Raw genomic sequence first — 115343 nt, 5'->3', positions numbered from 1 at the left:
CGCGTGTTGGATGACCCGGCCGATGTCGTTGAGGTCCGCCTCGGTGTTCAGCGCGTCGACGATGCGCTCGAGTCCCTCGCGGTAGTACGGGGACCCGAAATCGTCGAGACCGGTTGCCGCACGTGCGCCGTTTTCCAACTCGTCGGCGTCGAACGGCATCAGGCGAACCTTTCGCGCACGGCCTCGCGGCGTGCCGCGACGATGCGGGCGCGCTGCTCGGCGGTCACCGTCGCGGTGTCCGGCGGCAACTGGGCGCGAATATCGTCGAACGGCACGACTCGCGTCGTGGGCGTCGGCGCCGTTCTGGTTCGCACACAGCGCAGGATGATCGGCCCGTTGCTGTGCCCCGCGGTGTCAAGCCAATTCGCGACGCCCGGGTCCTGCGAGCACAACACCACGCGCACCAGGCCGTCGGAGTCCACCGCCGCCTGAAAGGCATTCAGGCTGGACTGATGGCGTCCATAGTGGATCGTCTCCCACCACGGATTGCCGACGGAAAAGCTCCAGTAAATCCCTTCGGGCGGTTCGACTTCCACGACCAGGGCTTCGTCCGGGCCCAGCTCCCAGCGCCCGATCACCGGCCGGTTCTCGGCCGCCGCGCCGATATCCGTGCGGTCGATCGGCGGTAGGAACCCGTTTGCCGGCGCCGCGGCACCGAATTGCAGGAAGAACGCGAGGTTCTCCTGGACGAAATCGCCGAGGGCCACCAGCTGACGCGAAATCGCCACCGCCGGATCGATCGAGCGGTCGTCGGTACCGGCCGCGGGACCGAGTCGCTCGATGCGCAGCGACGACGCCACTTCGGTGCTCCAGTCGTAGAAGAAGTGCCGCACCGTCAACGTCGGGTGATCGCCTTCGAGCCGCATCCAATTGCCGGCCGGTTGCTCGGCGGCCGACAGCACCACCTCGAAATTCCCGTCGGCATCCACCTCGAGTTCGTCGACAAGTGCGTTGGCCGTGGCGGTGATGCCGTTCATCGTCTGCAGGCCGACATACCGTGCGGTGCCGCGATTGCCGAACAGCCGGTAGCTTTCCCCGCCGCGCAGCACGGCGCTGGTGTAAATGCAGTCCGGACACTCCATTCCCCAGGTCACCAGGTCGTCGGTGCTGGTGGCTTGCACACACAGGACCGGGTCGGTGTCGAATCGCAAGACCTCGTGGATGCCCGCGGCGAGCAGCACCAGCAGGTGACGCATCCCCGCGGCGAGATCGACTCGATTTCGGCCGGCCGGTTCCGATTGCACGACCCGCGCCGCGTTGCCAAGCCGTTCCTGCAAGTACGACCATGCCTGGGCCAGGTCCGGCTCGTCGGCGCCGGAACCGGTAAGCGCCGCCTCGGTGATCGAGAACGGCAGCCACGCCATCGGCTTGTTCGGATCGCTCACGCGTGTCCCCGCTCCGCTCGTAGCTGCAGATGCTTAAACGAAAACAATGTTTTCACTTAATACGATTGTAGCTGAGTGCTGAGAATGTCAACGGTCACAGGTAGGTTGAGACCGTGACGCCCACCTTTGCCGACCTCGCCAAGGCGCAATACATCCTGCTGACCACCTACACCAAGGACGGCCGCGCCAAGCCGACTCCGGTCTGGACCGCTCTGGACGAGGAGCGCGGCGACCGCCTGCTGGTGATCACGCAGGGAAACTCGTGGAAGGTCAAGCGGATTCGCAATACGCCGCGGGTGACGATGGCCACCTGCACGATGCGCGGTCGCCCGACGAGCGAGGCGGTCGAGGGCACCGCGGCCGTGCTCGACAAGTCGCACACCGGCGCCGTCTACGACGCGATCGGCAAGCGTTACGGCATCGTCGGCACGGTCTTCAACTTCTTCAGCAAGCTGCGCGGCGGCATGGAAAACAACATCGGCCTCGAACTCCGAGTGGCCCAGGGCTAGTTTCGCCCGGATGGCACTGATGAGCACCGTGCTGATCCCGATCCCGGACCGGGACTTCGACCCGACCGAGGTCGCGGTCAGCTGGCGAGTCTTGACCGACAACGGTCACCGGGTGATCTTCGCGACCGAAAGCGGTACGGCCGGTGTGGCCGACGACGTCATGGTGACCGGCCGGGGCCTCGATATCTGGTCCGCGCTACCGGTATTGAGTTCCTTCCCGCTCGTCGGGCTGGTGCTGCGCGCCAACACCAAGGGTCGCGACGCCTACGCCGCGATGGTGCGCTCGCCGGAGTACCGGCATCCCACCCGCTGGAAAGCCGCCACGCTGGACGGCGTCGACGCGTTGCTGCTGCCCGGCGGGCATCGCGCCCGCGGGATGCGCAGCTACATCGACAGCGACCTGCTGCAGCGCCTGGTGGTCGAGGCCTTTGCCCGCGACCTGATCGTGGCCGCGATCTGTCACGGTGTGCTGCTGGCCGCGCGCAGCGTCGATCCCGGCACGGGGCGTTCGGTGCTCTACGGACGCAAGACCACCGCGCTCACCTGGGCGATGGAGCGGCTGGCCTGGCGGCTGACCCGGATCACCCGATTCTGGGATCCCGACTACTACCGGACCTACCCCGAGCAACCCGGCCAGCCTGCCGGCCACATGTCCGTGCAATCGGAAGTCACTCGCGCGCTTGAAGATCCGGCGGATTTCCGCGACGTCGAACGTGGCACGCCGCACTGGCGGCTGAAGTCCTCCGGAATGGCGCGGGACACGGAGACCGACTCGCGGCCCGCATTCGTCGTCGACGACGGCAACTACATCTCGGCGCGCTGGCCCGGCGATACCCACACCTTCGCCGGCGTCGTATCGGACAAGCTACGCCGTTAGGTGCGCCCCGAAGAACGCGAAGACCCGGCTCCAGGCGTCTTCGGTCGCGGCGTCGTCGTAGCCGAAACCCGCAATTCGCAGCAATGGTTGGCCGGGAAGGGTGTTCGCGAAGCTGTGCCCGACACCGGGGTAGACCTTGACGTCATTGGCGATCTGCTTGGCCGCGAGCACCTCCCGCAACTTCTCGGGTGCGCCCTTGCCCAGCGGGTCGCGCGCGCCGAAGCTCGCCACGATCGGGCACGCCCCCTCCAGCGCATCGTTGAGGTGACGCGGCAGGGGAGCGCCGTAGAACGGCGCGGAAGCGCCAAAACCCTTGGGCGACATGATGAGTGCGAATTGGCCGCCCATGCAGAAGCCGGCGATTCCCACCTGCCCGGTACAGTCCGGCCGGCCCTGCAGGTGATCGCGGGCGGCAAGAATGTCGTCGAGAGCGCGGCCACGCTGTGTCATCAGCTCACGCATCACCCGGGTGATGCACCGGATGCGCCCGCCGCGCGCGTACATGTTCGGCGTCAGCGCCAGATAGCCGGCCCGGGCGATGCGGTCGTTGATCGACTGCTTGTCCCGGCCGTAGCCCAAGGCGTCGTGAATCACCACCACACCCGGCCAGGGGCCATTCCCGGGCGGCGTGCTCAGCAGCGCATCGATCGGTCCGTCCGGGGTATCGATCTCAATCGTGGTCATATCGTCATCTAACTGCAGCCGCGACACCGATCACCAGGGGAACTCGAGTGCGACCCGCAGACGTTGGCATCACATGGTGAGCCGGTTGTTACTCCTCTACGCCGTCGTCGAGCTGGCGGCGATCTTCGCGCTGGTCTGGACCGTCGGCTGGGGCTGGACCCTGCTGGGTCTGCTGGTCACGTTCGTTCTCGGCTGGGGGCTGCTGGCTCCGATCGCGGGATCGCAGCTGATTCGCGACCTCGGCCAGATGCGCTCGGGTCGCAAGGAACCGCGCACCACCCTGGGCGACGGCGCGCTGGTGACCATGGCGACGGCGCTGGTCCTCGTCCCGGGGTTCGTCACGACGGTCCTGGGCATGCTGCTGCTGCTTCCGCCGGTGCGCTCGGTCGCCGGGCCCGGCTTGACCCGGATCGCGCTGCGCAGTGTCGGGCGCAGCGCACCGCTGGTCAGCTACACGTCCACCTTCACCGAGAGCTTCACCAGGAGTGACTACATCGACGGCGAGGTCATCGACGTCCACGACGTCGAGCCGGCGGCGTTGCCGAAGAACCGGCCCGTTACCGGCGAGGCCGAGCACTGGGGTGGCCCCCGATTCGCGGCCGGCCCGAACTGACGGCCCCGGGCGCCGCTGCCCGTAGTTTTGGGGTGTGACCCCGATTCCGACCACGCTGCTGCTGAATGGGCGGGTGCACAGCCCCACACATCCCGACGCGACGGCGATGGCGGTGCGCGGCGAGGTGATTGCGTGGCTGGGCAGCGATGACGTCGGTCGCCGGCAATTTCCCGACGCCGACGTGGTGGATCTCGAGGGCGGCTTCGTCGCGCCGGGATTTGTGGACAGCCACATTCATCTGACGGCGACCGGGCTCACGCTCAGCGGCCTGGACCTGCGGGGGGCGACCTCGCTCGGGCAGTGCCTGCGGATGGTTGCCGACTATGCCGCCGCCCACCCCGGCGAGGCGATCTGGGGACATGGCTGGGACGAGTCGTCGTGGCCCGAGAACAGCCCGCCGTCCACCGCCGATCTCGACGCGGTGCTCGGTGACCGGCCGGCCTACCTGGCGCGCGTCGACGTCCACTCGGCGCTGGCTTCGACGGGCCTGCGCCGGCTGGTCCCGGAGCTCGCGGCGGCCCGCGGGTTCGCTGCCGACCGGCCGCTGGCCGGCGACGCCCACCACCTGGTCCGGGCCGTCGCCCGCAGCTTGCTGACCGCTACGCAGCTGGAGCAGGCCAGGACCGCCGCGCTGGGAGCCGCGGCCGCCGCCGGCATCGTCGCCGTACACGAATGCGCGGGACCCGAGATCGGTGGCCTCGACGACTGGCTGCAGCTGCGCGCCCTCGACCACGGCGTCGAAGTGATCGGCTATTGGGGTGAAGCGGTCAGCACCGCCGCGCAGGCCCACGCGCTGATGGAGCAGACCGGTGCCCGCGGGCTGGCCGGTGACCTGTTCGTCGACGGGGCCCTGGGGTCGCACACCGCCTGGCTGCACGAGCCCTACGCCGACGCCGCGGACCGCGTCGGCACCTGCTACCTCGATGCCGACGTCATCGAAGCCCATCTACGGGCATGCACCGAGGCGCAGGTGACGGCCGGTTTCCACGTCATCGGCGATGCCGCGGTCTCGGCCGCGGTCGACGCGTTGGAACGAGTCGTCGCCGACCTCGGGGCCGTCGCCGTCGCCCGGTGCGGGCACCGGCTGGAGCACCTCGAGATGGTGACCGCCGACCAAGCCGCCAAGCTGGGCGCCTGGGGTGTCATCGCCAGCGTGCAGCCCAATTTCGATGCGCTTTGGGGTGGTCGCGACGGCATGTACGCCGACCGTCTCGGTGCCGAACGAGCCGGCCGGCTCAATCCGCTTGCGCTGTTAGCATCGCAAGGCGTGCCCCTAGCGCTAGGTTCTGATGCCCCGGTGACGGGGCTCGACCCGTGGGCAAGCGTGCGCGCGGCGGTCCAGCACCGCACCGCGGGCAGTGGCGTGTCGGCCCGGGCCGCGTTCGCGGGCGCCACCCGCGGCGGCTGGCGCGCCTGCGGTGTCCGGGACGACAACATGGGGACCTTGGTGCCTGGAGCTCCGGCGTCGTACGCGGTGTGGGACACCGGCGACCTCGACGTCCACGCCCCGGACGACAGCGTCCAGCGATGGTCCACCGATCCGCGGTCGCGGGTTCCCGCGTTGCCCCGGTTGGACCCGACCGACGACTTGCCGCGGTGCCGGCGAACCGTGCACCGGGGTGCTGTCATCCATGGCTGACGAGCGCCGCGACGACGCCGCCGACCTGGACGACGCCGACCTCGACGACGACCTCGACGACGACGCCGAGCCGCAACCCAGCCGTCCGGGCCTGGCCGCACGGCTGGCCGCCGCACCGGGCCGCGGGATCGCACGGTTGGGCAAGGGGGCGGCGGCGCGACTGCCCGGCATGGGCGCCGCGCTGCGGCCCCGGCTGCCGCGGCTCGCGGCCACCCTGGGGGGCGGCGCGCTGCTTTGCGCCAGCTTCCCGTCGGTGAACTGGTGGTGGGCCGCGGTCGTCGCCGCCGCGCTGCTGGCCTGGGTGCTCAAACATCCCGCCACCACACTGGCGGGCGGACTCGGCTACGGATTCCTGTTCGGGCTCGCGTTTTATGCGCCGCTGCTGCCGTGGATCAGCCTGCTGGTGGGCGCCGTCCCGTGGCTGGCGTTGGCAACGATGTGCGCGCTGTTCCCCGGCATCTTCGGCTTGTTCGCAATCGTGGTGCGGCGACTGCCCGGCTGGCCGCTCTGGTTCGCAGTGCTGTGGGCAGCCCAGGAGTGGCTGAAGTCGATCGTGCCGTTCGGCGGCTTTCCCTGGGGCGCGGTGGCCTACGGGCAGGCCGATGGGCCGCTGCTGCCGTTGGTCCAGCTCGGCGGGGTGTCGCTGCTCTCCTTCGGGGTCGTGCTGCTCGGCTTCTGCATCACCGCGATCGCGCTGGAAATCGTCAACTGGTGGCGAACCGGCGGCCGAACCCGCAGTGACGCCGGCGAGGAAGACGCGGAGGGCGCGCCGCCGCCCGCGGTGGTGCTACCCGGTGTCTGCTTCTGCCTGGTGTTGTTCGCCGCGGTCATGGTGTGGCCGCAGGTGCGCCATTCCGGCGCCGGATCGGGCGGCGAACCGACGGTCACCGTCGCGGCCGTGCAGGGAAACGTGCCGCGGCTCGGCCTCGGCTTCAACGAGCAACGGCGAGCGGTGCTGGACAACCATGTCGACGAAACCCTGCGACTGGCCGAGGACGTCCGGGCGGGGGCCGCCCCGCAACCGCAGTTCGTTATCTGGCCCGAGGACTCCTCGGACATCGATCCCTTCGTCAACGCCGATGCCGCCCAACGGATCGCGGAGGCAGCCCATGCGATCAACGCCCCGATCCTGATCGGTTCGGTGCTCGCGGTGCCGGGTACCGAACAAGGACCCGTGCAGTACACCAACACCGCCATCGTCTGGAATCCGGTCACCGGACCGGCCGACCGCCACGACAAGGAGATCGTCCAGCCGTTCGGGGAGTACCTGCCGATGCGGTGGCTGTTCGAGCACCTGTCGGGCTATGCCGGTCTGGCCGGCAATTTCGTACCCGGCAAAAGCACCGATGTGGTGCAGATCGCCGGCGTGCCCGTCGGCGTGGCCACCTGCTGGGAGGTGATCTTCGACCGGGTGCCGCGCAAGGCCGTGCTCAACGGCGCCCAGCTGCTGGCGGTGCCCGCCAACAACGCGACCTTCAACAAGCGCATGAGTGAGCAACAGCTGGCGTTCGCCAAGGTTCGGGCCGTCGAGCACGACCGGTACGTCGTGGTCGCCGGCACCACCGGGATCAGTGCGGTGATCGCCCCCGACGGCGCCGAGCTGGTCCGCACCGATTTCTTCCGGCCCGCCTACCTGGACATCCAGGCGCGCCTCAAGACCAGGCTGACGCCGGCAACCCGATGGGCACCGATTGTGCAATGGGTCTTGGTTGCGGCGGCCGGAGCGGTCATTCTGGCCGGAATACGGCACAATGGGGGCTTCCCGCGTTCGATTCGGCGGCGGCCCAGGCCTTCGGCCGAATCGGCGGACGGCGGAGCGGCCCCGGACGAACCCCGGCCCGACGAGGAAGCCCCGACGACCGCGCACGACGCTCCGCCGGACACAGCCGGCGACTACACTCCGCTCCACCAAAAGGGCGGCCCACAACCGCGTTATCTCGGGCGACACAGAGGAGATAAATGACCACCGGCGAGCAGGCGACCCGGGCCCCGGGCAATCGTCCCAGCCAGCGTGTCCTGGTTATCATCCCGACCTTCAACGAGCGGGAGAACCTGCCGCTGATCCACCGGCGGCTGACGGACGCCTGCCCCGACGTGCACGTGCTGATCGTCGACGACGGCAGCCCCGACGGCACCGGCGAACTCGCCGACGAACTGGCCTCGGCCGACGGCGGTCGCACCCACGTCATGCACCGCACGGCCAAGGACGGCCTGGGCGCCGCCTACCTCGCCGGTTTCGGCTGGGGCTTGAGCCGGGATTACGCGGTCCTCGTCGAGATGGACGCCGACGGCAGTCACGCGCCCGAGCAGCTGCGCCGGCTGCTGGACGCGGTCGACTCCGGCGCCGACCTGGCCATCGGTTCGCGCTATGTCGAGGGCGGCGCGGTACGAAACTGGCCGAAGCGGCGCTGGGCGCTGTCCTGGACCGCCAACACCTACGCGCGGCTGGCGCTCGACATCGACATCCATGACATCACCGCCGGCTACCGCGCCTATCGCCGCGAGGTGCTCGAAGCGATCGATCTCGACGGCGTGGACTCCAAGGGCTACTGCTTCCAGATCGACCTGACCCGGCGCAGCCTCGACAACGGGTTCATCGTGGTCGAGGTGCCGATCACCTTCACCGAGCGCGAACTCGGCGTCTCCAAGATGAGCGGGTCCAACATTCGCGAGGCGCTGGTGAAGGTCGCGAAATGGGGCATCGAGAGCCGCCGGAGGGGCGCCCGGGCAGCTCGGGCTGCCAACCGCGCCTAATCGGAGGGGCGGTCAGCCGCGCCGCTTGGACCGGATCAGCTCGAGGCGCTCCTTGAGCAGCTCTTCGAGTTCTTCGACGGTACGGCGCTCCAACAGCATGTCCCAGTGCGTGCGCGGCGGCTTGACCTTCTTCGGCTCGGGCAGGTCACCCTCGATCAAGGTGCCTTCCATACCGTTGCGGCACAGCCAGGTGCCGGGGATGTCGGCGTCGTCGGCGAACGGAACCTCGAATTCCTCGCCGTTCTCGGTGCGGTACTTCGCGAGCTGACGCGGAGCGAGGTCATGGTTGCGGTCGGTCTCATAGCTCACGGCTCCGAGGCGGCTGCCCCTCAGTACACGATCAGCCATGGCTGTTACTCCTTTTAATTGCTCTGAGCTCTAAGCTCCGGTGACGCGATTGTATTCGCATAGCAAACGTTAGGACGTTCTGCGTAGTTCCCGAGCCGACACGCGGCGTTCGCGACTCGACCGTCAATGATACCGGGATCGCGGCGCGGGGCCGACTAAAGTCGGCAGGCGTGAGCCGCCGTTCCCACCCACAACCATGCCGCTGGTGCGGTCGCGATGTGACCGCAGTCGGAATGGGTCGGCGCCGCCAATACTGTCGGCAGTCGTGCCGGCAACGGGCCTACGAGCAGCGGGCGTCGATCAACCGGGGCGAGGTAACGGCCCTGCCGGCCGATGCGGTGGTGCTGACGGCCGACGACGCGTCCGACCTTTCGGACCGCGTCTACCAGGTCCGATGCGCGGCGGAGGATGTGGCCACGGCGCTGGACGAAGGCGCCGAGGCCGCCGAACTGCGCCAACTCTGCGAGGTCCTGCTGCGCGCGGCCCGGGCCGCCGATGGCTGGCGCAGGGCCGTCGTCTGAACACGCTGACCAGGACCGCTGGTTAGGCGGGTACAGTCGCGCCAGCATAGGACGTTTTGAAATCTTGTCGGAGTTGGACATACTCACCAGCAACATCTTGGGTCGGAGCCGCACGACGACGTCTGCTCGTGCAGCAACTGCCGTGACTCGGCATCCGGTGGTTGAAGAAGACCAGTGTTAGGCAAGGGGTACTGAGGTGGATCAACTCCAGCATGCGACCGAGGCGCTGCGCAAAGCGCTGGTCCAGGTTGAACGCCTGAAGCGCACCAACCGTGCGCTGCTGGAGCGCTCGAGCGAGCCGATCGCGATCGTCGGTATGTCGTGTCGTTTCCCCGGCGGGGTCGATACCCCCGAGGGCCTGTGGCAGATGGTGGCCGACGGCCGCGACGTGATCTCGGAGTTTCCGACCGACCGCGGCTGGGATCTGGCTGGGCTGTATGACCCGGATCCGGACGCGCGCCACAAGACCTACGCCCGCACCGGCGGCTTCGTCGACGACGTCGCGGACTTCGACCCCGCGTTCTTCGGCATCGCGCCCACCGAGGCGCTCGCGATGGACCCCCAGCATCGGATGCTGCTGGAGCTGTCGTGGGAGGCATTGGAGCGGGCCGGGATCGACCCCAGCGGGTTGCGCGGCAGCGCCACCGGCGTGTTCGCCGGCCTCATTGTCCAGGGCTACGGCATGCTCGCCGAGGAGATCGAGGGCTACCGGCTGACGGGCATGACCTCCAGCGTCGCCTCCGGACGGGTGTCGTACGTGCTGGGGCTGGAGGGCCCGGCGGTGTCGGTGGACACCGCGTGTTCGTCGTCGTTGGTGGCGTTGCACATGGCGGTCCACTCGCTGCGGTCGGGCGAGTGCGACCTGGCCCTGGCCGGTGGCGCCACCGTCAACGCCACGCCCACCGTTTTCATCGAGTTCAGCCGGCACCGGGGCCTCGCGCCCGATGGCCGGTGCAAGGCCTACGCCGGGGCGGCCGACGGGGTCGGCTGGTCCGAGGGCGGCGCCATGTTGGTCGTGGAGCGGCTGTCCGACGCGCGACGGCTGGGTCATCCGGTGCTGGCGCTGGTGCGGGGCTCGGCGGTCAATCAGGATGGTGCCTCCAACGGGTTGACTGCGCCCAATGGTCCGTCGCAGCAGCGGGTGGTGCGCGCGGCGTTGGCCAATGCCGGCTTGTCGGCCGCTGACGTCGATGTCGTCGAAGGCCACGGCACCGGCACCACTTTGGGCGATCCCATTGAGGCGCAAGCGTTGTTGGCGACGTACGGCCAGGATCGCGGCGAGCCGCTGTGGTTGGGGTCGATCAAGTCGAACATGGGCCACACCCAGGCCGCTGCCGGGGTGGCCGGGGTGATCAAGATGGTGCAGGCGATGCACCACGAAACGATGCCGGCGACGTTGCACGTGGATCAGCCCAGCCCGCACGTGGATTGGTCGGCGGGCGCGGTGTCGTTGCTGAGTGAGGCGCGGCCCTGGCCGGCGACGGATCACGCGCGCCGCGCGGGTATTTCGTCGTTCGGGATCAGCGGTACCAACGCGCACGTGATCGTCGAATCACCCCCGTCGCAAGAACCGCGCGAGCCCGCCCCGACACCCGCCGTGGTGCCGTGGGTGCTGTCGGCAAAGTCATTGCCGGCGTTGACTTCTCAGGCCACCCGCCTGGCCGCACACGTAGCCGCCGACGACGAGCTCGACATTGCCGACGTGGCGTGGTCGCTGGCGGGCCGGGCGACCTTCGAGCACCGGGCCGTCGTCATCGGTGGTGACCGCGACCGGCTGCTGGCCGGGCTCGGCGAGCTGGCGGCCGACGATCCGGGCGGCTCGGTCATTCGGGGCACCGCGCAGCCCGCGGGCAAGCACGTCTTCGTATTCCCCGGCCAAGGGTCCCAATGGGTCGGCATGGGCATCGAATTGCTGGATACCGCACCGGTATTCGCCCGGCACATCGAGGCATGCGCGGAAGCGTTCGCCGAATTCGTCGACTGGTCGCTGATCGACGTCCTGCGTGGTGCGCCCGGCGCTCCGGGCATGGAGCGCGTCGACGTGGTGCAGCCGGTGCTCTTCGCGGTAATGGTGTCACTGGCCGAACTGTGGAAATCGGTCGGCGTCAACCCCGACGCCGTGATCGGTCACTCGCAAGGCGAAATCGCCGCGGCGTATGTCGCGGGTGCGCTGTCGTTGCGGGATGCCGCGCGCGTGGTGACGTTACGCAGCAAGCTGCTTCGCTCGCTGGACCACCCCGGCGGCATGGTCTCCATCGCCTGCGGCACCGAGCGGGCACGGGAATTGCTGGCGCCCTACGGCGCTCGGATCAGCATCGCCGCCGTCAATGGCCCGGCCGCGGTCGTGGTGTCGGGTGAGGTCGCCGCGCTGGAGGAACTCATCGGGTTCTGCGCCGACCTGGATCTGCGTACCCGGCGCATCGATGTGGACTACGCATCGCATTCGGTTGAGGTCGAGGCGATTCGCGACGAGCTGACCGCGGCGCTGGCGGGCATCGAGCCGCGCACCTCGCGGGTCGCCTTCTTTTCCACGGTATCCGGAAGCCGTTTTGGACACAGCAGGTTTGGACGCCGCCTACTGGTACCGCAACATCCGGCAGACCGTGCAATTTCGACCAGGCGGTGCGCACTGCGTGCGAGCACGGATATCGGACGTTCATCGAATCCAGCCCGCATCCCGCGTTGATCGCCGGCATCGAAGACACCTGCAACGACTCGGGCGCCGCCGGTGACACCGAGCCGATCGTCATTCCCACCCTGGGCCGTGACGACGGCGGGCTCGAGCGGTTCCTGACGTCGGCCGCGGCCGCATTCACGGCGGGCGTGAACGTGAACTGGCGCGGGGTGTTGGACGGAGCCGGCTTCGTCGAGCTGCCCACGTATGCCTTTGACCGACGCAGGTTTTGGCTGTCCGGCGAAGGCATCGGCGTCGACGTTGCGGGGCTGGGGCTGGGAACCAGCGAGCATGCGTTGCTCAGCGCGGTCGTCGAGCTGCCGGCTTCGGGCGGGGTGGTGCTGACGGGCCGCTTGTCGCCCGGCTTGCAGGGATGGCTGGCCGATCACGCCGTGTCCGGCAAGGTGGTGTTCCCGGGCGCGGGGTTCGTGGAGCTGGCCATCCGCGCCGGAGACGAAGTCGGATACTCGACGGTCGACGAGCTGACGCTGCAAGCGCCGCTGCTGCTGCCCGTCGGCGATGCCGGATTCGGTTCGGTGGCAGTGCAAGTCGTGGTCGGAGCCGTCGAAGAGTCGGGGCAGCGCAGTGTCGAGATCTTCTCGCGCCTCGACGCCGACTCCGCATGGGTGTGCCACGCCGAGGGGGCGTTGAGTTCCGCGCCGGTCGAGCCGGGCGCCGACCTGTCGACGTGGCCGCCGCCGGGTGCGGTCGCGGTGAACGCGGCCGACGGCTACGAGAAGCTGGCGGCCCGCGGGTACGGCTACGGCCCGGCGTTCCAGGGATTGACCGCCGCCTGGGTCCGCGGCGAGGAGGTGTTCGCCGAGGTGCGGCTGCCGGACGCGGCCGGGGGCGTCAGCGGGTTCGGGGTGCACCCGGCATTGCTCGACGCGGCAATGCATGCCATGGTGATCGCCCATCAGTCCGACGACCAGGCCGGCGATGTGGTGTTGCCCTTCGCATGGCAGCGCATTTCATTGCATGCCGCGGGCGCGTCGGCGGTCCGCGCGCGGATCGCGCCGTCGGGCACGTCGTCGGACTCGAGGGGAGTCTCGATCGAGCTTGCCGACGGGCTGGGGCTGCCGGTGCTGTCGGTGGGAATCATGGTGGCCCGCCCGGTCAACGAGCAGCAACTGCGCGCGGCGATCTCTAGCTCGGGCCCGGACCGGCTGTTCGAGGTGGTGTGGTCGCCGGCTCCGGCGGTCACCGCCGCTGAGGCTTCGTCTTACGAGCTGTTTGAATCCGTTGCCACACAAGATGATCAGGTCGAGGCCACCTACCGGCGCACGCACCAGGCGCTGGCCGCCGTGCAGTCGTGGTTGACCGAGCACGACTCGGGAGTTCTGGTCGTGAACACTCGCGGCGCCATGGGGTTGCCGGGGGAGGACGTCACCGATCTGGCGGGCGCCGCGGTGTGGGGGCTGGTGCGCTCGGCGCAAACCGAGCACCCGGGCCGGATCGTACTGGTGGATTCCGACGCCCGCCTTGACGTTGCGACGACGGCCGCCGTCGTGGCGGCCGGTGAACCTCAGGTACTGCTGCGAGGCGGGACGACCTACATCGCGCGGGTCAACGGCAGCCGCGCGGTCGACGGGATCTTGGTGCCGCCCGCCGAGGGCCCCTGGCGGCTGGGCATCAGCAATGCGGGCACCTTCGAAAACCTGTGCCTGGAGCCGGTTCCCAACGCCGGAGCCCCGCTGGAGCCGGGCCAGGTTCGCGTGGCCCTGCGCGCCATCGCCACCAATTTCCGCGACGTGATGATCACCCTGGGCATGTTCACCCACGACGCCCTGCTCGGCGGCGAGGGCGCCGGCGTGGTGGTCGAGGTCGGGCCGGGTGTCACCGAATTCGCGGTCGGCGATTCGGTTTACGGATTCTTTCCCGACGGCAGCGGCACACTGGTCCCCGGCGACATCCGTCTGCTGCTGCCGAAGCCTGCCGAGTGGTCGTACGCCGAAGCCGCCGCCATCTCGGCGGTTTTCACCACCGCATACATGGCGTTCATCCATCTGGCCGACGTCAAGCCCGGCCAGCGGGTGTTGGTGCACGCTGCCGCGGGCGGGGTGGGCATGGCCGCCGTGCAGCTGGGCCGGCACCTGGGTCTGGAGATATTCGCAACGGCCAGCCGCGGCAAGTGGAACACGTTGCGGGCCATGGGCTTTGACGACGACCACATCGGCGACTCGCGCACGTGCGAATTCGAGGAGAAGTTCCGGGCCGTCACCGGCGGGCGGGGCATGGACGTGGTGCTGGACTCGCTGGCCGGTGAATTCGTCGATGCGTCGCTGCGTCTGGTCGCCCCGGGCGGTGTGTTCTTGGAGATGGGCAAGACCGACATCCGCGACCCCGGTGTGGTGGCACGGGAGTACCCGGGTGTCCGCTACCGAGCCTTCGACCTGTTCGAGCCGGGCCGTCCCCGGATGCACCAGTGGATGCTGGAGCTCGCCGAGCTGTTCGACTCCGGTGTGCTGCGCCCGTTGCCGGTGACGACTTTCGATGTGCGACGGGCCCGTTCCGCGTTGCGTTACCTGAGTCAGGCCCGCCACATCGGCAAAGTGGTCCTCACGCTGCCCGAGGCGTGGGCGGCCGGGACCGTGTTGATCACCGGCGGCACCGGCATGGCGGGTTCGACGCTGGCCCGCCACCTGGTGGCGCACCACGGCGTGCAGAACCTGGTCCTGTTGAGTCGGCGCGGGTCGGACACGCCCGGATCGGCCGAGCTGGTAGCCGAATTGGAGGCGGCCGGAGCACGGGTGAAGGTGGCGGCCTGCGATGCGGCCGACCGGGCCGCCCTGGCCGCGGTGATCGCCGATATCCCGCAGCTCTCCGGGGTCATTCACGCCGCCGGTGTGCTCGACGACGCCGTGGTCACCTCACTGACACCCGAGCGGGTGGATGCGGTGTTGCGGGCCAAGGTGGACGCGGCCTGGAACCTGCACGAGCTCACCCGCGACTTGGATGTGTCTGCGTTCGTGATGTTTTCGTCGATGGCCGGCCTGGTGGGTTCGTCGGGTCAAGCCAACTACGCGGCGGGCAACACGTTCCTCGACGGGTTGGCCGCGCATCGGCGGGCACACGGATTGCCGGCGATCTCGCTGGGGTGGGGGCTGTGGGACCAAGCCAGTGCCATGACCGGCGGACTCGACGCCGCCGACCTCGCCCGGTTGAGCCGCGACGGAATCCTGGCGTTGTCGTGCGACGAAGCGATGGAATTGTTCGACACCGCTTTGATCGTCGACGAGCCGTTCGTCGCGCCCGCCCGCATCGACCTGGCAGCGCTGCGCGCGCACACCGCCGCGGTGCCGCCGATGTTCACCGACCTGCTCAACGCGCCGGCCCGGCGTCGGGTGGACGACTCGCTGGCCGCCGCGAAGTCGAAATCCGCTCTGGCGCATCGTCTGCACGGACTTTCCGAACCCGAGCAGCACGCCGTGCTGCTGGATCTGGTCCGTTCGCACATCGCGACCGTGTTGGGTAACACCACCGTCGAGGCGATCGACCCGGACAAGGCGTTCCAGGATCTGGGCTTCGACTCGCTGACCGCGGTCGAAATGCGCAACCGGCTGAAAACCGCGACCGGACTTGCGCTTTCGCCCACCCTGATTTTCGACTACCCGACGCCCAACGGGCTGGCCGGCTACATCCGTAAGGAGCTCGGCGGGGTCCCGCAAGAAATCGCGCCCACCGGAGTCGCGCAGGTCACCGGTGACGACCCGATCGTGATCATAGGCATGTCGTGCCGCTACCCGGGCGGGGTGAGCACTCCCGAGGATCTGTGGCAGATGCTGATCGAGGGCCGCGACGTGGTCACCGAATTCCCGAGCGACCGCGGCTGGGATCTGTCCGGCGTGTACAACCCGGACCCCGATGTTCCGGGCACCTGCTACACCCGCACCGGCGGCTTTGTGGACGGGGTCGGGGACTTCGATGCCGCCTTCTTCGGCATCACGCCCAGCGAGGCCCTCGCGATGGATCCGCAGCAGCGGATGTTCCTCGAACTCTCCTGGGAAGCCTTGGAGCGAGCCGGGATTGAGCCCGGCGCGTTGCGCGGCAGTGCGACCGGCATGTTCGCCGGCGTGTACACGCAGGGGTACGGCATCGGCGCGGCACCGACCGCGGAGGGCTTCCGGTTGACCGGTCAGTCGTCGAGCGTGGCGTCCGGCCGGGTGTCGTATGTGTTGGGGCTGGAGGGCCCGGCGGTGTCGGTCGACACGGCGTGTTCGTCGTCGCTGGTGGCGTTGCACATGGCGGCGCAATCGCTGCGGTCGGGCGAGTGCGACCTGGCCCTGGCCGGCGGCGTCACGGTCAACGCCACACCCGACATCTTCGTGGAGTTCAGCCGGATGCGCGGCTTGTCGGTGGACGGCCGGTGCAAGGCGTACGCGGGCGCGGCCGACGGCACCGGATTCTCGGAGGGCGGCGGCATGCTCGTCGTCGAGCGATTGTCGGATGCCCGCCGGCTGGGCCACCCGGTGCTGGCGGTGGTTCGCGGCTCGGCGATCAATCAGGACGGTGCCTCCAACGGCTTGACGGCCCCCAACGGTCCGTCCCAGCAACGCGTGGTGCGGGCCGCATTGGCCAGCGCCGGTTTGTCCACGGCCGATGTCGACGTGGTGGAAGGCCACGGCACCGGAACCACTTTGGGCGACCCCATCGAGGCCCAGGCATTGCTGGCGACCTACGGGCAACACCGCACCGAGCCGCTGCTGCTGGGCTCGATCAAGTCGAACATGGGTCACACCCAGGCCGCCGCCGGCGTGGCCGGGGTGATCAAGATGGTGCTCGCGATGCGCCACGGGCTGCTGCCGGCGACCTTGCACGTGGATCAGCCCAGCCCGCATGTGGATTGGTCGGCGGGCGCGGTGTCGCTGCTGACCGAGGCGCGGCCGTGGCCCGACGCGGGACGCGTGCACCGGGCGGGCGTGTCGTCGTTCGGCATCAGCGGCACCAACGCCCACGTCATCATCGAGGCTGCCCCCGGCGGCGTCGACGACGTCGTCGAGCACCCGAACGTGCCGGTGTTGCCGTGGGTGGTATCGGCAAAGTCCCTGTCGGCGTTGAGGTCCCACGCATCCCGGTTGGCCGCGCATCTGGGCGCTCACGGTGAACTCGACGTCGCCGACGTGGCGTGGTCCCTGGCGGGACGGTCGCACTTCGAACACCGGGCCGTCGTCGCCGGCGCAGATCGCGACCGGTTGCTGGCCGGCCTCGACGAATTGGCCGGCGCCGAGATCGGATCGGTTACCCGGGGGACCGCCCAGGGCGGCAAGACCGTCTTCGTCTTCCCCGGCCAGGGCTCGCAACTGCTTGGCATGGGGATGGGCTTGCACGCCGGATACCCGCTATTCGCCGAGGCGTTCGACGGCGTGGTGGCAGAACTCGACCGGCACCTGTTGCGCCCGCTGCGCGACGTGATGTGGGGACACGACGAAGAGCTGTTAAACACCACCGAATTCGCCCAACCGGCGTTGTTCGCGGTGGAAGTGGCGTTGTTCCGGCTGCTCGAATCCTGGGGCGTGCGACCCGATTTCGTGATGGGTCACTCGATCGGCGAGCTGGCCGCCGCGCACGTCGCCGGTGTCTTGCCGCTCGAGAACGCCGCCGTGCTGGTGGCCGCCCGGGGCCGCTTCATGCAGGCGCTGCCGGCGGGCGGGGCGATGATCGCCGTGCAGGCCACCGAGGAGGAGGTAAGCCCGCTGCTGGTCCCCTCCGAACAAGCCGGGGTCGGCGTCGCGGCGGTGAATGCGCCGGGCTCGGTGGTGATTTCGGGCAATGAAGACCAGGTGATCGCGATCGCCGAGCGGCTTCGCGCCGACGGCCGCCGCGTGCACCGACTCGCCGTCTCGCACGCGTTCCACTCCCCGTTGATGGAGCCGATGATCGACGAATTCGGCACGGTCGCGGCCGGACTCGCCGTCGGCAAGCCAACCATCCCGATCGTGTCGAACGTGACCGGCGAGCTGGCCGCAGCCGACTTCGCCACGGCGGCCTATTGGAAGCGGCACGTGCGCGAGGCGGTGCGGTTCGCCGACAGCGTGCGCTTCGTCCATGCGGCCGGCGCAACCCGATTCCTCGAAGTCGGGCCCGGCAGCGGCCTGATCGCATCGATCGAAGAATCGCTGCCCGATGCGCCGATCATCACGGTGTCCGCGCTGCGCAAGGACCGACCGGAGCCGGAAACCCTGATCGCTGCCGTCGCGCAGGGGTATGTAACCGGGATGGACGTGGATTGGCGCGCGGCGATCGGCCGGGCCAATTTCGTCGAGCTACCCACCTATACCTTTGAGCGACGGCGGTTTTGGCTCGCGGGCGACGGCGCCCCGGCCGACGCGGCCGGCCTGGGCCTGGCGGCCGGCGAACACCCGCTGCTTGGTGCGGTGGTCGAGCTGCCGGCCTCGGGTGGGGTGGTGCTGACGGGCCGGTTATCGCCGAGCGTGCAGACCTGGTTGAACGACCACGCCGTCGGCGGGGTCGTGCTGTTCCCCGGCGCCGGATTCGTCGAGCTGGCGATCCGGGCCGGCGACGAAGTGGGCTGCGGCGTCGTCGACGAACTGAATCTTGCGGCGCCCCTGGTGTTGCCGCCCGGCGGGTCGGTCGCGGTCCAGGTGGTGGTCGGCGGCCCGACCGAGGAGGGCACCCGCGGGGTGTCGGTGTTTTCCCGCGCCGAGGCCGGTTCCGGTTGGTCGTTGCACGCCGAGGGCGTGCTGCGTGCGGGCACGGCCGAACCAAGCGCGGACCTGTCGGCGTGGCCGCCGGTCGGTGCGGTTCCGGTCGACATCGGCGACGGATACGAGCGGCTGGCCGAACGCGGATACGGATACGGGCCCGCGTTCCGCGGGTTGACCTCGATGTGGCGCCGCGGCGACGAAGTGTTCGCCGAAGTCACCCTGCCCGCGGATGCCGGCGTGTCGGTGGCCGGGTTCGGGGTGCACCCGGTGCTGCTCGACGCCGCGTTGCACGCGGTGATCCTGGCCTCCGACGGCGACGAGCTTGCCGAAGGTTCGATGTTGGTACCGTTCTCCTGGCAGCAGGTATCCCTGCACGCCTCCGGTGCGGCGGCGGTGCGGGCGCGCATCGTGCCGGTGGGCGATTCGGCTGTGTCCATCGAACTTGCGGACGGCCTTGGGCTGCCGGTGCTTTCGGTGGCGTCGATGGTGGCTCGCCCGGTGACCGATCAGCAATTGCTGGCCGCGGTGTCCAACTCGGGCCCGGACCGGCTCTTCGAAGTCGACTGGATCGTGCAGCCGTCATCCTCGGTGCAACCGGTGTCGGTATCCGCCTGGGGCGCACCGGAATCCGAGGCCGCCGAGGGACAGCGCTCGGCCGTGTTGTTCGAGTCGGCACCGGTCGCCGACGACGTCCTGGCTGGGGTGTACGCGGCCACTCGCGCGGTGCTGCCGGTGCTGCAGTCGTGGTTGGCCCGCGAGGGGACCGCGACGCTGGTGGTGGCCACCCGGGGCGCGATGCCGTTGCCGGGGGAGGACATCACCGATCTGGCGGGCGCCGCGGTGTGGGGCTTGGTGCGTTCGGCGCAGACCGAACATCCCGGTCGGATCGTGCTGGTCGATACCGACGCACCACTCGACGACGAAGCGGTGGCCGCGGTCCTGGCCGCCGGCGAGCCGCAGGTGTTGCTGCGCGGCGCAAAGGTTTACCTCGCCCGCGTCCACGGCAGTCGGGCCGTCGGCAGTCTGTTGGTGCCGCCCGGTGATGGCCCGTGGCGGCTGGGCATGAGCAGTCGCGGCACCTTCGAAAACCTACGACTGGAGCGGATCCCCGACGCCGGCGCGCCCCTGGGGCCCGGCCAGGTGCGGGTCGCGCTGTCGGCCATCGCGGCCAACTTCCGCGACGTGATGATCGCGCTCAACCTCTACCCCGACCCGGCCGCGGTGATGGGCATCGAGGCATCCGGTGTGGTCGTCGAAAACCTATTCGCCCGATGGCCGTTTCGCGATCGGCGACCGAGTGATGGGCCTGTTCCCCGACGGAACCGGCACGACCGCCGTCACCGACCAGCGACTGCTGGCGAAGGTGCCCGCGGGTTGGTCGCACACCGCGGCCGCGACCAGCACGGTGGTTTTCGCCACCGCCTACTACGCGCTGACGGATCTGGCCGGGGTGCGGCCCGGTCAGCGAGTGCTGGTGCACGCGGCCGCCGGCGGTGTCGGAATGGCGGCCGTCCAGCTGGCCCGGCACCTGGGCCTGGAGGTCTTCGCGACGGCCAGCCGAGGCAAGTGGGACACGTTGCGGGCCATGGGCTTTGACGACGACCATATCGGCGACTCGCGCAGCCTGGAATTCGAGGACAAGTTCCGCGCCGTCACCGCCAGGACCGGGATGGCCGGGATGGATATCGTGCTCGATTCGCTGTCCGGCGACTTCGTCGACTCGTCCCTGCGACTTGTGGCCCCCGGCGGCATCTTCCTGGAGATGGGCAAGACCGACATCCGCGAGCCCGACGAGGTGGCCGCCGACCACCCGGGTGTGCGATACCGCGCCTTTGATCTGTTCGAGGCGGGGCCCGAGCGCATTCAGCAGATGCTCGACGAGCTGACCGCGCTGTTCGGCGAGGACGTGCTACGGCCGCTGCCGGTGACCAGGTTCGACGTGCGACGCGCTCCGGCCGCATTGCGGTACTTGAGCCAGGCCCGCCATGTCGGCAAGGTCGTGATGACGATGCCCGGTGGCTGGTCCGCCGGGACCGTGCTGATCACCGGTGGAACCGGGATGGCCGGCTCGGCATTGGCCCGCCACGTGGTGTCGCGACACGGTGCGCGCAACGTGGTGTTGGTGAGCCGGCGTGGCCTGGATGCTCCCGGCGCCGCCGAGCTGATGACCGAGCTCAGCGCGACCGGGGCGCAGGTGCAGGTGGTGGCCTGCGACGTGGCCGACCGGGAGGCGCTGGCCAAGGTGATCGCCGATATTCCGGTGCAGCGACCGCTGTCGGGAGTGATTCACGCGGCCGGGATGCTCGACGACGCCGTCATTTCCTCGCTGACGCCGGAGCGGGTGGACGCGGTGTTGCGGGCGAAGGTCGATGGGGCCTGGAACCTGCACGAGTTGACCCGCGACCTGGATGTCGCTGCCTTCGTTCTGTTTTCGTCGATGGCTGGGTTGGCCGGAGCATCGGGTCAGGCCAACTACGCGGCGGCCAACTCCTTCCTGGACGGGTTGGCCGTGCACCGGCGTGCCGGTGGCTTGCCGGCGATGTCACTCGGCTGGGGTTTGTGGGATCAGGCCAGTGCCATGACCGGGGCGCTGGGCGCGGCGGATCGGGCCCGGTTCGGCCGGGACGGCATCGTCGCGATGCCGTCGGATCAGGCACTGGAATTGATGGACACCGCGCTGATCGTCGACGAGCCGTTCCTGCTGCCGGCTCACATCGACCTGGCGGCGCTACGGGTGAAGTTCGACGGCGGAACGTTGCCGCCGATGTTCGTCGATCTGATCAACGCGCCGACCCGGCGCCAGGTCGACGATTCGCTGGCCGCGGCGAAGTCTAAATCGGCTCTGCTGCAACGTCTCGAGGGCCTGCCGGAAGACGAGCAGTTCGCCGTGCTACTGGACTTGGTGCGCTCGAACATCGCCACGGTGCTGGGCAACTCCAGCCCCGAATCCATCGATCCGGACCGGGCGTTCCAGGAACTCGGCTTCGACTCGCTGACCGCCGTCGAGATGCGCAACCGGTTGAAGTCCGCTACCGGTCTGGCACTTTCACCCACGCTGATCTTCGATTACCCCAACTGTGCCGCGCTGGCCGGCTACATGCACGCCGAGCTGGTCGGAACGGGGGAGCAAAGCGCTCCGGCCGCCGCGCCCGGGGAAGCCGACATTCAGCGCGTGGTGGGCTCGATTCCGGTGAAGCGATTGCGCCAGGCCGGCGTGCTGGAGTTGTTGCTCGCTCTGGCAACCGAAGACGACACCACGCAGGCGTCGGCAACGGGCGTGAGCACCGAGAAGGACATCGCCGACATGGACCTCGAGGATCTGCTCAATGCCGCGTTGAGCGATGACGACGAATAACCAATGAAGGTCGGCAGTCAGTGAGAGTCGCGGTCACCGGGGCCGGCGGTGTGCTCGGCCGCGGTCTCACCGCCCGATTGCTCAGTCAGGGCCACCAGGTCGTGGGAATCGCCCGGCACCGGCCGCAAAGCTGGTCGAGTGCCGCGGATTTCATCGAGGCCGACATCCGGGACGCGGGCGCGGTCAAACGCGGCATAACCGGATCGGACGTCGTCGCACATCTGGCGTGGGCACGATGCCCCGGACCCGACCAACGTATCGGCCACGAGGTCAACGTCGGCGGCACCCGCAACGTCCTGGAAGCGATGGCCGAAACCGGTTGCAGGCGCATCGTTTTCGCTTCGTCCGCGCACGTCTACGGCCGCGCCGACACGCCGAAAACCGAACAGGAGCCGATGGTTCCGGTGCTGGCCGACGGTGTCCACCAGGCCCACGTCGAGGATCTGCTCGGCGCGTCGGATGCCGAATGGGTCGCGATACGCTCGGCGCTGATCGTCGGCCGCAACGTCGACAACTGGGTGCGCGCGCTGCTGGCGTCGCCGGCGTTCCCCGACCGGTCCAGCGATCGGCGTATGCAAGTCGTCCACCTCGACGACGCGCTTCGACTGTTCACCCGCGCCGTCGTGGACACCGGCATCACCGACGGCCCAATCAATCTCGCCGCCGACGGTGAGCAGACGTTCCGCCGGATCGCTGCCGCGCTCGGGCGCCCGATCGTCTCGCTGCGCGGCCCGTTGCGGGCTTGGGGACGAGACGGCGAGGGGGACTGGGTGCGAAGTGCGCCGCTGATGGATACCGCACGGCTGCGCCAGGAGTGGGGATTCCGGCCGGCATGGAACTGCGACGAATGTATCGAGGACTTCGCCCTGGCGGTACGCGGTCGCATCGCGCTGGGTACTAGGGTGGTCTCGCTGCCGTGGCGGCTGGCCAATGTCGCGGACCTGCCCGCCGTCGATGCGGCAGCCGATGACGGGGAGACGCCGAGACTAGCCGGCCCACAAGGAGATAACGGCGAGTTCGACACCCCGATCGACCCGCGTTTTCCGACCTTCTTGGCCACCAACCTGTCCGAGGCGCTGCCGGGCCCGTTTTCGCCGGCGTCGGCATCGGCGACCGTCCGCGGGTTGCGTGCCGGGGGCGCGGTCATTGCCGAGCGGCTGCGGCCGGGCGGCATGGTCCAGCGCGAAATCGCCATGCGCACCGTCGCGGTGTTCGGCCACCGGTTGTATGGGGCGATCACGTCGGCGCACTTCATGGCCGAAACCGTGCCGTTCGCCAAGCCGTCGATGATCGTCAGCAACAGCGGGTTCTTCGGCCCCAGCATGGCCTCGCTACCGGTATTCGGTGAGCAACGGCCATCCGAAATCGGTTGGGCCCGAAAACAATTGCGCAACGCTCGTAATATCGGGGTGTTCGGTGTCAACCTGGTGGGCCTGAGCTCCGGTGCCTCCCGCGATACCGAGGACTTCATCGCCGACGTCGATCGCCTGGAGCGGCTGGCCGACGATGTGACCCAACTCGACGATCGCCGGCTGCTCAGCCTGATCGTGCTGGCCCGCGACCTCGTCGTGCACGGGTGGGTGCTGGCCTCGGCGTCATTCATGCTGTGCGCCGCGTTCAACGTGTTGCTGCGCGGCTTGTGTGGTCGAGACACTTCCCCGGCCGCGGGGCCGGAATTGGTCAGTGCGCGATCGGTCGAGGCCATGCAGCGGTTGGTGGTTGCGGCGCAACGCGATCCGAACGTGGTCCGGCTGTTGAGCGAACCGGGGGAGCGGCTGGACAAGCTGGCCGTCGACGCCCCGGAATTTCACGCCGCGCTGCTGGCCGAGCTGGCGTTGATCGGCCACCGGGGGCCCGCAGAGCTCGAGATGTTGTCCAGCAGCTACGCCGACGACCCGGAGCTGTTGGTCCGGATGGTGGCCAGGGCGATGAGCGCACCTGCCGCGCCGCAGCCACCGCAGCCGCGGATTCCGTTGCGGGCCAAGCCGGTAGCGTTGCTGGCCGCCCGGCAATTGCGCGACCGGGAAGCTCGTCGCGACAAGGTGGTGCGGGCCAATTGGGTGCTGCGCGGTCTGCTGCGCGAGTACGGGCGCAGGCTGGTCGGCGCCGGTCTCTGCGACTCCGCCGACGATGTGTTCTACCTACTGATCGACGAACTCGACGCCCCGCCCGTCGACATCAAGGGGCTGGTGGCACGGCGCCGGGCCGAGCAGCGCCGGCTGGCCACCGTCACTGTCCCGACCGTCTTCAGCGGAAGCTGGGAGCCGGCGACCACGTCGGCGCCGGTGCTTTCCAGTGGAGACACCCTGCGCGGCGTCGGCGTGTGCGGGGGCCGGGTGCGCGGCCGGGTGCGCATCGTGCGGCCCGAGACGATCGACGACCTGCAGCCCGGCGAGATCCTTGTCGCCGAGGTCACCGACGTCGGGTACACCGCGGCGTTCTGCTACGCCGCGGCCGTGGTGACCGAACTCGGCGGCCCGATGTCACACGCCGCCGTGGTGGCCCGCGAATTCGGGTTTCCCTGTGTCGTGGATGTTCACGGGGCGACCAGATCATTGCCGGCGGGCGCCCTGATCGAGGTGGACGGCAGCACCGGAGAAATTCAGGTGCTCTGACCAGCCGAACGCCGGCGGTTGCGCAGACCTCTACTCAGAAAGCTCATGTATTCGCTGGTGGTCGCCGCAAGCGGCTTCACGTCGACTGAGCTGACCAATGTATCCATCAGACCAAAAGGCATCGCGGTGATGTTCGGACCACGGCCATACTCCAGATGCCATGAGCCTGAGTCGATCTCCAGCCCCCTGGCCTCACCCTTTTTCATGTAAGTGAGATCCCCGGGCGTATAAACGGTTGCGCCGATCTGGTCGGATTCCAGATTGTAGGTCGTGTATCGGCCCGCGAGAATGACCTTGTAAAGCTCCATGTAGTTGTATCTTCCGGAAAACCCCTGTGTCCCGGCGGGACAACCGAAGATCAACAGATACTCCGAGAAGCTGATGTGCAGGAATGTCAGCTTGCCCAAGATGCCGCCGGCCCTGCTTCCCAACCAGCGTCGCTGTCGGTTTTCGATGATCTCGGGGTAGGCGTGTGAAAGCCGCTCGATAAGCGCCGAGAACCGTTCGCCGCTGTCGAGTGGAAGGTCGAGTACCTGCCGGCATTCCCGAGCCAGCACATCGGGATCGATTTTGTATGTCATCTACTTGGCACTCATCACGCCGCGGGGCAGCGTCAGCGGCAAGTCGTTGTAGGTGGCGATGCCCGGCGCCGCTGCGACTACGGCTGCAATCGCGTTGACCGCGGGCATGGCCGTGATAATCATGCCCAGCACCATGAAATCCGCCAACGTTTCGAACGCGAAGTCCGGCGGTGGGAGCAGCTGGATCGACGTCTTGACCGTGGGTTGTCCCTGGACCTCGAGTTCATAGCCCATGGTGTCCAGCTTCCAGTCGGGCTCCAACGTCTGACCCTTGCGCCACCGGACGCGGATCTCGACGACGTCGCGCTCGCCGACAAACCCTCTCCAGCGTGCGTCGATGCCCGCAACACAGCCCTTTTCAATTCTCCACGGACCGGGAAGATCGAGATCCTCTGTGGTTTGCGCGTATTCGGCTTCGCATCGAACCTCATCAAGCTCGACACCCAACGCATCGGCCATCATCAGCAATGCCTCGCGGAACACGCCTGTGCCTTCCGCGGTCATCGCCTGCAGGTCCGGATTGTCGATGGGTTGACCGAAGCCCGCCGGCATTTCGGTTGCTGGCGAGTCGTACAAGGTGCTATCTCCGGACTCGGTGATGGTGATCTTGTCGATCCGATCGCAGATCGTGGACGACATGATGGCCATCATCTCGGCGAATCCAGGGTTTATGCCACTGCCGAAAATGGTTGTGCCACCGCGTTCGCATGCCTCGATGATGCGGTCGCGACCGTCGCCGAAGGTGTGGCCGGTGATGAAGGCGGCGGTGGTCACCACGTTGATCCCGGCCGACAGGATGTGGACGAGATGGTCGACGTCCGGCCACATTGGGTTGTATATGACGCAGTCAGGTTGCAATTCGATCAGGGCGTCGATGTCGTCGGTCGCTGCGACGCCCAGCGGATCGATGCCGGCCAACTCGCCGACGTCGCGGCCGACCTTGTCTGGTGACCAGGCGTAGCACCCCACTAGTTCGAGGGTGGGATTGGAGGCGACTGCCCGCACCGACCGCTTGCCGACGCTTCCGGTGGTCCACTGAACAATTCGGAGGGGGAATTGCTCGTCAGGCTTCGAGGTCACGGTTGTGGCTCCTTGTCGAGAATGCGCACCGGTAGTCGGGGCAGCGTGCTGGTCGGGGAGGGCCAGATGATCTCGGGCCGGTACCCCGGGGCGAGCTCGAAATGAGGTACACGCTTCAGCCATTCGGTCACGACGACGTTCATTTCCATTCGCGCCAGATGGGACCCCACGCAGCGGTGCGGGCCGCCGCCGAAGCCCCAGTGCTTGTGCACCTTGCCGTCCATCACGAGGTCATCACCGGATATCGCATCGCTACCGTCTCGGTTGATTGCGCCCAAGCACAGCCGCACCCGCGAGCCAGCTGGCAACGTCACACCGGCCACGGTGACATCCTCGGTCGTCACCCGGGGGACGACCGGAGCCGACGACTCCAGTCGAACGATCTCCTCGACGAAAACGCGGATTTGGCTTGGGTTTTCGCAGAGATTGCGGCGGATGTCGGGACGGCGGGCCAGCTCGAGCATTGCCGCCCCGATTGCTGAGGTAACTGTGTCCAGTCCAGCCAGCACGAAGAAGAAGGCCATGCCCAGGGCCTCGTCGTCAGTGAGCGAATCCTCGCCCAATAGCACTTGTGAAAGGACATCGTCGCCTGGATTCTGCCGATGCTCGGCGACCGCCTCGGTCAGGTAGCTGAACAATTCCAAAGCCGGTGTCAGATCAGGCTCCTGGCCTGCGGCATTCGGCATGCTCAGCTCGATGATGGCATCCTTCCACCGGATGAGCCGCTCCCGATCTTCTAGCGGGAGGCCGAACAGCGTCAAGAAGACCTGGGACGGATAGGGAGTGGCGAGTTCGGCCATCACCTCACACTCGTCGCGGCGCCCGATCGCGTCGATGATGTCGATCGCCTGCGCCTGAATCGAGGGCAGTATCACCGACAGCGCCTGCGGACCGAAGAACGGATGCAGGATCCGTCGGATCCGGGTGTGCTCTGGGGGATCCAGCGCCGCCGGCACCAGCGGTAACGGGCTACCGACCACCTCGAACGCTTTCTTGGAGGAAAAGACGCTCGGATTGCGCAGTGCGGCAAGCACATCAGCTCGACGAGTTAGGGCGTACCAACCGTCACTCAACACCACCGGGCCAGCATCGCGCAATGCCGCCCAGCCGACGCCCCGGTCGAACGACATCGGCAGATCGGCCGAGTCGAACTCTGGAATGCTTCGAGAGTCGGCCATTCCTTGTTCCTTTCGGTTGGCGGAAAGCGGAAAATGATCGTCTATTCCGCGGCGGCGGACGTATCGAACTCGAGTTGGAGTCGCGTGGGTCCGCTCATGCCGAGAAGTGGTCGCCACGGTGGGTTTTCGGTGCACCGCGGGTGCGGCAAACGGTGGGCGAGAATCTTCAGTGCTTCGGAGAGTTCCCGTCTGGCGAGGTTTGCACCGAGGCAATAGTGAGCGCCTCCACCGAAGGTGAGGATCGGCGGTGGGTCGTTGCGAGTGATATCGAACCGCGTGGGATCGTCGTAGATGGACGGATCCCTATTGGCGGCATAGGTATTCACGATAATGAACGTGCCGGCCGGGAAGGTGTACTCGCCGATCGTGACGTCATCTATGGCGCTCCGGAGGGTGCTACACATCGACGGAGAGTGCCGCATGGTTTCCTCGACGGCTTTCATCCCGAGCTCGGGGTTGTCGCGAAGCAGCGCCCACTGTTCGGGATGCTCACTCAGAACTTGCATCGACGCCGCCAATTGCGTACGGGTGGTATCGGTTCCGGCTACCAGGATGCTGAACGCCAGCATCCGGACTTCAGAGGCATTAAGGCGGTCGCCGCGGTCTTCGGCTCGGATGAGCTCGGAGAGGAGGTCGTCGGTAAGAGACTTGCGCCGCTCGGCGATCATTCCATCGATGTATTCGTCAAAAGCGTCCCAGGCCTTCAGGACCTTGGGCTCTTCCTCGGCAAGATTGCAGTCGAAGCTGACGATCTTGAATATGTCCTCTGCCCATGTCGAGAACAACTGCCAGTCTTCCCGCGGCGCACCCAGCAGGGCGCAGATGACGGGAATGGGATAGGGCCGCGCGATCTCCTCGACGAACTCGCAATTCCCTGCCGCGACAACGGCATCGGTGAGTTCGTTGATGACGGCGTGGATCGTGCTGTCCATGCGTGCGGTTGCCCGCGGGGTGAAGGCCTTTGACACCAAGCTGCGCAACCGGCGGTGTTCGGTACCTTCCATGCAGAGGATGCTGGCGACGACGCGGTCCCACAATTCACCTGACGTCACCCCGTGCGCCGTGAGGTGAATGCCCGGAGGGATCCCGAACCGTGGGTCGCCCAGCACGGTTCGCGCGAGCTCATACGAGAGCGTCTCTGGGCCCACTGGACCCAGCGCGATCGGTGCGACTTGCTGAGCAGCCCGAAACTGCGGATAGATCTGCTGCGGTGTGTCCGTGACGGCGTAGTCCAATACCGGCAGATCGGCATCAAAGATGCTTGGCTTTGCCGTACCGACGGTCATGATCTCTCCTGGCTGTAACGAATACCGCTGGCGGGCAACGGTTCACTGGGCTGGTAGGGCTTGAAAACGGCGCCGAGCTGCACCGCGCCGGTCGGGCCGGGCGGCACCTCGCCCGGGTCGGGGAACATCGTCGCCGTACTCTTGTCGACGATCACTGCGAGGTTGTCGCGCACGTTCTCGACGGTGAGGTCGGTGTCGGTGTATCCCGCGGTCTGGCCGAACACGCGTAGCCCGACGTTGCCGGCGGCGGCTTCGAGGTTGGCGCCGGAAAGCTCACAACATTGGTGCGCAAGGTAGGCGACAGCCGGCGAGATCAGCGTGGTGGGGAAGTGATTTTCCATCAACTCGGTGAACGCCGAAGTCTCGTTGAAGTGGCGGATGGCCGTGGTATTTGCGGCCGGTCCCAATGCATTGACCGTGATACCGAATTCGGCTCCCTCGACCGCTAATCCGCGGGTCAATCCGAAAATGCCACTCTTGGCCGCGCCGTAGATAGACAGGTTCTCGATCCCGAACATCGCTCCGGACGTGGTGTTCACGATCCGTCCGTACCCCGCCTCGCGCATATGCGGCCACGCCGCCCGGCACATCCAGATGGTTCCCATCAAATGGACGTCGATGACGTTGCGAATATCGTCACTGGAGATTTCGTCGAAGCGTGCCATGAAGCAGACACCGGCGTTGTTCACGAGGATGTCGAGCCGTCCCCACGTGTTCAGCGCCGTCGCCACGACCTGGCGGGCGCTGTCCTCCTCGGCGACACTGTGCTGATCGGCGACCGCCTCGCCGCCGGCGTCACGAATCTCGTTGGCGACCTGCTCCGCGTTCGCCCGGAGGATGCCGCGTCCGTCAGGTCCCACGCCAAGGTCATTGACGACGACTTTGGCTCCCCGTTCGGCGAGTAGGGTGGCGTGACACCGCCCCAGACTTGGGTTTTGGCCGCCAGCGCCCGTCACGATGGCAACCTGGCCGTCGAACCGCAGCTCGCTCATGGCAGGTTGGTCGACAGAAAGGTCAGGGGCAGGCCCAACACCGACAAGTCGATTTCTTCGAGATAGTTACCTTCGCCCTCGAAGCCTTGCCGGAAGCGAGTTATCGAGCCGTAACGCTTGGCAATATCCTCAGCCGCCGACGCTCCGGGAACCTGGACGACCACGGTGAAAACGCCATCACCGCGACTCGCGAGGAACTCGGTGACCGAAACAGCAACCTCTGCAGTCGATTCCGGGTTCGGGCTGATCAGCTCGATGCCTCGATTCCAATCCAACAGCACTCGAATCCCGAGTTCGTCCAAGGCGATGGTTTCGAAGGTGAAGCCCAGCTCGGTAAATAGCTGTCCCACAGTCTCGTGTCGCTCACGGGCTACCGCGAAGACGACGTGATGCAACCGCGACGGTGAATCATTCATCTGTGACCTCCGTGCAGGATCGAGAGAGGGATCTGGGAGATGGACCTCGCGGCCAGGACGCGTCATCGCGATCAGAACTCGATGGGCAGAGTGGTTGGCCCACTCATGCCGAGCATCGGTTTCCACGGGGCCGGCCCCGTTCGACGGGCGTCGGGCATGCGGTGTGCCAACATCTTCAGTCCTTCCGCCAGCTCCAGTCTGGCGAGGTTTGCGCCGAGGCAGTAGTGCGTGCCACCGCCAAAGGTCAACACGGCCGGCGCTCCCTTACGGGTGATGTCGAAGCAATCGGGATCCTGGTAGGTGGCGGGATCGCGGTTGGCGGCAAAGGAATTCACGAAGATGTAGGTGCCACTGGGGAAGGTGTATCCGCCTAACTCAGCATCCTCGTTTACGGTGCGCACGGTATTGCAGACGGCGGGGGAGTGGCGCATGCTTTCCTCGACCGCGGACATGGCCAGGTCCGGGTGATCGCGCAGCAACGCCCACTGCTCGGGGTGATCGAGCAGCACCTGCACGGAAGCGGCCACCTGATTGCGGGTGGTATCGGTTCCCGCAAGGAGCAAACCGGCTACCGTCAAACGCAATTCGTCGGCGCTGAGTCGGTCGCCCGCGTCCTCGGCGCGAATGAGATTGGAGAGTAGGTCGTCGGTCAGCTGGTGTCGCCGGTCAGCGATCATCTCGTCGACATACGCGTCCATTTCAGCCCAACCTCGAAGGACGGATGGCATTTCGTCGACCAGATTGACCGAGAAGTTGACCATTTTGAAGATTTCTTCGGCCCATCGGTCAAACTGCGACCAATCCGCGCGTGGGGCACCAAGCAGGGCGCAGATGATCGGGATGGGATAGTGCCGGGCGATATCGGTGACGACGTCACAGCGGCCCATGGTGGCAACGCCGTCGATCAGCTCGTTGAGAACTTCGGCGATCGTTTCGTCCAGACGCGTGATGGCCCGAGGCGTGAATGCCCGCGACACCAGACTTCGCAACCGATGGTGTTCGGCCCCTCCCGCGCAGATGATGCTCCCGACGACCCTGTCCCAGAGCGGTCCCGACGTGACGCCTTGCGCGCTCAAGTGAAGACCCGGGGGAATCACGAATCGGTTGTCGCGCAGAATATTTCGACAGAGATCGTAGGAAAGCACCTCGGGGCCGAGCGGACCGATGGCGATCGGAGCCCGCTCTTGTGCGGTCCGAATCCGGTCCCAGACCGCATGCGGCGATTCGGTGACGTCATACTCGAGCGCCGGAAGTCCAGCCTCGAAGATGCTGGGCGCATTGGTGGCGGTGGTCACTTGCGGGTCCTTTCAGTCGCGCGCCAACACTCCCCGCGGAAGCAACAGGGGCAGGTCGTTGTAGGTGGCGATGCCGGGTGGAGCCGCGACCACGGCCGGTATCGCCGTGATAGCCGGCATGGCGGTGATGGTCAAACCGAGCATGATGTAGTCTTCGATCGTTTCGGCTCGAAAATCCGTCGGAGGCTCAAAACTTAGTGTGCTCTTGATCGTTGGTCGGCCCTGCACCGTAACGGTGTAGCCGAAATCTGTCGACCAAGCCGGTTCCAGGGATTGACCTTTGGTCCACACCCCGCGAACCTCGACCACACCGCGTGCACCGACAAATCCCTTCCACCGGACGTCGATGCCCGCGACGCAACCCTTTTTGATGGTCCAGTCTCCGGGCAGCACCAAATCTTCGGTGGTGTGCGCGTATTCGGCCTCACAGCGCACCTCGTCAAGTTCGACTCCGAGCGCGTCGGCGACGAGCAGCACCGCCTCGCGGAAGATGCCGGAGCCCTTCTCGGTAATGGCGCGCAGATCGGGCTGGTCGATCGGATAGCCGAAACCCATCGGTATCTCTGTTGCCTGGAGAGTTGTAGATGGTCGTGTCGAACGACTCGACAATCGAGATCCGGTCCACCCGGTCGGAGATACCGGCCGTGACGATCGCGAAGAGCTGGATGAATCCCGGGTTGATGCCGCTGCCGAAGATGGTCGAACCGCCGCGAGCGCATGCTTGGACGATCCGTTCACGATCACTTCCCAGCTGGTGCCCGGTGATGAACTCCGACGTGGTCACAACGTTGATTCCCGCTTCGAGGATGCGCGTCACTTCGTCGACACTGGCGAACATCGGGTTGTAGACAACACAATCGGGCTTGATCCCCAGGAGCGCATCGACGTTGTCGGTCGCGTGCACGCCCATCGGATTGATGCCGCACAGCTCGCCGACGTCGTGGCCGACCTTGTCGGGCGACCACGCGTAGCAGCCCACTAGTTCCAACTGTGAATTCTCGGCGATCGCGTGGACTGACTTCTTGCCCACGTTCCCCGTCGTCCACTGAACGACGCGGTACGTCAAGGGTGCGACCCCGCATGCTGTTGAGCCGCCTGGCGAGCCAGCCGGTCGTTGTGGATGCGGACCAGTTCGCGGAATCCGAGCCGGTGGTATTTAGGAATCGGCTGGATTCCCCAGATGTCTTGCGCGGTGGCCTTGCCCTCGGCTCCCTCGGGCGGTCCGAGGGGCGGGTAGGGGTACTTGCACTCCAGGGTGTCGTTGGAGTACCGAATCTTCAGCAACTCGCTGCAGATTTCGGTCAGACTCAGCGTGGGGTACCCGTAGTAGACCGCCATGAAAGGCAAGGTGAACGCCCCTTCGATCACCAGTGCCACCAGGCAGATCAGCACGGCCCGCTTGATCCACTTGTGCATTCGCGCGTAGTACGGTGTGGTCCCCGGCTCGAGCCCGGCAGCGGGGTCCTTTTCCTCGGTGGGTGACGGTGCGCTCATCGTTATGCTCCTTAAACCTGTTCAGTCGGAGAAGATTTCGCGGTTGACCGTATGTAGGTACGGAATCGCGAGGAATGGGGTGATGTAGAAGATGTCGTACAGCCACCAGCCGATGACCGGAAACACCACACCGGCGTAGCGCACATCGGCGAACATCGTCATGTTGAAGACGTAGGCGGACCAGATCACCACGCCCATCCAGCAGGTGATGATCATCCACTGTTGGCCCCAGCGCTTCATCTGCAGGAAGCCGATCGCGGCGGCCACCCGCATGGAGAACACCGTGAGGATCAGCCCTGCCACATAAGCTTTTTCGCCCGGCCCCGCCGCGCCGCCGACCCACAGCTCGTTGTAGTGCCAGAAGTAGCCGGCGTCGAACATGTTGCCCCAGCCGACCATCAGCACCCGGTTGATCAAGGTGTGGTTGGCAACCAGGTCCAGGGCCCAGCCCAGACTGTTGAGCATGCCATCGATCAGGGTCAGATAACCGATCAGGGTCACGATCATCGGCCGCACCGACAGACCGGCCCGCAGGGCTTGACGCTGCAGATACACCCCGCGCATGAAAATGGGAAACCCGATCAGACCCGGAGCCCACATGCCCATCAAGGCGGCACCGACGATCATCCATTTGTCGGCCCGCCGCTGGGCCAGGCGGGATGCGTCGTGGTGATCTTCTAGGCTTACTGAGTCTTCGGCCGCAGGAGACGTGGTGGACCCGTTGCCGGAAAGCCGGTTCTTCAGAGGAAGATTCACAGGTCCCACCACCCTCGAGCGAAGGACATGTAGAGCTGGACTCCGAACATCACTAGCAGGTAGCCATATATGACTACTTGGAAGACGATGAGCGCCCTCTTGCGCTTCTGTTCCTGTTGGTCCATGCGGGTTTGCTCCTTTCCTAAGCCTTGCTGGGCTTTGCTTAAGGCGAGGTGTTCGAGGTGGCTAGCCTGGCCGCCGCAACTTCACGCAGCCCATCGGTGATGGCGCCGTCGGTGCTGAGCGGGGCAAGGATGCAGGCTTGAGCAGCCTCCATTTCTGTTGCACCTGCGGCGATTAACTGAGCCGCGGTGACCAAGACTCGGGTCGACGGTGGCTCGAAATGAAACGCTTCGTCCGCGGTGCGGATGGCGATCGCGCACTCGACAAGCCGGGTGGCCGTTGCCAGTTCCACGCCGGCCTCGGCGACGATGACCTCCGCCTCACGATCTGCGGGCAGATAGTCCATCGGCATCGTGACGAATCGCTGACGAAAGGATGGTTTGAGTTCCTTCAGCGAGCTGCGATAGGCAGGGTTGTAGGAGCACACCAGCATGAAAGAGTCTGGTGCTTCGACGATTTCGTCGGCACGGTCGAGGTAGAGGGCGCGGCGGTGATCGGTGAGCGAATGCAGGATGGCCAAGGAGTCGTGGCGGGCCTCCACGACTTCGTCCAGGTAACAGATCGCACCGGCCTTCACCGCCCGGGTCAGCGGGCCATCGGTCCATACGACGTCACCACCGGTCACCATGAATCGGCCGACGAGGTCCGAGCTGGTGAGGTCGTCGTGGCAGCTGATCGTGACGACCGGCCGCTGTAATAGCACTCCCATGTGCTCGACCAGCCGGGTCTTGCCACACCCCGTCGGTCCGGTGAGCATGACCGGTATGCGCCGTTGAAAGGCCAATTCGAACAGCTGAACTTCGTTGCCGTTCGCGAAATATGTTTCGTTGGTCATCGGTGACCCTTTTTCGGAGGAGGCTGGCGGTGGATCATGCGGCGACAAGCTCACGGTGGACGTGGGCCAGCACGCGCGGAAGCTCCTCGACCCGTCGGATGCGCTGAGACCGGCGCGGCCCGAACACCTCTGGCAGGGGATCGACTCGCGTGGGCCCGACGCCGACGTAGTACATCGACACTCCCGCGTCACTGGCCTCCTCGACCGCGTGTGCGGCATCCGCCCAGGCGTATCGCCCCTCGTACCCTTCATCGGAAATCAGGCCGTCACCGATGACGATCAACAGGCGCCGCTCCGACGGCTGGGCCAGTAGCCGACTCGTCAAATGACGAAGCGGCGCACCGAGTCGCGTGTATCCGCCGGTCTGTAGCCCGAGACTGCTGGGTGGCACAAATCGCGGATCCTCGAAGTTCTTCAGGCAACGAACATCGACTCGGTGCCGGGTGTTTCCGGTGAACACGAAGATGCCGTGCCGTTCGCGGGCACGGTTCATTGCGCGTGAAAGCGCGTCGGCACAAGCTAGTTCGAGCCGGAAGATTCGCCCGCCGTGCACGCCCAAGGACGAACTCCCATCGAGCAGGAGTGCCGTGGTGACGTCGCGATTGCTGGGCAACAGTTCGCGAAAAATGCGGGGTTCGGTCGCCTCGCCGGTCGCGGTGTCGATGTAGTGTCGTACATATTGGTCGACGTCCAGATCGGAGCCGTCTTCGAGTCGATTCTTCATCGTGCGGTGGGTGTGTTCTTCGAACCATTTGCGGAGGTCTGCCGAGATGGCGACGGGTTGACGGCTGTGACTGGCGTGTGCGCGCTCCAGAACCGCGACGTGGTCATGCATAAAGCTCTTCGTCCACGCATTCCACTCGGGATACGGAATGCCGGGACGGTGGTCCGGGGTGATGTCGAGGTCGTTGTCTTGCGGCCGGCTGGGTGGCGGCAGGTTCGGGTTGCGGACGCCCCCATCGCCGCCCACCGGCACGGAGTACGGCCGGGGAAGACGCTTCTGCGTTGTGGTCCAAGGCATTCGGCCGAAGCTGCGCCGCAACTTGTCGGTCAATCCCTGCGGCATCGTGTATGCCAGGGGTAGATGACCCAGCAGCGGGTGCACCGTCAATGCCTGCTCCGTGGCGGCCAACGCGATTGCCCGTTTGAGCATTTCCGCGGCATCCATGTCGCCCGCTTCAACCTGAACTTCTGGCAGCACACGCTGCACCTCGGGGAGTAGACCCGGCCAGCGCGACGCGATCCAGCCAAGGGCAACGCCGGCCTCGACGAGGGCGAGCGCCCGCAGTTCGCGACCGGACAGCTCATTCAGCCGATATTCGGTAATGCGCTCCTTTGATGGCGAACATTGCAGGGCCACACCACATGTCACGGTCCTGCGATTCCAATCGCGCAGTGCCGGATAGGGGACATGAACGAATTTAAGGCTTCCGTTCAATCCGAACACACGTCGCTCACCCGTCACGAGCCGAACACCCTCGCGGCGTTGATCACTCAACGCGACCGCCGTCACAGCGCAACTTCGCTCGAGCACCATCGCTTGGGGGTCAGCCGGCTCAGCCATTGTGCAGATCACCCCCGTCCCAGCGGCCCGATCGGCGGGGGACGGCTAGAACGTCCCGATGTTGGAAAACATCCAGTACCAGAACCAGATGATCAGGCCGGTGCCGCCCCACGCGGCGACGTAGCGCAAGAGCTCCCAGACGTAATCCATGGTCTGACCTCCTTAGTGAGGAATTCCCAGCCGACTGACGCGTGAACTGGACCCGTGGTGAAACCACCCGACTGGCGGCCGGTGACGTCATTGTCCGCCTTCCCTGGTGGAAATTGCTGATTGAAGTCAACACAAGGCCTAATCCGAAAAGATTTCGCGATTGACCGAGTGCAGATAGGGGATGGCGAGGAATGGGGTGATGTAGAAGATGTCGTACAGCCACCAGCCGACGACCGGCAGTACCACGCCGGCAAAGCGCACGTCGGCGAACATGGTCATGTTGAAGACGTAGCCGGTCCAGATCACCACGCCCATCCAGCAGGTGATGACCATCCACTGGTGGCCCCACCTCTTCATCTGCAGGAATCCGATCCCAGCGGCAATGCGCATCGTGAAGACCGTGAGGATCAGCCCGACTTCCCACGCCTTTTCGCCCGGGCCCGCGGCGCCACCGACCCAGAGCTCGTTGTAGTGCCAGAAGTAGCCGGCATCGAACATGTTGCCCCAGCCGTTCAGCAGCACGCGGGCCAGCAGGGTGTGGTTTCCCATCAAGTCGAGAGCCCATCCCACCGTGTTGATGGCGGCGTCGATGATGACCAGATAACCCAGCAAGGTGACCAGCATCGGGCGAACCGAGAGTCCATTCCGATGTGCCCGGCGCAGCAGGAGTACACCCCGGAGGAAGAGTGGTAGCCCGAAGATGCCCAAGGCGGCGGTGCCAATCAGGAGGCTGCCGGAAATGAGCCATTTGTCCGCCTGGCGCTGGGCCCGCGCCGAACGTTCCATGTGCTCGTCGAACGTCTGGCCCGACAGGGCAGAGTCGACCTCGCCCGCCCTGCGCGGTTGCAGCTTCGGCAGATTCACGAACCCGTCCCGTCGTTGGGGCTGACTGCGTACTTGCGTGGACTATAGCACTGACTTAAGTCAGTGTCAGGCTGCCGTTGGGCCGTCACCATAGGTATGTCGCGACGATTGTTCCGGCCAGCACTACGATCCAGACGTCGCAGAAAACACGTAGCCAGCGCGGGCCAGATCGCACTTCCATGAACTGCCGAATGATCAAGCGCACCTTGATGAATGCGATAGCCAGGACCACCATCGCGACCGCGGTGGTGGCGCCGCGCCCGTATCCTTCTTCGGCGTGACCTAGTACCCACGTCACGATCGTGACGGCCGATAGCACGATCCACACATAGGTAATGCGTCTTGCATCAGTCATTTCAGTCACCTCAGCACGTAGAGAAGCGCGAAGATGATCACCCACAGCAGATCCACCATGTGCCAGTAGGTCGTGCCCTGCTCGACCACCTGCGCCCGTCGATCGGCGTTTGCGCGGATGTGGATGGTGATCACCGTCAAGATGACCAATCCCATGATGACGTGCAACATGTGCACACCGGTCAAGACGAAATAGAAAGACATGAAAGAGCTACTCGGGAAGGTGTGGCCGGCGCTGAACTCTAACCACCATTCGAGCAACTTCAGCACGATAAAGACGGCGCCGCAGGCGCCCGTCCCGGCGAGCAGGCGTGTTGTGCGTTCACAGTCGTCGTCGCGCGCCGCGAGTACGGCCCGAGCGGCGAGCCATGAACTGAACAGCAACAGCAGCGTATTGGCCACACCGACGTCGAGGTATAAGTCGTGCTGGGCGGCGTTGAAGGCGCTCGTTTCACGCGCACGGAAGATCATGAATGCGATGAAGTAGGAGCCGAAGATGATCATGTCACCCAGCACGAAGAACCACATCGCCCCGTCGCCAGGCAGATAGGGAACCCGAGATTGGTTGGCCGACTCCGCGGGCCGCGCGTCGGCATCGTCGGATGTCAGTTCGGCCTGTTGCGAATCACTCACGGAACGGTCCTACTCCCAACTCGCGAAACCTGCACCCGGGCATGGGCTTATGCCTGCAATTGGTCGACCGGCTGCTGCTGAATCGCCCGGTAGAGGACGTAGAACTGGCAGACTTGCCAGAAGACGTAGACGACCGTGTCGATGTAGAACGCCACCAAGCCATTCCACGCGAAGGCGCCGGAGTGGAAGTTGAAGACCACGGCAGCCAGGAATTCGGTGACTATTTGCCAGATTGTGGCGTAGCCGAACCACTTTGGATAGATCTTGTTTTTGTCGAGAAGAATCGCCGCACCCAGCACCGCCCATGCCGCCGCGAAGCAGCCCAGGGAGCCGATGTACGACAGGAACGCCATGTCGTACAGCAGCATCAGCGTTTCGGGCGAGCGACCCGGCCGCAGCACCGCGGTGAGGAATGCGAAGCCGCCCCAGAGAAATCCCGGCGTGGCACCGACGGACAGAGTTGCGATGAACGCATAGGCAAAAATCGGATGCACTGTCATGCGCCGAATCTGGTAGGCGATCAGGCCGTTGGCCGGCCCGACGAAGCCTGCGATCACCATGAGCGATCCGAACCCGATCTTGATGCCAAGGGACTGATGCTCGAAGAAGTCCGCGACCTGTTGGGCGGAGATGTCGGGGCGGCGAGGCGGCATCAGTCCGGTCAGCGGGACATAGATGATGCCTTGGAGCGCATAGAAAATCGGGATCGTCCACCAGACCACCCACAGATCGATCTTCGGACCGGCGAGCCACCCACGGCGACTGGCCGCCGGCCCGCCGGTCGCGACCGGCGGAGGTGCGGTGCGCGTCATGGTAGGTGCGCCCGATCGACGTCCGCCGTTTCGGCGGCATCTTGTGCCTGCCGCAGCACCGCCTTGCGCAACACGAAGAACATCACCGCCACGTAGAGGCCCAACGCGACCAGTCGAAGCCAGAACGACACCGTGCCATTCCAGGCGAACGGACCTGTTGTCACCACCGATGCGCCGGCTGCGGGGGTAATGGCGGCGGCAATGACCAAGCTGAAAGGCGCGACCCATCGCGGCAAGATCGGCGAATCACCGGAGTCCAGGAAGACGGCGAATGCCAGGCACAGGTTTTGCACGACGATCATGCCCACCGGAGCGATGAAGATCATCCATGCCATGTCGTTGAGCAGTTGGACCAGCTCGGGATTGCGCTCCGGCCTGAATGCGGCCAGCAGCCACATGATGTCGGCCATGGCGAATACCGTCACGCCGCTGGTGGCCGCCGTCAGATAGCAGTAACCCAGCACCTTGCTGGGTGTCGCCATCCTTTGCATCTGCACGACGATCACGGCGTAAAACGGCAGCAGCATGACACCGAAGAGATTGAACGTCACCATGCTGAACCGGACTTCCGCTGCATGGTCTCGGTAGAAATCCGCTACTTGCTGCGCCGACAGCGTCGGCGACAGGGGTGGAAAGAAGCCGGGGAACATGACGAATGCGATCAGCAGCACCAGCCCCATCGTGGGGACCGTCCAAAGGCAAAGGAGCTGGGTTTTCACAATGGAGGTGCCTGGCACCCTGGGTGGCCGGCTGACGGTTACCATGTAATTTCCTTTTGCCGCGAGCTATTTGCCGTTAAGTTGTTGCACTTGATCTGATCTCGCTATCGTCGCGGCCTGGCCTGGCCCGAAACCAGTCACGACGCGGCCTTCTGTCTCGGCCCGCCCCACCCGGCAAATCTAACGACGACTGTTGACTAAAGTCAATGAAACAGCACATCGTGCGCGTCGAATGTCGATATTTTCGTTCGTGCGGCTGTGAGCTGCGGTTTCGTCCAACGCCGCGACGAGACGTGCGGATGGTGCCTGATCGGCGCTCGACCCGCCCGGGCGCGGACCTAATTGACCTTAGTCAGCATATTTGATAGGCACAAACCTGCCATAGCGTTCCGAGTGCGCCCCATGAATTGTCGAAGACACGCGAGGGTTGGCAAGTTGATGTGTTGACACCTGTCGGAGATGGCCCACGAGAAGCGCAATCGGCGCTGGTCTTCGATCCGTACTCGCCCGAGTTCTTCGCCGACCCACACCCGGTGTACCGGCGACTGCGCGATGAGGCTCCTGTCTATTACAGCAGCGAACATCATTTCTATGCGCTGAGCCGTCACGACGATGTGGTCGCGGCAATCAGGGACTTCGAAACCTACGCCTCTTCCCGGGGAATCACCTTGGACCTCGTCAAGAGGGGGGTGGTGGTAGAGGGGCACATCCTGCAGATGATGGATCCTCCGGAGCATCGGCGGATGCGCGGTCTGGTCAACAAGGTATTCACGCCGCGCGCCATCGCTTCCCAGGAACCGATGGTGCGAGCGACGATCAACCGATACGCCGCACGGCTCGATACCGAGGCATTCGACGTGGTGAGAGATTTTTCCGCGTATTTCCCGGTAGAAATCATCACAACAATGCTCGGTGTGCCGCAACAAGACCGGCAGCAGGTTCGGCTTTGGCAAGACGTGATCCTGCACCGCGCGGTCGGGCAGACCGGCATGAGTGACAGCGGCATGCAGGCGTTGGCGGACAACGAATCGTTCTACCGCGACCTGATCAAACAACGGCGCGCACATCCCCGGAACGACATGATCTCTGCGTTGACCACCGTGGAAGTTGACAGGGGTGACGGCACCAATACGCGCCTCGAGGATCGCGAGATCGCCGGCTTCTGCATGCAACTCGGTGCCGCGGGTGCGGAGACGGTTACGAAACTTGTTGGGAGCGCGGTAGTGCTGTTCGCTGAGCATCCCGACCAGTGGAGGGAGCTTGACGCCGACCGGAGCAAGATCCCCGCCGCCGTCGAGGAAGTGTTGCGCTATGACGGGCCCGTGCAGTACAACTGCCGCTTCAGCCTAAAAGATGTGCGCATCCATGGAACGACGATCCCGGAGAACAGTGCCGTCATGCTCCTGATGGCCTCGGCGAACCGCGACGAGCGAGCCTTCCAAAAGGCCGATAGCTTCGATATCAACCGTGACCGAAATGAGGGGCTGGGTCTGGGATTTGGCTACGGCATCCACAGCTGCCTGGGGGCGGCATTGGCGCGTATGGAAAGCGCTGTGGCGCTTGACTGCCTACTCGACGTGATGCCCGAGTTCGAAGTCGTCACCGGCGACTTGCAGCGCGTCTTCATGACGAATGTGAACGGATACTCTCACGTGCCGGTAAGACTCCGGAGCCGCCCAACCACCGAGAACAGTTCCTCGTAGATATTGCCGGGAACAGTGAAGGGGTCTGTGGCCGAGACGACGGGAAAATTAGCGGCGATGTCGTCTGCAGTAGCCGTGGTCTCGGGATCGGGCAGCCATCCCTCACCCAGGCCGACGAAGACGCGGGCGTAGCGGCCGGCGCAGGCCGAATAGTTCTCGTGGCTGGATTCGCATGCGCGGCTGGCCAGATAGGTCACGATAGGAACCACCTTCTCCGGACCGATCAGCTCGAGAAGTCCCAAATTCTCAAGCGTGACCGGGTCCACGGTCTCCGTGACCATGCGTGAGAACCCAAAGGGCAAAACAGTATTGGACAGAATGCCGTGGTCTGCGCCCTCGAGGGCAAGAACGTTGCTCAACCCGACCAATCCTGCCTTGGCGGCGCCGTAGTGCGCCTCAAGGTGTTGCCCGAACATTCCGCCCGACGATGAGACGAAGACGAATCTGCCGTAGCCCTGTTCCTTCATCACCTTGAACGCCGGTTGACTGAGGTAGAAGCCCCCGTCCAGGTGGACGGCGAGCATCTGTCGCCACTGCGCTGGTGTCATCTCCTCGAACGCGATGCTGTTGAAGATGCCGGCGTTGCTGATCACGGCGTCGAGGCGACCGAAGTGCTCCATGGCGGTCTGCACAATCGCTGCACCCCCCTCGGGGCTGTCCACTGAGTCATACGAAGCGACCGCTACTCCTCCTGCGGCGACGATCTCATTGACCACCTCGTCGGCGACCGTCGGATCGGCTCCATCGCCGTGCATCGAGCCGCCCAGATCGTTCACGACCACTGAGGCTCCGCGAGTGGCCAAATCCATTGCGTAGAGACGGCCGAGGCCACGGCCCGCTCCGGTAACAATTGCCACTTGACCCTTGAAGTCGATCACGGAACAGCCCCTTCCGGCTTTGCGCAACTGCACATCAGCTCGCCTCCCTGAAGATGACGTGCAATCGTGTCGGTCCCCGCAGTGAGCTGTTGGTGGACCACGTCGTGGGGCCGATAGCCGAAATCCGCGAGACGCGGTCGACCAGTTGGCGCAGGACGGCATGTGCTTCCATGCGCGCTAGCGGTGCACCGAGACACAGATGAGAGCCAAAGCCGAAACCCACATGCATGCGTGGGTTTCGGTCGGCGCGGAAGGTGTTGGGTTCGTCGAAGGCAAGCGGATCGCGGTTCGCCGCCCCGAAGGACATCAGCACGCGAGAACCCGACGGAATGGTCACGTCTCCAACCCGATACGGGGCACGGGTGTAGCGGTAGAGGTTCTGGATGGGACTCGTGTGTCGAACGTGTTCCTCGATGGCCATCGGAATGAGATCCGGATTGTTACGGATCATCTCGTATTGGTCGGGATGACGGGCATAAGTGTCAAACATGCCGCCGAGCAGGTTGGTGGTGGTCTCGTTGCCGGCGATCAACAGCAGGATGGCGATGTAGAACAATTGGTTGTCGGTCAATCCGCCGTCGGCGCTGTGCGCCAGCAGTCGGCCTAGAACGGTATCTGACCCCTTGAGTTGCCCGGCTGCCAGATGCTGTAAGAAGTAGCGGCGCAAGGCTACTGCGGCGCGCATGGATCTCGCGGCGTTGACAACGCCCTTCGGTGTTGGCGTGAAGTTGACGAGGCGTGTGCTCTCGTCTGACCAGTGGCGGAAGTCGGTGACATCGCCGTCAGGGACGCCGAGGATCGCGGCGATGACACGTATCGGCATGGGGATTGTCAGCCGCCGTACGACGTCGCAGCCGCCGCGGGCGGAGATCATGCCATCGACGAGTTCAGCGGCGATGTCGTCGGTGATGCCGCGCCAACTGTCCAGCGCCCCTTTGGTGAACGCCGGCTGGACCTGTTTGCGTAGTCGGGTGTGCTGCTCGTCGTCGGTGAGCACGACGAGGTCGGCGACCATCCGAATCGGGGTCACCCCATGGCTACTGGTTACCTGGTCTGTGTCGCGCAATGCCGCGCGGACGTCGTCGAGCCGATGCAGGACCCAGGTGGATCGACGTGGACTGTAGTGCACCCGTCCACCGCGGTGCAGGGCTTCATAGGCGCGGTGCGGATGCGCTGCGGTTGCCGGGTCGAAAGGGTCGTAGTCCGTATTGATCGCACCGGTCCAGGCGCTGCATCCGAGACGGCGCGACCGGATCGCGGCAGCGAGATTCAACTGGCCCGCTGCAAGCATCGGTCCCACCATCGAGGTGGCAGCGCGCGCGGCCTGCCCGATGGTCATGTCGACACCCTTCTCGAGAACGTATGTCTCAGACTCTGGGCAGGCCTCCGCTCGCGTCAACGGTTTCCCGCGAAGTTGAAAGGTCCACAAGAGGCCCGAGGATGGCTCAGGCTAGATCTAACCGCCCGGACCTGGGCATACTCGTGAGACACAGCCGAGAATCTGTCTCACGGTGATAGAACGGATTTTGTCTCCATCTCCTTGGGGTGAAAGGGGTGCGTGATGGCACACAAGGACTGGGTTCTTGGGGCGGACCGCCACGCTGAGGCACTCGATCGAATTCTCGCGGCGGCCTCAGAGCTCGTCTCGCGCAACGGTTTCGAGGCATTCACGATCGACGCTTTGGCTGCTAGGTTGAATTGCTCGCCAGCGACCATCTACCGCCGTGCCGGCGGCAAAGCTGCGATTCTGGAACGTTTGATCTCTCTTTTCGCCGAACGAATCATCAGCTCGATCTACGCGGCGATCGCGGGGATGGAAGGTACTGAGCGCGTCGTCACCGCCCTCCTCCTAGGGTTGGATTTCATCCGCGCCGAACCACTCGGAAAGCTGATCATGGGAGACCTTCGCCCGGATCGCGACAGTGGCGCTGTAACTTCCTCGCCACTGATAGCTGAGATGGCCGAACAGATTGTGGGACAGAGCGACCCGTTGGCCGCGCAGTGGCTGGTGCGTGTCACTTTCTCGCTCTGGTACTGGCCCCTGAAAGACAAACAAGCTGAACGCGAGTTGGTTACGCGGTTCGCTGCGCCGTCGGTGACGCAGGGGTTGCGGCGCGACTCCGACACGGCAAGCCTTGCCAGATAAGGCGCCTGCCCATATCCTCGAAATCGAAACCGGAATCCGATTTCGGTTTTGATATCGAGGGAGGGCAAGCAAAGTGCGTTCGCGTCAACAGGCGGTGGTCGTGACGTCCGACCCGGCATCGGCAGGCAGGCACCCGCCTCGCCAGGCCCGCACCCGGGCGGCGCTGCAACGGTTGCTGACCGCCGCTGAGCAAGTGCTGGTCAATGATGGCCTGGACAATTTCACGATCGCTAGTGTCGCCGAAGAGGCCGGGGTATCAGCTGCTGGGATTTACCGGCGTTTCTCCGGCAAGGAAGAGCTCATCGACGCCGTGCGCGACAAGCTCATGACCAACCTCGAAGAGGCTGCCGATGCTGCGCTCGGTGAGGCGGAGCCTTCGCTGGCCGGCGCAGTCACGACTTTCGTCCATGCTTTGGCCGATACCCTCGCTCAGAGCGGAAAAGTGGCCCCGACCCTGTTCAGTGCAGAAAAGACGCCCGACATCGCCCATCGTGGACTGTCGACCCTGACCGCGCTGCAACAACGCTTCAACAGTGCCGCCGCACCGCATCGTGATCAGATAAGCCGTCCCGAACCGGACGCAGCACTGGACACCGCGCTGCGCACCATCCTCGCGGCGGGCATACACCGTGCCGCGGTGGCGCCGCTGTGGCCCGACGGCAGGAACTGGCGGCAATGGGCAGATGAAATCGCCGGAATGATGCTGACTTATCTCACTGCGCCCGAGTGATCCCGCCGGGTCAGACGCTAAACCTCTACAGCGCAACACGACTCCTGCACCGCCGACTCGCCGCTGACCGCGAACCAAACGCGTTGGCGTATTTCATCATGCAGCAAGCGACGTACTCGAAATACTCATACTTCTTCGCAGAAAGTAGGTTTCAAAATGTCAACGACGGCTCCCATTCGGTCATTTGCCCGCTCCGCAGTAGGCATACTGCTAGGACTCATCACTGCCGTTCTCGTCGTTGTCCTGCCCGGTGTGATCGTGACACACATTGCCAAGCGGGACGGCGAACTCGGTCCCAAACTGCTCAGCGCTGGAATGCGATCACTCGTGCCATCGCGGGAAAACGCTTCTCCCCGTTGGCGCTCTTCGAACACACCGGGCGGCGTTCCGGGCGTGTCTTCACGACGCCGCTCGCGTCGTTCCGGTACCAGGACGGGTTCCTGCTGCCGCTGCCCTACGGCCCGCAAGTTGACTGGTGCCGCAATACATTGGCTGCCGGGCACGCGACCCTCACTCGAAATGGGACGCGCTACGTCCTGGAGCGTCCTGAACTTGTCACTCTGGACGCTACTGTGCTGAATCGACTCCCGGTGCCGCTGCGATTCATGATGCGGCGCGAGGCGGAACAGGGTATCCGGCTGCACCACATCAGCAGCGAGACGCCACCCACGCCGTCACCAAATGCTCAGTGAATCCAGGCCAAGTCGTTAGCGCGCGGTCGCGTCAAGGGGCTCAACCCTGCTGCTTGAGACCCGCCTCGAACGCCGGTAAGACGAAGCGCCGCAGCATGTCTTGTTCCGCTGCTGTGTTACTTGGGGGCCAGTGAGACATCGAAATCACCACGCGCACAATCCATTGCGCGGCCTGTTCATCGTCAGTGGCGATGCCCGCGAGTTCGGCTGCGATCTGGCTGAGCATCGATGATGCGTGCAGTCCGGTCAGGTCAGCGACTGTCGATACCAGCATCAGGTGACGTGTAGGCACCGTCCTGATCTGTTCGAGTGCCACACCGATGGCCACCAATACCCGCTCGGGACCGCTTAGGCCCTCGACGGCGCGACGGACGGTACCGATGATGCGTTCAGCGATGCGCAGCGTGACCGCATCGCGAATCTGTGCCTTGCCGCCGGCATACCTATAGATTGTGGCGCGCGAGCAATGCACCGTGGCTGCCAGTGTGTCGATGTCGAGCGCGTCCAGGCCTTCGCGAGAAACAAGATCCGTCGCTGCGGCGAAGATGCGTTCCGCGGCTGTGGCATGTCGATCACCGCCGACCACCCAGTCGTCTCGAGACATTTGTACTAAGCCCCCTAGATCACACCACACCTGTTTCTCACGTTTGAGACAAAGTACGCCACATTTATCACGATTTGCCGTGATCACGCGGCGACACCTGAGAATCCGGATGGCCGTTCCGCGGCAGCGCGACTTTCGAGTTCCCACAGACCCGTTGACGCCGTGTCGCGCTAGCAGTGATGTTGGAACCATGACCTCGCCGGTTGGCCTCGGCATCGCGCTGTTCGACGATAGCAACGTGCAGGACCCCTATCCCTTGTATAGGCGCATGCACGCGGTTGCTCCCGTGCACGCGATCGGCGACTCCGGCTTTCACGCCGTGTCCGGGTGGGACGCGATCAACGATGTGATCGCGCGACCGGAGGACTTCTCGTCGAACCTGACGGCGACGATGATGCTCCAACCCGACGGCACGGTGGGCAAGTTCGTCATGGGCGAGCTGGGCGGACCGACTCAGGCGCTGGCCACCGCCGATGACCCGGTCCACGAGGTGCACAGGAAGAAGTTGCTGCCACAGCTGGCCGCCAGGCGCATCCGGGCATCCGAGCCGTTCATCGAACAAACCGCGGACGAACTATGGGGCGCGGGCGTGCAGGATGGGCGCATCGAATGGATGAGCGGGGTTGCGAATCGGCTGCCGATGATGATCGTCGGACGCATCATCGGGGTCCCGGACGAGGACACCGACAAGCTCGTCCGATGGGGATATTCCGCCACGCAGACGGTCGAAGGGTTGGTCGGTCAAGACGAACTGAACGCGGCGGGCGTCTCGATTATGGAACTCAGCGGCTACGTGACCGAGCAGTTCCAGCGGGCCGCGCAGAACCCGGGGGACAACCTGCTCGGCGATCTCGCCACGGCATGCGCCTCGGGCGAGTTGGACGATCTCGCCGCGTTGACGATCATGATCACCCTGTTTAGTGCCGGCGGTGAATCGACCGCGTCGTTAATCGGTTCTGCCGCATGGATATTGGCAACCCGCTTCGAGGTCCAACAGCAATTGCGCGAGAAGCCCGAACTCCTGGCCACATTCCTCGAGGAGGTCCTGCGCTACGAGCCGCCATTCCGCGGCCATTATCGGCACGTCGTCGACGACACCACGCTGGCCGGGGTGGATCTACCGGCGGGCTCACGGCTGGTGCTGCTCTGGGGGGCGGCCAACCGGGATCCGTCGCACTTCGAGGATCCGGATGAATTCCGGTTGGATCGGTCCGGAGCTAAGTCCCACTTGACATTTGGCAAGGGCGCGCACTTCTGCGTCGGGGCCGCACTGGCCCGGCTGGAAGCCCAGATCGTGCTCGGTCACCTGCTCGCGCACACGACACGCATCGAGGCCGCCGACGTTGGACGTTGGTTGCCAAGCCTGCTCGTGCGGCGCCTGGAACATCTGAACCTGGCAGTCCAGTGACTGCACAAGCCGAAGCCGCCGCGTTCTACGAGATCGCCCAGGCAAAGGCGCGGTACTGTCGCACGCTCGACAACCAGGACTGGGCGGCTGTCGCAGACCTGCTGACGGAAAACGTCGAGTTCAGCATCACCGACAAAGATACCGAGGCCGAGGTCGTGACTGGGCGAAACGAGACGCTGGCGACACTTCGAATGCTGGTTGGCGACGCTAAGACCGTCCACCAGGTCCATATGCCCGAACTCGAACTGCGCGGCGAGGAAGCCCAGGTGATCTGGGCTGTGCAGGATCGGGCAGTCTTCGAAAGTGGGCTTTCTGTAACGGGTTACGGCCACTACTACGAGCGATGGGTGCGACGAAAAGGCGGCTGGAAGATCTCGGCCATGCACCTGATCCATCTGTTGGTCGATGTCCACCAAGTAGGCGAGTAGCCGTACTGACCGACTGAGGTCTGTGGCCCGCCCAACCCCGTAGATTTCTTGACCCCTCGGCGATTACAAGATAAAACAGACAGATCTGTTGGTTTTGAGTTCGGGGAGACAAAGCAATGACGCGAAAAGGTCATGCCGTCGTCATTGGCGCCAGCGTGGGCGGACTCTGCGCAGCCCGCGCGCTGCAGGAGAGATTCGCACATGTCACAGTTTTGGAGGCGGATATCCTGCCGGACGTCCCGAATGGGCGCAGGGGTACGCCTCAGGCGTGGCACAACCACTTTCTCCTCGCTGCCGGCCGAGAGGCGATAGAAAGCCTGTTCCCTGGTTTCACCGAGCGCTTGATCGCGAACGGCGGATGCGAGATCGATCCTGGTTTGCAGGCCGCCAACTGTCTCATCAACGGATGGGCCGGGCGATCGCGAACGTCGATGCGCGTCTACTTCGCCTCGCGGCCGATGATCGAACTGACAATCCGCGAGTTTGTGCAGAAGGATTCCGATATCGAGGTCGTCGAGGGAGCGAGGGTTGCGGACCTGATGTCGGACCAAGACGACGAGGGCCCGGCCATCACCGGAGTGGTCTACCGGGATCTCGACGACCAGATGCACGAGCTGAGAGCCGATTTCGTCGTCGATGCCGGAGGGAGGGGGAGTCGCGCGGCAACCTGGATGAAAGCGTTCGGCCAGGAGACTGAGGAACTCACGTTGGATGCCAAGGTCAGCTACTCGTCGCGGTGGTACAAATGGCCGACCACCAACCTGCCGTGGTACCGCTTCCTGACGACGTTCCCCGACCCCAATCCCGATGCACCCGAACCGCATCAGTATCTCTGCTCGGTGTTTCCGATCGAGAACGACTCGTTCATCGCCGTCATGGGATCGTGGGGGCTGTCGATGCCCACTGACGTTGCCGCCTACGAAGCGGCGGCGCGCAAGACCCGCACGCGCGAATTCTCCCGCCTCCTCGAATCCTCCGAGCCGATCAGCGCGGTTCACCACACCCGGTCCACCCGGAACGTCTGGCGGCGCTTCGACCGCCTCGAGACGCCGCCGCGAGGATTCATTGCCACGGGCGACGCGGTGTGCGCTTTCAATCCCATTTACGCCCAGGGCATGTCATGCGCGGCGACGGCTGCCGTGATCGCCCGCAGATTATTTCAGGACATCGACCCGAGCAGTGCAGCCTTTCCGAAGCAGTTCTACGCGGAGCAGGCTGTTTTTCTGAAGGGTGTTTGGACGCTCGCGTTCTCGCGCGATGCCGGCTATGAGCACGCCTCGGGTACCGAGGCTTTGCCTGACGGGATCCGCAAACGCCTGATCCGAAAGGCCACGTGGCCGGTCTTCCACTTCGTCTCGCAGGCCTGCTGGGGAGACCAGGTGGTGAACACGCATTTCGACCGTGTCTACAACCTGCAGGAGACGGTCTACGAACTGCTTCGCAATCCCCGGGTCCTCTTCGGTCTGGCACGCTACGGCGTGGTATCGGCCCTGGGGCGCAGCAAGATTCCACCGGCGGTGGCACCGGAGTTGCCGCCGCCGGACACCGACTACACCCATTTGCGCGACAGCGTTCTCGGCAAGGTCTCCGTGCCGCAGTGAGATTCAACAACCCACTCGAAATTGGCTGGCAACTACACGTGTTGGACGTGGTCATGGCAACGATCAACGTACTTGCGGTGGTGTACGCGATCCGCCAATATCGCAGGGGGCATCCGACGTATCTCGTGCTCTGGGCGTCGTCGTTCGCCTACGGTGTGATTCTCGAATTCACCACCGGCATGTTGATCTCTCGCAGTTACATCCAGGGCGAATTCACCGTCATGCTCATGACAGGCAGCATTCCCGGCTATAAGACCGACATGCCTGTCTACATCCTGTTGTTGTATCCGGCGATTAACTTTCTCGGCTTCAAACTGGTCGAGGCGTTCGGCATCCGGTCCATTCTGGCCCGCGCTATGTCTGCGGGTGTCATCACGGTCCTCATCGATGCGCCGTACGGCGTGACCGGACCCCTCCCGAATGTGCGATGGTGGCGGTGGCTGGACTGGACCATCGGTGGGCGGCACATGTTCGAGTACTGGTATGGCTGGCCGATCACCGAAGCCGTCTGGCAGATGACGTGGCCGCCACTACTTATGTGGTTGGTCTGGCAGTGGGAGCGTCGCAGGGCGGCAACGGTATTCGGCGTTGCGGCGCCTGTCAGGACGCCACTCAAGACGGTCGTCGCAGTTCCACTGCTCATTGGATTGATGGTCAACACCGGCGGCTTGCTGCTGAGTTTCCCGATCAGCCTCGCGATCGGCTTCGACCTGCCCCACTATCCGTTCGCCCTCGCAATTGCAGCGCTTCTGGTCGTCGTCTTTCTGTTCTCCGACAAGCGACCGGTCGGGATGGATGGGATGGCGTGGGTCCTCTTGGGGATTTACGTCCTCGGGTATGCCGTACTCGCCGCTGCAAGCTTCGCCGCGCAACCCGTACCGGGCGGCCAAATCACCCTAGTGGCAGTGGCATTGACTACGCTCGTGCTGCTCGCGTGCTATTCGGGACACGCGGCGCGACGGATGCCGCCGGAGAGCGAATCCCATGCTGGTGGCTCAGCCCCATCGGTACCCGCGTCGCCGGATACCGGTCGGGCGATGAGTTAGCATCGCTCGAGATGATGACCTCGTATGACTGGCTAGTCCGCGGGTTGGTGCGATGGCGCAGGTGAAGCGACAGGTCCGTCGGGGCCGGCCGGCGAAGATTGGCAGACCTCCCGGCAGTTCGGGCGAAGAGACCACCGCTCGCCTGCTCGAGGCCGCAATCGTGCACTTCGGCGACCGGGGCTACGCGGGCGCGCGGATGACCGAGATTGCCCAGGCGGCCGGAATCCGTCACTCGTCGATCTATCAGTACTTCGCCTCGAAGCAGGAGCTTTATCGCGCCGCCTTCGATGCCGCGCAAGCCGACCTCCTGCCCGAATATCTCGACGCGATCGCGGGTGCCGAGTCGCTCAGGGAGCAGCTCGCCGCTGTCTTCCGCGCGTCGGTGCGTGCACACGAGCGGCGCCCGACCATCACCCCGTTCCTCGCATCCATTCCCATGGAGCTGCGTCGCCATCCGGACCTGCTGTCCTCGCTGCAGGCCGAAGGCGGTGCGCTGAGCGATGCGTTGCAGGAGATGTTCGATCGCGCCCGCCGACGAGGAGAGATTCCTTCCACAAGCCAGGACACCGACATGATGGTCGCCTTCATCGGATCGGCGATGGGGATCGGCCTGCTCAGTCACGGGATGCCCAGTGGTCACATGCGTTCCGCCGTCGACGTCCTACTCGCTGTCTTCGACGGAAAGTTCTTCACCACCTGACTATCCGGATTGCGACTGCCCGGTTGCGCCCATTGCAGCTGTATCCAGGATTCGGACCGGTACGTCAGTCTGCCACGGCTGTCGAGACACACAGTCGGCGACTTGGAAAGTCCCGCTTTCGAATTCGCCCTCGGCTGCATCCACCAACCGGTAGTTCTGACGTTGCCGATGCATGGGTTGTCCGTCGATCATCACGATCCGCAACTCACCAGGCTCGAATCCGCAACGCGCCTGCATGGCCGCGACGAGCTGCTCCTGATGGAGGTGGCCGTCGCCGAATGCCCAGCCGACGGCATAGGCGGCGACCGTTTCGCCCTCGACAGCGGTGTATTCCCGCTCCCGGCCTACCGGGACGGCACGGTCTAAGAGCGTCATGACCGCACGCCCGTGAGCGAACATGGATCGAAACGCGTAACCCATGTAGAGAGGGAACTCGGCCTTCTCCTTGCTGCCGAAGAGCTTTTCGAAGTACTTGTGCTGCAACAACCCCAGCCCGACTCGGGCGTCGGCGACCTTCTGGCTGGCCGAGTCGGTGAAGAGCCACACCGAAGTGTCCCAGTTTCCGGCGTAGTAGCGGCATCCCCGGTAGGAACGACACCTTCCGGGGCCAGACGTGGCCCACTGCGACGGTGCCCACCAGCACGACGACGAGTGCGGCGATGAACCACGGATGCGAGATGTCCTGTATTCCAACATTGATGTGCGCTAAGAAGATCGCGCCGATGCCGTAGATCATGAAGACGTTCCACTCCAGCGGCACGCCGAGGGGGACTGCGGTGAGAATGATGAGGTGCAGCGTGATGAGCAGTGCCGCCGCGACTCGGGTGACGATGCCGCCGTGAGAGAAGAACAACAGCGGCGGCATGCCGAGCTCGATGACCGTACCGACGTGAGCGAGAAGCGCAGGTATCCAACTCGGTCTCAGGTCCTCTGGATGCCGGCGGAATAGATTGCGTTTCAACCACTTCGAGCGAATCAGGGGATTGTTGGCCATCATGGTGGACACGACGAAGGGGAAATGCCGGTTGAGTTTGGACGTCGCTGCTCCCATCCAGATCGCGACCATGACGATCTTGGCGGCCACGATCATGTCGAGGCCTGGCAGCAAGAAGGCGACCGTCAAGGCGCCGTAGACCTCACCGCGAGCGGCCAGGAAGATGACCTTGTCGCGCAGGCCGGCGATCGCGAGCAGGGTGACGACCGTCGCGAGCTTCCAGGTCGGGATCAGGCCGACCGGCGTGGCCGGTGCATCGATGGGGCCGGTGCCGTCCGAGAGCAGCGCGGTCAATGTCGCGATGAGCAGGGCCGCGTACGCCGCGACATCGACCGGGCTGCGTCGATCGCCGGTGGTGAAGGGAATTCGCTGGGGCCACGGCGGCAGGCGAATGGTTCCAGTCCTCAGCCAATACAGCGGAGACCCCAGAGGGGGAGCGACTCTGCCGTTGAGCGGCCCGAAGCCGCAACCCAGACCGAGGACTTCGAAGAGCAGCGTCCACAGCACGACCTTCTCGAGGACGATGGGCTCGCACCACCAGGTGGTGGCGTCGGCCCATCCGTCAATGCCATTGGTGGTGAGTGCGAACGCTATTGCGCCCAGCATGTAGAGCACGACCTTGAGGGCGTAGACGACGTGGAGCACGTCCGGGTTGCCGGTGCCGCGCTCCGCGATGTGACGCGCCATCAGCTTCAGTCGTTCGCTGCGGTCGGCGGCGCGCCAGACGTCCTTGTCGATGGTTGGCAGATCGGACTTCAGAAATCCCACGCGTGAACCTCGCTATGACAAAATGGCTAGACGTAACGTAATATACGTCTAGCCATTTCGCCAGTGGGGTCACGTGTCGACATCTGTTGTGCGCCTGCTACGTCGGTGCGGTCCTGACTGAATTGTGTGCCGACGACGGTGGTGTACCTATTACGGCGGCGGGTTGCCGCTGATCGCGCAAGATCGCCACGAAGCGATAGCTCACGAGGACTGCGAAGAAGCCTACGGTCCACAGTGCCACGTTGCCGACCGTCTGGTTCGGCGCGTTGGCGTGGACCGTCACGCCCATTGTTCCGAAGAGCACGATCGGCGCGCCATCGGAGACCTGCAAGGCCCGCTCGTCGGCTCTTGCGAGCGCGGCCGTGCCTAGAAGTGGAACCATCACGAACGTGAACACAACCATGGTCACGAAGACGTAGATAGCCCAGCCGCGCGGTGCGGTGGGGTCACCCAGGAACATGTCGGCCGCTGGACGGTTCAAGCTTTTACCGACCCATCGGTACAGGCCGAACCGCTCGCATTCTCCATTGAACACAAGCATCAGCCAGGAGTGCACGAATCCGTAAAGCGCACAGTGCCAGAGGGTTTGCCACCAGGTCATCGAACGTGGCGAAACCACTACGCGCCCGTCGAGGAGCAGGTTTATCATCACGTAGGTCGGCCACAGCAACACGGCCATTAGCACCGGAACCGCGATCGCCACGTCGCCCAAATGTGCCTGGAACAGACCGATGTCGCCGTAGCGGATGTCGCCCCAGATGAAACCGCCGAAGCTGATGTTCGCTTGTTCAAATGCCCACTCGATGATCGCGGCGGTTCCGAAGAACGCCGCAAAGAGGGGGGCTCCAAGGTGCTTCCACGTATGTCCGAGGAGCAACACCACAAGCGCGGCGCCCACTCCCACCTGCGCAGCGAGTGGAAGGCCCAAGCCGCCGGGCCCTACCGCCGCCCATCCCGAAAGGGCCACGAACACCACGCATGATGCGACGACAGTTTTGTCGAGGGCGTTGGTCATATCTCTCCAGGGTCGACATGCGAGTGAGTGGTCGCGGCAGGGCTCCGACCTCTGACTTCAACGAACATACATAAGCATAAATACGTATGGTGAAGAAGTGAAGTAAATGCTCACGTGGGTGTCGGCCAAGCACGCAACGCTTGCTCCTGAGAGGACGCCCGTACTGTATAAGATGTCCGACGATGCCTGGGAGCGTGGGGATTTCGACAACGATCAGTGACGGTGACTTTTTCATCCGATCGATTTAGATGTCAGGACGCCGAGCGTCGACGTTTGCGTTGCGGCGCAGAAACCTTCGTGAGGGAGTCCATCGCGCCCGCGAAGCGCGGGTAGATCACAGCCGGTCCGACCCAGCGCGCCAGGAACACTCGCAGTTCTGCCCGGCCGCGACGGGTGCGACCGTTGTCGACCAGAAACGAGTACAGCAGACGTAGGCAAAACTCCGCGAGTTCGGTGATCCCATCCTCGTCGAAACCATTTGCTTCCCAATCGACTTCATATCGGTGCAGCATGGATCGACTGAAGGTCAGCGCCGTATCGGACGTGAGCGACGCGCTGATGTCATTTTGGGATCGCTTATTGAGGATGAAGCCGATTCGACCGTCATCGACGAGATTCTCGATAGCGAACGCAAGCCCCTCGATTACCGCGGTAACTGGGTCGGTCTCTCCGCGTACGTGGCTGGCGAGGTGCTCAAGGAATCCGTCCCCGGACCGCATGGCAGTGGCCAGGAGCAGTGCTTCGGTGCTGGGAAAATAGCGATAGACGGTCTGGCGCGTCACCCCAAGGGTGCGCGCCACGTCAGAAATCCGCATGGCCGAGCCGCGGTCGGCGATGATCTCGTCGGCTGCGTCGAGGATCCGGGTGAGTGCTTCTTCGTCCGAAGTGGGGGTGTTCCCACCCCAGCCATGACTCCGAACCACTACGCGTCCATTCGTGTGGCCAGCATGCTGGGATCATATCTGCGGCAACCCGCTTGTGGTGTAGCTATCCGCGCGCCGCGCCGACGGAGTACCAGCGTGCGGCGCTCTTTGGCTCTTCGTTGTAGCGGTTGAACCAGCGGTTGGCGAACGCCGGCACATGTTCGAAATTCGGGTCGTGACTTGGACCTTGCGAGCGGACCAGCCCGATAACCATGTCGAGCAACTCGCGCTTGGGTACCCCCGAGTAGGTGGCCTGCCCTGGTGTCGTCAGCCTTCGGGTGGCGCGCTGGCATGACACCAATTCCCGCAGCGACAGACCTGTTGGAATCAGAGCCGCATAATCGCCGCCGTCGGCTTCGGGTACATGCGTGCGGAAGCCATTCGAGATGATCCCCAGCAGCTGGTCGATGTGCTTGACGACTCCCGTGATGGTCTTGAGGCGATATGGGTAGCTGTCGTGGACGGCGTCGTAAACCATCAGTGCCGAACTGCGGTGTTCGATTTCTTCGACGAAGTGCCAGAGAAACAGCGAGGCGACGCGTTCATCGCCGGGTTCGAACAGCTTGTCTTCGTGGTCGAGGAATACCTTGAAATACGGAGTGAAGGTGGCCTCGATGACGGCGGTGTAGCCGAGTCGCCATGCCAATGGTTTTGTCGCCGTGAGCTGATCGAACGAGTCGGATACCTGGTCCATCGTTTCCTGAAGGCCGGGCCAGCGTCGGACCAACGCACGAAAGTGGCTCGCATGCGCGGCGGAGTGCTGAGCCTCCTGGCGCAGGAACAGGTTTGCTTCCTCTACCTGCTTGGGGTCGCGGATGAGGGGCAACGCCTCGCGCGTGGCGTCGACGATGAACTTTTCGAAGCCCGGCGCGAAGAGCGTAATGAGGTTGCATTGCATGGCGAAAGCCGGCCGTTGCGGGTTCCAGTTGAACGGAATGTCCTCGCCAGCGAAGTCGAATCGAACTCGCCGCACCTGGAGGTCTGCCATCTCCGGCCCTGCCCTTCGGTATGTCGAGACTTGCCGTACATGTCGACGGTAGTCTGCCCCGGTGCCACATGACAATACGTCTAACAGATGTCGTATGGTCAAGACTAGACCATACGACAGCTTGGCTATGTATGGTGTTTCTATGAGTCATTCCACGACGGAAGTCGCCGAGGGCGCGGTTTCGCCTGACCTGTCACGACTGCTCGGCTTGCCGTTCGACGACGGCGATGACATCATTCGCGCTGCCGTCGAAGACGCAAGCGTGCCGGCCCTGCTGATGTCGATGGTGCACATGACCGGCGACATGGGTCTGCTCGCGGAGCTCCCGAAACCGGTCGCTCTCATCGCAATGGACTTACAGGGCGCGATGAGCGAGCCGGACAAGGAGACAGTGCGCGAGCGCGCCTTCGACGTGATCCGTGACTACCGTGACCGTGGCTGCCCACCGCCGTTCGTCCCCGATGCGGACGAGATGCGGGTGATGCTCAACGCGATGTCAGCGGGCACGGTGACCGAGGAATTCGTCGACTATATCGCTGCAGATCTGCGGTTCAGTGATGCCGATCAGTGCGGGCCGGTGTTGGCGTCGACACCCAAGCAACGCAGCGAGTTTCCCGTCATCGTGATCGGCTGCGGTGAGGCCGGGCTACTAGCCGGCATCAAGCTAAAGGCGGCCGGAGTGCCGTTCACGATCATTGAGAAGCGGTCCGGGGTGGGCGGAACGTGGCTTGCCAACCGTTATCCGGGATGCCGAGTCGACATCGCCAGCCAGTACTACGCGTACTCGTTCGAGCCGACCGACCACTGGACGCACTACTACTCCGAGCAACCCGAGATCCTGCAATACCTCCAGGATGTCGCCGATCGACACGGCATTGCACCGCACGCGCGATTCAACACGGAAGTCACCAGCGCAACGTGGGACGACGCGTCCGCGACCTGGACGGTTCTGACGCGCTCGGCGGATGGTGGCGAGGCGGCCCTGACCGCCCGCGCCCTCATTTGTGCGGTAGGACAGTTCAGCAATGCGGTGATCCCAGATATCAAGGGGGCCAACGAGTTCCGTGGACCGTCCTTTCACACCGCCGACTGGCGCGACGGCGTCGACCTGAGGGGCAAGCAGGTCGCGGTGCTCGGTGCGGGTGCCAGTGGTTTTCAACTCGTACCCGCGATCGCGGACGCGGCGGCCCACGTCGACGTTTACCAGCGAACCCCGCAGTGGATGGCGCCGAACCCGATGTATCACGAGTCCATCCCGGACGGGGCCCGATGGGCCATCCGTCATCTCCCTTATTACGGACGCTGGTTGCGGTTCGTATCGTGGTGGCCGATCGCCGATGCGCTCGACGATCAGGTGAAGATCGATCCTGAGTGGGACAATGGCGGCCTGTCCTGCAACGCGTCGAACCATGCGATTCGGGAGATGTTCATCGCTTGGATGCGGGCCTTTTGCGATGATGAGGAGCTGCTGGCGAAGGTCACTCCGAACTACCCGCCGATGGGTAAACGGACGTTGCAGGACAACGGAACTTGGCTCCGCACCCTTCAGCGCGACGACGTCGAACTCGTCGTCGACGGCATCGCCGAGATCACCGCGGACGGTGTGACGACGGCCGACGGAGTGCATCGGCCAGCTGACGTGCTGATCTGGGCCACTGGCTTCGACGTCAACCACCAACTCGGGCCGATCAACGTACAGGGACTTGACGGGGTCACATTGAACGAGACCTGGGGGGATGCCGCCTACGCCTACCTGGGTGTCACCGTGCCCGGGTTCCCGAATTTCTTCTGCATGTACGGCCCCGGTACCAATGCCGTCAACGGCGCCAGCATCATCTACAACTCCGAGTGCCAGATGCGCTACATCATGGGCTGCATCGACATGGTGCTCGCAGGTGATGGGGCGTCCATCGTACCGACGGTCGAGGTGTGCGACGAATACAACCGCCGCAGCCAGGAGCGCCTGAAGACGATGGTCTACAGCCACCCGGCCGTGTCGAGCAGCTATTACAAGAACGCGTTGGGTGAGCTACCCACTCTCTATGGATTTCGCATATTCGACTATTGGCGATGGACGAACCGCCCGAACCCGGATGACTACGAACTGCGGCCCAAGGCGGCTTCGCGCCGCCCGAAGGAGTGATATCAACGATGTCCCTCCTGGCTTTTGACGTTCCCAAACAACCGCGAGAAAGGATCTGCGCCAGATGAGAGCGTCGTCATCGACACACCGGGTGAGGTGCGGGTGGAGATGCTGCCCGACCCGGGTTTGCCCGGACCTGACGGCGCAGTAATCCAGGTGCGCACGGCCGCGATCTGCGGATCCGATCTGCACTTCTACGACGGCGACTATCCACTATTCACGCCTCTGCCACTCGGACACGAGGCGATCGGCACGATCGTGGAGGTCGGTCCCGAGGTGCGGACGCTCACGGTGGGCGACGACGTACTTGTCTCGTCGGTGGCGGGCTGCGGAACGTGTGCCGGCTGCCAGACGCGTGACCCGGTGACGTGTGTCTAGGGACCGCGAATTTTCGGGGCCGGCGTGCTCGGTGGCGCGCAGTCGGAGCTACTCGCGGTGCCTGCCGCGGACTTTCAGCTGATGCGTTTGCCGGAGGGCATCTCGACCGAACAAGCGTTGCTGCTGACGGACAACCTCGCGACCGGATGGGCAGCAGCGCAACGCGCCGACTTCACCCCCGGGGCCACTGTCGTGGTCCTCGGTCTTGGCGCAGTTGGGCTCTGCGCGGTGCAGAGCGCGCTAACTCTAGGCGCGGGCAAGGTCTTCGCCGTCGATCCCGTTGAGGGGCGACGCATTCGGGCCGGTGGTTTCGGAGCGACACCCCTGGCACCGCCTGCGCTACAGACGGTGCTGGATGCAACCGGTGGACGAGGCGCGGTATCCGTCATCGACGCCGTGGGAAGCGACGGCTCGATGTCCGACGCGCTGAACCTCGTCCGGGCCGGTGGAACCGTCTCGGTGGTCGGCGTGCACGACCTCAATCCCTTCCCATTTCCCGCCACCTTGAGTCTGGTTCGCAGCATAACGATGCGGATGACAACCGCGCCCGTGCAACGGACATGGCCCGAACTGGTGCCACTTCTTCGATCGGGCCGTCTCGACGTCAGCGGAATCTTTACCGACACCATGACGCTCGATGAGGCGCCCGCCGCCTATGCCGCAGTGGCCGCCAGAACGGACGACTGCGTGAAGGTCGCCCTGACGATGTGACGTCAGGACAACTTTAAGTAGTCGAAGATGGCGTTACACACCGCTTCTGGCTGGTCGAGCTGGAGGAAGTGTCCGGCACCGGGAATGGTTTGCACTCGGCTGCCTGGCGGAAGCGCGTCGATCACGCCGTCCAGGTAGCTGACTTGTACCGCGCCGTCCAGTTCGCCGTGTAACACCAGGAGGGGAGTACGCGGAAGCTTGAATCGGAAGCGGTGTAGACCCGCATACGATGCTGCGGGATGGGTAAAGCGGACCATCGCGCGGTAGTACCCGACGGCGGCCTTGCGATGAGCGAGCGTCGGCAGCGCGGCCAACGTGCGCGCAACGTCCGCGCGGACGTCAGTGTCCGGAGGCGACCAGTCCTTCCACAGGCGCGGAATGACGCGGTGCAGCAACCGCTCTGGAATAAGTGGTAATTGAAAGAAGAGCACATACCAACTTCTGCGCAGTTGGATCGCGCTCATGCGCAGGTTTTCCGTGATGGTGCGCCTCGAATTGTCGAACGCGCGCAGGGGCGGCGCTGCCATGGACACGTATGCGCAAAACGGTGAACCCGCGAACGCGGCAAGCCCGTTGGCCGTAAAGCACCCCCAGTCGTGGCCGATCAACACGGCGTCCGATCCGCCGTCGACACACTTATGCAGGTCGATGAGGTCGGTCATCAGAGCGCCCAAATGATAGTCATCGTCCGGTGCAGGTCCGGTCGGAGCATAGCCCCGAGTGAACGGCGCAACGACACGGAAGCCTTTGGCGGCCAGCGCAGGTGCGACGAATCGCCAGCTGTGCGCGCTATCCGGAAAGCCGTGCACGCACAGCGCGAGCCTGCCGTCCCTGGGACCCCATGCCAAGGCGGACATCTGCACATGCGGGAGTTTGAACTCCAGCAGCTCTGGCTCGATCATCCCTTGACCATACAATACTGAATATGTGTATTGTGGTAAGGATGCCCCGACGACAGGAGTTGTCTCCGATGAACTTCGACGTGGTGATCAAGAACGGCCGGCACTTCGACGGCACGGGCGGCCCGTCCGCAATTCGCAACGTCGGCATCCGCGATGGTCACGTCGCTGCAATTGGCGAAGAAGCCATGCAGGGCCGCGAGGAAATCGATGCCTCGGGGCAGTGGGTAATCCCCGGTCTGATCGACATCCACACTCACTACGACGTAGAGGTGCTCAACGGCGCGGGACTGTCGGAGTCGCTGCGTCACGGTGTCACCACCGTGATGGTCGGTTCCTGCTCGATATCGACCGTGCACGTGAACGGCGTCGACGCGGGCGACCTGTTCGGCAGGGTAGAGGCGATTCCCCGCGACTACGTCATCGCCGCGATCGACGAGCACAAGAACTGGTCCAACGCCGAGGAGTACGTGCAGGCGATCGAAGCGCGACCGCTGGGGCCCAACGTCGCCGCATTCATCGGCCACTCCGACATGCGCACCGCCATAATGGGATTGGAGCGCGCGACCACCAAAGACGATCAACCGACGAAGGCCGAGCAGGCCCAAATGGAGCGGTGGCTCACCGAAGCCCTCGACGCCGGGTTCGTCGGATTATCCTCGCAGCAACTGCTCTTCGACCGGCTCGATGGCGACGTGTGCCGGTCGCGGACGCTGCCGTCGACCTACGTCCGACGACGCGAGATGCGGCGTCTCACCCGCTTGGTACGCAAGCGGGCGCGGGTGCTGCAAAGCGGGCCGGACATTCAGCATCCGCCCCGCGTCGCCGCGCAACTCGCGCGGTCGATCGGCGGATTGCGCCGCCCGCTGAAGATCAGCTTCCTGGCCGCCGCGGACGCCAAGTCCAATCCCATTGGCTACAAGATCCTGACCGGCTCGGCGCGACTGATCAACGCACTCGGCGGCAATTTCCGTTGGCAGCACCTGCCGGTCCCGTTCGAGGTATACGGCGACGGGATCGACCTGGTGATTTTCGAGGAACTGGGCGCCGGCTCAGCGGCCCTGCACCTGCGCGACGAAATCGAGCGCAACCAGCTGATGCGCGACGAGGCCTACCGTGGCCGGTTCCGCAAGGAATACGACGACAAGTTCAGCATCGGGGCCTGGCACCGCGACTTCTTCGACGCCGATATCGTCTCCTGCCCCGACTCCTCGCTCGTCGGCAAGACCTTCGGTCAACTGGGTCTGGAACGCCGCGTGCATCCGGTGGACGCGTTCCTCGACCTCGTTCTCGAGTATGGGCGTGAGTTGCGTTGGCGCACGGTCATTTCGAACCATCGACCCAAGGTGCTCAAAAAGTTGGCGGTCGATCCCGGTGTTCAGGTCGGTTTCTCCGATGCGGGAGCACACCTACGCAACATGGCGTTTTACAACAGTGGGCTGTGTCTACTGCGCCATGTTCATCAGAGCGCCGAGGCGGGCGCGCCGTTTATGACGGTCGAACACGCCGTGCACCGTCTAACCGGGGAACTCGCCGACTGGTACTCGCTGGACGCCGGTCATCTCCGGATGGGGGACCGGGCCGATGTCGCGGTGATCGACCCCGCGCACTTGGATACATCACTCGATACCTACGCCGAGGAACGGGTCGAGCAGTACGGGGGGCTGTCCCGCATGGTCAACCGCAACGACGATACCGTCGCCGCGGTTCTTGTCGGTGGACGGACGGTGTTCCGCAAGGGTGTCCCCACAGGGGTGGTCGGACGGGAGCGCACCGGCAGCTTCCTGCGCGCCGGCAACCGGGTGCCCGCACCGCGTTCCTCCACCGCGGTGGCCGTCGGTGGCTGATCTCGACTACCAGCGGGTCGATCCTGAGCTTCGGTCGCTGGCCCGGATCCTGCCCAAAGGCTATGCGCTGCAACGTGGGTTGAGGTTTCCGCGCGCGGTGATGACGCTGGCCGGCCGTGTCGGGCGCGTGCGTGGTGTGGAGGTCGCACGCATCGATTCTCACGTCACCGTTCGGGTGCACCGGCCCAGCAGGCTGATCGAGACGGGTCCCGCGCTGCTGTGGATCCACGGCGGCGGCACGTTGATGGGCAGCGCCGCCCAGGAGGATCGCTTCTGCCGAAAACTCGTCAACTTCACCGACGTCACCGTGGTGTCGGTAGAGCACCGGCTGGCCCCCGAGCACCCGTACCCGGCCCCGCTCGAGGACTGCTATGCGGCGTTGTCGTGGCTTGCGCGCCAGCCCTGGGTGGACCCGGCGCGCGTCGCCGTCGGGGGCGCCAGCGCGGGCGGCGGATTCGCCGCGGGCGTAGCGCAACTCGCACGCGACCGCGGTGACGTCGCACTGGCACTGCAGATGATGGTGTACCCCATGCTCGACGACCGCACGGGTGCCACCGGGGACGGTCAGCGGCGGGTGATGTGGTCGGCGAGCGACAATCAGCTCGCATGGCAGTGGTATCTGGCCGGCGCTGAACCGACTATGGCCGTGCCGGCTCGACGGATCGACCTGTCGGGTCTTGCTCCCGCGTGGATCGGCGTCGGCACGCTCGACCTCTTCCACGACGAGTGCCTCGCCTACGCTGATCGTCTGCGACGGGCCGGGGTCGCCGTGCAGGAGGAGATCGTCCCGGGCGCATTTCACGCATTCGATTTCCTCGCGGCGAATACGTCGGTGGGGCAGAGGTTCTTCGCGAGTCAGTGCCGCGCACTGCGGACGGCACTGGTCGACAACCATTTGTCGAAGGCAGTCTAGCGATGCCACGCGCCGAAGCGGTGGAACTCACGCGACGGGTACTCAAGCACTTCGAGAACGACAGTCTCGACACTGTCGGTGAGGTCTGGAACGAGCCGCGAGAGGCATTCGTCGGTCGCGACCGCTTCGATGCCGATCTGCGCATGCTGCACGGGGTTCCGCACGTCGTCGGATGGGCCGGCGAGGTGGCAACACCCGGCAGCTACACGACCAAGGACGTGATGGGCGTGCCCGTACTCCTGGTCCGTGGCAGGGACGACAGGCTGCGCGCCTTCGTCAACGGATGTGCCCATCGCGGCGCACAGGTCGCCACTGACTGTGGCACCACCAGGATGTTCACCTGCCCCTATCATGGCTGGGCCTACGCGCTGGATGGCCGCCTCACGGGCGCGCCTGCCCGAAAGATGTTTACGGGCGAGATCGAGGGCAGAGGACTGACTCCGTTGCCCGTCAGTGAACGTGGCGGGCTCATCGTCGTCGGCCTCGCGCCAGGCGTCGAGGTCGACGGTGTGCTTGGCGAGGTCGAGGAACCGTTGTCGGAGTATGACTTTGCCACCAGGCACCACGCTGAGACACGGCGATTCGAGATAGCGACGAACTGGAAGCTCGCCGTCGACGTCAACTTCGAGGGCTACCACTTTCCGTACGTGCACGCCGACACGCTCGATCCGATCGCGACCAACAACTCCGTGTGCGATGTCTACGGCCGGCACAATCGCTGGGCATTCCCGTTCCGCGAGATCGTCGGCTTCCGCGACCAGCCCGAGACCGACTGGCCTGAACACTTTTTCGGGACGGTCGTGTACGGCCTGTTCCCCAGTTGTGTCCTCGTCGAGGCTCCAGCGTCCTACCAGATGTTGCGGGTTTACCCCGGTCGCAACCCGGGAGAGAGCATCGTCTACCTCACCTACGGCTCACCGACGCCCGTCATCACCGATCAGGAGCGCGAGTGGTACCGCATGTCGATGGACGCGGTGTGCAACGTGTTGTGCAATCAGGACTTTCCGATGGCTGAAGCGTGCCAGCGAGGGCTGGAGGCCGGCGTCCCCGAGGTGTTGTTCGGTCGCAACGAACCGATGCTCCACCACCTGGCCACGGTGTGGCAGCAGGCGGTGGAGTCGGCTTAGTTCGGAGGGCACGTTGACGGCAGTTAGCCACCCTAGCTCTTTGGGATTGGGATCCACCGGACCATCTGGCCGTTTTCGAATGTGCTCCTGCCCTTGAGCTTTTCGACCTTCCCGAGTCGGGTGATCTCGATGTCGACATCTCCGAAGCTGCGGAGGATGGCACCCATGTTCTCTCCTTGCTGCTCAGGGCGGGAGATCAGCGGGAAACGTTCGAAGAGGGTGGAGTCGGTGATCCGCAAAAACACCTCGAAGTCGCCGTGTGTGCCGAGGATGGTGAAGTGCGAGGGGTAGGCGACGTTGAGGACGTCGTCCCACTCGAATTTGATCGGGGACATCATCGGCGTCCTGGTGACGAAGACGGGGTCGCTCCCTTTCCAGACCACCAGAGATGCGAAGGGGCGGTAGTTGAAATTCTCGTGGCCGTACTGAACGCTCCAGTTGAGGGTGTATTCGTCGGTCCACGCGTGACCCCAGTACCAGGTCGACGTCCAATCCGACATCTCGAGGGCATCGAGGTTGGCGATGTCTTTCTCGAGATACCCTATTCCGCTGGACGTTTCGGTTCGACCCGCAAGCTTCGTCGTCGCCGTCACCGTTGACCGGGGTGCGAGCGGCCACCAGGTCCACCCGATATCCTTGGCGGCGTCGTAATAGCCGAGGCCGTGCTCGTCGTCGGAGAACAGGGTGCCGGTGTTGACGACGTCGGCACTGAGTTCGAGGCCGAAGTCCTCGAATTCGATCTTCACGTCATAGCCGGCGGGCAAGCCCTCGGGGGTTACCCGGCCTACGAAGGTGTTGTTGCCGATGGTGATGCCAAAGTGTTCGGTCTTCATTTCTTCGGGCGGGAACAGTTCGACGATCTGACGGTGGTCACCTTCGGGACTTACGAGGGTAAGCGTCACGCCGGGCCATTCCGCCTTCTCTTCGCCGAGCAGCGCCATGCCTTCCCAGCGGGCGGAAAATGCGAAGTTGTACAGCCAGCCGTTGTCCAGCTTGCCGTCGCACAGCAGGACTTCTGTGGTCTTGCCCCCCATGTCGAGATGCCATGCCAACTGATTCTCGCCGATGCTTCTCGTCGTATACGTCACGCGAGGCTCCCAACTCTTGGTGACTGGCTTCGTGATTACGGCATAACAATACATTGTGACTGTACTCGTATTGATACGTATTCGAGTTATCTGTATTGATACGATCCTGGGTGGGATACAGCGGAGGAGGCCGATATATTGGCACGACGCCACGGCTGGGGCGGAACGCCGCCCGCCGATGAGGAGGAAGCACGACAGCGCATCATCGAGGCTGCGGTGCGATGTATAGATCGGCTTGGAGCCGAAAAATTCAGTCTGGCCGAAGTAGCAACCGACCTCGGCGTCATGCGGCCTACGATCTATCGCTATTACCCGAGCGCCGACCACCTGTTCATCGCCGTTGGCCAGTACGCCGTCGTCACCTATATCGAGGACGTCGCGGTGCGCCTGCGGCGATTCAAGAACCCGTCGGCATGGGTGGTCGAGGCGGTCGTGTTTGGGATTGAGCAGATCCCCGCGCGTCCACACCTGAGCATGCTGCTGGCGTCGGGACAGTCGGAGAAATTCAGCCGCACCTTTACCTCACCCGAGGCGATGGAGGTCGGCAGGGCAATTTTCCATCGCGCACCGTTCGACTGGGCGGTTGTGGGCTACAGCGCTCGCGACCTCGACGACCTGATCGAGCATGCACTACGAATCATTCAGTCCATGATCGTCAACCCGCCGAACCCTGCGAGGTCGAGCCGGGAACTTCGCCGCTGCCTGCGCTCCTGGTTCAACTCGAGTGTCTGAGCACGAAGGATCTTGCCCCAAGGGCGTTCACTACCACGCCACGCGGAGCAACAACTCCGCCGGCGGGATGTCCTCTACGGCGATCAGGCCGGCGGGAGCTTCGCAGACCCAGTCAATTGCGTTCAGTACGCGCGCCGCGGTCGACATGCACGCGGCATCAGTCGAGTCCAGGAGCGGATGCGAGACGTGGGTGTTGATTTCTATCCGGGGTTCCCCTTCGACGACCACGCGGTGTACCCCGGTGAGACCGTCCGGGGGATAGACCCAATCCGGTCCCGCGGCATTTGTGAGCCGGGTGACATGTTCGATGGTGATCACCGGCTCACCGTCGACGACGCCTTCGACGGCAAATCGAACAGCGGCCCGCCGTCCCGGATCGATGGTCATCATCGTGCATTTGATCGTTTCCGGCGTGTACCAGCTTTCGGTTCGCTGCCTCATTTCGTCGAGCTCGAGTCCCATCAATTCGGCCAGCCGACGGACCTGTCCGCCCCACATGAACTCGACGATCCCAGGTTGGAATAGGAGCGGGGGGTCGTCGTCGGGTCCCTTGTTGAATCCCATTCCCTCACCTGTGAACTCGGCATCGTCATAGTTTCCGTAGTCGAATATCTCTTGCACCGTCACCGAGCGTGCGCGGGTGACCAGGCTCAGAGCGGTGTGGGTGAGAGTGTCTGCCGAAAAGCCGGGGTCGACGCCATTGATGTACAGCGAGGAGTTGCCGTCCTTGCATGCTTGTTCTAGGGGATCGCGTATCCAATCCTGGGCATGGGCGGGAGCCACCAGCCAAACCAACGAGCTGCCAACGACATTGGTACCAGCGGAAAGGAATTTCGACATCTGCTCGATGACCTCTATCGGGCGGGTTTCGCCCAGCGCCGTGAACACAACGCAGTCAGCGCCCAGCTTCACCAGCGCGTCGATGTCGTCGGTGGCGACGATGCCCGTTGCTTCGCTCAGTCCGCACAGTTCGGCGGCGTCGCGACCGACCTTTTCCGCGCTGGAAGCATGGACGCCGACCAACTCGAGATCCGGCCTTTCAATGATCGTTTTCAGTGAGTGTCGGCCGACATTGCCTGTCGAGAACTGAATCACCCCGCTCACTGCTTACCTCCAATCGCCACCAATGGTGGCTGGTCTCTTGTGGATTGCGATTGCTTCGCGTCTTACCCGGATGCTTTCTTCGGCGCGACTAGTCGGCGCCGATGATGCCAAGCCTGGTAAACGTGTCCCGGACGCCTTCCTTCCAATGCTGCGAGCACTTGCCGATGAGCTGCTCCCGTCGGGTGTTGTCTGAGGCGAAGCTGTCAAAACTGACTGCCGACTCGACGAACGCCGCGGTCACACCGGTGAGTTCGGCGACGTATTCACCCATTTGCTGATCCGTCACGGGGTCATCTCCACCCCAGTTGACGATGGTCGCGGGGACAGTTGCAATTTCGAGCAGCTTGTGTGCCTGGTCGGCGATGTCAACGCCGCCGATGGGCGAGCCGAGATTGTTGTAACCCGTTGGTATCAACCACGGTTGGCCATTCTTGAAGGTCTGGTACTGCATGACGGGCAATCCGCCATGACCCGTCCAGCTATATCCGACGTTCATCCGGGCGATAGTGGTGGGGAGGTCGAGCATGCGAGCGGCGGCGCGAACACTGCCCTCGGACGTGAGCTTCGCGACCGGATATACCTCCGCATAGCTGGCGAGACCGCCGAGCGGGTCGGTCTCTGCATAAGCGTGGTTGGGATGATCTGCGTGCGGCTTGTAGACACACGTGCTCGAGACATGCAGGAATGCTTTGGCCTTGCGGCAGTGCTGCATCAGCAGCGCGGACCCTTCAGCGTTGTTGGCGATGGCCCGGTCATGCTCTGGACTGAGGTTGATCGCCGAATGGACCACATGGGTGAAATCGTCGGGCAGCATCGAGTTGTCGCCGGTGTCCATGTCCCACACAGCGGTCTTGATTCCGAGCGCCTCGAGCTCTGACTTCCGGTTGGGGTCGCTGAACCGTGCCGCAATCCACACCTCATTGTTCCTGGCGAAGTCCTCGGCAATCGGGCCCGCGATCTGGCCGGTACCTCCGGTCACCAGGACCTTCTGGTCTTGAAGCATGGACAGGAACCCTTCTTCTCGCTAGCGGGATGTGCGCGACGCACATACTGAACCGACAAATAACTCACTGACTGTACTCAGTGTAACTAGCGAGTCGTCAATAGGAAGCTGCAACGTTGTTACCGGGATTGTCGAGTCGCGGGGCGACGCGGGGCGGTGGTCCAAACCGGCCAGTTGAACGGTCCAGTCCCGATCAATCCACCAATATTCAGCAGCGTGTGCGGGGCTGATCGGCAAGTGGTCGTACACCCGCAACTAACCCGAGCGGCACGATAGCTGCTGGTAGAACGAGTTCAAATACTGACATTAGTCAGCCGATAGCCGTTGACACGATGTCGTGGAAAAGCCTAGGCTCAGCACGCGCTCAGTCGCTTGGGCCTGGCGAGTTGTCGGCGAGCTAGCCACCGCAGTTCGTCGCAACCCCGTCGGTGCATGCAAAGGAGAAGCAGTGACGACATTCAAAGAAGAACACGCCACGACGACAAAGGCCCCGACCGAAAAGAAGTATCGCGTTATCCAATGGGGCGTAGGCAATGTCGGAACGATAGCGCTGCGTCATTTCGTACATAACCCTGCCTACGAAGTCGTGGGCGTGCTGTGCAATCGTCCGGAGAAGGTGGGCAAGGATGCCGGCGAACTCTGCGGCAAGACGCCGACCGGTGTGCTCGCGACCAACGACAAGGCCGTGATCGAGGCGCTTGATGCCGACTGCGTATTCTATGCGCCGCTGTGGTCCGACCCCGACGAGGTCTGTCGTCTGCTGCGGTCAGGAAAGAATGTCGTCGCCTCGGGTGGGGCCTGGTGGTATCGAACCGAGCACAGCCAAGCGGACATCGACAAGATCCATGCGGCGTGTTTGGAAGGCGGGACCTCGTTTCATGCGGGTGGTGTCAATCCGGGCTTCGCGGGCGATCTGCTCGTGCTGACGCTGGCCCGAATTGTCAGTCAGATCGACATGATTCACATCTACGAGGTGGTGAATTTCGGCAGGGACACCCTGAAGTACCTGTTTGAAATGGGGATGGGCAGCGATCCCGAGGGATTTGAAGACGGCCCGAATCTGCTGGGGCAAGCTTGGCCATTGTTCGCGCAGTCGCTGGCGATGATCGTCGAGGGCATGGGCAAGAAGGTCGAGAAGTACACGACGGAAGTGGAGCTCGGTGTTGCCACCCGCGACATTCCCTTCGAAGGAGGGGAGACGAGCGATATGCCCGGTTTCAAGGGTGTGATCAAGAAGGGCACCGTAGCTCGTCAGCATCATAAGTGGACGGCGTGGGTGGACGGCAGGCCCCTGATTGTCTTCCATGAGATATACACGATGGATACGTTTGATGCCATTGAGCCGCAAGAGGATTGGCCGCAGCACTACCACTACCGCATTGTGATCGAGGGCGATTCGTCCACCGAGCTGATTATGCAAGGGGCGCAGGACCCGAACGGCGGCTACGCGCTGCCCGGCTACACGTGGACGGCGATGGGTCCGGCGAACGCGATCCCCGCCGTCGTGGACGCCGCGCCGGGATTCATGAGCCATAAGGAGCTCGGCCTGATGCCGCTGCGCGGTGTCATCCGTCCCTAGTTCCCCGGCGAACGTCGTTGGCGTCGGCTCACGGCTGCATGCTCCGCAGCGTCCTCGCGACAAAGTCGTCGAGTAGCTCGTGGCCGGTCGGCCAGTGATTTGTAGTGATCAACAACGCGTAGAGACCCAGCAAGAAGAACACCGCACTGTTCATTGCGTTGACTTGCGGATCCGTCTCGCCGTTTTCTTGAGCAAGAGCGATCTCCTGGGCGACTAACACGATCAACGGGTGGTCCTGGCCGTCCTCGGTTGGGGGGCGAGTTTGGGAAAAGTGCAGTGCAAGAAAGTCATTGAAGAGAAGATCGCCCAGTCGGCGCTCCAATCCGACCACCAAGCGGACGGCTTCGCTCAGCGCCGCAGCCAGATCGTGCTTGGATTTGAGGAACTGCGCGAATTGCTTGGCGATGCGGTCCTCTTCGCGTCGTTCCAGCTCGAGGAGAACATGCTCCTTGGTGGGGAAGTGAAAGAAGAAGGTTCCGTGGGCGACCCCCGCTGCGGCCACGATGGCGCCGACGTCGGCCTCGGCCATTCCGGCCCTGGCGAACTCGGCGATCGCGGCGCCCATCAGTCTCTCCCTCGTCTGCAAGCGCTTGGCTTCTCGCGCAGACACCCTCTCCGTCACAGCCATTTCGTTCCTTCAGTTGACCCGACTCACCTAGGTATTTTGAGGGTAGCTCACCCAGTACGGCCTGTATGTGTCAGAAAGACCTGTACTGGTTTGGGCGTGATCGCCGTGCTACCACCGATGGCAGCCTGTATCCTCCGAATTCATTGACTTTAGTCAGGCAAAGTTCGTAGATTGAACGGCGCGCACGTCACACCGATCGAAGGGGCCCGGGATGGCATTGGAACAGTTCAGGCTGGACGGACAGGTCGCGATCGTTACGGGCGCCGGCAAGGGTGTCGGCGCCGGCATTGCCAGGGTTCTGGCGGAGGCAGGTGCCACGGTCGTCGGCACCGCACGCACCGAGGCGGACATTGTTGCCACGATCGCAGGTATCGAGGACTCCGGCGGCAAGGGGCTGGCACTGGTTGCTGACGCGATAAGCCGACCCGATGGCGAGCGAGTCGTCAATACGACGATGGAGCGATACGGCCGCATCGACATCCTTGTCAACAATGTCGGAGGCTCCACCTATGCGCGGTTTCTGGACATCACCGACGAAGACTTCAAGCACACATTCGACTGGTGTGTGACCTCTGCCTTCATCATGAGCCAGCTCGCGGCGCCACACATGATAGATGCCGGGCACGGCTCCATCATCAACATCTCATCCGGTTCGGCCCGCTTCGGCATTCGGGCTTTGACTGCATACTGCGTAGCCAAGGGCGGGCTCGAGGCGCTCACCCGCGCCATGGCCCAGGAGCTCGCACCGAAAATTCGGGTCAACGCCATCGCGCTCGGTTCGTTCGCCACCGACGGGCTGAAGGGCAGCTTGGACATGATGCCCGGGTCGCTGGAGAAGATGCAGGAATCCACGCCCCTGCATCGGCTCGGCGATGTCGAGGACTTGGGCCGGCTCGCCGTGTATCTCTCCACGCGCGATTGTTACGCGACCAATGCGATCTTCCATGTTGACGGCGGCATAGACTCCAACAATTCGCCGCTGCCGATACCGGACTACTGATCCTTTTGTGCTAGAGGCGAATCCGAACCAGCAGAGAGTCGAGTCGTAAATGCGCAAAGTAATTCAATTCTCCACCGGCAACGTGGGGCGGCATTCGCTGCGAGCGATCATCGGACGGCCCGATCTCGAGCTGGTCGGCGTGCACGCCGCTAGCCCAGACAAGATCGGCAAGGACGCGGCGGAGCTCTGTGGGCTGGACCGACCGACGGGCATCATCTCCACCGATGACATCGATGCGTTGATCGCTCTCGGCGCGGACTGTGTGGTGTACACGTCTCAGGGCGAGACGCGGCCGATGGAGGCCATCGAGCAGATGGCGAAGTTCCTCGCGGCCGGCATCAACGTCGTTGGCACGTCGATGGTCTGGTTGGTCACCCCCCGCCACGCAGAAGACTGGCTGCGTGCGCCCTTGGAAGCCGCTTGCGAAGCCGGCAATGCCTCGCTCTATGTCAACGGCATCGACCCGGGCTTCTCCGGCGATACGTTGGTGCATTCAGCGGTCAGCCTCACCACTCGGGTGGATTCGATTACAGTGCAGGAGATCTTCGACTACGCGAACTACGATGATGCCGAGTTCACCGGCGCTGCAATGGGTTTCGGATCGACCAGAGACGATGATTCGCCGATGATGTTTCTGCCCGGGGTCATCGTGTCGATGTGGGGTGGCCAGGTCCGCAGTCTGGCGGACAATCTCGACGTCAAACTCGACGAAGTGCGCCAGCGCGTCGAACCCTGGTACACAACGGAGCGCATCGAGTGCACGATGATGACGGTCGAGCCGGGGCAGATGGCCGCGGTCCGATTTGCCACCGAGGGCGTGATCGACGGCGAACCGGTAATCACCCTCGAGCACATCACGAGGCTCACGTCCGTCTCGGCGCCGGACTGGGAGTATCCGCCCGACGGTCACACCGGCGTGCATCGGGTGGTCGTCGAGGGCGAACCACGAGTGGAGATCAACACCCATGTTTCACACCCGGTTTACGATTCGACCGACGCGGGCTGCATCTCGACGGCGGGCCGGGCAATCAATGCGATCGATTGGGTGTGCCGCGCGCCAAAAGGGTTGATCGCGGTCGAGGACATTCCGCAGTCGGTAACCATGCGCGGTGTCATGTGGAGCGAGCAGTAGGTGCGCGTTGCCGGTAAGCGCATTCTGATCACCGGCGCCGCCCGGGGCATGGGACGCGGCCACGCGCTGCGGCTTGCCGAAGAAGGCGCCGATCTGATCCTGGTCGACATTTGCCAGTCCTTGCCGGAGATCGAATATCCGTTGGCGACCCAGGACGATCTCGACGAGACGGTGCGGCTGGTCACCGAGTCCGGCCGCCGTTGCGTGAGTCGAGTCGTTGACGTCCGTGACGAGGCCGAGCTGCGCAAGGCAGTCGACGACGGAGTCGGCGAGCTAGGGGGCCTCGACGGCGCGGTCGCCAATGCCGGCGTACTGACGGTCGGGCCCTGGAACAGAACAACTTCCGACGACTGGCGTACGGTCGTGGACATCAACCTGATCGGCGTGTGGAACACCTGCGCGGCCGCAATTCCACACCTGCTTGACCAGGGTGGCGGCAGCCTGGTGAACATCAGCTCCGCGGGCGCCCTCAAAGGCTTTCCCCTGCAGCTTCCCTATACGGCGGCCAAGCACGGTGTCGTTGGTCTGACGTTGGCGCTGGCCAACGAATTGGCGGCCCAGAACGTGCGGGTCAATTCGGTACATCCCACCGGTTGCCCAACCGGCATGATTCCGCCGTCGATCGGAAGTGTCTTCTCCGAAGAACGGCCGGATCTGGTTCCCATCTTCATCAATGCGATGCCCACGCCGATCGTGGAGCCCGCCGACGTCAGCAACGCGGTGCTGTTCCTTTTGTCCGATGAGTCCAGATATGTGACGGGGCTGCAGTTCAAGGTGGACGCCGGGGTGACGATCAACTAGTCCGCTTAGAGGGGCCAGCTGTCCGGCTCGGACATGTAGTAGGGAGCCGCCGGGGGCAGTGGTTGCCGCTCGCCGGTCGATATCGCATCCAGGATCAGGGCCACATAGCGTCGCCAGCCGTCGCTGTCCGGGTCCATCGTGGAGAGCACGCTGTAGAGCATCGCGATCAACCGCAAGATGTCCTCGGCCACCAGATCGGCGCGGACGGCACCGGCACCCTGGCCCCCGCGGACCAGTTCGTTGAGCGCGTCGTTCAGTGAGTCCGAGATATCGGCGGTCAGCGACCCGGCCCGCTGCGCGGCGATCAAGAGGTTCTGGTTATGGGCCCCAAGCGATATTGCGGCTTCGATCAGCTGTGTGAGGCCCCGCAGCGCATCCTTGCTGCCACGGGCATTGTCAATCGCCGGGGTGAGATCCTCGGCAATGCACTGATCCAGGGCGGCGCGGACCAGGTCGCCTTTGGTCGGGAACCTGCGATACAGCGTCCGTTCCCCGACGCCGGCGCGGTGCGCGACCGTTTCCATGGCTGCATCCGGTCCCAATTCGCTGTAGACGGCGCGCGCGGCGCGAAGAATGCGCTCGACGTTACGGGCCGCGTCTGCCCGCAACTGCCGGTCTTCCAGCGCTGTCATCGACACAGCCTAACTGACTGTTGACTGCCGACAAGGGCGGTTCTAGGCTTTCATAACTGGCAGATAACTGACAATTAATGGGAAACGCAGGATATGTCAACAACTTCCGAAGTCCGCTCTGACGCCGACCTACCTGTACTGCCTGTACCGCGGGCCGCGCAGTGTCCGCTTGCGCCGCCGGCGGAGTTCGCGGACTGGCGGGATCAACCGGGGCTGCGGCGTGCGATGTTTCAAGGCAATCCGATCTGGGTGGTGAGTCGCTACCAGGACATCAGGGCGGCGCTGGTTGACCCGAGCCTGAGTGCAAAGACCATTCCGGACGCCATGATGCCCAAGGACGCCGACAATAAAGTCCCGGTGATGTTCGCGCGGACCGACGATCCCGAGCACAATCGATTGCGGCGCATGATGACCAGCAACTTCACCTTCAGGCGTTGCGAATCGATGCGGCCGCAAATCCAGGAAACGGTCGACGACTATCTCGGCCAGATGATCGACAGCGGCGCGCCGGCCGATCTGGTGCGTGAATTTGCCTTGCCAGTACCGTCATTGGTGATTGCGCTGCTACTCGGCGTGCCGCCCGAAGATCTCGGTCTGTTCCAGCACCACACTGCCGTGGGAATGGACCACCGGCGTTCCGACGAGGAGCGGGGTCAAGCCTTCGGAGCGATGTACGTCTATATCGAAGAACTGGTGGAGCGCAAAGCGCGCGAGCCCGGTGACGACTTGATCAGCCGTCTCATCACGGAATATGTGGCGACCGGCCAGCTCGATCACGCCACCACGGCCATGAACAGTGTGATCATGATGCAGGCCGGCCATGAAACCACCGCCAATATGATCTCCCTGGGGACGGTTGTGCTGCTTGAACATCCAGACATATTCACCCAGCTTGGCCAAACCGATGATCCCGTCTTCATCGCCAATGTGGTCGAGGAGTTGATGCGCTATCTGTCCATCGTGCACAGTCAGGTCGATCGCATAGCGACCGAGGACGTGATGATCGGAGGGCAATTGGTCCGCGCCGGGGAATACGTGATGATGAGCCTGCTCGCCGGAAACTGGGACGTCGACTACGCCGAGAATCCCGAAATCTTCGATGTCAGTCGAAATACTAGAGGACACTTAGGATTTGGCTACGGCGCCCATCAGTGTATCGGAGCAAACCTGGCTCGCGTCGAGATGCAGGTCGCATTCGCGACATTGGCCCGTCGGCTGCCCGGGCTTAAGCTCGCGGTCTCGCCTGAGGAGCTCAAGTTCAAGGACACCAACATCTATGGCATGAAGGAACTTCCGGTCAGTTGGTGACCCGGGCGCTCGTGGTGGAATACACAGTCAATGATCGGGAGACACCGCTGATGTCAACAATTTCCGACTTCTGCTCCGACACCGACCTCCCCGTGATACCGGCCCCACGCCGTGCGCAGTGCCCGCTTCACCCTCCGGCCGAGTTCGCCGACTGGCGACAGGATGCCGGGCTGAGACGGGTGATCTACCAGGGCGGACCGGGTTGGGCGGTGAGTCGTTACCACGACATCAGGGCCGCGTTAACTGATGCGCGATTGTCCGCTCAAACGTTCCCCGATTACCTGAAGACATCGGACGCGGCGAACGCTCCGGTCATGTTCGCGCGGACGGACGACCCTGAACACAATCGACTGCGCCGAATGATGACCGGTGACTTTACCTTTCGACGCTGCGAAGCGATGCGACCTCGGATTCAGGAACTGGTCGACCACTTTCTCGATGAGATGATCGCGACGGGACCACCGGCTGATCTGGTGCGAGACTTCGGCCTGCCGGTCCCGTCGCTCGTCATTGCGCTGCTGTTGGGAGTGCCCCCGGAAGAGCTTGGGCCGTTTCAGCAACACACCACCACTGCGTTGGATGTGCGAGCGTCCCTGGAGGAAAAGACCCAGGCCTTCGCTGGGATGTTCTCTTATCTCGAAGAATTGGTGGATCGTAAAGCGCGCGAACCCGGTGATGATCTGCTTAGTCGTTTGGTCATCGAGCAAGTCGCGACCGGCCAGATCAACCGCGAGACTGCCACCATGTCCGGGCTAACCATGCTGGTTGCCGGCCACGAGACCAGCGCCAACATGATTTCGCTGGGAACGGTTGCACTGCTGGAACATCCGGAGGTGTTCGCGCGACTCGGGCAGACCGACGATGCTGCGTTCGTCGCGAACATGGTTGAGGAGTTGATGCGCTACCTGTCCATCGTGCACAGCCAGGTCGATCGGGTGGCGACGGAAGACTTCGTCCTCGGAGGTCAGTTGATCAACGCCGGTGACAGAGTCGTGATGAACCTGCCAGCCGGAAATTGGGATGCCGAATTCGTGGAGAATCCCGAGGCTTTCGATGTCGACCGAAGCGCCCGCGGCCATTTGGGATTTGGCTATGGCGCCCACCAGTGCATCGGGGCAAATCTTGCCCGCGTTGAAATGCAAGTAGCATTCGCCACGTTGGCCAGACGCCTGCCCAGTCTGAAGCTAGCTGTTGGTAAACAGGAATTGAGATTCAAAGAGGCTGAAATTTATGGCATGAAGGAGCTGCCAGTCAGATGGTGAGGATCCGATGACGAACGAGCTGAGGTTCGACGATCAGGTTGCGGTCATCACCGGCGGGGGTGGCGGCCTGGGCCAGCAGTACGCGTTGTTGCTGGCGTCCCGTGGTGCGCGCGTCGTCGTCAACGACATCGGCGGCTCGGTGACCGGGGACGGCTCGAGCACCGAAGCGGCGGAGGCCGCCGCACTCGAGATTCGCGACGAGGGCGGTGAGGCCGTCGCGGACAGTCACAGTGTGACCAGTCCCGAAGGCGGACAGGCGATTATCGACACCGCGCTGGATGCCTGGGGGCGCGTGGACATCCTGATCAACAACGCGGGAATCGTCGGTGACGCACCGTTCGAGGACATGACCGCCGAGCGGTTCGAGCCGCTGCTGGACGTGCATCTGCGGGGCGCGTTCCACGTCACCAGGCCGGCCTGGAAAGTCATGCGCGAGCAGGGATATGGGCGAATACTGAACACGACCTCGGCGGCCGGGCTGCTGGGCAACGTCGGCATGAGCAACTACGGCTCGGCCAAGACCGGGCTGCTGGGCTTCACCCGTGTGCTAGCCGCCGAAGGCGCCGACCACAACATCAAGGCCAACGCCGTCGCCCCGATCGCCTTCACGCGGATGCTGACCCACTCGATCGATGGTGCCGCACCCCCCGCGGACGCGGCGGCGCAGGCCGTGCTGGATGAGCTGACGAACCAATACCTCAAGAAGCTGGATCCCGCGTTGGTGGCGCCGGTGGTGGCGTTCTTGACGCACCGGGATTGCCCGGTCACGGGGGAGGTCTATACCACTGGCGCAGGGCATGTTTCGCGATTCTTTATCGGGCGGACCAAAGGCTTCTACAGTCCCGGGCTGTCGATCGAGGAGGTGCGGGATCACCTGGCGCAGATCCGCGACGAAGCCGGGTACACGGTGCCCGGCGGACCGGCCGACGAGATGGCCGAGCTCTTCGCCATGCTGATGGCCGAGCAGTAGCGGCGCTACTCGCGCCCGGCCGACACCCAGCTGAGGTCTTCGAAGCGGTCACCCGAAACCGAGGAACCGGCAGCGTCCAGCGCCGCCAACTGTTCTGGGGTCAGGGTGAGTTTCAGTGAGGCGGCGTTTTCGTCCACTCTCGTTGCCCGCCGGGTGCCGGGGATCGGCACACTGGTGACGCCCAACTGTTCGCTCCGATGACGCAGCCAGGCCAGCGCGACCTGCGCGCCGTTTGCCCGTTGTTCGGCCGCGATCGATGTCACGATGTCGACGACCGCGAGATTGGCGTCCAGGGCGCTTTCGGAGAACCGTGGCATCTTGCGCCGGAAGTCCGCGGGCGAGGCCAGATCCGCTGCGGTGCGGACCGTTCCGGTGAGGAATCCGCGTCCCAGCGGCGAATACGGCACGAATCCGACGCCCAGTTCGGCGGCTGCCGCTACGACGTTGCGCTCGACGTCGCGGCTCCACACCGACCATTCGCTTTGCACGGCGGCGATCGGGTGTACGGCGACCGCCGCGCGCAGCTCGTCGGCCGTCACCTCGCACAATCCGAGGTGACGCACCTTGCCGGCCGCGACCAGTTCCGCCATCGCGCCGACCGTCTCCTCGATCGGCACCTTGAGGTCGCGCCGGTGCATGTAATAGAGGTCGACGACGTCGGTGTCGAGCCGCTGCAGGCTCTCGTCGATGCACTGAGCGACATACGCCGCGTCGCCCCTTGACGCGCGTGACCCGGCCAGCGGATTACCGTCGATGCCGAATTTCGTTGCGAGAGTGACCTCGTCTGACGTTGAGTCCGTCACCCAGCTCGACGGTCGGAATTGCTGTGGGCATAGCTGTGCTCCTCGTCTTGGTCCGACGTACTGAACACCACCCGCGCGCGAAAAAGCTCTCAGCAGCCGAACGCGATTCCGATGCCGTCGGGCGGCGGCACCGACCGCAGGCAGCCGAACTGCTGGATGCCGGCGCCGCTGAACCGTGCGGCCGACTGGCGGGCGTAGTTCACGCAGAACAGGCCGGCTTGGTCGGCGCGACAGCGGTAGTCGTCGTAGGACAGCGTGTCGCCGGCCGCCAACTCGGCCCCATTGCCGTTGACGAACGGACCCGGGTCGGCGCGGGCCGCCCCGACCTGCAGGTTCGTCCCGTCGAAGGTGACCCATCCGCCTTTCCATTGGCCGTAGGCCGTGTCGGGCCGAGGCGGGGGATCGGCCAGATCGACCAGACAGGTCAGGGTGCCGCCGGTGTGGGCGGAATCCGTCATGCATGCGACTTTGGCAGCCGGGACGGCAAACGCGACGTCGTTACCGAGCTGCGTGGTGACGCCGTCGCGGCTAACCGTGTGGTAGCGGGCCGGATCGGCCGGATGACCAGCCTCGATCCACGCGACGACATCGGAGATCGGCGCGCCGGCGGCCGGAGGTTTACCGCCCGGCGAGACCGTGGTGGTCGGGGAGTAACCCGACACCGCCGTCGTGTTCGCGGACTGGCCGCCGTCGTGGTGCGAGCATCCGGCAACCAGCACCGAGAGTGTGACCAACACGGCCATTCGCATCCCGCCAGGCTATCCGTCACACCGCGGATTTAGTCGCTCCGCGCGCCCTACATACGTAGTGTCGGTTACCGTCGCAGGTCAGTGTCAGGGTGAGGTTGCCGCGTAGAGCGGTGGTTGGATCCTGATCACCTGGTGTCTGGCTCGTAGCGTCGCTGCCGCCCTCGGGTTGGCGTTCATGGGTTTTGTCGGCATCAGGTGTGAAGGACCGGCCGGCGTGACTTGATAGGAGCGTGGCACCGCCCCCGACTGAGATGTGTCCGCCGACCGGCCCAACCGTCACCTCACAGTGAAGGAGGCAACCACCATGGTTGTTGTTGGAGCCGATGTCCACAAGCGCACCCACACGTTTGTCGCCGTCGACGAGGTTGGCCGAAAGCTCGGCGAGAAGGTCGTGGACGCCACAACTGCCGGCCATCGCCGGGCATTGCGGTGGGCCCGCGATCAGTTCGGTGTGGAGCTGGTCTGGGCGATCGAGGATTGTCGGCACCTGTCTGCTCGTTTGGAGCGCGACCTGTTGACTACCGGTCAGAAGGTGGTGCGGGTAGCACCGAAGTTGATGGCGCTGACCCGTAAGTCGGCGCGGACCCGGGGTAAGTCCGATCCGATCGACGCGTTGGCGGTGGCGCGGGCGTTCTTACGTGAACCGGATTTGCCGGTGGCCTCTCATGACGAGACATCGCGGGAATTGAAATTGTTGGTGGATCGGCGTGAAGATCTTGTGGCACAGAGAACCTCGACGATCAACCGGCTGTTGTGGCGAGTTCACGAACTCGATCCTTCCCATGCGCCCAAGGCCGCTTCGTTGGATCTGGCTAAGCACCGCGACGTGCTGCGGGCGTGGTTGGACACCGTGCCCGGCTTGGTGGCCGAATTGGCTCGTGATGAGCTGGCCGACGTCACCCGGCTCACCGAGATGATCAACGGTTTGGCTAAGCGCATCGGCGAACGCGTCCGTGCGATCGCTCCGGCACTGTTGGCGATGCCCGGCTGCGGCGAGCTGACCGCAGCCAAACTGGTCGGCGAAACCGCCGGCGTAACCCGATTCAAGAGCGAGGCAGCCTTCGCCCGCCATAGCGGCGTGGCACCGATCCCAGTGTGGTCGGGAAACACCGCCGGTCGGGTGCGCATGACCCGCTCGGGCAACCGGCAACTCAATGCCGCGCTACATCGCATCGCGGTCACCCAGATTCGCATCGACGGACTCGGCCAGGCCTACTACCGCAAGCGACTGACCGACGGAGATTCCAGCACCGAGGCCCTGCGCTGCCTCAAACGCCGCCTGGCCCGCGTGGTGTTCCACCACCTCCACACCGACGACCAAACCCGCAATCAGCCTTGCCAACCGGCAGCGGCTTGACATAGGAGAAACGTATGCACGAGCGCACCACCCGCGCACGCACCGCCGACGGCATCGTCGAAGGCTTCACCCGCGATGGCGTCAACCGCTGGCGATCCATTCCCTACGCCCGGCCGCCGGTCGGGCGGCTGCGCTTCAAGGCGCCGCAGCCGGCGCGGCCCTGGTCGGGTGTGCGTCATTGCCACGGATTCACCAACTGTGCGCCCCAGCAGCGCCGCTACACGATGCTCGGTATCGGCCGATACCAGCCGATGAGCGAGGACTGCCTCACCCTCAACGTGGTCACACCGGAAGCCGGCCACGACGAACCGCTGCCGGTGATGGTCTTCATCCACGGCGGCGGATACATCATGGGCAGTTCGGCGATCCCGTTGTACGACGGCGCCGCACTGGCCCGCCGCGGGTGCGTGTACGTGTCGGTCAACTACCGGCTGGGTGCGTTGGGATGCCTCGACCTGTCGTCATTGTCCACCGCCGACATCACCATCGACAGCAACCTGTACCTGCGCGACCTGGTGCTGGCATTGCAGTGGATTCGGCAGAACATCGCGGAATTCGGCGGGGATCCCGGCAACGTCACCATCTTCGGCGAAAGCGCGGGAGCGTGCATCACCGCCACGCTATTGGCCGTCCCGGCCGCGGAAGGCCTGTTCGCGCGGGCGATCTCGGAAAGCCCGGCGTCGGGGCTGGTGCGGTCGAAGGAGATTTCGGCCCAGTTCGCGACGCGATTCGCCCACCTGCTCGGCGCGCGTCCCGAGGATGCCGCCGACGCGCTGATGCGGGCGTCCGCGGCCCAACTCGTCGAGAGCCAGCACCGGCTGATCGACGACGGTATGAAGAACCGGCTGGGCGCCTTTCCCATCGGCCCGGTGATCGGCGACGACTGCCTGCCCGAAGACCCCGTCGAGGCAATGGCGCACGGTCGAGCGCAGCGGGTGCCGCTGATCGTCGGAACCAACGCCGAAGAAGGCCGGTTGTTCACTCGCTTCCTGAAGATGCTGCCCACCAATCAATCGATGATCGAAGAGCTGCTGGCCGACGTGGAACCGGCCGCCCGCGAACGCATTACCGCCGCCTACCCGGGCTATCCGTCGTCCTCGGCGTGCATCCAACTGGGCGGCGATTTCGCCTTCAGCTCGGCGGCCTGGCAGCTCGCCGAGGCGCACAGCGGCCATGCGCCGACCTACCTGTATCGCTACGACTACGCGCCGCGGATGCTGCGCTGGTGGGGCCTGGGCGCGACCCACGCCACCGAATTGCTGGCCGTCTTCGATGTCTACCGCACCCGGCTCGGCGGGTTGTTGACGGCGGCGGCCGATCAGCGCGCCGCGCTTCGGGTCAGCAACCAGGTGCAACGCCGTTGGCGAGCGTTCAGCCGCAGCGGGGTCCCGGGTGACGACTGGCCCGCCTACACCGTCGAGGATCGCGCGGTGATGGTCTTCGACCGCAAGAGCCGCATCGAATTCGATCCGCATCCGCATCGCCGGATGGCCTGGGCGGGCTTCTCATTGGCGCAGTGACCTGGCACGCTAAACCGTCAGCGAAAACTCGGCAGAGGATGTCAATGGAGACAAAGCCAGTCGAACGACCCAGTGATCTCACGGCTTCGTGGCTGACCACCGCGCTCGGCGCGGGCGAGGTCGCCGATTTCGAAACCGAGCGCATCGGCACCGGCCAGATGAGCGAGTGCTACCGTGTGCGCCTCACCTACGCCGAAGCCGGCGCGGGACCCGAGTCGGTGGTCCTGAAGGTCGCGGCCAGCGATCCGGTGAGCCGGCAAACCGGGTTGGCGCTGGGCCTCTACGAGCGTGAAGTTCGCTTCTACGGCGACATCGCGCCGCGGCTGGGCGGTCCAATTGCGCCGTGCTACCACGCCGCGATCGACACCTCGACGGGCGTGTTCGATCTGCTGCTCGGCGACGCCATCCCGGCGGTCGTCGGCAACGAAATCGCCGGGGCCACAATCGAACAGGCCACCATCGGGGTTGTCGAGCTGGGGCGGCTGCACGGCCCGCTGCTCGGCGACACGACGCTGGCCGAAGCGCCGTGGCTCAACCGCGATTCGCCGCTCAACCAGGCCATGGTCGCCCCGCTCTACGCCGGCTTCCTCGACCGCTACGGCGACCAGATCGCGCCGGCGCACCGCATGGTGTGTGAACGCCTGGTGGGCGCGTTCGATGCCTATCTGGCCGCCGAAACGGAGCGCAACCAGATCCAGGGCCTCGTCCACGGCGACTACCGGCTGGACAACATGCTGTTCGGCACCGACGGAGCCGACCGCCGGTTGACCGTCGTCGACTGGCAGACCGTCTCCTGGGGTGCGCCGTTCACCGACCTGGCTTACTTTCTCGGCTGCGCACTGTCGACGGAGGATCGCCGGGCGCACTACGACGTGTTGCTGCGGGCCTATCACGAGGCGCTCGGGCCGCAAGCGCCGATCACGCTCGCCGATGTCACCGAAGGTGTTCGCCGCCAAGGCTTTTTCGGTGTGATGATGGCGATCGTTTCCTCGATGCTGGTGGAACGGACCGAGCGCGGCGACCAGATGTTCATGACGATGCTGCAACGGCACTGCGATCATGTGCTCGATACCGACGCGCTGGCCACGCTGCCCAACGCGGTGGCGCCGGAACCCCTGCGGCCAACCGACGACGACGAACTCGCGCATGCCCCGACCGACGAACCGCTGTGGAGTGAGAGCTGGTACGCCGACTTCGTCGATGCGGCACAGGGAGTCGGCGGCTGGTTCCGGATCGGTCTGGTCGCCAACCAGCAGGTCGCCTGGGTTCAGGTGCTGCTGTGCGGGCCCGACCTCCCGACGGTGGCCGTGCTGGACTACCACGTTCCGCTGCCCGAGGACCCGTGGGTATTGCGCACCGATGCCTTCGAAATCGGCCACGCCGCCAGCGCCGCATTGCAGACCTATCGGGTTGACGTGCGGGCGAAAGGTCAGTCCTATCCGGACCCGTCGGCGCTGTTGCGCGGCGAGCCGGGAACACCGGTCGACATGACGATGAATCTGGTGTGGACCACCGACGGCACGCCGTACAAGTACCGGGTCACGACGCGCTACGAAATCCCATGCACGGTGACGGGAACCGTCACCGTCGGCGGCACCACCTACCGAATGGATTCCGTTGCGGGACAACGAGATCACTCATGGGGTGTGCGCGACTGGTGGTCCATGGACTGGATGTGGAGCGCGCTGCACCTGAGCGACGGCACGCACCTGCACGGGTTGGACATCAACATCCCGAATGTTCCGCCCGTCGGCATCGGCTACATCCAGGACCGCGACCACCACGTCACCGAACTGCACACCGTGACCAACCCACGATCCTTCGGCACCAACGGTTTACCGCTCAGGATGACCTTGAGCCTGGAACCGGGTGGGCTCAGCGGCGAGGTGGACATCCACGGCCACGCACCGGTGCTGCTGACCGCGCCCGACGGGCAGGTCAGCGAGTTCGCCCGCGCCTGGGTCAGCATCGACACCGCGGACGGCCGCACCGGCGTCGGCTGGATGGAATGGAACCGCAACCTCACCCGTCAGACCTAGGCGCGGTGCCGACCGCAGGCGCGTCACCCGTTGTGGTGATGGGTGTCTCCGGATCGGGCAAGTCGACAGTGGGTTCCGCACTCGCACAACGTTTGCGGGTACCGTTCGTCGACGCCGACAGTCTGCATCCGCCGGCCAACGTTGCCAAGATGGCTGCCGGGCAACCGCTGGACGACGACGATCGCCATCCGTGGCTCGACAGGGTCGGGGAGTGGCTGGCCGATCACCGCGAAGGCGGGGTGGCGAGTTGCTCGGCGCTCAAACGCGCCTACCGCGACCAGTTGCGTGCTCACTGTCCGCGCGTCGAGTTCTTGTATCTGCGCGGCTCACCGGAGCTGATCGGCGCGCGGTTGGCGGCCAGGTCCGACCATTTCATGCCGGCCGCATTGCTGCGGTCGCAATTCGACGCACTGGAACCGCTGGGCGCCGACGAATCCGGTGTCACCGTCGACATCGACCAAGGTGTCGACGCCATCGTCGACACCTTCCTGTCGGGCTAGGCGATTACCACGGGCGCTTGCGGCGCTTCTTGGGCGGCGCGCCAACGCGTTCGCGCGCGGTGTCGGCCCATTGGCTGCCGTGCGTGCGTGCGGTTTCGGCGAGCTCCTCGCCGCGTTCCCGGGCCGTGCTGGCCAACTCCTCGCCACGCTTGCGCGCCTTCTTGGCCAGCGGCCCGGCTTTCTCGGCCGCCTCGTCCGCCAGCTTTTCGCTGCGCTTGCGCGCCTTTTCGGCCCTCTCGGCCAGCTCGTCGGCCAGTTTCTCACCGCGCTTGCGGGCCTTTTGTGCCAATGGCGCGCCCCGTTCGGCGGCGGTGCTGGCCAGTTCGCGACCCCGGTCGAGGGCGGCCTCGGCATACGGCGCACCTCGCTCGGCGGCGGTGCTGGCCAGTTCACGGCCGCGTTCGGCGCCCACGTGCAGTCCGTGGGCGATTCGTTCGCCGAGCTCGCCGAAGTCGGCGTCGAACAACGTGTCGTCGGATCCGGGCAATGCCGAGGACACCCGGTCGGAGAGACGCTCGGCTGCCTTGCGGCCGCGCCATCCCAGCGACGGTTTGCCCGCGGTATCGGCGGACGCGATCATCAAGCCGCCGACCAGGCTCAGGTCTTTCAGGAACTCGCGACGACGCTCGGCTTTGCGTTCCGGGTCGGTCTCGTTCCAGAAGGAGTAGCTGCCGAAGTTGGCCGGCAGCACCGTCAGCGCCAGCACGGCCGAGGCGACACGCGGCATTTTTCCGGTGGCGAGCAGCAGCCCACCCCCGATCTGAACACCGGCGGTTATCTGGGCGAACGTTTGAGGGTCGGTCGGCACCTTGCGGGCCACCTGATCCGGCAACGCCTGCAGACCGTCCACCGCGGGCGCTGCGGCTTCGGCAGCTGCCTTGGGATTGAGCAGGGATTCAACTCCTTGGCCGATAAAGGCAACCGACAACAGCGGACGTGCGATTCTGCGGATCACCATGGCAGGGGGGTTACCCGGCGCATCGGCAAACAAACCGACCCGCTCATCACCGCAGCTGACGGATATGGTGGAGCGCGTGCGAGCGTTGATCATCGTCGACGTGCAAAACGACTTTTGCGCGGGCGGCTCGCTGCCCGTCCCCGGCGGCGCCGAGGTCGCCGGGGCGATCAACGACTATCTGGCCCGCCAGCCCGGCTACCACCACGTCGTGGCGACCAAAGACTTCCACATCGACCCGGGCGACCATTTCTCCGACCATCCGGACTATTCGTCGTCGTGGCCGCCGCACTGCGTCGCCGGAACCGCCGGAGTGGAATTTCGTCCCGACCTCGACACCCGGCCGATCGAGGCGGTGTTCCGTAAGGGTGAGCACGCCGCGGCCTACAGCGGCTTCGAGGGCGCGGACGAGAACGGGACCGCATTGCTCGAGTGGTTGCGGCGCCGGGGCGTCGACGAGGTCGACGTCGTCGGCATCGCCACCGACCACTGCGTCAAGCGGACGGCCGAGGACGCGGCACGCAACGGCCTGAGTACCCGGGTGCTGGTGGACCTCACCGCGGCGGTGGACCGGAGTTCCGCCGCGCAAGCTCTGGCCGAGATGCGATGTGCCGGAGTCGAATTGGTCGAGGATTCCTGATGGTGGTGCCACTGGATCGAGAGTCCCTGTTGGCGGCGGTGGAGCGGTCGCCACAGGCGGCCGCCGCGCACGACCGCGCCGGATGGGTGGGGCTGTTCACCGACGACGGCCGCATCGAAGACCCGGTCGGCGCGCGGGCGCACCAGGGCCGGGTGCGGATCGGGAACTTCTACGACACCTTCATCGGCCCGCGCGACATCAAATTCCATCGCGATCTCGACATCGTCTTCGGCACCGTCGTGCTGCGCGACCTCGAACTCGAAGTGTCGATGGGTGCGGCCGTAACGATGTATATCCCCGCGTTCCTGCGCTACGACCTTCGAGAAGCGAACGGAGGGTGGCGGATTGCCCAGCTGCGGGCGTACTGGGAGCTGCCCGCGATGATGCTGCAGTTTCTGCGGACTGGATCCTCGGCCGTATCACCCGCCATGGCATTGTCGCGAGATTTGCTGAGCAACCAAGGGCTGCGGGGAACCGCGGGCTTCCTGAGCGGCTTTCGCCGGGCGGGCGCGCGGCATCGAAGGCTCGTGCAGACATTCCTCGCCGCCGTTTCGCGCGGTGACACGTCGGCTGCTGCTCACGCGCTATCACCTTCTGCCGCAATCACTTTAGGTGACAACGATCCGCTCGACGTCGCCGAACTCGCGGCGGAACTCAACGGGGCGACCTGGAACAAGACGATTGGTGCGGGGTCCGCCGTCACCGTCTCGTCCAACTCACCGCACGGGCGCGGCATCATGTTCGCCGACGTGGCGTGGCGGGGCCAGGCGATCAAGCAGATCCGTTACTTTCCCGCCTGACCGGCCGAAGGCATGCATTGCCGAGGAGGTGACGGGTGCCGTAGAAATAGCCGTAACGCAACGGAGGCGAGGGATGACTGTGATACGAACCGTTGGTGTTGGGCTGGCGATCACCGCGTTGCTGACCGTCACGACCGCCTGTGGCAAAGACGAAAAGTCCTCGTCTCCGTCATCGAGTGCGCCGCCCGCGCGTTCCGCGCCACTGGCCGACTACACCAACTTGCTGATCTCGGCCAGTGACATCGGCGCCGACACCACATTGGGTCCGCCGCAACAGAACCCCGGCGGCGTCGCCGGCGCAAAGGTCACCTTCAGCAACACCTCCAAGACCCACACGATCGATGACCTGCTGATCGTCTATACCGACCCGGCTGCGGCCGCCCAAGGCGCCAAGGACAGGCAGGCCGGGCTGGGTAAGTACGTCACGGGCACTGCCCAGCCGCTCGACGTGGGGTCCAACGGGGCGATCGTGGTCGGTCCGTCGCCGGATAACACCAAATCGGTGACTTACGTCGTGTTTTCCGAGGGCAAGGTCGTCGTCGACCTGCAGTTCGCCAGCGGACCCAACGACGCCGCTCCGCAGGACTTCGTGCTCGAGGTGGCCAAGAAGCAGGACGACGCGGTCAAGAGCCGCGTGACCGGCTAATGGCGCTCACTCACCAGCAGCGCCAGCGACGCTGCTGACAGGCACAGATACGCGCCGGGAAAGGCGATGTTGTACAAGACGTGCGCCCTGAGGTGAGTCAGCACCGCACCGACGAAGAAGAGGACCAGGCCGGCCGCGGCCGCGATACCCAACGCCGGCAGACCCACCAGCCCGGCAACCAGTCCGACGGCCCCGGCCAGCTTCGTCAGCCCCAGCGCCGGTAGCCACGAACGAGGCACCCCCACCTCGGCCGAATTCGCCAGGACGAATTTGGCGGGGATCAGGTCGGCGACGGCGATCCCACCGGTAACGATCGCGGTGATCAGGGTGACCACCAGGGATGCGGTGTGCATTCGAATCACTTCCTTTTCCTGTTGCGGTGCAGCTCTTTCCGCAGCGGCGAGCCGCGTGGCTGCTGCGCGCACGGCGGCGCACAATCGGTAGGGTCATGGTGCTGGTCCCTTTGGTGCAGAGAGTTCGATCGATGCGGTCATCTTCTTGACGACTCCCGCGCGGAAAAGGTGACCCATGAACGCACCCGGAAATCTGGTGGACCTCGCCGACCTGGCACAGCGGTTCGATGCCGACCGTCAGCACTTGCGGGCCGTGGCGTTCCGGCTGCTCGGCTCGATCCCGGATGCCGACGACGCCGTGCAGTCCGCGTGGCTGAAGGCCAGCCGTGCGGACGGCATCGGCGAGATCGCCAACCTGACGGGTTGGTTCACGACGATCACCGCACACGAGGCGTTCGACCAGCTTCGGGCGCGCAAGCGCCGCGCCGAGCAACCGTTGGCCGACGCGGCAGAACTCGACCGGCTGGCAACCACCGCCGCGGCGGACGAGGACGCACTGCTGGCCGACTCGGTGGACAGCGCGATGCTGGTCGTGCTTGATCGCCTCTCACCCGCGCAACGTGTCGCGTTCGTCCTGCACGATGTTTTCGCCATGCCCTTCGAGACGATCGGCGAGGTGCTGGACCGGTCACCGGCGGCGGCGAAGAAGCTGGCCAGTCGGGCCCGGGCGCGACTGCACGGGGGGTCGGCCGCCCGACCTCGCCGGCCGGCCCGGCACCTCGAGATCGTGGAGGCGTTCCTGGCGGCCTCGCGCGGCGGTGATATCGCCGCGTTGCTCGAGCTGCTGGCCCCCGAGGTGGTGCGCAGGGTCGATCGCGCGTTGGTTCCCGAGGATGTGGCGGCCGAGTTGCGTGGGGCCCGCGAGGTCGCCGAGGAGACACGTCGATTCGCCCGGCGCGCCCGGGCCGGCGTCGTGCTGCTGATCGACGGCGTTCCCGGCATCGTGATCGCGCCGCGCGGGCGCGCGCAGATCCTGCTGCGGCTCGGTATCGGCGCCGACAACCGCATTCACGCCATTGACATCAGCGCCGACGCGGCTGAGCTGCGCCGGGCGGTTTTGGCGTTACCGGGGTGGCTGCCTCAGGCAGATTCCAGACCCATCAGGTACCAAGGACATGGGACACGGCCGGTGGGGTCGTCGGAGACGGGGCGAGAACGGGAGCAGGATGCTCGATAAGCCGTTCGGGCGGCGGAGCTTGATGCGGGGCGCCGGCGCGCTCACCGCCGCGGCTCTGGCGCCGTGGGCCGGCGGTTGTGCTTCCGATGACGACGCGGTGACGTTCTTCTTCGCCGCCAACCCGGACGAGGCCGCGGCCCGGCTGCGCGTCGTCGACGAATTCCAGCGCCGCCACCCCGACATCAAGGTTCGGGCGGTGCGGTCCGGGCCGGGCGTGATGCAGCAGTTGTCCACGTTCTGCGCGGGTGGCAAATGCCCCGACGTGCTGCAGACGTGGGAGCTGAGCTATGCCGAGTTGGCCGCGCGGGGAGTGCTGCTGGACCTGAACGACTACTTGGCCCGCGACCAAGACTTCGCCGCCCAATTGAAGGCGGACAGCGTCGCGCCGCTGTATGACACCTTCGCGTTCAACGGTGAGCAATCCGCCTTTCCGGAGCAGTGGTCCGGGAATTACTTGTTCTACAACACGCGGCTCTTCGCGGAAGCGGGTGTGGCGCCCCCGCCGGCGGGCTGGGACAAACCGTGGACTTTCGCCGAATTCCTGGACACCGCCAAGGCGTTGACCAAACGAGACGGATCGGGGCGAGTCACGCAGTGGGGTTTCGTCAACACTTTTGTCTCGTACTACTCGGCGGGATTGTTCGCGATGAACAATGGCGTACCGTGGGCGACGCCGCGGCGCAATCCGACCCACTTCAATTTCGACAACCCGGCGTTCATGGAGGCGGTGCAGTTTTACGCCGACCTGTCGAACAAGCACAGGGTCGCACCCAATGCGTCCGAGGTGCAGTCGATGTCGACACCCGACCTGTTCGCCGCGGGCAAGGCGGCGATCGCGCTGGGGGGTCACTGGCGATATCAGACCTTTATCGGTGCCGAGGAATTGGATTTCGATGTCGCTCCGCTGCCGGTGGGGCCGTCGCTGCCCGGCGGGCAGCCCGCTCGCTCCAACATCGGCACCACCGGACTGTCCATCTCGGCGAGCAGCCGACACAAGGACCAGGCCTGGCAATTCGTCAAGTTCGCCTGCGGTCCCATCGGCCAGGCGATCATCGCCGAATCCTGCCTCTTCGTACCGGTGTTGCGGTCCGTGCTGGCCTCGGAGGGATTCGCCAGGGCCCATCGGCGGATTCGCAACCTCACGGTGCTCACCGACGGGCCGTCGCATTCCGAAGGCTTGCCGGTGACCCCGGCGTGGGAAAAGGTGGTTGCGCTGATGGATCGCAACTTGGGACCCGTCTTGCGTGGCGCGCGCCCCGCGACATCGCTGACCGAGTTGTCGGTCGCAGTTGACGAGGTGCTGCGAAGCCCATGACAAAGCTCATGACCACGGTGGACAAATCAGCCGTGCTCACCTCGGCCCCCGCGAAACGCCGTCCCCAGGGACCCTATCCGTCCCGGCGGCGCGCATGGGCCGGACGCCTGTTCGTCGCGCCGAACCTGGCCGCGGTCGCAGTGTTCATGCTGTTTCCGCTCGGATTCTCGCTGTACATGAGCTTTCAGCAGTGGGACGTGTTCACGCCACCAAAGTTCGTGGGGTGGGCGAACTTCGCGGACCTTTTCACAACCGACCCGTTGTTCTTGATCGCGATCCGCAACACCATCGTGTTCACCCTCGGAACGGTGATACCCACCGTCGCCATAAGTCTCGTCGTCGCGGCCGTGCTGAACCGGAAAGCCAAGGGCATAGCCGTTGTTCGCACCATCGTCTTCATGCCCCTGGCGATATCGTCGGTGGTGCTGGCGGTCGTCTGGCAGTTCGTCTTCAACACCGACAACGGGTTGCTCAACATCATGCTCGGCTGGGTGGGCCTGGGTCCGGTGCCGTGGCTGGTCGACCCGAACTGGGCGATGGCCTCGCTGTGCATGCTCTCGGTGTGGCGCAGTGTGCCGTTCGCGACCATCATCCTGCTGGCGGCGATGCAAGGAGTGCCGCAAACCGTCTACGAGGCAGCCAAAATCGACGGCGCGGGGGAGATACGGCAGTTCTGGTCGATCACGGTGCCGCTGATCCGCGGTGCGGTGTCGTTTGTCGTCGTGATCTCGATCATCCACGCGTTCCAGGCGTTCGACATGGTGTATGTGCTCAACGGTTCCAACGGCGGCCCGGAGACGTCGACCTATGTGCTCGGGATCATGCTGTTCCAGCACGCTTTCTGGTTCCTGGAATTCGGGTACGCGTCGGCCCTGGCGTGGGTGATGTTCGCGATTCTGCTGGTATTGACGATTGTGCAGTTGCGGTTGACGCACCGGCGGTCGTGGGAGGCTTCGCGTGGCCTTAGCTGAGAAAGTGTTCAAGCGCAGTGTTTTTCGCGCCGTGGTCCTCTACACCGCGCTGATCGCCATCGCCTGGTGCTGGCTTTTCCCGATCGCCTGGGCGGTGTCCGGCTCGCTGAAGCGGGAGGGCGAGATCAGCGAGCCGAACCTGCTGCCGTCGCACCCGCGGTGGTCGAACTACGCCGAGGTGTTCGACGTGATGCCGTTCTGGCGGATGTTCTTCAACACCGTGCTGTACGCCGGATGCGTGACCGCCGGACAGGTCTTCTTCTGCTCACTGGCCGGATATGCCTTCGCGCGGCTGCAATTCCGCGGCCGCGACACGCTGTTCGTGTTGTACCTGGGGACGCTCATGGTGCCGCTGACCGTGACGGTGATTCCGCAGTTCATCCTGATGCGGACGGTCGGATGGGTCGATACTCCCTGGGCGATGATCGTGCCCGGCTTGTTCGGCAGCGCGTTCGGCACCTACCTGATGCGGCAGTTCTTCCAAACGCTGCCGAGCGATCTCGAGGAGGCCGCGATTCTCGACGGTTGCTCGCCGTGGCAGATCTACTGGCGGATTCTGTTGCCCCATGCCAGACCCGCCGTGATGGTGCTTGCGGTGCTCACCTGGGTCAACGTCTGGAATGACTTTCTGTGGCCACTGTTGATGATTCAGCGCAACAGCCTGGCCACGCTGACTCTCGGCCTGGTGCGGTTGCGGGGGGAGTACGTCGCCCGCTGGCCGATCATCATGGCCGCCTCGATCATGATCATGGTGCCGTTGGTGATCATCTACGCGGTCGCGCAGCGTTCCTTTGTGCGCGGCATCGCCGTGACCGGGCTTGGTGGGTGAGCCGTGGCGTCGGTGAGTTGGGAGCAAGCGACGCGATACTTCCCGGGCGCGGAACGCCCCGCGCTGGATGGACTCGACTTGTCGGTCGGTGACGGCGAGTTCGTCGTTCTGGTCGGACCATCGGGATGTGGCAAGACGACCTCGCTGCGGATGGTGGCGGGGTTGGAGACGCTGGACGCCGGCTGTGTCCGCATTGGCGCGCGCGACGTGACCCATGTCGATCCCAAGGATCGCGATGTGGCGATGGTGTTCCAGAACTACGCGCTGTACCCGCATATGACGGTCGCACAGAACATGGGTTTCGCGTTGAAGATCGCGAAGACCCCGAAGGCTGAGATCACCGACCGGGTTCTCGCCGCGGCGAAATTGCTTGATCTGGAACCATATCTGGATCGCAAACCCAAGGACCTCTCCGGTGGGCAACGTCAGCGAGTGGCGATGGGACGCGCGATCGTGCGGCGCCCGCAGGTATTCCTGATGGACGAGCCGCTGTCGAATCTCGACGCCAAACTGCGGGTGCAAACCCGCAACCAGATCGCCGCGTTGCAGCGGCGGCTTGAGACCACGACGGTGTACGTCACGCACGACCAGGTCGAGGCCATGACCATGGGTGATCGCGTGGCGGTGCTACGCGACGGCGTGCTGCAGCAGTTCGCGGCGCCGCGCGAGCTCTATCGCAATCCCGCCAACGTGTTCGTGGCCGGATTCATCGGGTCGCCCGCGATGAACCTGTTCAGGTTGCCGATCGTGGATTCCGCCGTGTCGCTGGGGGATTGGCCGATCCAGCTACCTCGCGGCATTGCCGACAGGGCGAGTGAGATCGTGGTAGGCGTCCGTCCGGAGCACTTTGAGCTGGGCGGCCTCGGTGTCGAGATGGAGGTCGACGTCGTCGAGGAGCTCGGAGCCGACGCCTATCTGTATGGCCGCATCACCGACTCCGCGAAGGCAATCGATCAAGACGTCGTCGCCCGCGCCGACGGGCGCAATCCGCCCCAGAAGGGCAGTCGGGTGCGGTTGCATCCAGAGGTCGGGCACGTGCATTTCTTCGGCGTCGACGGCGAGCGCCTCTCATGAGCACCGAACCCGTCGATCTGGTCTGCCAGGGCGGTGGCGTCCGGGGCATCGGACTGGTCGGGGCGGTGGACGCGCTGGCCGCGGCCGGTTATCGGTTTCCGCGCGTCGCCGGGACGAGCGCGGGTGCGATCGTCGCGTCGCTGGTGGCCGCCCTGCAGGCGGCGGGCGAACCACTGACCCGGCTCGCCGAGATCATGCGCTCGCTGGACTACCGAAAGTTCTTGGACCGCAACGTGCTCGGCCACGTACCGCTGATCGGTGGGGGTCTGTCGCTGCTGGTATCGGATGGCGTCTATCGGGGCGCCTATCTCGAGCACCTGCTGGCCGGCCTGCTCGGCGACCTCGGAGTGCGGACCTTCGGTGATTTGCACACCGGCGAGGAACCCGAGCAGTTTGCCTGGTCGCTGGTCGTCACCGCCAGCGATCTGTCCCGTCGGCGGCTGGTGCGCATCCCGTGGGATCTGGACTCCTACGGGATCGACCCGAACGAATTCTCGGTGGCACGTGCGGTGCACGCCTCGGCGGCTATTCCGTACGTGTTCGAGCCGGTGCGGGTCGCCGGCGCCACGTGGGTCGACGGCGGGCTGTTGTCGAGCTTTCCGGTGGCGCTGTTCGACCGGCCCCAGCCGCGGTGGCCGACGTTCGGGGTCCGGCTCTCGGCGCGGCCGGGCATTCCGCCCACCCATCCGGTGCATGGTCCGGTTTCGTTGGGCATCGCCGCGATCGAGACGTTGGTGAGCAATCAGGACAACGCCTACATCGACGATCCCTGCACGGTGCGGCGCACCATCTTCGTACCCGCCGAGGAGGTGAGCCCGATCGACTTCGACATCACCGCCGACCAGCGCGACGCCCTCTACCAGCGCGGATTGGTCGCCGGCCAGGAGTTCTTGAAAAGCTGGAACTATGCCGACTATCTGGCGGCCTGCGGCGGCCCGGGTGCACCGGACTAACGCCGCGTGCGCCCCATCGCATCGAGCCGTAACTCGACGCGCTCGATGTCGTCGAGTGACGGCATCGCGTTGGTGACCCGAAAGATCGCGACTCCGATGTCGACGGCGCTGACCGGAGCCGGCTGCGGGGCCATGAATTCGCTTGTGATAGTGACGATTTCGTCGTCGGTTACCCGGCGGGGCAACAGCGCCGCGAGCGGCAGATAGCCGGTCGCGGGCATTCCGGTCGGGTAGCCGGCGCGCAGAAACGCGACAGCCCTCGACACCAGATCGGCCATCCCCATGACTCCACCTCATCAACTGCGGTGCGTTAAACGCTCTAAGTAAGTTAGCAGCCACCATGTCGTTTGTAAGCTAAGGCAACGCGGTCCTGACGCCGATCGCCCTGATCTTTTCCATTTATTAGCGCCCGCTCGGTGTGGGCGGACGGCGCTGGCGTCCTCGAGACTTAATCCATTGCGACCCGCCGCGGCGTGTCGTCGCAACCGTTTAAGTGTCGCGGCATCGACGGCCGCGCGCACGGGCGTGCCGATCACGGATTTTGGCCGTGAGCGTTCCTAGGATTGCCGCGTGATGGATCGCTACGGAACCGACGTTCTGGCCGCCGGCCGGCGCCAGCCCCGCTCGACCGAACACCCCGCTGATCTCGGCCTCGTCGTCGAAGACGTGGAGACCGGCTACGTCGGTGCGGTGGTCCGGGTCGAGTACGGACGCGTCGACCTCGAGGACCGGCGCGGTCACGTCCGCGGCTTTCCGCTGGGGCCGGGTTACCTGCTGGAGGGGCGTCCGGTGATCCTCACCGCGCCGCGCCGCGCGACACCGGCCGCTGCGAACCGCACGGCCTCGGGCTCCGTCGCGGTCCCGGGCGCACGTGCCCGGGTCGCGCGTGCCAGCCGGATCTATGTCGAGGGCCGTCACGATGCGGAACTGATTGCGCAGGTCTGGGGCGAGGACCTGCGCATCGAGGGTGTCGTCGTCGAGCATCTCGGTGGCGTCGACGACCTGGTGGGCATCGTGGCGGAGTTCGCTCCCGGCCCTGGCCGCCGGCTCGGCGTTCTTGTCGATCACCTCGTCGCGGGGTCGAAAGAGGCGCGCATCGCCGAGGCCGTGCGACGGGGACCGGGCGGCCCCGACACGCTCGTCGTCGGCCACCCGTATGTCGACATCTGGCAGGCGGTGAAGCCGCAGCGGCTCGGCCTGGCGGCCTGGCCCGAGGTGCCGCGGTCCATCGACTGGAAGCACGGTGCGTGCCAGGCGCTGCGGTTGCCGCACGCCAGCCAGGCCGACATCGCCAGGGCGTGGCAGCGTATCCGGTCGCGGGTGCGCGACTGGAACGATCTGGAACCCGCGCTGATCGGCAAGGTCGAAGAACTCATCGACTTCGTGACCGAGCCAGGCCACTGACGTCGTTCGACCGGGCGGGTAGTGCCAGCGCCGCGGAGCAGAGCAGAACCGTGCCCAGCGCGACCACGTTGAGGATGGCGTCGCGGGGGCCGTACATGTGCAGCATCCTCAGGTGATAGATCAGGTGCAGCAGGTTGAAGGTCGTCCAGCTCACCGCGGTGACCAGCCGCAGCGTCCGATTCGAGAGATAGACCAGCGTCAGCGCGCCCAGTGCGGTCAGCGCCAGGTACATGCCGCCGACGTCCGCGACCAGATGCTCGTTGTACGGGCCGAGGACGGGAAGCCACCGCATACCCATGCCGGGAAAGGTGTTGTACCAATTCAGCGGGGCGAAATACGCCCAGCCTCCGACGAACGCGCCGCTGAGCGTCAGCACGAACAGGAAAACGCGGAAAAGGATGGGGTTCATGCCCTTTATGACGGCGCACCGACGCTCGATGTGACGCGAGAAGTGACACGGGCTCAAGCCGAAGTTAGGGTAGGCTAAGTCAGGGTTCCGAGCCACGGGACGGGAATCGGACGTATGCAGGGCGTATTCGGCGTTTTCCTCGGCACGTTCCTCATCGGCCTACGCGAAGGCCTGGAGGCGACGCTCATCGTGAGCATCGTTGCCGCGTTCCTCAAGCGAAATGCGCAATCGACTCGTCCGATGTTCGCCGGGGTGGCCTTGGCGGTGCTGATCAGCGTCGCGGTCGGTGTCGGACTGGATCTGTTTTCGGCGACGTTGCCGCAGGCCCAGCAGGAGATGATGGAGACGGTCATCGACGCCATTGCCGTGGTGTTCGTGACGTCGATGATCATTTGGATGAACCGCAATGCCGCGCGGCTCAAGGGTGAACTCGAGCGCGAAGCCCAACAGGCGCTCAACCGTGGCGGTGCGCTCGCGCTCGCAGCGATGGCTTTTCTGGCCGTGCTCAAGGAGGGGTTCGAGACCTCGGTGTTCCTGTTGGCGGCGGCGCAGACCTCGCACGGCAACCGGTGGTTCGCCGTGCTGGGCGGCGCGGTCGGGCTCGGGGCGTCGATCGTGTTGGGAGTCGGTCTGTACCTGGGCGGGCTGAAGCTCAATCTCGGCCGCTTCTTCCGAATCACCGGCGTGTTTTTGGTGCTGATCGCGGCCGGACTGGTGCTCGGGGCACTGCGCACCGCACACGAGGCGGGCTGGGTGAACATCGGCCAGCGGCAGGTGCTGGACTTCTCGGGCTGGATTCCGAGTCAGTCCGTGCTGGGCGCCCTGCTCGCCGGCGTGTTCGGCATCCCCACCGACCCGCGCCTCATCGAGGTGCTGGGCTGGCTCCTGTACGCGGTGCCGGTGCTGGTCGTCTTCCTGTGGCCCGCGCGCCTGGCCGCGACGCCACGGGCCCGTTGCCGGCTGCAGCTGGCCGCTTGCGCGGTGCTGTCTATCGTCGCGGCGGTGCTGGCGATCGCGCCGCCCGCCGGTGGCGCCGCACCGATCGCGCGGGTGCGCACCGTCACCGACCGCTCCGGGCACACCGCGCAGGTGTCGATGAGGCTCGGGCCACACGGACGCGAGCTGGTCATCTCCGACGGCGCCGCGAACCAGCCCGGCATCCTGCTTGTCCCGGTAGGCGATCGAACCCTGGACGGGTTGCCGGTCCAGGAGTGGCAGGCCTCCGAGCCCGCCGGGGCCGATGGCGCGCCGGCAGTCACGCTGGATCAGTTGGTGAGCATGACGGGAGGGCGGCTGCCGGTCGGTCTCTCGGTCGGCCGCACTCCGGGGCCGTTTGTCGGGCAATGGGCAACGACGACCGTGTATACCGTGTTCGCGCACGGTGATTCCGTGCTGAGTGCGCACGCGTCGAGCAGCCGCACCGCGATCCTGACCGGCGGCGGGCTGACCGGGGCCAAGACCGTCAGCCTTGGCGGGCTACCGACGGACTGGTCGACGGCCGGTGTCGAAGACCAGGCGACGGCGGCCCAGATCGCCGCGAGCACCCGGAAACACGCGGAGCGCCAGCTGTGGCGAATCTGGCTTCCGGTGGTACTAGCCTGCTTTGCGCTGGCCAGTGCAACTGCCGCCATTGTCTCGATGCGCGGCGACGCGCGAGCCGAACAAGAGAGGGAAACGAGTGATAGCGAATCGCACCGGCCGGGCAAGGTGGCGGTCTCGTGAATTCTGGTTGACCGCATCGCTTTTGGTTGTGGTCTCGGTGTTCGTGGCGCCCGGTTGCGGCCACTCGAACAGCTCCTCGAGCCCATCGAAGAGCGGCGGCGCCAAGGCGGTCAAGGTGACGATGGCCAACAGTGGCGGAAAAGACGGCTGCTCCCTGGACACCTCCAGCGTGCCCGCCGGGCCGGTGACCTTCACCGTCGTCAACACCAGCGCGCCGGGCATCACCGAGGTGGAATTGCTGCGGGACCAGCGCATCGTCGGGGAGAAGGAGAACCTAGCGCCCGGCCTGGATCCGGTGTCGTTCACCATCACGCTGGATGGCGGTTCGTACCAGCTGTATTGCCCCGGTGCGAGCACCGAATACCAAACCCTGACGGTGACGGGTCAGGCACCGGCCGGGCCGACGGGCACGGTGGCGAGCATCCTGCGCCAGGGCACCAAGGACTACGCGACCTACATCGTCAACCAGATCGGCCAACTCGGCGACGGGGTCAAGGCACTCGACGCGGCGATCCAGGCGGGCAACCTCGACGCCGCCAAGGCAGCCTACGCCAAAGCCCGGCTGTTCTACGAGCGTGCGGAATCCACCGTCGAAGGCTTCGTGCTGCCGGGCTTCGCGGTCGGCGACAATGCCGGCAGCCTGGACTATCTGATCGACATGCGCGCGTCGACCCCCGTCGACGCCAAGGTCGGATGGAAGGGCTTCCACGCCATCGAGCGAGACCTGTGGCAGGGTAACGCGATCACTCCCGGTACCAAGGCCTTGAGCACCGAGTTGGTGACCAACGTCGGCAAATTGAAGGATGTTGTCGCGGGCCTGCAGTACAAGCCGGAGGATTTGGCCAACGGCGCAAGCGATTTGATCGAGGAGGTGCAGAACACGAAGATCACCGGCGAAGAAGAGGCGTTCAGTCACATTGACCTGGTCGACTTCTCCGGCAATGTCGAAGGCGCGCAACAGGCTTACGCTTCGCTGCGTCCGGGCCTGGAGAAGATCGACGCCAATCTGGTCAGTCAGATCGATCAGCAGTTCCGGGCGGTACTGAATGTTCTGGACGGCTATCGCGACCCGTCGGCGCTGGGCGGCTACCGGACCTACACTCCGGCGCTACAGGCCAGCGACGCAACGAAATTGACCGCGGTGATTCAGCCGCTGCACCAGAGCCTGTCCACCGTCGCTCAAAAAGTGGTCTCAACGAACTGACAATGGCTGACGACGAGCTACCCCAATCTGCCACCGACATCACCGGAACGCCGGCCGATGCCGCGCCGGTATCGCGTCGGCGGATGCTCGGCGGCGCGATGCTGGCCGGTCTCACCGGGACCGCCGTCGGTGCCGTCGGGGGCGGCTTCGCCGGCTATGCGTCGGCGACCGGGCACCACGGCGACGATGACGACGTGGTGGACATGCGTCGGAGCTATCCCTTCTACGGCCAGGTCCATCAGGGTGGAATCGCTACGCTCCCACAGCGTTACGCCGTCTTCATGTCGTTCTCGCTGGCGCCGGGCGCCACTCGCGACGACCTACAGGCGCTGTTGGCTCGCTGGTCGGCCGCGGTCGCTGTCCTGCAGCAGGGTAAGCCCGTCGGCACCGTCGCGCCACAGGTCGAGGTGCAGCCCCCCACCGACACCGGCGAGACCTACGGGCTGAGCCCCGCCAGTCTCACCGTCACGATCGGGTTGGGGCCGTCGCTGTTCGGTGATCGGTTTGGGCTCGCCGCGCGGCGTCCGGCGGCGTTCACCGATTTGCCCCCCCTCAACGGGGACAACCTCGATCCGCGGCTGCGCGGCGGCGACCTGTCGGTGCAAGCCTGCGCCGACGACCCGCAGGTCTGCTACCACGCCGTGCGTAACCTGGCCCGCCTCGGCCGCAATATCGTCTCGCCGTCCTGGGCGGTGCTGGGCTTCGGACGTGCCTCGGCCGGACCCGGTCAGCAGACCCCGCGAAACCTGTTGGGATTCAAGGACGGTACCCGCAACGTGACCAGCGAGGCGGAGTACGAACGATTCGTCTGGGTCGACAACAGCGACCAGCCGTGGATGAACGGCGGAACCTATCAGGTCGTCCGCAAGATCCGGATGCTGCTGGAGACGTGGGACGTCGACCGGATCGGCAACCAGCAGAAGATCTTCGGCCGCACCAAACAGGAAGGGGCGCCGCTGAGCGGCAAAGCCGAATTCGACGCGCCGAACTTCACCGCCAAGGGCCCCGACGGTGAACCGCTGATCGATCCCCTGTCACACGTCGCCTTGGCCGCCCGGGAAAACAATGACGGCATCATGATCCGTCGCCGCTCCTACAACTACACCGACGGCCTGGACCCGAATGGCCAACTCAACGCCGGACTGCTGTTCATCTCGTACCAAAAAGATCCGCAAGATTTTATTCGTTTGCAGAACCGGCTCGGCGCCAACGACCTGCTCAACGAGTACATCCGGCACATCGGTTCAGCAATCTTCGCGGTGCCACCCGCGCCCGCAGAAGGCCACTACATCGCCCAAAGCCTGTTGAGTTGAGCAAATCCGGTTGAGCGCAGCGGCCGGCGGCGACCGCGCGGTTCGGCGGCATCCTGGCTCGCGTCGGCGCGGTAGACCAATCCGACCCGCCGTCACGTGCCAGCGCCCGCCGAGCACTAACCCGGTGGAGACCAAAATCAGCGAGAAACGGAGGAACTCCATGACCGACGCGCTCGTCATCGACGCGGAAGGGCTCGACCGGCTGTCCTGTAACGCCAAGGCCGATCCCACCACCGGCAAGAAGACGCTGAAAGCCAAAACGGTGTGTGAAGCCGGGTTTCGCAACATGACCTACGTGCGCGACCTCGCACCGCTGCTCGTCGGTGAACCGCCCGCGCTGCTCGGTGACGACTCCGCGCCCAATCCCTCCGAGACCGCCCTGGCCGCCCTGGGTTCCTGCATCTCGGTCGGGCTGTTGGCCAATGCGACCCACCGCGGCGTGACGCTCACCAAGATCGAGGTCGAGATGGAAGGTGACATCGACATCTCCGCGGTGTGGGGAGTCGGCGACACCCCGGACGGCAAGGTGCTCGGCTTCACCGCGGTGCGCTGCAAGGTGGCGCTGGCCGGCGACACCGACGACGAGACGCTCAAGCAGATCCACGACAACGCCATCGAATGGTCGCCCGTGGTGAACACCTTCCGCCGCCCGGCAAGCGTCGACTCGACTCTCGTCGTCGAATAGTCCTGGAATCAGAGCGAACAGGAGGCCTTGCCGTGACCGCAACCGCGGATGCCGCCGTCGAGCGGCTTGATCCAGAGCTGCTGGCAGACATTGGTGCCCACGCAAGCGCGCTGGACCGCGGCGAGGAAACCTCCCGCCGCAGCTTCACCCGGCTGGGTGCCGCGGGACTGCTCGGCCTCGGCGCCCCGGGAAACACCGACGGGCGGCTCCCGCAGATGGCCGAAGTCATCGGCCGCATCTCCGGGGCGTGCATGAGCACGGGATTCTCGGTGTGGGCCAATCGCGTGGTGTTGGAGTATTTGCTAATGGCCGCAACGCCATTCAGTCTCGCGGCGGCCAGGTCGCTGCTTGCCGGAACCACGCTGGGAGTGACCGGGATGGCTTCGGCGTTCAAGGAGGCGGCCGGCTGTGGCAGCCTGGATCTGACCGCCGCAACGGTCGACGGCGGTTACCTGCTGAGCGGTTCGATCAGGTGGGCCAGCAACCTGTATCCCGACTCGACGATGGTGACCGCGGCGCGCACCGATGCGGGGGAGAGGCTGATCGTGGCGCTTCGGCTGGATACCCCGGGCGTGGTCCTCGGTGATCACTTCGACCTGCTCGCCTTGGGAAGCACCGCGTCGTCGTATCTGACCCTGGAAAACGCCTACGTCGGTTCGGAACAGGTGCTGTCCAACGACTTTGGCGCGTTTCTGCAGACGGTACGACCGACGTTTCTGGTGCTGCAGTCGGCGATGTGCCTGGGGCTGACCAGGACCACCGTCGAGCAGAGCAGGCTCGGGCTCACCGGCGTCAACGCGGTGTTCACTGCCGAGGTCGACGCGATCGCCGACAAGCTCGACGCCGCGCAGGCGACGCTGGCCGAATTGGCCGGCGCGGTCGGTGCGGCGAAGTCGCCGGCGAAGCAGGAGCTGCTGTCGCTGCGCCTTGTCGCTGCCGAATTAGCCAGTGCCAGTGCTGATTTAGAAATCCGCACCGCAGGCGGCAAGGGGTACGCTAGCCGGACTTCGGCCAGTCGCCGGTACCGGGAGGCGGCGTTCATCCCGGTGCAGTCGCCGTCGGAGGCGCAACTGCGCTGGGAATTGGAAAGATGCTGAGTTCGGGTCGATGGTGAGCCCGGTGGCGGTGCCGCCGGAGGACACTGCGCATCTGGTCGGCGGGATCCCACTGGCCAGGCTGGTTCGCGACTTTCATCGGCCGATGCTGAATTTCGCTCGCACGATGGTGGATTCGGCGACAATAGCCGAAGAAGCGGTGCAGGAGGCGTGGGTGCAGGTGCTGCAGTCGTCGGCTTCCTTCGAAGGTCGCTCCTCGGTGGGCACCTGGTTGTTCGCGATCGTGAAGAACACCGCGTCGCGACATCGGCGCCGCGAGTCCAGGATCCGCGACCACGAGGTGCTGGCCGCTGCCGAGACCGACCCGTTGTCGGGCCGGATGTATCCCGCCGGCCACCCCGACGCCGGGCATTGGAGTGACCCACCGTCGCGGCGCTTTCTTCCGGAGGACCGCACGGTGGCCCAAGAGTTAATCGGCTACCTGCGCGCGGCCCTGGACGCGTTGCCCGAACGGCAGCGGCAGCTTGTCGTTCTGCGTGATGTCGTCGGTACCTCGGCCGAAGAGGCCGCGGAGATTCTCGACCTCTCCGCCGCGGGGCAGCGCGCGCTGCTGTACCGCGCCCGGGGCAATCTCCGCAACCAACTAGAGAAGTGGTACCGCCAATGACAGTCCACGACAACACAATTCCCGCGATCGACTGCGTCGATTTCGTCCGTCTGGTCGACGACCTGGTCGACACCGATCCCGACCAGTGGGGTCCGATCGTGGCCAAACATCTCGCGGACTGCCCGCCATGTCTGGTCTATCTGCAACAAATGATCGACCTCAAGGTGCTGCTCAATCACGTCTTTGACACCGAGAAGCTCAGCGGGGACCAGGTCGCCGGGGTCGTCACGGCAATCAACAAGTTCAGAGGTCCTGAAGTCCCGGCGGTTAGGGACTAAAGGCTCACGACCGGCGACGCTGCGATCAATAGCGTTACTCCTGACGAAAGGAGTACGAAATGTCGACGCCTGTCAAACAACTCGGAATTGTGGTCGCGGTCGACGGCTCGCCGGCGTCGAACGCCGCCGTCGTCTGGGCGGCCCGTGACGCGGCGATGCGCAACATCGGGTTGACCCTGTTCCACGCGGTGGTGACTCCCACCACGACGTGGCCACCGGTTCCTTACCCCGACTCGCTGTTGGTCAAGCTGGAAGACGACTGCCGCCGGCAACTCGCTCATGCACTGAAGCTTGCCGAGGAGGCAATGCCGGCAGACCGCAAGGTCGCCATCACCAAGGAGTTCGTCTATTCGAGCCCGGCGCTGGCCCTGATCAAGATGTCCGACGACGCCCAGATGATCGTCGTGGGCAGCTCGGGTCGTGGCTTACTGGCGCGCGGTGTGCTCGGTTCGGTGAGTTCGACCGTGGTGCGGCACGCCAACTGCCCGGTCGCGGTCATCCGCGACGAAGACGTGCCGGACCCGCAGCACGGCCCCGTCCTGCTGGGGATCGACGGCTCACCGGCTTCCGAACTCGCAACGGCGATCGCGTTCGAGCAGGCGTCCCGTCGCGGCGTGGACCTGGTGGCCCTGCACGCCTGGAGTGACGTCGCCGTGCTCGGGCTTCCCGCATTCGACTGGGAGGCCGTGCAGGCCGAGGCCGAGCGCAGTCTCGCCGAAACCCTGGCGGGCTGGCAGGAACGCTATCCCGATGTCACCGTGCGCCGGGTGCTGGTCCGCGATCTACCGGCCCAACAACTCATCGAGCAGTCGAAATCCCTTGCGGCGCAGCTGGTGGTCGTCGGCAGTCACGGCCGCGGTGGCCTCACCGGTCTGATCCTGGGCTCGGTCAGCAACACCGTGCTGCATTCGGTGAAGGTGCCGATCATCGTCGCGCGACCGACGTAGCGGGTTGGCCGAACCGGCCGTCGACGACGCCGGCTGCCCATGCGCACAGCGCGGGAAGGTCGCGCCCGGCCCGCATGACCGTCCGATCGGGGCGGATCAGCGCGGCCGTGGCGCGGCCTCCGCGTAGCCAGCGCGCGAGGCCGTCGCCCGGCTCGGCAACCAGCACGACGAACCCGCGCCGACGCAGGTCGCCTTCATCGGAGACGCTCGGGCGGCGCGTGGTGATCAGGGCGAAGCCGGTTCCCAGGACGTCGTCGAGCCGTCGGCCATCGCGCAGCCGCGGGTTGGGGCACAGCGTGCCGCCGAGCTGGCCGGGCCGGCGTGATCTGCACACCAGGGCCGAAGCCGCCAACGCCGGTGTGGTGGAGTCGACGACCTTGTCGCGCAGGCCGGGGAGCAGCCGCAGCCGGGGCAGCACCACGCGGCGTAGCGCGTCACCCACCCGGGCGCCACCGGTCATTGCGCGACCGACATTGAGCGCCAACCGAATCAGGCTCTTGGTGTGCGGTTTGCGTTCCTGCTCATAGGAGTCCAGGACGCTCGGGGCAAGGGCTCCGTGGTGAACACCGGCGATCTTCCACGCGAGGTTCATCGCGTCGCGGATGCCGGCGCCCATGCCCTGGCCGATGAATGGGGGGGTGAGGTGTGCCGCGTCGCCCAGGATGAAGATGTTGCCCCGTCGCCACCGCTGCGCGATCTGAGCGCGAAACGTGTACTCCGCGACGCGCAGCAGCGACAGCTCGCGGTCGTCGACACCGGCGGTCCAGGGCCTGATCAGCGGCCGCAACGCGGTCAAAGTGGCGAAGTCGTCGGCGCGTTCGCCGTCGAGCAATCGGAATTCCCAGCGGTAGCGCGACGACCCGATGCGCATGTACGTTCCCGCGCGGACCGGGTCGCACACCTGGTGTACGCCTTCCCACTGGCGCAGGTCCGCGTCGGTGGCGACGTCCACCACCAACCAGCGTTGCTCGAAATTCAAATCGTTTATGGCCGAGCCGATTTGGGTGCGCACCAGGCTGTTCGCGCCGTCGCATCCCAGCAGGTAGTCGGTGTCCACCCGATGCACCGTGCCGTCGGTGCGGTCGGTGAACGTGACCCGCACACTATCTCCGGTGTCGCTCACACCGGTCACCTCGACGTCGCCACGCAGCTGAGCGTGCTTGTAGCGCTTCAGGTTTGCCCGCAGCACGGCCTCCAGCTCGGGCTGGTCGAACATGTTGGCCTGCGGGAAGCCGTTGCGGCTGCGGGCGGTGTCGCGGGTGAACTCGGCGAGGATCCGGAATCGATCGTCGAGCAATCGCAAACCCAAAGTCGGGCGCGAGATCGCCGCGAATTCGTCGGCGATGCCGAGCCGGGCGAAGACGCGATAGATCTCGTCGTCCAGGTGTACCGCGCGCGGTCGTTGATACACACCGGACCAGCGATCGAGGACCAGGCTTTCCACGCCGTATTGGGCCAACAGCGTGGCGGCGGTGATGCCGGTCGGTCCGGCGCCGACGATGACGACCGGGACGTGCCGAACAGCCGTGGCGTTCACGCGAATCGGACGACGTTACGCTGTGTTCCGAGGTCGATGGCTCCGTCGTCGGTGGCTACCGAAGCCTCCACGATGTCACCATGCTGCAGATAATTCGGGTTGCCGGCCTGACGGCTGAAGAACAGCTTCCACTTGAGCGAGGTCGGCAACAGGTTACCGATCATCGCCAGCGCCTTGGGCGGTGCGCTCAGCGCGGTGCCGGCCGGGGTGCCGGTCAGCACCAAATCGCCCGGGGCGAGTTCCTGGAACTGGGTCAGTGACTGCAGCGCCTGCAGCGGCCGATACAGCATGTCCGGTTCGACGAGCGCGTTCTGTCTTTCGACGCCGCTGACGCTCAGTCGCAGTCGCAGCTCACCGAAGCGGGCGAGCTCATCGGCGCTCAGCAACACCAGCTGCGGCCCCACCGGGGTGAACGTCGGATACGACTTGGCTTCGTAGAACTGGGTCTGCGGAAGCTGGACGTCGCGGGCCGATATGTCATTGCTGACGACCAGCCCGGCGATGAACTCGGCCAAGTTCGCATCGGAAATGGTTGTGCCGACCGGAATTGCGCGTCCGATCACCAACCCGATCTCTACCTCGTAGTCCAGCAGCCGAACGTGAGAGGGCTTGACGATCTCGTCGAACGGGCCGTTGATCGAGGCCGAGGCCTTGCGGAAGAACGTCAGCGGAACCGACGCCGGGTCCATGCCGGCATCTCTGACGTGCGACTCGAAGTTGGTCATTTGCGCCACCACTCGGCACGGCCGGGTCACCGGGGAAAGCAGCTCGAGGTCGTCCACCGCAACGGTATCCGCGCTTGCGGCGGCATCGATTGCGGCCCGGTCCGACAGCAGCGCGGCCGTCGTCGTCGCGGAGGTCTCGATCCTTGCCGCACCGGCCCGGGTCTTGAGCCACCAGGCGTCGGCGGTGCGCAGTACGGAAACGGTCATGATGTGGGTACTTTCAGTAGGCCGACCAGGCGGCTGATATCGAACTCATTGCTGGCGCGGAGAGCGGTGATCATCGAGAACAGTTCGTGGCGAGCCGATTTCAAATCGGTTCCCAGGAAGTCCTTGGTCGCTGCCGGTCCCCACTGGGCCAGGCCGGAGGCGGCAAATGGTGCCCAGCCGGGTTCGACCGTGTTGTCGAAAAGGTCGCCATCGGCGAAGTGCTCGACCAGGAAACCGTCCGGATCGCGCCAATAGTCGAAGATCTGACTGCCCTGGATGTGCCTGCCGATGCCCCACGACCGAAAATACCCACGCTCGCGCAGGTATTCGCCGCCCACCGCCAGGGCATCGAGATCGCTGACCTGATAAGCCGAATGGACGTAGCGGTTGGCCGGACCCAATGCCACCGCCAGGGTGTGATGATCCGTGGGCGTCGATCCTCGATCACAACGGATGAAACTCATGGTCGGTCCTCGTTCTCGCTGCCCGGGAAAAAACAGGAAGTCGCTGACGACCATCCCCAGGTTGTCCAGGTACCAGTCCAGCGTCTCGAGGTACTTCGTCGTCTGCACCACGAGGTGGCCCAGCCGCTGCACCCGCGCGGGCACCCGCGCCGGGCGCTGGCCCGCGTTGATGCGCGGCGCGTGGTCTCCGAAGTTGAACGTGTGGGGCTGCTGACTCGGCAGTGCCGGCAACTCGTGCATGCCGGCGACGACGCGCACCGGCATGCCGCTGGGGTCGATCAGGTCGACGGACACGCCGCCGAGACTGTCCGGCAGCGGGCGCGCACGGGTGCCGCATCGGTCGGCCAGCCGCAGCACGTCGGCCTCGTCGCCGGCCCGAAAAGCCACGCGGGCGAACCGCGTTCGCGGGCCATGTCGCACGATCACGCAGGGTGTACCCGCCAGGGCGCCGCGCAGCTGAATCTCCTCCGGACCGCGTTGCGCCGCCGAAAACCCGAACGCCCGCGCGAACGCCTCGGCGCGGGGCAGGTCCGGCTTCTCGAACTCCAGCCACGCGATGTCGACGACCTTGATCACCGGATTTCGGGATCGGCCGGGGTGTTCGCCGGGGCGCGCTCCCCGCTCGCTGTGCAGGTCCCGGTGCGTGTGGCTGCGTTGAGGAAACATAACTGACGAAATCGTCACATACGAGCTAACAGTCAGTCAAGGTCTCTGACGAAATCCTCAAAAGTGATGCATACTCATTGGGATGAGCGTGATGCCCGAGCCCAATCGCCTAGAGCGGCGCAAGCAGCGCACTCGGGCGGCGCTGATCAAGGCCGCGCAGCGGTTGATCGCCGAGGGAAAACTCAACGTGCCGGTGCTGGAGATAACCCAGGCCGCCGACGTCGGGATGGGTTCCTTCTACAACCACTTCGACACCAAAGAGCAGCTGTTCGAGGCCGCGGTCGCCGACGTGCTCGACGCCCACGGGGCGATGCTGGACCGGATCACCGAATCGATCGCGGATCCGGCCGAAACGTTCGCGGCCAGTTTCCGGCTGACCGGGCGGCTGTTTCGCCGGCGACCGCAGGAGAGTGAGATTCTGCTGGCGCACGGACCGGCATTGCTGTCGTCCGAACGCGGCCTGGCTCCCCGCGCGCTGCGCGATATCAAGGCCGGCGTCGATGCGGGCAGGTTCGACGTCGAAGATCCAGAACTCGCTCTGGCGATGGCCGGGGGTGCGTTGCTGGGGCTGGGAAAGCTGCTGCGCGACGACCCGGGACGCGACGACGCGCGCGCCGCCGACATCGTCACCGAAAACGTGCTGCGCCTGTTCGGGCTCAGTGCCGACGAGGCTCGCGCGGTCTGCGAGCGTCCGCTGCCCGACGCGCTCTCGGAGGGTTAGCTCACACGTAAATTGGTGTCACGTCGACAAATACGCGATAGTCGTCGATCTTGCCGGCGCCATTCGTGTGATAGATGGTGGCCGCGGCCAGGGTTAACTCGGTGCCGTCGTTGCGTCGATAGGTGGCGTCGACGTGGGCGATCGTGTCGTCGCCGACTTCCCATAGCCGGACGATCGTGTGCTGAATTCCGGCGATGGTGCCGAAAAATCCTGTGACGCCGTCCCTGATCGCGCTCAGGCCCTGATACGAAGGTTCATTGCCGAACGTCAACCGCGCGTTCTCGGTGAACAGACTTGTGAATTTGTCGACGTCCATGGTGTCGACGATCTCGAAAACCTGTTGCGGCTGCAGGTGATTCGGCTCAGTCATGTTTCGACGCTAGTCGGTGTGGCGCGACCGGCGGCTCGATCGAACCCGCTGACAACGGGCGAGTTCATCCTGTCGTGCGCGCGGGGTCGGCGGCTCGCGGGCTGACCAGTTTGGGCCGAAGCGCGACCAGCAGCACCCCGACGGCAAAGACCACGGTGGTCGGCCAGGACAGCCGCCCGTCCGGAGCGAAGCCGACGGCAGCGACGTAGTGCAGGCCGTAGGCTGCCATCAAGGCGCCCAGCAGCATCACCGGTTCGGCCCAGCGCTGGGGCAGCGGGATGCCAAGCAGCGGAAGAGGCGCCGCGAACACCCGTCGTCCCCACCACAGCAACACCAGCTCGATCGCGGTGACCAGGCCGAGGATGGCAATCCAAACCAGTCGGCCCAGCCACCATGCGGCCGTGCCCTCGCTCGGTTGGGGCAAGAGGCCGGCCGGGTAGCCGACGAGCGCCACGATCACGACGGGAATCATGTGCCACAGGTACAGGGCCATCACGTTGTCGTTGCCGACGGCGAGCACGCGTCGAATCGCGCCCGCGCGCAGGATGCGATTGAGCGCGGGCGCGGCCGCCATCGCGAGTCCGGCCTGCGCGCAGCCGAAGGCCAGCATCGCCACCGTCGGCGGTGACGTGTTCTGCACGGCTTCGCCGGGAATGCCGATCATGCTGACCGGATAGTCCGCCAGCCAGATCAGCAGTGCGAGAGCCGTCCCCGAGACGGCGGCCAGCAGCACCGGCCTGCGGCCGGCGAGTAGCCCGCCGCGCCAAGCGATTCCGAGCTGATAAAGCGTTCCCCAGCACAGCAGGTAGTTCAGCCAGCCGAGATCGTGCCAGGGGCCCTTCGTCAAGACGGTGTCCACCAGCGTGACCGCGACGGCCAGCGCCGCCGGCACCCATAGCCCCCAACGCCGGTGTGCGGCAACCGCAATCGGAGTCAGCGACACCACCAACACGTAGACGGCGAGGAACCACAGGTGCATCGCGACCGCCCAGCCCGCGTATTCGAGCAGTGAACCGCCGACACCGTATGCCGCCGCGGCGACCACGACCGCCGACACCAGCGCGATGTAGACCGCCGTCGGGCCCAGAACCCGGGCGAGGCGCCGCCGCAGCCAGGCCTGGCGCGACGTCCCGCCGCTCTCGCGGTGATGTGTCCAGGACACCGCGCCCGCATAGCCTGCCACCAGGAAGAACACCGGGACTGCCTGGAACGGCCACGTCAGCCACTGCGTCCAGGGCATGTCGACGAGCGGATTCTGCCGTCCGAATTGCCCGTCATGGTAGGTCACGGATCCGGCCAGCCAATGGCCCAGCACGATCAGGATCACGCCCGAGACGCGGTAGTAATCCACCGCCAGATTGCGGACCGGACGCGCGGTGTTTGCGTGGTCCATCAGATCGCGGGAAGCTCGACGCGGTACACAGCGCCACGGTACCGGCCTACGACAGGAGAACGTGCGATGAAACAGGCTCAGCTCGGCGACTTGCGGGTCGGCCGTATCGGCTTGGGCGCGATGGGCATGTCCGCCGCCTACTCGATCGGGGGTTTTGACGACGCCGAATCCATCCGCACGGTGCACCGCGCGATCGATCTCGGCGTCACCCTGATCGACACCGCCGAGGTGTACGGCCCGTACGTCAACGAGGAGCTGCTGGCCCGGGCCCTGCAGGGGCGGCGTGACCGCGTGGTGCTGGCCACCAAGTTCGGCTTGATCTCGCACACCGGCCACGACGGCCTAGACAGCAGCCCCGCCAACATCCGTCTCGCGGTGGACGGATCGCTGAAGAGGCTGGCGACCGACCACATTGACCTCTACTACCAACACCGTCTCGATCGCGGCACCCCGATCGAAGACACCGTCGGGGCGTTGGCCGAGTTGGTTGTGGCCGGCAAGATTCGGCAGATCGGTCTGTCCGAAGTCGGCGTGAACACCATCCGCCGCGCGCACGCGGTGCATCCGATCGCGGCCGTGCAATCGGAATACTCGCTGTGGACCCGCGATCCCGAAGACGGGATCTTGGCGGTGCTACGCGAACTGGGCATCGGTTTCGTCCCGTACTCGCCGCTGGGCCGTGGCTTCCTCACCGGCGCAATACGATCCAACGCGGAACTGCCCGACGACGACTACCGCAAGACCAATCCGCGCTTTTTCGACGAGAACTTCGGCCACAACCTGCGCAGCGTCGACGAGCTCCGCGAGATCAGCGCCGACGTCGGCGCCACAGCGGCTCAGGTCGCGCTGGCCTGGCTGCTGTCCAAGGGGTCTGATATCGCGCCGATTCCGGGAACCAAAAAGGTTGCCCGCCTTGAGGAGAACGTCGGCGCTGACGGCGTCGAACTCTCGGCTGAGCAGCTGGCCCGGCTCGACCGACTCACCCCGGCCGTCGGCGGCCACCACGCCGAAGCACAACTGGGATGGATCGACCGTTGAGCGCTGGCTACAGCGAACGCTTCAAGGCTGCAACGGTTTCCAGGTCGTCGAGGGCCGCGACACCGCGTCGCACGCCTTCCATCGCGATGTCTTCGACCTGCATGCCGCCCATTCCCGCGGTGATCAACGGGGCGACGTACGCGTAGAGCGCGCCTTGCCGATAGCGCAGCCAGAGGTCTTCGCGGTCCAGGTCGGGTCCACCGGCAGCCACCAGGGCTTGCCGGTAGATGTCGAGCAGCTCGCGCTGAGCGCTCTGGCGGTCTTCGGGTGTCAGGCTGGTGATCAGGGTGTAGGCCAATTCGCGGGACGGGTGTCCGCGTCGGACCGCCTGCCAATCGAGCAGCCCGGCCTCGCCGTCGCGGAAGTACATGTTGCCCGGGTGGGCGTCGCCGTGCATGACCGTGTGCGGGGGAGTGTCGATCAGCGCAGCGACCGCGCGGTAGTTCTCGGCGATGAATCGGCCGTTCTCCACCGGTATCGAGGTGCGCTCGCCGAGTCGCTTCATCGAGGTCGTCATCAGTGAGCCGGTCAACAGCGAGGTCACATCGCCCGACGGGGTGTACAGCCACCCCAGCGGTCCGCGCCCGTTGTGGCGCATGCGGTCCCAGAAGGTTCCGTGCAGGGTCGCCAGCAGCTCGACGATGAGGCCGGCCTGGTCGGTGCTCAACGGGTGCAACGTGTCCGGGAAGACGCACGACTCGGGGAGGTCTTCGAGCACCAGCAGGTATCGACCCGTCCACGTGTCGAAAGCCGCGCCGTAGGCGACCGGGACGCCGGCCAACTCGGGGGCGAGCTGGCTGTAGAAGCGCACTTCGGTGTTGCCCAGCCGACCCAGCTCACCCATCAACCGGGTCGCCGCGGTCTGTGCGGTGATCTTGACGAACACCGACTCCGGTACGTCATTGCCGGTCAGCACCAGCCGTGCCCGCGACGAGGTGCCCGCATCGCTGGCCAGGACGCGGATCGACCTGACGTTGCGGCCCATGACGCGCGACAGCGCCGCGGTGTTGAGGTCGCCCACCGTGCGGGGCAGCCCCGCCCGACTGCCGACGACGGCGTCGGTGGTCACCCGCCCGATTCCCCGGCCGAGATGTGCGGCCAGTCCCACGACGGAAAGGGCCTGCTCAACGGCGTTTGTCATCACTGTCCATCCCTGTGTGCGCCGCTGCGGGATCCGCGAAGAGCAGGCGCGTACGTGTTGCCAAGACAAAAATAACTCAATGTCTGGACATCAGACAAAGCAAGGCTAATGTCTGATCTGTGGCACCAGGGCTCGTACCAGGAACTGCTCGACGAATTCGCGCTTGTCGGCCACGGGACGGTGGCGCCACGCGGGTGCCAGCAGGAACAACGTCGTCGTACTCAGCCACTCGACGATCGAGCGGGGATCGAGGTCGGCGTAGAGCCTGCCCGCCTCCTTCCACCGCTGCAGCAGCGGGCCGTAGTGCGCCAACATCAGCTCCACCATCGGTTCCGACCCGTGCTGGAGAGCCGCGGGTACCGCGGTGCTCTCCGCGGCGAACAGCGCCTCGTTCAACGGGTTGCCCGCCACCGACTCCACCCGCGCCAGCACCATCTCGGGCAACGAGCGCACCGGGTCGTCGGGATGGGGTAGCGAGCCGACCAATTCGCCCAGCGCCGTGTCGACCCGCGCCAGCATCAAAGCCAGCAGGACCTCGTCGCGGTTGGGGAAGTACCGGTACACCGTCGAGCGGGATACTCCGGCTTCGTCGGCCACCTCGGCCATCCGGATCTGGGCGTTGCCCCGACGCACGATGCACCGGCGCGCAGCCTCCAGCAGGCGCCTGCGCGCCTCCTCGTCGTCGAGGATTGCGCGGTCGTCGCCCCACCACCGGCTCGGCTCCATGGCAGCGATAGTAGGGGATGTGTTGTGCCATTGAGTATCTGATGCGCGTGGTTTCTTGGAAAACTTTTCATCGATGTAGCTCGATTTTTAAAACCGTTCGATGGCAATAGATTTCGCTGCCAGGTAGAAAGGCAACTCATGGGTTACAGTGCCGCCGACGAGTCATTCACCCATCAACTGCCCACGACGTTCGATCACGTGCACGATCCCGATCCGACATGGTCGGACCGCTGCTACTTCTTCGCCGCGTCGCCGGACGGCACGCTGCTGCTGGCCAGCGGCTACGGCAACAACCCGAACACCGGCACCGGTTTGGGATACGTCAAGGTCAGCCTGGCCGACGGCCGGCACTGGGATCTGCTGGCCGGCCATCCCATTCGCGGTGGTGGTCGGGGCGATCTGAGTGCCGGCCCGATGCGCTGGACCTGCGTCGAGCCCCTGAAGAAGTGGCGTCTGGACGTGGAGCCCAACGATTCCGGCATCGCGTGGGAACTCCATTACGAGCCCACCGCGCCGATGTGGGAGCTGTTGCCGATGAAGGTGCGCGACTCCGACGGCCGGATGCTGGCCGACATGTACCACATGAAAGAGCCGGGGCGCTGGACAGGTTGGGTGCAGATCGACGGTGAGCGGATCAGCGTCGACGGCTTCCACGGCGGCCGGGATCGCACCTTCGGGGTGCGGGTCTCGGACAAGATCGACTTCTGGTTGTGGCTCGATGCCGGCTTCGAAGACCGCGCGATCGAGGCATGGATCATCGAATCATCTGATGGCACAGTCAATTACGTAGACGGCGGTATCGTCCACCATGACGGCACGCTGTCGAAGCGGTTCGTGAAGATCGAGCACGACGTCGAATTCGACGGCGACCGTAAACGGCCCGCCCGTGCCGTGCTCGTCTTCACCGACGAGGACGGCAAGACCTACCGGGTGACTGCCGACACCCCGCATCAACACGTCAACGCCTACTACGGCCTGCCGATGGCGCACTGCCAGTATCGGGACCTGGGCGACGGCGGGTACTTCATCCACTTCCAGTGGGACAGCAATGATTCGGACCAGCTCAGCGAGGCCGAGGGCAAATCGATGGCGCTGGACCAGCTGATGCGCTTCGATCTCGGCGGCGGCGACACCGGATGGGGAATCTTCGAGTTGCTGATGGGCGGCCAGGGCTACACCCGCTACCCGAACTGGGCGGCGATGGACATGTCGGCCTTCACCCAGGACAAAACGCCGGTCGAGCGGTTGTCGGACGAGGGAGTACGCCAATGACGCAGGACGCCAACGTTACTGAGCGCTTGACGGCGTGGCTGCGCACGCAGGTGTCCGATGCCGACGATGTCCGCGTCGAGGGTCTCGACCGGGTGAACTTCGGGCATTCGGCCGAGATGATGGTGCTCACGGTCGTGATCGGGGACACCCGCCGCGATGTGGTGCTGCGGCTGCGGCCCAAGCCGCCGGCGCTGCTGGAGCCCTACGATCTCGCTCGTCAGTTCGAGATCCTGCGGGCCTTGCAGGACAGCGCGGTTCGTGTGCCGAGGGCACTGTGGCTCGAGGACAGCGGCGAAGTCCTGGGGCGGCCGTTCTTCGTGATGGAGCGGGTCGGCGGGGACGTCTATGAAATGGAAGCACCCGTCGACGCGCCGGGCGCGATGGTGGTGCGAATGTGCCAAAGCCTGGCCGAACACCTGGCGGCAATCCATTCCGTCGACCTCAAGCAGACCGGGCTCGACGCACTCGACGACGGCCGTAACCACCTGCGGCGCGAACTGGACCACTGGGCAACCGAAATGGACCGGGTCAAGCGGGATTCGCTGCCCGCACTGGAACGGTTGCTGCAGGCATTGCGGGACAGCCAACCCGAGCCGTGCCCGAAAGTCACCCTGGTGCACGGGGACGCCAAACCGGGGAACTTCGCGTTCACCGGCGGCGAAGTCAGTGCGGTTTTCGACTGGGAAATGACCACCGTCGGTGACCCGCTGACCGACATCGGCTGGCTCGAACTGCTCTGGATGCAGCCGGTCGGCATCACCAGTCATCCCGATGCACTGGACATCGAGGCACTCCTGGATCACTACCAAACGGTCAGTGGGATCACGCTGCGGAACCGTTCTTGGTACCGCGCGTTCAATGCGTACAAGATGGCCGTCATCTGCCTGATCGGCGCGATGCTGGTCGACGGCGGGCACAGTGACGATCAAAAGCTGATGCTCGCGGCGTACGGCACCTCCATGCTGACCCGAGTCGGGCTGTCCGAGCTGGGTATCACCGAGCCGCTCGACGACGGTCCGGTTCTCCCGCGCGACGAGCGCATGCAGGCTATCGTCCAAGCCGGGCA

At 65.0% G+C, this 115343-nt stretch carries 98 protein-coding genes and 5 pseudogenes (2 of these 103 only partly in view); 56 read left to right on the top strand and 47 right to left on the bottom strand.

The window, feature by feature from the left end:
* On the bottom strand, window positions 1-159 hold the beginning of the coding sequence (locus BN973_RS17310; protein WP_036469651.1) for a sulfotransferase family protein. Its footprint begins 987 nt before the window's first position; only the first 159 of its 1146 coding nucleotides appear in the window; it begins with the start codon at window positions 157-159; the stop codon falls past the left edge of the window.
* On the bottom strand, window positions 159-1385 hold the full coding sequence (locus tag BN973_RS17305; RefSeq protein WP_198048942.1) for a DUF1214 domain-containing protein: 1227 nt from the start codon (window positions 1383-1385) through the stop codon (window positions 159-161). Before BN973_RS17305 ends, BN973_RS17310 begins: the two co-directional genes overlap by 1 nt.
* A 113-nt stretch (window positions 1386-1498) precedes the next feature.
* On the opposite strand from BN973_RS17305, the gene BN973_RS17300 reads away from it, so the two are divergent.
* Together BN973_RS17300 and BN973_RS17295 are read left to right on the top strand one after the other, a co-directional pair.
* The gene (locus BN973_RS17300; protein ID WP_036469650.1) at window positions 1499-1894 is read left to right on the top strand and encodes a PPOX class F420-dependent oxidoreductase; all 396 of its coding nucleotides are present in this window, start codon (window positions 1499-1501) and stop codon (window positions 1892-1894) included.
* A 10-nt stretch (window positions 1895-1904) separates the two neighbouring features.
* Window positions 1905-2771 (top strand): type 1 glutamine amidotransferase domain-containing protein, encoded by an 867-nt coding sequence (locus BN973_RS17295; protein WP_232232106.1) that lies wholly within the window; start codon window positions 1905-1907, stop codon window positions 2769-2771.
* Here the strand turns inward: BN973_RS17295 and BN973_RS17290 are convergent.
* A complete protein-coding gene (locus tag BN973_RS17290; RefSeq protein ID WP_036469649.1) occupies window positions 2760-3455 on the bottom strand; it encodes a dienelactone hydrolase family protein in 696 nt (231 codons plus the stop codon). The two genes, BN973_RS17295 and BN973_RS17290, sit on opposite strands and share 12 nt — an antisense overlap.
* A 73-nt stretch (window positions 3456-3528) precedes the next feature.
* Between BN973_RS17290 and BN973_RS17285 the strand changes: the two genes are divergently transcribed.
* From BN973_RS17285 to lnt, 3 genes and pseudogenes are all read left to right on the top strand, one after another.
* Window positions 3529-4068: an FxsA family protein gene (locus BN973_RS17285; RefSeq protein WP_036469648.1), complete on the top strand. Its 540-nt coding sequence runs from the start codon at window positions 3529-3531 to the stop codon at window positions 4066-4068.
* Between the two features lie 34 nt (window positions 4069-4102).
* Window positions 4103-5707 carry an amidohydrolase gene (locus tag BN973_RS17280; RefSeq protein ID WP_036469646.1) on the top strand — a complete coding sequence of 535 codons (1605 nt, stop codon included), beginning with the start codon at window positions 4103-4105 and terminating at the stop codon, window positions 5705-5707.
* Between the two features lie 169 nt (window positions 5708-5876).
* Window positions 5877-8461 (top strand): annotated as a pseudogene (gene lnt / locus BN973_RS17275) (apolipoprotein N-acyltransferase).
* A 12-nt stretch (window positions 8462-8473) separates the two neighbouring features.
* Here the strand turns inward: lnt and BN973_RS17265 are convergent.
* Window positions 8474-8809, bottom strand: a complete 336-nt coding sequence (locus BN973_RS17265; RefSeq protein WP_036469641.1) for an RNA polymerase-binding protein RbpA — start codon at window positions 8807-8809, stop codon at window positions 8474-8476.
* A gap of 170 nt (window positions 8810-8979) precedes the next feature.
* On the opposite strand from BN973_RS17265, the gene BN973_RS17260 reads away from it, so the two are divergent.
* The 3 genes and pseudogenes from BN973_RS17260 to BN973_RS17245 all read left to right on the top strand — a co-directional run bounded on the left by BN973_RS17260 (window position 8980) and on the right by BN973_RS17245 (window position 24639).
* Window positions 8980-9330, top strand: coding sequence for a hypothetical protein (locus BN973_RS17260; RefSeq protein WP_084163434.1), 351 nt, complete (start codon window positions 8980-8982; stop codon window positions 9328-9330).
* 196 nt (window positions 9331-9526) lie between these two features.
* Window positions 9527-22024 (top strand): annotated as a pseudogene (locus BN973_RS31400) (type I polyketide synthase).
* Between the two features lie 20 nt (window positions 22025-22044).
* Window positions 22045-24639 (top strand): sugar epimerase family protein, encoded by a 2595-nt coding sequence (locus BN973_RS17245; RefSeq protein WP_036469637.1) that lies wholly within the window; start codon window positions 22045-22047, stop codon window positions 24637-24639.
* Here the strand turns inward: BN973_RS17245 and BN973_RS17240 are convergent.
* The 17 genes and pseudogenes from BN973_RS17240 to BN973_RS17155 all read right to left on the bottom strand — a co-directional run bounded on the left by BN973_RS17240 (window position 24627) and on the right by BN973_RS17155 (window position 39732).
* Entirely contained in the window at window positions 24627-25220 is a 594-nt protein-coding gene (locus BN973_RS17240) for a hypothetical protein (RefSeq protein ID WP_036469635.1), read from the bottom strand. The two genes, BN973_RS17245 and BN973_RS17240, sit on opposite strands and share 13 nt — an antisense overlap.
* Window positions 25221-26300, bottom strand: a complete 1080-nt coding sequence (locus BN973_RS17235; protein ID WP_036469633.1) for an NAD(P)H-dependent amine dehydrogenase family protein — start codon at window positions 26298-26300, stop codon at window positions 25221-25223.
* Entirely contained in the window at window positions 26297-27478 is a 1182-nt protein-coding gene (locus tag BN973_RS17230; protein WP_036469631.1) for a cytochrome P450, read from the bottom strand. The genes BN973_RS17235 and BN973_RS17230 overlap by 4 nt, the downstream gene beginning before the upstream one ends.
* A 41-nt stretch (window positions 27479-27519) precedes the next feature.
* The gene (locus tag BN973_RS17225) at window positions 27520-28764 is read right to left on the bottom strand and encodes a cytochrome P450 (RefSeq protein WP_036469630.1); all 1245 of its coding nucleotides are present in this window, start codon (window positions 28762-28764) and stop codon (window positions 27520-27522) included.
* On the bottom strand, window positions 28761-29756 hold the full coding sequence (locus tag BN973_RS17220; RefSeq protein ID WP_051641322.1) for an SDR family NAD(P)-dependent oxidoreductase: 996 nt from the start codon (window positions 29754-29756) through the stop codon (window positions 28761-28763). Before BN973_RS17220 ends, BN973_RS17225 begins: the two co-directional genes overlap by 4 nt.
* On the bottom strand, window positions 29753-30172 hold the full coding sequence (locus BN973_RS17215) for a hypothetical protein (RefSeq protein ID WP_036469629.1): 420 nt from the start codon (window positions 30170-30172) through the stop codon (window positions 29753-29755). Before BN973_RS17215 ends, BN973_RS17220 begins: the two co-directional genes overlap by 4 nt.
* A gap of 71 nt (window positions 30173-30243) precedes the next feature.
* Window positions 30244-31467: a cytochrome P450 gene (locus BN973_RS17210; protein WP_036469628.1), complete on the bottom strand. Its 1224-nt coding sequence runs from the start codon at window positions 31465-31467 to the stop codon at window positions 30244-30246.
* A 12-nt stretch (window positions 31468-31479) separates the two neighbouring features.
* Window positions 31480-32533: pseudogene (locus BN973_RS17205) on the bottom strand (NAD(P)H-dependent amine dehydrogenase family protein).
* Window positions 32530-32961, bottom strand: coding sequence for a hypothetical protein (locus BN973_RS17200; RefSeq protein ID WP_036469627.1), 432 nt, complete (start codon window positions 32959-32961; stop codon window positions 32530-32532). The pseudogene BN973_RS17205 and the gene BN973_RS17200 overlap by 4 nt, the downstream one beginning before the upstream one ends.
* Window positions 32962-32982: 21 nt before the next feature.
* A complete protein-coding gene (locus BN973_RS17195) occupies window positions 32983-33717 on the bottom strand; it encodes a hypothetical protein (RefSeq protein ID WP_036469626.1) in 735 nt (244 codons plus the stop codon).
* Between the two features lie 163 nt (window positions 33718-33880).
* Entirely contained in the window at window positions 33881-34675 is a 795-nt protein-coding gene (locus BN973_RS17185; protein ID WP_036469624.1) for a CbbQ/NirQ/NorQ/GpvN family protein, read from the bottom strand.
* A 34-nt stretch (window positions 34676-34709) separates the two neighbouring features.
* Window positions 34710-36239, bottom strand: coding sequence for a nitric oxide reductase activation protein NorD (locus BN973_RS17180; RefSeq protein ID WP_036469623.1), 1530 nt, complete (start codon window positions 36237-36239; stop codon window positions 34710-34712).
* A gap of 288 nt (window positions 36240-36527) precedes the next feature.
* Window positions 36528-37175, bottom strand: coding sequence for a hypothetical protein (locus BN973_RS17175; protein ID WP_139830105.1), 648 nt, complete (start codon window positions 37173-37175; stop codon window positions 36528-36530).
* A 163-nt stretch (window positions 37176-37338) separates the two neighbouring features.
* On the bottom strand, window positions 37339-37608 hold the full coding sequence (locus BN973_RS17170; RefSeq protein WP_036469619.1) for a cytochrome C oxidase subunit IV family protein: 270 nt from the start codon (window positions 37606-37608) through the stop codon (window positions 37339-37341).
* 5 nt (window positions 37609-37613) lie between these two features.
* A complete protein-coding gene (locus BN973_RS17165; RefSeq protein ID WP_330981738.1) occupies window positions 37614-38240 on the bottom strand; it encodes a cytochrome c oxidase subunit 3 in 627 nt (208 codons plus the stop codon).
* A gap of 47 nt (window positions 38241-38287) precedes the next feature.
* The gene (locus BN973_RS17160; protein ID WP_232232105.1) at window positions 38288-39052 is read right to left on the bottom strand and encodes a hypothetical protein; all 765 of its coding nucleotides are present in this window, start codon (window positions 39050-39052) and stop codon (window positions 38288-38290) included.
* Entirely contained in the window at window positions 39049-39732 is a 684-nt protein-coding gene (locus tag BN973_RS17155; RefSeq protein ID WP_232232104.1) for a hypothetical protein, read from the bottom strand. Before BN973_RS17155 ends, BN973_RS17160 begins: the two co-directional genes overlap by 4 nt.
* Before the next feature lie 479 nt (window positions 39733-40211).
* On the opposite strand from BN973_RS17155, the gene BN973_RS17150 reads away from it, so the two are divergent.
* A complete protein-coding gene (locus BN973_RS17150) occupies window positions 40212-41474 on the top strand; it encodes a cytochrome P450 (RefSeq protein ID WP_232232103.1) in 1263 nt (420 codons plus the stop codon).
* On the opposite strand, the gene BN973_RS17145 is transcribed toward BN973_RS17150, so the two are convergent.
* Window positions 41420-42352 carry an SDR family NAD(P)-dependent oxidoreductase gene (locus BN973_RS17145; protein WP_036472597.1) on the bottom strand — a complete coding sequence of 311 codons (933 nt, stop codon included), beginning with the start codon at window positions 42350-42352 and terminating at the stop codon, window positions 41420-41422. The genes BN973_RS17150 and BN973_RS17145 overlap by 55 nt on opposite strands.
* A gap of 34 nt (window positions 42353-42386) precedes the next feature.
* Window positions 42387-43691 (bottom strand): cytochrome P450, encoded by a 1305-nt coding sequence (locus tag BN973_RS17140; RefSeq protein ID WP_051641320.1) that lies wholly within the window; start codon window positions 43689-43691, stop codon window positions 42387-42389.
* A 222-nt stretch (window positions 43692-43913) separates the two neighbouring features.
* Between BN973_RS17140 and BN973_RS17135 the strand changes: the two genes are divergently transcribed.
* From BN973_RS17135 to BN973_RS31085, 3 genes are all read left to right on the top strand, one after another.
* Window positions 43914-44498 (top strand): TetR/AcrR family transcriptional regulator, encoded by a 585-nt coding sequence (locus BN973_RS17135; protein WP_036469616.1) that lies wholly within the window; start codon window positions 43914-43916, stop codon window positions 44496-44498.
* 100 nt (window positions 44499-44598) lie between these two features.
* Window positions 44599-45228: a TetR/AcrR family transcriptional regulator gene (locus BN973_RS17130; protein WP_036472595.1), complete on the top strand. Its 630-nt coding sequence runs from the start codon at window positions 44599-44601 to the stop codon at window positions 45226-45228.
* Between the two features lie 356 nt (window positions 45229-45584).
* A complete protein-coding gene (locus BN973_RS31085) occupies window positions 45585-45920 on the top strand; it encodes a PNPOx family protein (protein WP_139830100.1) in 336 nt (111 codons plus the stop codon).
* 40 nt (window positions 45921-45960) lie between these two features.
* Here BN973_RS31085 and BN973_RS17125 read toward each other — a convergent pair whose 3' ends face one another.
* Window positions 45961-46524, bottom strand: coding sequence for a TetR/AcrR family transcriptional regulator (locus tag BN973_RS17125; protein ID WP_036469614.1), 564 nt, complete (start codon window positions 46522-46524; stop codon window positions 45961-45963).
* A 190-nt stretch (window positions 46525-46714) separates the two neighbouring features.
* On the opposite strand from BN973_RS17125, the gene BN973_RS17120 reads away from it, so the two are divergent.
* The 5 genes from BN973_RS17120 (at window position 46715) to BN973_RS17100 (ending at window position 51707) form a co-directional block, all read left to right on the top strand.
* Complete coding sequence (locus BN973_RS17120; RefSeq protein WP_036469613.1) at window positions 46715-47932, top strand: cytochrome P450; 1218 nt, start codon at window positions 46715-46717, stop codon at window positions 47930-47932.
* On the top strand, window positions 47929-48360 hold the full coding sequence (locus BN973_RS17115; RefSeq protein ID WP_036469612.1) for a nuclear transport factor 2 family protein: 432 nt from the start codon (window positions 47929-47931) through the stop codon (window positions 48358-48360). The genes BN973_RS17120 and BN973_RS17115 overlap by 4 nt, the downstream gene beginning before the upstream one ends.
* Window positions 48361-48476: 116 nt before the next feature.
* The gene (locus BN973_RS17110; protein WP_036469609.1) at window positions 48477-49961 is read left to right on the top strand and encodes an FAD-dependent oxidoreductase; all 1485 of its coding nucleotides are present in this window, start codon (window positions 48477-48479) and stop codon (window positions 49959-49961) included.
* Entirely contained in the window at window positions 49958-51007 is a 1050-nt protein-coding gene (locus BN973_RS17105; protein WP_036469607.1) for a hypothetical protein, read from the top strand. Before BN973_RS17110 ends, BN973_RS17105 begins: the two co-directional genes overlap by 4 nt.
* A 52-nt stretch (window positions 51008-51059) precedes the next feature.
* On the top strand, window positions 51060-51707 hold the full coding sequence (locus BN973_RS17100; protein WP_036469605.1) for a TetR/AcrR family transcriptional regulator: 648 nt from the start codon (window positions 51060-51062) through the stop codon (window positions 51705-51707).
* Here BN973_RS17100 and BN973_RS17095 read toward each other — a convergent pair.
* The 4 genes and pseudogenes from BN973_RS17095 to BN973_RS17080 all read right to left on the bottom strand — a co-directional run bounded on the left by BN973_RS17095 (window position 51708) and on the right by BN973_RS17080 (window position 56395).
* Window positions 51708-53469, bottom strand: a pseudogene (locus BN973_RS17095) (DUF3556 domain-containing protein).
* Between the two features lie 97 nt (window positions 53470-53566).
* On the bottom strand, window positions 53567-54484 hold the full coding sequence (locus BN973_RS17090) for a hypothetical protein (RefSeq protein ID WP_051641318.1): 918 nt from the start codon (window positions 54482-54484) through the stop codon (window positions 53567-53569).
* Between the two features lie 251 nt (window positions 54485-54735).
* Window positions 54736-55407 carry a TetR/AcrR family transcriptional regulator gene (locus tag BN973_RS17085; RefSeq protein ID WP_036469603.1) on the bottom strand — a complete coding sequence of 224 codons (672 nt, stop codon included), beginning with the start codon at window positions 55405-55407 and terminating at the stop codon, window positions 54736-54738.
* Window positions 55408-55471: 64 nt separating this feature from the next.
* The gene (locus tag BN973_RS17080) at window positions 55472-56395 is read right to left on the bottom strand and encodes a metal-dependent hydrolase (protein ID WP_036469601.1); all 924 of its coding nucleotides are present in this window, start codon (window positions 56393-56395) and stop codon (window positions 55472-55474) included.
* A gap of 142 nt (window positions 56396-56537) precedes the next feature.
* Here BN973_RS17080 and BN973_RS17075 point away from each other — a divergent pair, with 142 nt between their 5' ends.
* Together BN973_RS17075 and BN973_RS17070 are read left to right on the top strand one after the other, a co-directional pair.
* Window positions 56538-58538 (top strand): flavin-containing monooxygenase, encoded by a 2001-nt coding sequence (locus BN973_RS17075; protein WP_051641317.1) that lies wholly within the window; start codon window positions 56538-56540, stop codon window positions 58536-58538.
* A 108-nt stretch (window positions 58539-58646) separates the two neighbouring features.
* Window positions 58647-59627: pseudogene (locus BN973_RS17070) on the top strand (alcohol dehydrogenase catalytic domain-containing protein).
* A 2-nt stretch (window positions 59628-59629) separates the two neighbouring features.
* On the opposite strand, the gene BN973_RS17065 reads toward BN973_RS17070, so the two are convergent.
* Window positions 59630-60529, bottom strand: coding sequence for an alpha/beta fold hydrolase (locus BN973_RS17065; protein ID WP_036469599.1), 900 nt, complete (start codon window positions 60527-60529; stop codon window positions 59630-59632).
* A gap of 68 nt (window positions 60530-60597) precedes the next feature.
* Between BN973_RS17065 and BN973_RS17060 the strand changes: the two genes are divergently transcribed.
* Genes BN973_RS17060 through BN973_RS17050 form a run of 3 tightly spaced genes read left to right on the top strand, consistent with a single transcriptional unit; the run spans window position 60598 to window position 64413 of the window.
* Window positions 60598-62373: an N-acyl-D-amino-acid deacylase family protein gene (locus tag BN973_RS17060; protein WP_036469596.1), complete on the top strand. Its 1776-nt coding sequence runs from the start codon at window positions 60598-60600 to the stop codon at window positions 62371-62373.
* Complete coding sequence (locus BN973_RS17055) at window positions 62366-63286, top strand: alpha/beta hydrolase (RefSeq protein ID WP_036469594.1); 921 nt, start codon at window positions 62366-62368, stop codon at window positions 63284-63286. The genes BN973_RS17060 and BN973_RS17055 overlap by 8 nt, the downstream gene beginning before the upstream one ends.
* 2 nt (window positions 63287-63288) lie before the next feature.
* Entirely contained in the window at window positions 63289-64413 is a 1125-nt protein-coding gene (locus tag BN973_RS17050) for an aromatic ring-hydroxylating oxygenase subunit alpha (protein ID WP_036469593.1), read from the top strand.
* 32 nt (window positions 64414-64445) lie between these two features.
* On the opposite strand, the gene BN973_RS17045 is transcribed toward BN973_RS17050, so the two are convergent.
* Window positions 64446-65501, bottom strand: a complete 1056-nt coding sequence (locus tag BN973_RS17045; protein ID WP_139830099.1) for a hypothetical protein — start codon at window positions 65499-65501, stop codon at window positions 64446-64448.
* 138 nt (window positions 65502-65639) lie between these two features.
* Here BN973_RS17045 and BN973_RS17040 point away from each other — a divergent pair, with 138 nt between their 5' ends.
* Window positions 65640-66233 (top strand): TetR/AcrR family transcriptional regulator, encoded by a 594-nt coding sequence (locus BN973_RS17040; RefSeq protein ID WP_036469589.1) that lies wholly within the window; start codon window positions 65640-65642, stop codon window positions 66231-66233.
* Between the two features lie 30 nt (window positions 66234-66263).
* Here BN973_RS17040 and BN973_RS17035 read toward each other — a convergent pair whose 3' ends face one another.
* A complete protein-coding gene (locus BN973_RS17035; protein WP_036469587.1) occupies window positions 66264-67337 on the bottom strand; it encodes an NAD(P)H-dependent amine dehydrogenase family protein in 1074 nt (357 codons plus the stop codon).
* Between the two features lie 88 nt (window positions 67338-67425).
* Complete coding sequence (locus BN973_RS17030) at window positions 67426-68340, bottom strand: NAD-dependent epimerase/dehydratase family protein (RefSeq protein ID WP_051641316.1); 915 nt, start codon at window positions 68338-68340, stop codon at window positions 67426-67428.
* A 448-nt stretch (window positions 68341-68788) separates the two neighbouring features.
* Between BN973_RS17030 and BN973_RS17025 the strand changes: the two genes are divergently transcribed.
* Complete coding sequence (locus BN973_RS17025) at window positions 68789-69919, top strand: NAD(P)H-dependent amine dehydrogenase family protein (RefSeq protein ID WP_036469584.1); 1131 nt, start codon at window positions 68789-68791, stop codon at window positions 69917-69919.
* A 28-nt stretch (window positions 69920-69947) separates the two neighbouring features.
* Here the strand turns inward: BN973_RS17025 and BN973_RS17020 are convergent, their stop codons facing one another.
* Window positions 69948-70547, bottom strand: a complete 600-nt coding sequence (locus tag BN973_RS17020) for a TetR/AcrR family transcriptional regulator (RefSeq protein WP_036469583.1) — start codon at window positions 70545-70547, stop codon at window positions 69948-69950.
* Window positions 70548-70758: 211 nt separating this feature from the next.
* Between BN973_RS17020 and BN973_RS17015 the strand changes: the two genes are divergently transcribed.
* The 3 genes from BN973_RS17015 to BN973_RS17005 are packed head-to-tail and all read left to right on the top strand — an operon-like array spanning window position 70759 to window position 73480.
* Complete coding sequence (locus tag BN973_RS17015; protein WP_036469582.1) at window positions 70759-71547, top strand: SDR family NAD(P)-dependent oxidoreductase; 789 nt, start codon at window positions 70759-70761, stop codon at window positions 71545-71547.
* A 49-nt stretch (window positions 71548-71596) separates the two neighbouring features.
* The gene (locus BN973_RS17010) at window positions 71597-72679 is read left to right on the top strand and encodes an NAD(P)H-dependent amine dehydrogenase family protein (protein WP_036469580.1); all 1083 of its coding nucleotides are present in this window, start codon (window positions 71597-71599) and stop codon (window positions 72677-72679) included.
* A complete protein-coding gene (locus tag BN973_RS17005) occupies window positions 72680-73480 on the top strand; it encodes a mycofactocin-coupled SDR family oxidoreductase (RefSeq protein WP_036469579.1) in 801 nt (266 codons plus the stop codon).
* A 5-nt stretch (window positions 73481-73485) separates the two neighbouring features.
* Here BN973_RS17005 and BN973_RS17000 read toward each other — a convergent pair whose 3' ends face one another.
* Complete coding sequence (locus BN973_RS17000) at window positions 73486-74112, bottom strand: TetR/AcrR family transcriptional regulator (RefSeq protein WP_036472589.1); 627 nt, start codon at window positions 74110-74112, stop codon at window positions 73486-73488.
* Window positions 74113-74205: 93 nt separating this feature from the next.
* On the opposite strand from BN973_RS17000, the gene BN973_RS16995 reads away from it, so the two are divergent.
* The 3 genes from BN973_RS16995 to BN973_RS16985 are packed head-to-tail and all read left to right on the top strand — an operon-like array spanning window position 74206 to window position 77652.
* Window positions 74206-75420, top strand: a complete 1215-nt coding sequence (locus BN973_RS16995) for a cytochrome P450 (protein ID WP_036469578.1) — start codon at window positions 74206-74208, stop codon at window positions 75418-75420.
* Between the two features lie 50 nt (window positions 75421-75470).
* Window positions 75471-76682, top strand: a complete 1212-nt coding sequence (locus BN973_RS16990) for a cytochrome P450 (protein WP_084163632.1) — start codon at window positions 75471-75473, stop codon at window positions 76680-76682.
* 7 nt (window positions 76683-76689) lie between these two features.
* The gene (locus tag BN973_RS16985) at window positions 76690-77652 is read left to right on the top strand and encodes an SDR family NAD(P)-dependent oxidoreductase (RefSeq protein ID WP_036469577.1); all 963 of its coding nucleotides are present in this window, start codon (window positions 76690-76692) and stop codon (window positions 77650-77652) included.
* A gap of 5 nt (window positions 77653-77657) precedes the next feature.
* Here BN973_RS16985 and BN973_RS16980 read toward each other — a convergent pair whose 3' ends face one another.
* Together BN973_RS16980 and BN973_RS16975 are read right to left on the bottom strand one after the other, a co-directional pair.
* Entirely contained in the window at window positions 77658-78455 is a 798-nt protein-coding gene (locus BN973_RS16980; protein WP_232232102.1) for an aldo/keto reductase, read from the bottom strand.
* 89 nt (window positions 78456-78544) lie between these two features.
* The gene (locus tag BN973_RS16975) at window positions 78545-79204 is read right to left on the bottom strand and encodes a hypothetical protein (RefSeq protein WP_036469576.1); all 660 of its coding nucleotides are present in this window, start codon (window positions 79202-79204) and stop codon (window positions 78545-78547) included.
* Between the two features lie 286 nt (window positions 79205-79490).
* Between BN973_RS16975 and BN973_RS16970 the strand changes: the two genes are divergently transcribed.
* From BN973_RS16970 to BN973_RS16955, 4 genes are read left to right on the top strand one after another with little or no spacing between them, the layout of a single operon-like run.
* Complete coding sequence (locus BN973_RS16970) at window positions 79491-80561, top strand: IS110 family RNA-guided transposase (RefSeq protein WP_198048941.1); 1071 nt, start codon at window positions 79491-79493, stop codon at window positions 80559-80561.
* 14 nt (window positions 80562-80575) lie between these two features.
* Entirely contained in the window at window positions 80576-82081 is a 1506-nt protein-coding gene (locus BN973_RS16965) for a carboxylesterase/lipase family protein (protein WP_036469575.1), read from the top strand.
* 38 nt (window positions 82082-82119) lie between these two features.
* A complete protein-coding gene (locus tag BN973_RS16960; protein WP_036469573.1) occupies window positions 82120-84120 on the top strand; it encodes a DUF7064 domain-containing protein in 2001 nt (666 codons plus the stop codon).
* A gap of 38 nt (window positions 84121-84158) precedes the next feature.
* A complete protein-coding gene (locus BN973_RS16955) occupies window positions 84159-84620 on the top strand; it encodes a gluconokinase (protein ID WP_084163630.1) in 462 nt (153 codons plus the stop codon).
* A 4-nt stretch (window positions 84621-84624) separates the two neighbouring features.
* Here the strand turns inward: BN973_RS16955 and BN973_RS16950 are convergent, their stop codons facing one another.
* Window positions 84625-85578, bottom strand: coding sequence for a DoxX family protein (locus BN973_RS16950; RefSeq protein ID WP_036469569.1), 954 nt, complete (start codon window positions 85576-85578; stop codon window positions 84625-84627).
* A 76-nt stretch (window positions 85579-85654) separates the two neighbouring features.
* On the opposite strand from BN973_RS16950, the gene pncA reads away from it, so the two are divergent.
* The 3 genes from pncA (at window position 85655) to BN973_RS16935 (ending at window position 87661) form a co-directional block, all read left to right on the top strand.
* Window positions 85655-86215, top strand: coding sequence for a pyrazinamidase PncA (pncA, locus tag BN973_RS16945; RefSeq protein WP_156959179.1), 561 nt, complete (start codon window positions 85655-85657; stop codon window positions 86213-86215).
* Entirely contained in the window at window positions 86215-87015 is an 801-nt protein-coding gene (locus BN973_RS16940; RefSeq protein ID WP_036469565.1) for a ketosteroid isomerase family protein, read from the top strand. The genes pncA and BN973_RS16940 overlap by 1 nt, the downstream gene beginning before the upstream one ends.
* Before the next feature lie 73 nt (window positions 87016-87088).
* Complete coding sequence (locus tag BN973_RS16935; protein WP_036469563.1) at window positions 87089-87661, top strand: hypothetical protein; 573 nt, start codon at window positions 87089-87091, stop codon at window positions 87659-87661.
* On the opposite strand, the gene BN973_RS16930 is transcribed toward BN973_RS16935, so the two are convergent.
* Window positions 87658-88014, bottom strand: coding sequence for a DoxX family protein (locus BN973_RS16930; protein ID WP_036469560.1), 357 nt, complete (start codon window positions 88012-88014; stop codon window positions 87658-87660). The genes BN973_RS16935 and BN973_RS16930 overlap by 4 nt on opposite strands.
* Window positions 88015-88189: 175 nt before the next feature.
* On the opposite strand from BN973_RS16930, the gene BN973_RS16925 reads away from it, so the two are divergent.
* Genes BN973_RS16925 through BN973_RS16900 form a run of 6 tightly spaced genes read left to right on the top strand, consistent with a single transcriptional unit; the run spans window position 88190 to window position 94333 of the window.
* Window positions 88190-89191, top strand: a complete 1002-nt coding sequence (locus BN973_RS16925; protein WP_036469557.1) for a sigma-70 family RNA polymerase sigma factor — start codon at window positions 88190-88192, stop codon at window positions 89189-89191.
* Entirely contained in the window at window positions 89181-90506 is a 1326-nt protein-coding gene (locus BN973_RS16920; protein ID WP_036469555.1) for an ABC transporter substrate-binding protein, read from the top strand. Before BN973_RS16925 ends, BN973_RS16920 begins: the two co-directional genes overlap by 11 nt.
* Window positions 90507-90514: 8 nt before the next feature.
* Complete coding sequence (locus BN973_RS16915) at window positions 90515-91477, top strand: carbohydrate ABC transporter permease (RefSeq protein WP_036472583.1); 963 nt, start codon at window positions 90515-90517, stop codon at window positions 91475-91477.
* A complete protein-coding gene (locus BN973_RS16910) occupies window positions 91464-92306 on the top strand; it encodes a carbohydrate ABC transporter permease (RefSeq protein ID WP_036469553.1) in 843 nt (280 codons plus the stop codon). Before BN973_RS16915 ends, BN973_RS16910 begins: the two co-directional genes overlap by 14 nt.
* A gap of 3 nt (window positions 92307-92309) precedes the next feature.
* Window positions 92310-93380 carry an ABC transporter ATP-binding protein gene (locus BN973_RS16905; RefSeq protein ID WP_036469550.1) on the top strand — a complete coding sequence of 357 codons (1071 nt, stop codon included), beginning with the start codon at window positions 92310-92312 and terminating at the stop codon, window positions 93378-93380.
* Window positions 93377-94333, top strand: coding sequence for a patatin-like phospholipase family protein (locus BN973_RS16900; protein ID WP_036469547.1), 957 nt, complete (start codon window positions 93377-93379; stop codon window positions 94331-94333). Before BN973_RS16905 ends, BN973_RS16900 begins: the two co-directional genes overlap by 4 nt.
* Here BN973_RS16900 and BN973_RS16895 read toward each other — a convergent pair.
* Entirely contained in the window at window positions 94330-94617 is a 288-nt protein-coding gene (locus tag BN973_RS16895) for a DUF3349 domain-containing protein (RefSeq protein ID WP_036469545.1), read from the bottom strand. The genes BN973_RS16900 and BN973_RS16895 overlap by 4 nt on opposite strands.
* A 286-nt stretch (window positions 94618-94903) precedes the next feature.
* Here BN973_RS16895 and BN973_RS16890 point away from each other — a divergent pair, with 286 nt between their 5' ends.
* Window positions 94904-95737 carry a DUF3097 domain-containing protein gene (locus tag BN973_RS16890; RefSeq protein WP_036469542.1) on the top strand — a complete coding sequence of 278 codons (834 nt, stop codon included), beginning with the start codon at window positions 94904-94906 and terminating at the stop codon, window positions 95735-95737.
* Here BN973_RS16890 and BN973_RS16885 read toward each other — a convergent pair.
* Entirely contained in the window at window positions 95706-96146 is a 441-nt protein-coding gene (locus BN973_RS16885) for a hypothetical protein (RefSeq protein WP_036469541.1), read from the bottom strand. The genes BN973_RS16890 and BN973_RS16885 overlap by 32 nt on opposite strands.
* A gap of 114 nt (window positions 96147-96260) precedes the next feature.
* Here BN973_RS16885 and efeU point away from each other — a divergent pair, with 114 nt between their 5' ends.
* The 8 genes from efeU (at window position 96261) to BN973_RS16845 (ending at window position 104017) form a co-directional block, all read left to right on the top strand.
* The gene (gene efeU, locus BN973_RS16880) at window positions 96261-97868 is read left to right on the top strand and encodes an iron uptake transporter permease EfeU (RefSeq protein WP_036469539.1); all 1608 of its coding nucleotides are present in this window, start codon (window positions 96261-96263) and stop codon (window positions 97866-97868) included.
* 28 nt (window positions 97869-97896) lie between these two features.
* On the top strand, window positions 97897-99072 hold the full coding sequence (gene efeO, locus BN973_RS16875) for an iron uptake system protein EfeO (protein ID WP_407067584.1): 1176 nt from the start codon (window positions 97897-97899) through the stop codon (window positions 99070-99072).
* A gap of 2 nt (window positions 99073-99074) precedes the next feature.
* On the top strand, window positions 99075-100385 hold the full coding sequence (efeB, locus tag BN973_RS16870; protein ID WP_051641314.1) for an iron uptake transporter deferrochelatase/peroxidase subunit: 1311 nt from the start codon (window positions 99075-99077) through the stop codon (window positions 100383-100385).
* Between the two features lie 160 nt (window positions 100386-100545).
* Window positions 100546-101070: an OsmC family protein gene (locus tag BN973_RS16865; protein WP_036469536.1), complete on the top strand. Its 525-nt coding sequence runs from the start codon at window positions 100546-100548 to the stop codon at window positions 101068-101070.
* A 32-nt stretch (window positions 101071-101102) separates the two neighbouring features.
* On the top strand, window positions 101103-102167 hold the full coding sequence (locus BN973_RS16860; RefSeq protein ID WP_036469535.1) for an acyl-CoA dehydrogenase family protein: 1065 nt from the start codon (window positions 101103-101105) through the stop codon (window positions 102165-102167).
* Between the two features lie 10 nt (window positions 102168-102177).
* Entirely contained in the window at window positions 102178-102792 is a 615-nt protein-coding gene (locus BN973_RS16855; RefSeq protein WP_036469534.1) for an RNA polymerase sigma factor, read from the top strand.
* The gene (locus BN973_RS16850; RefSeq protein WP_036469532.1) at window positions 102789-103070 is read left to right on the top strand and encodes a hypothetical protein; all 282 of its coding nucleotides are present in this window, start codon (window positions 102789-102791) and stop codon (window positions 103068-103070) included. Before BN973_RS16855 ends, BN973_RS16850 begins: the two co-directional genes overlap by 4 nt.
* Before the next feature lie 59 nt (window positions 103071-103129).
* A complete protein-coding gene (locus BN973_RS16845; protein WP_036469531.1) occupies window positions 103130-104017 on the top strand; it encodes a universal stress protein in 888 nt (295 codons plus the stop codon).
* Here the strand turns inward: BN973_RS16845 and mhpA are convergent.
* The 3 genes from mhpA to BN973_RS16830 are packed head-to-tail and all read right to left on the bottom strand — an operon-like array spanning window position 103995 to window position 107616.
* Window positions 103995-105554: a bifunctional 3-(3-hydroxy-phenyl)propionate/3-hydroxycinnamic acid hydroxylase MhpA gene (mhpA, locus tag BN973_RS16840; protein ID WP_232232101.1), complete on the bottom strand. Its 1560-nt coding sequence runs from the start codon at window positions 105552-105554 to the stop codon at window positions 103995-103997. The genes BN973_RS16845 and mhpA overlap by 23 nt on opposite strands.
* Window positions 105551-106486, bottom strand: a complete 936-nt coding sequence (locus BN973_RS16835) for a fumarylacetoacetate hydrolase family protein (RefSeq protein WP_036469528.1) — start codon at window positions 106484-106486, stop codon at window positions 105551-105553. Before BN973_RS16835 ends, mhpA begins: the two co-directional genes overlap by 4 nt.
* The gene (locus BN973_RS16830) at window positions 106483-107616 is read right to left on the bottom strand and encodes a VOC family protein (RefSeq protein WP_036469527.1); all 1134 of its coding nucleotides are present in this window, start codon (window positions 107614-107616) and stop codon (window positions 106483-106485) included. Before BN973_RS16830 ends, BN973_RS16835 begins: the two co-directional genes overlap by 4 nt.
* Window positions 107617-107698: 82 nt before the next feature.
* Between BN973_RS16830 and BN973_RS16825 the strand changes: the two genes are divergently transcribed.
* A complete protein-coding gene (locus tag BN973_RS16825; protein ID WP_036469526.1) occupies window positions 107699-108337 on the top strand; it encodes a TetR/AcrR family transcriptional regulator in 639 nt (212 codons plus the stop codon).
* A 1-nt stretch (window position 108338) separates the two neighbouring features.
* On the opposite strand, the gene BN973_RS16820 is transcribed toward BN973_RS16825, so the two are convergent.
* The gene (locus BN973_RS16820) at window positions 108339-108707 is read right to left on the bottom strand and encodes a nuclear transport factor 2 family protein (RefSeq protein WP_036469525.1); all 369 of its coding nucleotides are present in this window, start codon (window positions 108705-108707) and stop codon (window positions 108339-108341) included.
* A 64-nt stretch (window positions 108708-108771) separates the two neighbouring features.
* Complete coding sequence (locus tag BN973_RS16815) at window positions 108772-110100, bottom strand: acyltransferase family protein (protein ID WP_036469524.1); 1329 nt, start codon at window positions 110098-110100, stop codon at window positions 108772-108774.
* Window positions 110101-110166: 66 nt separating this feature from the next.
* On the opposite strand from BN973_RS16815, the gene BN973_RS16810 reads away from it, so the two are divergent.
* A complete protein-coding gene (locus BN973_RS16810) occupies window positions 110167-111138 on the top strand; it encodes an aldo/keto reductase (RefSeq protein ID WP_036469522.1) in 972 nt (323 codons plus the stop codon).
* A 7-nt stretch (window positions 111139-111145) separates the two neighbouring features.
* Here BN973_RS16810 and BN973_RS16805 read toward each other — a convergent pair whose 3' ends face one another.
* Together BN973_RS16805 and BN973_RS16800 are read right to left on the bottom strand one after the other, a co-directional pair.
* Window positions 111146-112279: a phosphotransferase gene (locus tag BN973_RS16805; protein ID WP_036469520.1), complete on the bottom strand. Its 1134-nt coding sequence runs from the start codon at window positions 112277-112279 to the stop codon at window positions 111146-111148.
* Between the two features lie 105 nt (window positions 112280-112384).
* A complete protein-coding gene (locus tag BN973_RS16800; RefSeq protein WP_036469519.1) occupies window positions 112385-113005 on the bottom strand; it encodes a TetR/AcrR family transcriptional regulator in 621 nt (206 codons plus the stop codon).
* A gap of 138 nt (window positions 113006-113143) precedes the next feature.
* Between BN973_RS16800 and BN973_RS16795 the strand changes: the two genes are divergently transcribed.
* Together BN973_RS16795 and BN973_RS16790 are read left to right on the top strand one after the other, a co-directional pair.
* Window positions 113144-114277, top strand: coding sequence for a DUF7064 domain-containing protein (locus BN973_RS16795; RefSeq protein ID WP_036469517.1), 1134 nt, complete (start codon window positions 113144-113146; stop codon window positions 114275-114277).
* Window positions 114274-115343, top strand: the 5' portion of a protein-coding gene (locus tag BN973_RS16790) for a phosphotransferase family protein (protein WP_036469516.1). Its footprint extends 4 nt past the window's final position; 1070 of the gene's 1074 nt are visible here — the first part of the coding sequence; the start codon lies at window positions 114274-114276; its stop codon lies off the right edge, out of view. The genes BN973_RS16795 and BN973_RS16790 overlap by 4 nt, the downstream gene beginning before the upstream one ends.

This window comes from Mycobacterium triplex, from assembly GCF_000689255.1.
In the GTDB taxonomy this organism is placed as follows: domain Bacteria; phylum Actinomycetota; class Actinomycetes; order Mycobacteriales; family Mycobacteriaceae; genus Mycobacterium; species Mycobacterium triplex.
Note: the sequence above shows the minus strand (reverse complement) of the source record. Positions and strands in the feature narration are given on the sequence as shown.

Coding starts and splice junctions, on each gene's coding strand:
- BN973_RS17295 (WP_232232106.1), top strand. CDS start 1,905: ATGGCACTGATGAGCACCGTGCTGATCCCGATCCCGGACCGGGACTTC.
- BN973_RS17290 (WP_036469649.1), bottom strand. CDS start 3,455: ATGACCACGATTGAGATCGATACCCCGGACGGACCGATCGATGCGCTG.
- BN973_RS17285 (WP_036469648.1), top strand. CDS start 3,529: ATGGTGAGCCGGTTGTTACTCCTCTACGCCGTCGTCGAGCTGGCGGCG.
- BN973_RS17265 (WP_036469641.1), bottom strand. CDS start 8,809: ATGGCTGATCGTGTACTGAGGGGCAGCCGCCTCGGAGCCGTGAGCTAT.
- BN973_RS17240 (WP_036469635.1), bottom strand. CDS start 25,220: ATGACATACAAAATCGATCCCGATGTGCTGGCTCGGGAATGCCGGCAG.
- BN973_RS17230 (WP_036469631.1), bottom strand. CDS start 27,478: ATGGCCGACTCTCGAAGCATTCCAGAGTTCGACTCGGCCGATCTGCCG.
- BN973_RS17225 (WP_036469630.1), bottom strand. CDS start 28,764: ATGACCGTCGGTACGGCAAAGCCAAGCATCTTTGATGCCGATCTGCCG.
- BN973_RS17220 (WP_051641322.1), bottom strand. CDS start 29,756: ATGAGCGAGCTGCGGTTCGACGGCCAGGTTGCCATCGTGACGGGCGCT.
- BN973_RS17215 (WP_036469629.1), bottom strand. CDS start 30,172: ATGAATGATTCACCGTCGCGGTTGCATCACGTCGTCTTCGCGGTAGCC.
- BN973_RS17200 (WP_036469627.1), bottom strand. CDS start 32,961: ATGAGCGCACCGTCACCCACCGAGGAAAAGGACCCCGCTGCCGGGCTC.
- BN973_RS17185 (WP_036469624.1), bottom strand. CDS start 34,675: ATGACCAACGAAACATATTTCGCGAACGGCAACGAAGTTCAGCTGTTC.
- BN973_RS17180 (WP_036469623.1), bottom strand. CDS start 36,239: ATGGCTGAGCCGGCTGACCCCCAAGCGATGGTGCTCGAGCGAAGTTGC.
- BN973_RS17175 (WP_139830105.1), bottom strand. CDS start 37,175: ATGGAACGTTCGGCGCGGGCCCAGCGCCAGGCGGACAAATGGCTCATT.
- BN973_RS17170 (WP_036469619.1), bottom strand. CDS start 37,608: ATGACTGATGCAAGACGCATTACCTATGTGTGGATCGTGCTATCGGCC.
- BN973_RS17160 (WP_232232105.1), bottom strand. CDS start 39,052: ATGACGCGCACCGCACCTCCGCCGGTCGCGACCGGCGGGCCGGCGGCC.
- BN973_RS17155 (WP_232232104.1), bottom strand. CDS start 39,732: ATGGGGCTGGTGCTGCTGATCGCATTCGTCATGTTCCCCGGCTTCTTT.
- BN973_RS17140 (WP_051641320.1), bottom strand. CDS start 43,691: ATGACCATCGGGCAGGCCGCGCGCGCTGCCACCTCGATGGTGGGACCG.
- BN973_RS17135 (WP_036469616.1), top strand. CDS start 43,914: ATGGCACACAAGGACTGGGTTCTTGGGGCGGACCGCCACGCTGAGGCA.
- BN973_RS17125 (WP_036469614.1), bottom strand. CDS start 46,524: ATGTCTCGAGACGACTGGGTGGTCGGCGGTGATCGACATGCCACAGCC.
- BN973_RS17120 (WP_036469613.1), top strand. CDS start 46,715: ATGACCTCGCCGGTTGGCCTCGGCATCGCGCTGTTCGACGATAGCAAC.
- BN973_RS17110 (WP_036469609.1), top strand. CDS start 48,477: ATGACGCGAAAAGGTCATGCCGTCGTCATTGGCGCCAGCGTGGGCGGA.
- BN973_RS17100 (WP_036469605.1), top strand. CDS start 51,060: ATGGCGCAGGTGAAGCGACAGGTCCGTCGGGGCCGGCCGGCGAAGATT.
- BN973_RS17090 (WP_051641318.1), bottom strand. CDS start 54,484: ATGACCAACGCCCTCGACAAAACTGTCGTCGCATCATGCGTGGTGTTC.
- BN973_RS17080 (WP_036469601.1), bottom strand. CDS start 56,395: ATGGCAGACCTCCAGGTGCGGCGAGTTCGATTCGACTTCGCTGGCGAG.
- BN973_RS17075 (WP_051641317.1), top strand. CDS start 56,538: ATGAGTCATTCCACGACGGAAGTCGCCGAGGGCGCGGTTTCGCCTGAC.
- BN973_RS17065 (WP_036469599.1), bottom strand. CDS start 60,529: ATGATCGAGCCAGAGCTGCTGGAGTTCAAACTCCCGCATGTGCAGATG.
- BN973_RS17060 (WP_036469596.1), top strand. CDS start 60,598: ATGAACTTCGACGTGGTGATCAAGAACGGCCGGCACTTCGACGGCACG.
- BN973_RS17050 (WP_036469593.1), top strand. CDS start 63,289: ATGCCACGCGCCGAAGCGGTGGAACTCACGCGACGGGTACTCAAGCAC.
- BN973_RS17030 (WP_051641316.1), bottom strand. CDS start 68,340: ATGCTTCAAGACCAGAAGGTCCTGGTGACCGGAGGTACCGGCCAGATC.
- BN973_RS17020 (WP_036469583.1), bottom strand. CDS start 70,547: ATGGCTGTGACGGAGAGGGTGTCTGCGCGAGAAGCCAAGCGCTTGCAG.
- BN973_RS17015 (WP_036469582.1), top strand. CDS start 70,759: ATGGCATTGGAACAGTTCAGGCTGGACGGACAGGTCGCGATCGTTACG.
- BN973_RS17010 (WP_036469580.1), top strand. CDS start 71,597: ATGCGCAAAGTAATTCAATTCTCCACCGGCAACGTGGGGCGGCATTCG.
- BN973_RS17000 (WP_036472589.1), bottom strand. CDS start 74,112: ATGACAGCGCTGGAAGACCGGCAGTTGCGGGCAGACGCGGCCCGTAAC.
- BN973_RS16995 (WP_036469578.1), top strand. CDS start 74,206: ATGTCAACAACTTCCGAAGTCCGCTCTGACGCCGACCTACCTGTACTG.
- BN973_RS16990 (WP_084163632.1), top strand. CDS start 75,471: ATGTCAACAATTTCCGACTTCTGCTCCGACACCGACCTCCCCGTGATA.
- BN973_RS16985 (WP_036469577.1), top strand. CDS start 76,690: ATGACGAACGAGCTGAGGTTCGACGATCAGGTTGCGGTCATCACCGGC.
- BN973_RS16975 (WP_036469576.1), bottom strand. CDS start 79,204: ATGCGAATGGCCGTGTTGGTCACACTCTCGGTGCTGGTTGCCGGATGC.
- BN973_RS16965 (WP_036469575.1), top strand. CDS start 80,576: ATGCACGAGCGCACCACCCGCGCACGCACCGCCGACGGCATCGTCGAA.
- BN973_RS16960 (WP_036469573.1), top strand. CDS start 82,120: ATGTCAATGGAGACAAAGCCAGTCGAACGACCCAGTGATCTCACGGCT.
- BN973_RS16955 (WP_084163630.1), top strand. CDS start 84,159: ATGGGTGTCTCCGGATCGGGCAAGTCGACAGTGGGTTCCGCACTCGCA.
- BN973_RS16950 (WP_036469569.1), bottom strand. CDS start 85,578: ATGGTGATCCGCAGAATCGCACGTCCGCTGTTGTCGGTTGCCTTTATC.
- BN973_RS16940 (WP_036469565.1), top strand. CDS start 86,215: ATGGTGGTGCCACTGGATCGAGAGTCCCTGTTGGCGGCGGTGGAGCGG.
- BN973_RS16935 (WP_036469563.1), top strand. CDS start 87,089: ATGACTGTGATACGAACCGTTGGTGTTGGGCTGGCGATCACCGCGTTG.
- BN973_RS16930 (WP_036469560.1), bottom strand. CDS start 88,014: ATGCACACCGCATCCCTGGTGGTCACCCTGATCACCGCGATCGTTACC.
- BN973_RS16925 (WP_036469557.1), top strand. CDS start 88,190: ATGAACGCACCCGGAAATCTGGTGGACCTCGCCGACCTGGCACAGCGG.
- BN973_RS16920 (WP_036469555.1), top strand. CDS start 89,181: ATGCTCGATAAGCCGTTCGGGCGGCGGAGCTTGATGCGGGGCGCCGGC.
- BN973_RS16915 (WP_036472583.1), top strand. CDS start 90,515: ATGACCACGGTGGACAAATCAGCCGTGCTCACCTCGGCCCCCGCGAAA.
- BN973_RS16900 (WP_036469547.1), top strand. CDS start 93,377: ATGAGCACCGAACCCGTCGATCTGGTCTGCCAGGGCGGTGGCGTCCGG.
- BN973_RS16895 (WP_036469545.1), bottom strand. CDS start 94,617: ATGGGGATGGCCGATCTGGTGTCGAGGGCTGTCGCGTTTCTGCGCGCC.
- BN973_RS16885 (WP_036469541.1), bottom strand. CDS start 96,146: ATGAACCCCATCCTTTTCCGCGTTTTCCTGTTCGTGCTGACGCTCAGC.
- efeU (WP_036469539.1), top strand. CDS start 96,261: ATGCAGGGCGTATTCGGCGTTTTCCTCGGCACGTTCCTCATCGGCCTA.
- efeB (WP_051641314.1), top strand. CDS start 99,075: ATGGCTGACGACGAGCTACCCCAATCTGCCACCGACATCACCGGAACG.
- BN973_RS16865 (WP_036469536.1), top strand. CDS start 100,546: ATGACCGACGCGCTCGTCATCGACGCGGAAGGGCTCGACCGGCTGTCC.
- BN973_RS16855 (WP_036469534.1), top strand. CDS start 102,178: ATGGTGAGCCCGGTGGCGGTGCCGCCGGAGGACACTGCGCATCTGGTC.
- BN973_RS16850 (WP_036469532.1), top strand. CDS start 102,789: ATGACAGTCCACGACAACACAATTCCCGCGATCGACTGCGTCGATTTC.
- BN973_RS16845 (WP_036469531.1), top strand. CDS start 103,130: ATGTCGACGCCTGTCAAACAACTCGGAATTGTGGTCGCGGTCGACGGC.
- BN973_RS16835 (WP_036469528.1), bottom strand. CDS start 106,486: ATGACCGTTTCCGTACTGCGCACCGCCGACGCCTGGTGGCTCAAGACC.
- BN973_RS16830 (WP_036469527.1), bottom strand. CDS start 107,616: ATGTTTCCTCAACGCAGCCACACGCACCGGGACCTGCACAGCGAGCGG.
- BN973_RS16825 (WP_036469526.1), top strand. CDS start 107,699: ATGAGCGTGATGCCCGAGCCCAATCGCCTAGAGCGGCGCAAGCAGCGC.
- BN973_RS16820 (WP_036469525.1), bottom strand. CDS start 108,707: ATGACTGAGCCGAATCACCTGCAGCCGCAACAGGTTTTCGAGATCGTC.
- BN973_RS16815 (WP_036469524.1), bottom strand. CDS start 110,100: ATGGACCACGCAAACACCGCGCGTCCGGTCCGCAATCTGGCGGTGGAT.
- BN973_RS16810 (WP_036469522.1), top strand. CDS start 110,167: ATGAAACAGGCTCAGCTCGGCGACTTGCGGGTCGGCCGTATCGGCTTG.
- BN973_RS16805 (WP_036469520.1), bottom strand. CDS start 112,279: ATGACAAACGCCGTTGAGCAGGCCCTTTCCGTCGTGGGACTGGCCGCA.
- BN973_RS16800 (WP_036469519.1), bottom strand. CDS start 113,005: ATGGAGCCGAGCCGGTGGTGGGGCGACGACCGCGCAATCCTCGACGAC.
- BN973_RS16795 (WP_036469517.1), top strand. CDS start 113,144: ATGGGTTACAGTGCCGCCGACGAGTCATTCACCCATCAACTGCCCACG.